The sequence below is a fragment of the Pseudomonas sp. SDO5215_S409 genome, assembly GCF_054071325.1.
The window spans coordinates 1-109,433 of record NZ_JBSVWN010000009.1; the positions used below are offsets into that span (position 1 = coordinate 1).

119 protein-coding genes and 2 pseudogenes (1 of these 121 running past the window's edge) are annotated in these 109,433 nt (G+C 61.6%); 77 read left to right on the top strand and 44 right to left on the bottom strand.

Annotated features, from left to right (window positions below; genetic code table 11):
- Positions 1-42: 42 nt before the first annotated feature.
- The 3 genes and pseudogenes from ACW9H9_RS07015 to ACW9H9_RS07025 all read left to right on the top strand — a co-directional run.
- Positions 43-330, top strand: a pseudogene (locus ACW9H9_RS07015) (arylesterase); the annotation flags it as partial.
- A gap of 58 nt (positions 331-388) precedes the next feature.
- Positions 389-682 carry a hypothetical protein gene (locus ACW9H9_RS07020; RefSeq protein WP_457342574.1) on the top strand — a complete coding sequence of 98 codons (294 nt, stop codon included), beginning with the start codon at positions 389-391 and terminating at the stop codon, positions 680-682.
- 73 nt (positions 683-755) lie between these two features.
- Positions 756-1,727, top strand: coding sequence for a L,D-transpeptidase family protein (locus tag ACW9H9_RS07025; protein WP_457342573.1), 972 nt, complete (start codon positions 756-758; stop codon positions 1,725-1,727).
- 131 nt (positions 1,728-1,858) lie between these two features.
- Here ACW9H9_RS07025 and oprI read toward each other — a convergent pair whose 3' ends face one another.
- The gene (oprI, locus tag ACW9H9_RS07030) at positions 1,859-2,110 is read right to left on the bottom strand and encodes an outer membrane lipoprotei OprI (RefSeq protein WP_003172710.1); all 252 of its coding nucleotides are present in this window, start codon (positions 2,108-2,110) and stop codon (positions 1,859-1,861) included.
- 618 nt (positions 2,111-2,728) lie between these two features.
- Here oprI and ACW9H9_RS07035 point away from each other — a divergent pair.
- Positions 2,729-3,010, top strand: coding sequence for a GNAT family N-acetyltransferase (locus ACW9H9_RS07035; RefSeq protein WP_457342572.1), 282 nt, complete (start codon positions 2,729-2,731; stop codon positions 3,008-3,010).
- 62 nt (positions 3,011-3,072) lie between these two features.
- Here ACW9H9_RS07035 and ACW9H9_RS07040 read toward each other — a convergent pair whose 3' ends face one another.
- A complete protein-coding gene (locus tag ACW9H9_RS07040) occupies positions 3,073-4,149 on the bottom strand; it encodes a 3-deoxy-7-phosphoheptulonate synthase (protein ID WP_457342571.1) in 1,077 nt (358 codons plus the stop codon).
- Between the two features lie 131 nt (positions 4,150-4,280).
- Positions 4,281-4,715, bottom strand: coding sequence for a PilZ domain-containing protein (locus tag ACW9H9_RS07045; protein WP_457342570.1), 435 nt, complete (start codon positions 4,713-4,715; stop codon positions 4,281-4,283).
- Here ACW9H9_RS07045 and ACW9H9_RS07050 point away from each other — a divergent pair.
- From ACW9H9_RS07050 to cysB, 5 genes are all read left to right on the top strand, one after another.
- Positions 4,714-5,100, top strand: coding sequence for a thioredoxin family protein (locus ACW9H9_RS07050; RefSeq protein ID WP_457342569.1), 387 nt, complete (start codon positions 4,714-4,716; stop codon positions 5,098-5,100). The two genes, ACW9H9_RS07045 and ACW9H9_RS07050, sit on opposite strands and share 2 nt — an antisense overlap.
- Complete coding sequence (locus tag ACW9H9_RS07055) at positions 5,097-6,059, top strand: putative 2-dehydropantoate 2-reductase (RefSeq protein WP_457342568.1); 963 nt, start codon at positions 5,097-5,099, stop codon at positions 6,057-6,059. Before ACW9H9_RS07050 ends, ACW9H9_RS07055 begins: the two co-directional genes overlap by 4 nt.
- A 15-nt stretch (positions 6,060-6,074) precedes the next feature.
- Positions 6,075-6,992, top strand: coding sequence for a 5'-nucleotidase (locus ACW9H9_RS07060; RefSeq protein ID WP_457342567.1), 918 nt, complete (start codon positions 6,075-6,077; stop codon positions 6,990-6,992).
- A gap of 69 nt (positions 6,993-7,061) precedes the next feature.
- Entirely contained in the window at positions 7,062-7,562 is a 501-nt protein-coding gene (locus tag ACW9H9_RS07065) for a universal stress protein (RefSeq protein ID WP_457342566.1), read from the top strand.
- 103 nt (positions 7,563-7,665) lie between these two features.
- Positions 7,666-8,640, top strand: a complete 975-nt coding sequence (cysB, locus tag ACW9H9_RS07070; protein ID WP_457342565.1) for an HTH-type transcriptional regulator CysB — start codon at positions 7,666-7,668, stop codon at positions 8,638-8,640.
- Positions 8,641-8,645: 5 nt separating this feature from the next.
- Here cysB and ACW9H9_RS07075 read toward each other — a convergent pair whose 3' ends face one another.
- Positions 8,646-9,128, bottom strand: a complete 483-nt coding sequence (locus ACW9H9_RS07075; protein WP_457342564.1) for a GreA/GreB family elongation factor — start codon at positions 9,126-9,128, stop codon at positions 8,646-8,648.
- 15 nt (positions 9,129-9,143) lie between these two features.
- Positions 9,144-9,512 (bottom strand): hypothetical protein, encoded by a 369-nt coding sequence (locus tag ACW9H9_RS07080; RefSeq protein ID WP_457342563.1) that lies wholly within the window; start codon positions 9,510-9,512, stop codon positions 9,144-9,146.
- A 132-nt stretch (positions 9,513-9,644) separates the two neighbouring features.
- Between ACW9H9_RS07080 and earP the strand changes: the two genes are divergently transcribed.
- Entirely contained in the window at positions 9,645-10,778 is a 1,134-nt protein-coding gene (earP, locus tag ACW9H9_RS07085) for an elongation factor P maturation arginine rhamnosyltransferase EarP (RefSeq protein ID WP_457342562.1), read from the top strand.
- A gap of 49 nt (positions 10,779-10,827) precedes the next feature.
- Positions 10,828-11,400 carry an elongation factor P gene (locus ACW9H9_RS07090; RefSeq protein WP_457342561.1) on the top strand — a complete coding sequence of 191 codons (573 nt, stop codon included), beginning with the start codon at positions 10,828-10,830 and terminating at the stop codon, positions 11,398-11,400.
- A 63-nt stretch (positions 11,401-11,463) separates the two neighbouring features.
- Here the strand turns inward: ACW9H9_RS07090 and ACW9H9_RS07095 are convergent, their stop codons facing one another.
- The 4 genes from ACW9H9_RS07095 to ACW9H9_RS07110 form a co-directional block, all read right to left on the bottom strand.
- Positions 11,464-12,480: an alpha/beta hydrolase gene (locus ACW9H9_RS07095; protein WP_457342560.1), complete on the bottom strand. Its 1,017-nt coding sequence runs from the start codon at positions 12,478-12,480 to the stop codon at positions 11,464-11,466.
- Positions 12,481-12,505: 25 nt separating this feature from the next.
- Positions 12,506-12,925 (bottom strand): organic hydroperoxide resistance protein, encoded by a 420-nt coding sequence (locus tag ACW9H9_RS07100; protein ID WP_457342559.1) that lies wholly within the window; start codon positions 12,923-12,925, stop codon positions 12,506-12,508.
- A 141-nt stretch (positions 12,926-13,066) separates the two neighbouring features.
- Entirely contained in the window at positions 13,067-13,519 is a 453-nt protein-coding gene (locus ACW9H9_RS07105; protein WP_457342558.1) for a MarR family winged helix-turn-helix transcriptional regulator, read from the bottom strand.
- 78 nt (positions 13,520-13,597) lie between these two features.
- Positions 13,598-14,548: a LysR family transcriptional regulator gene (locus tag ACW9H9_RS07110; RefSeq protein ID WP_457342557.1), complete on the bottom strand. Its 951-nt coding sequence runs from the start codon at positions 14,546-14,548 to the stop codon at positions 13,598-13,600.
- Between the two features lie 109 nt (positions 14,549-14,657).
- Here ACW9H9_RS07110 and ACW9H9_RS07115 point away from each other — a divergent pair, with 109 nt between their 5' ends.
- Entirely contained in the window at positions 14,658-15,407 is a 750-nt protein-coding gene (locus ACW9H9_RS07115) for a sulfite exporter TauE/SafE family protein (RefSeq protein ID WP_457342556.1), read from the top strand.
- Here ACW9H9_RS07115 and ACW9H9_RS07120 read toward each other — a convergent pair.
- Complete coding sequence (locus tag ACW9H9_RS07120; protein ID WP_457342555.1) at positions 15,397-16,278, bottom strand: LysR family transcriptional regulator; 882 nt, start codon at positions 16,276-16,278, stop codon at positions 15,397-15,399. The two genes, ACW9H9_RS07115 and ACW9H9_RS07120, sit on opposite strands and share 11 nt — an antisense overlap.
- Positions 16,279-16,348: 70 nt before the next feature.
- Here ACW9H9_RS07120 and ACW9H9_RS07125 point away from each other — a divergent pair, with 70 nt between their 5' ends.
- Together ACW9H9_RS07125 and ACW9H9_RS07130 are read left to right on the top strand one after the other, a co-directional pair.
- On the top strand, positions 16,349-16,555 hold the full coding sequence (locus ACW9H9_RS07125; protein WP_457342554.1) for a DUF1127 domain-containing protein: 207 nt from the start codon (positions 16,349-16,351) through the stop codon (positions 16,553-16,555).
- A gap of 41 nt (positions 16,556-16,596) precedes the next feature.
- Entirely contained in the window at positions 16,597-17,829 is a 1,233-nt protein-coding gene (locus ACW9H9_RS07130; protein ID WP_457342553.1) for a winged helix-turn-helix domain-containing protein, read from the top strand.
- Here the strand turns inward: ACW9H9_RS07130 and ACW9H9_RS07135 are convergent.
- Positions 17,819-19,165, bottom strand: a complete 1,347-nt coding sequence (locus tag ACW9H9_RS07135) for a class II 3-deoxy-7-phosphoheptulonate synthase (RefSeq protein WP_457342552.1) — start codon at positions 19,163-19,165, stop codon at positions 17,819-17,821. The two genes, ACW9H9_RS07130 and ACW9H9_RS07135, sit on opposite strands and share 11 nt — an antisense overlap.
- A 119-nt stretch (positions 19,166-19,284) precedes the next feature.
- Between ACW9H9_RS07135 and ACW9H9_RS07140 the strand changes: the two genes are divergently transcribed.
- Positions 19,285-20,040 (top strand): spermidine synthase, encoded by a 756-nt coding sequence (locus tag ACW9H9_RS07140; RefSeq protein ID WP_457342551.1) that lies wholly within the window; start codon positions 19,285-19,287, stop codon positions 20,038-20,040.
- A gap of 3 nt (positions 20,041-20,043) precedes the next feature.
- Here ACW9H9_RS07140 and ACW9H9_RS07145 read toward each other — a convergent pair whose 3' ends face one another.
- Entirely contained in the window at positions 20,044-20,832 is a 789-nt protein-coding gene (locus ACW9H9_RS07145) for a crotonase/enoyl-CoA hydratase family protein (RefSeq protein ID WP_457342550.1), read from the bottom strand.
- Here ACW9H9_RS07145 and ACW9H9_RS07150 point away from each other — a divergent pair.
- Together ACW9H9_RS07150 and ACW9H9_RS07155 are read left to right on the top strand one after the other, a co-directional pair.
- Positions 20,831-21,115 (top strand): hypothetical protein, encoded by a 285-nt coding sequence (locus ACW9H9_RS07150; RefSeq protein WP_457342549.1) that lies wholly within the window; start codon positions 20,831-20,833, stop codon positions 21,113-21,115. The genes ACW9H9_RS07145 and ACW9H9_RS07150 overlap by 2 nt on opposite strands.
- Before the next feature lie 130 nt (positions 21,116-21,245).
- The gene (locus tag ACW9H9_RS07155; RefSeq protein WP_457342548.1) at positions 21,246-22,919 is read left to right on the top strand and encodes a DEAD/DEAH box helicase; all 1,674 of its coding nucleotides are present in this window, start codon (positions 21,246-21,248) and stop codon (positions 22,917-22,919) included.
- A 69-nt stretch (positions 22,920-22,988) separates the two neighbouring features.
- Here ACW9H9_RS07155 and ACW9H9_RS07160 read toward each other — a convergent pair whose 3' ends face one another.
- Positions 22,989-23,756, bottom strand: a complete 768-nt coding sequence (locus ACW9H9_RS07160) for a DODA-type extradiol aromatic ring-opening family dioxygenase (protein WP_457342547.1) — start codon at positions 23,754-23,756, stop codon at positions 22,989-22,991.
- A 102-nt stretch (positions 23,757-23,858) separates the two neighbouring features.
- Between ACW9H9_RS07160 and ACW9H9_RS07165 the strand changes: the two genes are divergently transcribed.
- A complete protein-coding gene (locus ACW9H9_RS07165) occupies positions 23,859-24,515 on the top strand; it encodes a thiopurine S-methyltransferase (protein WP_457342546.1) in 657 nt (218 codons plus the stop codon).
- 46 nt (positions 24,516-24,561) lie between these two features.
- Here ACW9H9_RS07165 and htpX read toward each other — a convergent pair whose 3' ends face one another.
- Positions 24,562-25,449, bottom strand: coding sequence for a protease HtpX (htpX, locus tag ACW9H9_RS07170; RefSeq protein ID WP_457342545.1), 888 nt, complete (start codon positions 25,447-25,449; stop codon positions 24,562-24,564).
- 314 nt (positions 25,450-25,763) lie between these two features.
- The gene (locus ACW9H9_RS07175) at positions 25,764-26,975 is read right to left on the bottom strand and encodes a pyridoxal phosphate-dependent aminotransferase (protein WP_457342544.1); all 1,212 of its coding nucleotides are present in this window, start codon (positions 26,973-26,975) and stop codon (positions 25,764-25,766) included.
- Between the two features lie 201 nt (positions 26,976-27,176).
- On the opposite strand from ACW9H9_RS07175, the gene msrB reads away from it, so the two are divergent.
- The 3 genes from msrB to ACW9H9_RS07190 all read left to right on the top strand — a co-directional run bounded on the left by msrB (position 27,177) and on the right by ACW9H9_RS07190 (position 28,671).
- Entirely contained in the window at positions 27,177-27,569 is a 393-nt protein-coding gene (msrB, locus tag ACW9H9_RS07180) for a peptide-methionine (R)-S-oxide reductase MsrB (protein WP_457342543.1), read from the top strand.
- Positions 27,570-27,697: 128 nt separating this feature from the next.
- Positions 27,698-28,183, top strand: coding sequence for a glutathione peroxidase (locus tag ACW9H9_RS07185; RefSeq protein ID WP_457342542.1), 486 nt, complete (start codon positions 27,698-27,700; stop codon positions 28,181-28,183).
- Positions 28,180-28,671: a MarR family winged helix-turn-helix transcriptional regulator gene (locus ACW9H9_RS07190; RefSeq protein WP_457342541.1), complete on the top strand. Its 492-nt coding sequence runs from the start codon at positions 28,180-28,182 to the stop codon at positions 28,669-28,671. Before ACW9H9_RS07185 ends, ACW9H9_RS07190 begins: the two co-directional genes overlap by 4 nt.
- Here the strand turns inward: ACW9H9_RS07190 and ACW9H9_RS07195 are convergent.
- On the bottom strand, positions 28,625-30,934 hold the full coding sequence (locus tag ACW9H9_RS07195) for a response regulator (RefSeq protein ID WP_457342580.1): 2,310 nt from the start codon (positions 30,932-30,934) through the stop codon (positions 28,625-28,627). The two genes, ACW9H9_RS07190 and ACW9H9_RS07195, sit on opposite strands and share 47 nt — an antisense overlap.
- Before the next feature lie 167 nt (positions 30,935-31,101).
- Here ACW9H9_RS07195 and ACW9H9_RS07200 point away from each other — a divergent pair, with 167 nt between their 5' ends.
- On the top strand, positions 31,102-31,992 hold the full coding sequence (locus ACW9H9_RS07200) for an ATP-binding protein (protein ID WP_457342540.1): 891 nt from the start codon (positions 31,102-31,104) through the stop codon (positions 31,990-31,992).
- Complete coding sequence (locus tag ACW9H9_RS07205) at positions 31,989-32,471, top strand: GAF domain-containing protein (protein ID WP_457342539.1); 483 nt, start codon at positions 31,989-31,991, stop codon at positions 32,469-32,471. Before ACW9H9_RS07200 ends, ACW9H9_RS07205 begins: the two co-directional genes overlap by 4 nt.
- 42 nt (positions 32,472-32,513) lie before the next feature.
- On the opposite strand, the gene ACW9H9_RS07210 is transcribed toward ACW9H9_RS07205, so the two are convergent.
- The 8 genes from ACW9H9_RS07210 to ACW9H9_RS07245 all read right to left on the bottom strand — a co-directional run bounded on the left by ACW9H9_RS07210 (position 32,514) and on the right by ACW9H9_RS07245 (position 41,365).
- Positions 32,514-36,149 carry a transporter substrate-binding domain-containing protein gene (locus tag ACW9H9_RS07210; RefSeq protein ID WP_457342538.1) on the bottom strand — a complete coding sequence of 1,212 codons (3,636 nt, stop codon included), beginning with the start codon at positions 36,147-36,149 and terminating at the stop codon, positions 32,514-32,516.
- An 8-nt stretch (positions 36,150-36,157) separates the two neighbouring features.
- A complete protein-coding gene (locus tag ACW9H9_RS07215; RefSeq protein ID WP_457342537.1) occupies positions 36,158-36,784 on the bottom strand; it encodes a response regulator in 627 nt (208 codons plus the stop codon).
- Between the two features lie 293 nt (positions 36,785-37,077).
- Positions 37,078-37,476, bottom strand: coding sequence for a response regulator (locus tag ACW9H9_RS07220; protein ID WP_457342536.1), 399 nt, complete (start codon positions 37,474-37,476; stop codon positions 37,078-37,080).
- Positions 37,477-37,664: 188 nt separating this feature from the next.
- Positions 37,665-38,996 (bottom strand): deoxyguanosinetriphosphate triphosphohydrolase, encoded by a 1,332-nt coding sequence (locus ACW9H9_RS07225; RefSeq protein WP_457342535.1) that lies wholly within the window; start codon positions 38,994-38,996, stop codon positions 37,665-37,667.
- 72 nt (positions 38,997-39,068) lie between these two features.
- Positions 39,069-40,226, bottom strand: a complete 1,158-nt coding sequence (locus tag ACW9H9_RS07230; RefSeq protein WP_457342534.1) for an EAL domain-containing protein — start codon at positions 40,224-40,226, stop codon at positions 39,069-39,071.
- Positions 40,227-40,323: 97 nt separating this feature from the next.
- The gene (locus tag ACW9H9_RS07235) at positions 40,324-40,665 is read right to left on the bottom strand and encodes a hypothetical protein (protein ID WP_457342533.1); all 342 of its coding nucleotides are present in this window, start codon (positions 40,663-40,665) and stop codon (positions 40,324-40,326) included.
- Positions 40,662-41,048: a phage holin family protein gene (locus ACW9H9_RS07240; protein ID WP_457342532.1), complete on the bottom strand. Its 387-nt coding sequence runs from the start codon at positions 41,046-41,048 to the stop codon at positions 40,662-40,664. The genes ACW9H9_RS07235 and ACW9H9_RS07240 overlap by 4 nt, the downstream gene beginning before the upstream one ends.
- A gap of 2 nt (positions 41,049-41,050) precedes the next feature.
- Positions 41,051-41,365, bottom strand: coding sequence for a DUF883 family protein (locus tag ACW9H9_RS07245; RefSeq protein ID WP_457342531.1), 315 nt, complete (start codon positions 41,363-41,365; stop codon positions 41,051-41,053).
- 340 nt (positions 41,366-41,705) lie between these two features.
- On the opposite strand from ACW9H9_RS07245, the gene ACW9H9_RS07250 reads away from it, so the two are divergent.
- From ACW9H9_RS07250 to ACW9H9_RS07265, 4 genes are all read left to right on the top strand, one after another.
- Positions 41,706-42,914 (top strand): ammonium transporter, encoded by a 1,209-nt coding sequence (locus ACW9H9_RS07250; RefSeq protein ID WP_457342530.1) that lies wholly within the window; start codon positions 41,706-41,708, stop codon positions 42,912-42,914.
- 77 nt (positions 42,915-42,991) lie between these two features.
- A complete protein-coding gene (locus tag ACW9H9_RS07255) occupies positions 42,992-43,228 on the top strand; it encodes a glutaredoxin family protein (protein ID WP_457342529.1) in 237 nt (78 codons plus the stop codon).
- 73 nt (positions 43,229-43,301) lie between these two features.
- The gene (locus ACW9H9_RS07260) at positions 43,302-43,637 is read left to right on the top strand and encodes a transcriptional regulator (protein ID WP_457342528.1); all 336 of its coding nucleotides are present in this window, start codon (positions 43,302-43,304) and stop codon (positions 43,635-43,637) included.
- Between the two features lie 64 nt (positions 43,638-43,701).
- The gene (locus ACW9H9_RS07265; protein WP_457342527.1) at positions 43,702-44,592 is read left to right on the top strand and encodes a pseudouridine synthase; all 891 of its coding nucleotides are present in this window, start codon (positions 43,702-43,704) and stop codon (positions 44,590-44,592) included.
- Between the two features lie 57 nt (positions 44,593-44,649).
- On the opposite strand, the gene ACW9H9_RS07270 is transcribed toward ACW9H9_RS07265, so the two are convergent.
- Complete coding sequence (locus ACW9H9_RS07270; protein ID WP_457342526.1) at positions 44,650-44,871, bottom strand: YgdI/YgdR family lipoprotein; 222 nt, start codon at positions 44,869-44,871, stop codon at positions 44,650-44,652.
- 80 nt (positions 44,872-44,951) lie between these two features.
- Positions 44,952-45,554 (bottom strand): molybdenum cofactor guanylyltransferase MobA, encoded by a 603-nt coding sequence (gene mobA / locus ACW9H9_RS07275; protein ID WP_457342525.1) that lies wholly within the window; start codon positions 45,552-45,554, stop codon positions 44,952-44,954.
- 76 nt (positions 45,555-45,630) lie between these two features.
- Here mobA and moaB point away from each other — a divergent pair, with 76 nt between their 5' ends.
- Together moaB and ACW9H9_RS07285 are read left to right on the top strand one after the other, a co-directional pair.
- Positions 45,631-46,170, top strand: a complete 540-nt coding sequence (gene moaB / locus ACW9H9_RS07280; protein WP_457342524.1) for a molybdenum cofactor biosynthesis protein B — start codon at positions 45,631-45,633, stop codon at positions 46,168-46,170.
- Positions 46,154-47,380: a molybdopterin molybdotransferase MoeA gene (locus ACW9H9_RS07285; RefSeq protein ID WP_457342523.1), complete on the top strand. Its 1,227-nt coding sequence runs from the start codon at positions 46,154-46,156 to the stop codon at positions 47,378-47,380. The genes moaB and ACW9H9_RS07285 overlap by 17 nt, the downstream gene beginning before the upstream one ends.
- Positions 47,381-47,414: 34 nt before the next feature.
- Here ACW9H9_RS07285 and ACW9H9_RS07290 read toward each other — a convergent pair whose 3' ends face one another.
- Positions 47,415-47,744, bottom strand: coding sequence for an EscU/YscU/HrcU family type III secretion system export apparatus switch protein (locus ACW9H9_RS07290; protein WP_457342522.1), 330 nt, complete (start codon positions 47,742-47,744; stop codon positions 47,415-47,417).
- Complete coding sequence (gene fliK, locus ACW9H9_RS07295; RefSeq protein ID WP_457342521.1) at positions 47,741-49,318, bottom strand: flagellar hook-length control protein FliK; 1,578 nt, start codon at positions 49,316-49,318, stop codon at positions 47,741-47,743. Before fliK ends, ACW9H9_RS07290 begins: the two co-directional genes overlap by 4 nt.
- Positions 49,319-49,516: 198 nt before the next feature.
- On the opposite strand from fliK, the gene ccmA reads away from it, so the two are divergent.
- From ccmA to ACW9H9_RS07345, 10 genes are all read left to right on the top strand, one after another.
- Positions 49,517-50,152: a cytochrome c biogenesis heme-transporting ATPase CcmA gene (ccmA, locus tag ACW9H9_RS07300; RefSeq protein WP_457342520.1), complete on the top strand. Its 636-nt coding sequence runs from the start codon at positions 49,517-49,519 to the stop codon at positions 50,150-50,152.
- Positions 50,149-50,817, top strand: coding sequence for a heme exporter protein CcmB (gene ccmB / locus ACW9H9_RS07305; protein WP_457342519.1), 669 nt, complete (start codon positions 50,149-50,151; stop codon positions 50,815-50,817). Before ccmA ends, ccmB begins: the two co-directional genes overlap by 4 nt.
- 89 nt (positions 50,818-50,906) lie before the next feature.
- Positions 50,907-51,662, top strand: a complete 756-nt coding sequence (gene ccmC, locus ACW9H9_RS07310; RefSeq protein ID WP_457342518.1) for a heme ABC transporter permease CcmC — start codon at positions 50,907-50,909, stop codon at positions 51,660-51,662.
- The gene (gene ccmD / locus ACW9H9_RS07315; protein WP_457342517.1) at positions 51,659-51,835 is read left to right on the top strand and encodes a heme exporter protein CcmD; all 177 of its coding nucleotides are present in this window, start codon (positions 51,659-51,661) and stop codon (positions 51,833-51,835) included. The genes ccmC and ccmD overlap by 4 nt, the downstream gene beginning before the upstream one ends.
- Positions 51,832-52,287 (top strand): cytochrome c maturation protein CcmE, encoded by a 456-nt coding sequence (ccmE, locus tag ACW9H9_RS07320; RefSeq protein ID WP_457342516.1) that lies wholly within the window; start codon positions 51,832-51,834, stop codon positions 52,285-52,287. Before ccmD ends, ccmE begins: the two co-directional genes overlap by 4 nt.
- Before the next feature lie 3 nt (positions 52,288-52,290).
- Entirely contained in the window at positions 52,291-54,279 is a 1,989-nt protein-coding gene (locus tag ACW9H9_RS07325) for a heme lyase CcmF/NrfE family subunit (protein WP_457342515.1), read from the top strand.
- Positions 54,276-54,812, top strand: coding sequence for a DsbE family thiol:disulfide interchange protein (locus ACW9H9_RS07330; RefSeq protein ID WP_457342514.1), 537 nt, complete (start codon positions 54,276-54,278; stop codon positions 54,810-54,812). Before ACW9H9_RS07325 ends, ACW9H9_RS07330 begins: the two co-directional genes overlap by 4 nt.
- Entirely contained in the window at positions 54,809-55,282 is a 474-nt protein-coding gene (locus ACW9H9_RS07335; protein ID WP_457342513.1) for a cytochrome c-type biogenesis protein, read from the top strand. The genes ACW9H9_RS07330 and ACW9H9_RS07335 overlap by 4 nt, the downstream gene beginning before the upstream one ends.
- Positions 55,275-56,468, top strand: coding sequence for a c-type cytochrome biogenesis protein CcmI (gene ccmI / locus ACW9H9_RS07340; protein ID WP_457342512.1), 1,194 nt, complete (start codon positions 55,275-55,277; stop codon positions 56,466-56,468). Before ACW9H9_RS07335 ends, ccmI begins: the two co-directional genes overlap by 8 nt.
- Positions 56,469-56,483: 15 nt before the next feature.
- On the top strand, positions 56,484-56,873 hold the full coding sequence (locus tag ACW9H9_RS07345; protein ID WP_457342511.1) for a hypothetical protein: 390 nt from the start codon (positions 56,484-56,486) through the stop codon (positions 56,871-56,873).
- 27 nt (positions 56,874-56,900) lie between these two features.
- On the opposite strand, the gene ACW9H9_RS07350 is transcribed toward ACW9H9_RS07345, so the two are convergent.
- On the bottom strand, positions 56,901-58,103 hold the full coding sequence (locus tag ACW9H9_RS07350) for an MFS transporter (protein WP_457342510.1): 1,203 nt from the start codon (positions 58,101-58,103) through the stop codon (positions 56,901-56,903).
- Between the two features lie 111 nt (positions 58,104-58,214).
- Between ACW9H9_RS07350 and ACW9H9_RS07355 the strand changes: the two genes are divergently transcribed.
- The 18 genes from ACW9H9_RS07355 (at position 58,215) to phnP (ending at position 73,670) form a co-directional block, all read left to right on the top strand.
- Entirely contained in the window at positions 58,215-59,117 is a 903-nt protein-coding gene (locus ACW9H9_RS07355) for a LysR family transcriptional regulator (RefSeq protein ID WP_457342509.1), read from the top strand.
- A gap of 313 nt (positions 59,118-59,430) precedes the next feature.
- Positions 59,431-60,372 (top strand): cysteine synthase family protein, encoded by a 942-nt coding sequence (locus ACW9H9_RS07360; RefSeq protein ID WP_457342508.1) that lies wholly within the window; start codon positions 59,431-59,433, stop codon positions 60,370-60,372.
- 8 nt (positions 60,373-60,380) lie between these two features.
- Positions 60,381-60,941, top strand: a complete 561-nt coding sequence (locus ACW9H9_RS07365; RefSeq protein WP_457342507.1) for an adenine phosphoribosyltransferase — start codon at positions 60,381-60,383, stop codon at positions 60,939-60,941.
- A 28-nt stretch (positions 60,942-60,969) separates the two neighbouring features.
- On the top strand, positions 60,970-61,890 hold the full coding sequence (locus ACW9H9_RS07370; protein ID WP_457342506.1) for an EamA/RhaT family transporter: 921 nt from the start codon (positions 60,970-60,972) through the stop codon (positions 61,888-61,890).
- Positions 61,887-63,134 carry an ATP-grasp domain-containing protein gene (locus ACW9H9_RS07375; RefSeq protein ID WP_457342505.1) on the top strand — a complete coding sequence of 416 codons (1,248 nt, stop codon included), beginning with the start codon at positions 61,887-61,889 and terminating at the stop codon, positions 63,132-63,134. The genes ACW9H9_RS07370 and ACW9H9_RS07375 overlap by 4 nt, the downstream gene beginning before the upstream one ends.
- Positions 63,135-63,271: 137 nt before the next feature.
- On the top strand, positions 63,272-64,105 hold the full coding sequence (gene phnC / locus ACW9H9_RS07380; RefSeq protein WP_457342504.1) for a phosphonate ABC transporter ATP-binding protein: 834 nt from the start codon (positions 63,272-63,274) through the stop codon (positions 64,103-64,105).
- A gap of 32 nt (positions 64,106-64,137) precedes the next feature.
- Positions 64,138-65,139, top strand: a complete 1,002-nt coding sequence (gene phnD / locus ACW9H9_RS07385) for a phosphonate ABC transporter substrate-binding protein (RefSeq protein ID WP_457342503.1) — start codon at positions 64,138-64,140, stop codon at positions 65,137-65,139.
- Between the two features lie 91 nt (positions 65,140-65,230).
- Complete coding sequence (gene phnE / locus ACW9H9_RS07390; protein WP_457342502.1) at positions 65,231-66,013, top strand: phosphonate ABC transporter, permease protein PhnE; 783 nt, start codon at positions 65,231-65,233, stop codon at positions 66,011-66,013.
- A 36-nt stretch (positions 66,014-66,049) separates the two neighbouring features.
- On the top strand, positions 66,050-66,754 hold the full coding sequence (gene phnF, locus ACW9H9_RS07395; RefSeq protein WP_457342501.1) for a phosphonate metabolism transcriptional regulator PhnF: 705 nt from the start codon (positions 66,050-66,052) through the stop codon (positions 66,752-66,754).
- A gap of 11 nt (positions 66,755-66,765) precedes the next feature.
- A complete protein-coding gene (gene phnG / locus ACW9H9_RS07400) occupies positions 66,766-67,203 on the top strand; it encodes a phosphonate C-P lyase system protein PhnG (RefSeq protein ID WP_457342500.1) in 438 nt (145 codons plus the stop codon).
- Positions 67,203-67,793, top strand: a complete 591-nt coding sequence (gene phnH, locus ACW9H9_RS07405; RefSeq protein WP_457342499.1) for a phosphonate C-P lyase system protein PhnH — start codon at positions 67,203-67,205, stop codon at positions 67,791-67,793. The genes phnG and phnH overlap by 1 nt, the downstream gene beginning before the upstream one ends.
- On the top strand, positions 67,793-68,869 hold the full coding sequence (locus ACW9H9_RS07410; RefSeq protein ID WP_457342498.1) for a carbon-phosphorus lyase complex subunit PhnI: 1,077 nt from the start codon (positions 67,793-67,795) through the stop codon (positions 68,867-68,869). The genes phnH and ACW9H9_RS07410 overlap by 1 nt, the downstream gene beginning before the upstream one ends.
- A complete protein-coding gene (locus ACW9H9_RS07415; RefSeq protein ID WP_457342497.1) occupies positions 68,862-69,743 on the top strand; it encodes an alpha-D-ribose 1-methylphosphonate 5-phosphate C-P-lyase PhnJ in 882 nt (293 codons plus the stop codon). The genes ACW9H9_RS07410 and ACW9H9_RS07415 overlap by 8 nt, the downstream gene beginning before the upstream one ends.
- A complete protein-coding gene (phnK, locus tag ACW9H9_RS07420) occupies positions 69,704-70,513 on the top strand; it encodes a phosphonate C-P lyase system protein PhnK (RefSeq protein ID WP_457342579.1) in 810 nt (269 codons plus the stop codon). Before ACW9H9_RS07415 ends, phnK begins: the two co-directional genes overlap by 40 nt.
- On the top strand, positions 70,510-71,232 hold the full coding sequence (phnL, locus tag ACW9H9_RS07425) for a phosphonate C-P lyase system protein PhnL (RefSeq protein WP_457342496.1): 723 nt from the start codon (positions 70,510-70,512) through the stop codon (positions 71,230-71,232). The genes phnK and phnL overlap by 4 nt, the downstream gene beginning before the upstream one ends.
- A complete protein-coding gene (locus ACW9H9_RS07430; protein ID WP_457342495.1) occupies positions 71,222-72,367 on the top strand; it encodes an alpha-D-ribose 1-methylphosphonate 5-triphosphate diphosphatase in 1,146 nt (381 codons plus the stop codon). Before phnL ends, ACW9H9_RS07430 begins: the two co-directional genes overlap by 11 nt.
- Entirely contained in the window at positions 72,367-72,930 is a 564-nt protein-coding gene (gene phnN, locus ACW9H9_RS07435; protein ID WP_457342494.1) for a phosphonate metabolism protein/1,5-bisphosphokinase (PRPP-forming) PhnN, read from the top strand. The genes ACW9H9_RS07430 and phnN overlap by 1 nt, the downstream gene beginning before the upstream one ends.
- Complete coding sequence (gene phnP / locus ACW9H9_RS07440; protein ID WP_457342493.1) at positions 72,921-73,670, top strand: phosphonate metabolism protein PhnP; 750 nt, start codon at positions 72,921-72,923, stop codon at positions 73,668-73,670. The genes phnN and phnP overlap by 10 nt, the downstream gene beginning before the upstream one ends.
- 40 nt (positions 73,671-73,710) lie before the next feature.
- Here the strand turns inward: phnP and ACW9H9_RS07445 are convergent, their stop codons facing one another.
- Positions 73,711-74,421 (bottom strand): ArsR/SmtB family transcription factor, encoded by a 711-nt coding sequence (locus ACW9H9_RS07445; protein ID WP_457342492.1) that lies wholly within the window; start codon positions 74,419-74,421, stop codon positions 73,711-73,713.
- Positions 74,422-74,495: 74 nt separating this feature from the next.
- On the opposite strand from ACW9H9_RS07445, the pseudogene ACW9H9_RS07450 reads away from it, so the two are divergent.
- A pseudogene (locus tag ACW9H9_RS07450) lies at positions 74,496-75,643 on the top strand (cytochrome P450).
- A complete protein-coding gene (locus tag ACW9H9_RS07455; protein WP_457342491.1) occupies positions 75,640-75,984 on the top strand; it encodes an antibiotic biosynthesis monooxygenase family protein in 345 nt (114 codons plus the stop codon). The pseudogene ACW9H9_RS07450 and the gene ACW9H9_RS07455 overlap by 4 nt, the downstream one beginning before the upstream one ends.
- Before the next feature lie 5 nt (positions 75,985-75,989).
- Here the strand turns inward: ACW9H9_RS07455 and ACW9H9_RS07460 are convergent, their stop codons facing one another.
- Entirely contained in the window at positions 75,990-76,868 is an 879-nt protein-coding gene (locus ACW9H9_RS07460; protein ID WP_457342490.1) for a LysR family transcriptional regulator, read from the bottom strand.
- A 16-nt stretch (positions 76,869-76,884) separates the two neighbouring features.
- Positions 76,885-77,541 (bottom strand): peroxiredoxin-like family protein, encoded by a 657-nt coding sequence (locus ACW9H9_RS07465; protein WP_457342489.1) that lies wholly within the window; start codon positions 77,539-77,541, stop codon positions 76,885-76,887.
- 224 nt (positions 77,542-77,765) lie between these two features.
- Here ACW9H9_RS07465 and ACW9H9_RS07470 point away from each other — a divergent pair, with 224 nt between their 5' ends.
- Together ACW9H9_RS07470 and ACW9H9_RS07475 are read left to right on the top strand one after the other, a co-directional pair.
- The gene (locus ACW9H9_RS07470; protein WP_457342488.1) at positions 77,766-77,954 is read left to right on the top strand and encodes a type II toxin-antitoxin system HicA family toxin; all 189 of its coding nucleotides are present in this window, start codon (positions 77,766-77,768) and stop codon (positions 77,952-77,954) included.
- An 11-nt stretch (positions 77,955-77,965) separates the two neighbouring features.
- The gene (locus ACW9H9_RS07475) at positions 77,966-78,370 is read left to right on the top strand and encodes a type II toxin-antitoxin system HicB family antitoxin (RefSeq protein WP_457342487.1); all 405 of its coding nucleotides are present in this window, start codon (positions 77,966-77,968) and stop codon (positions 78,368-78,370) included.
- A gap of 36 nt (positions 78,371-78,406) precedes the next feature.
- Here ACW9H9_RS07475 and ACW9H9_RS07480 read toward each other — a convergent pair whose 3' ends face one another.
- Positions 78,407-79,561, bottom strand: coding sequence for an MFS transporter (locus ACW9H9_RS07480; RefSeq protein WP_457342578.1), 1,155 nt, complete (start codon positions 79,559-79,561; stop codon positions 78,407-78,409).
- Between the two features lie 253 nt (positions 79,562-79,814).
- On the opposite strand from ACW9H9_RS07480, the gene ACW9H9_RS07485 reads away from it, so the two are divergent.
- Positions 79,815-80,438 (top strand): DUF5666 domain-containing protein, encoded by a 624-nt coding sequence (locus ACW9H9_RS07485; RefSeq protein WP_457342486.1) that lies wholly within the window; start codon positions 79,815-79,817, stop codon positions 80,436-80,438.
- Positions 80,439-80,484: 46 nt separating this feature from the next.
- Here ACW9H9_RS07485 and ACW9H9_RS07490 read toward each other — a convergent pair whose 3' ends face one another.
- The 6 genes from ACW9H9_RS07490 to gcl all read right to left on the bottom strand — a co-directional run bounded on the left by ACW9H9_RS07490 (position 80,485) and on the right by gcl (position 86,824).
- A complete protein-coding gene (locus tag ACW9H9_RS07490) occupies positions 80,485-81,489 on the bottom strand; it encodes a sulfate ABC transporter substrate-binding protein (RefSeq protein WP_457342485.1) in 1,005 nt (334 codons plus the stop codon).
- Positions 81,490-81,586: 97 nt separating this feature from the next.
- On the bottom strand, positions 81,587-82,408 hold the full coding sequence (locus tag ACW9H9_RS07495; protein ID WP_457342484.1) for an ion transporter: 822 nt from the start codon (positions 82,406-82,408) through the stop codon (positions 81,587-81,589).
- A 31-nt stretch (positions 82,409-82,439) separates the two neighbouring features.
- On the bottom strand, positions 82,440-83,312 hold the full coding sequence (locus tag ACW9H9_RS07500; protein ID WP_457342483.1) for an urea transporter: 873 nt from the start codon (positions 83,310-83,312) through the stop codon (positions 82,440-82,442).
- 34 nt (positions 83,313-83,346) lie between these two features.
- Entirely contained in the window at positions 83,347-84,237 is an 891-nt protein-coding gene (locus ACW9H9_RS07505; RefSeq protein WP_457342482.1) for a 2-hydroxy-3-oxopropionate reductase, read from the bottom strand.
- Between the two features lie 18 nt (positions 84,238-84,255).
- Entirely contained in the window at positions 84,256-85,038 is a 783-nt protein-coding gene (hyi, locus tag ACW9H9_RS07510) for a hydroxypyruvate isomerase (RefSeq protein WP_457342481.1), read from the bottom strand.
- A 10-nt stretch (positions 85,039-85,048) separates the two neighbouring features.
- Positions 85,049-86,824, bottom strand: a complete 1,776-nt coding sequence (gcl, locus tag ACW9H9_RS07515; RefSeq protein WP_457342480.1) for a glyoxylate carboligase — start codon at positions 86,822-86,824, stop codon at positions 85,049-85,051.
- 235 nt (positions 86,825-87,059) lie between these two features.
- On the opposite strand from gcl, the gene ACW9H9_RS07520 reads away from it, so the two are divergent.
- Entirely contained in the window at positions 87,060-87,500 is a 441-nt protein-coding gene (locus ACW9H9_RS07520) for a GlcG/HbpS family heme-binding protein (protein ID WP_457342479.1), read from the top strand.
- 27 nt (positions 87,501-87,527) lie between these two features.
- On the opposite strand, the gene ACW9H9_RS07525 is transcribed toward ACW9H9_RS07520, so the two are convergent.
- A complete protein-coding gene (locus ACW9H9_RS07525) occupies positions 87,528-88,133 on the bottom strand; it encodes a TetR/AcrR family transcriptional regulator (protein WP_457342478.1) in 606 nt (201 codons plus the stop codon).
- Positions 88,134-88,320: 187 nt separating this feature from the next.
- Between ACW9H9_RS07525 and ACW9H9_RS07530 the strand changes: the two genes are divergently transcribed.
- Positions 88,321-89,292, top strand: coding sequence for a GlxA family transcriptional regulator (locus ACW9H9_RS07530; RefSeq protein ID WP_457342477.1), 972 nt, complete (start codon positions 88,321-88,323; stop codon positions 89,290-89,292).
- A 53-nt stretch (positions 89,293-89,345) separates the two neighbouring features.
- Here the strand turns inward: ACW9H9_RS07530 and ACW9H9_RS07535 are convergent, their stop codons facing one another.
- Positions 89,346-90,101 (bottom strand): MlaA family lipoprotein, encoded by a 756-nt coding sequence (locus ACW9H9_RS07535; protein WP_457342577.1) that lies wholly within the window; start codon positions 90,099-90,101, stop codon positions 89,346-89,348.
- Positions 90,102-90,126: 25 nt separating this feature from the next.
- A complete protein-coding gene (locus tag ACW9H9_RS07540) occupies positions 90,127-91,425 on the bottom strand; it encodes a serine/threonine protein kinase (protein ID WP_457342476.1) in 1,299 nt (432 codons plus the stop codon).
- A gap of 234 nt (positions 91,426-91,659) precedes the next feature.
- On the opposite strand from ACW9H9_RS07540, the gene ACW9H9_RS07545 reads away from it, so the two are divergent.
- Positions 91,660-92,028 (top strand): hypothetical protein, encoded by a 369-nt coding sequence (locus ACW9H9_RS07545; RefSeq protein ID WP_457342475.1) that lies wholly within the window; start codon positions 91,660-91,662, stop codon positions 92,026-92,028.
- Between the two features lie 41 nt (positions 92,029-92,069).
- On the opposite strand, the gene ACW9H9_RS07550 is transcribed toward ACW9H9_RS07545, so the two are convergent.
- Positions 92,070-93,623: a glycoside hydrolase family 17 protein gene (locus ACW9H9_RS07550; RefSeq protein WP_457342474.1), complete on the bottom strand. Its 1,554-nt coding sequence runs from the start codon at positions 93,621-93,623 to the stop codon at positions 92,070-92,072.
- Positions 93,624-93,956: 333 nt separating this feature from the next.
- On the opposite strand from ACW9H9_RS07550, the gene ACW9H9_RS07555 reads away from it, so the two are divergent.
- The 3 genes from ACW9H9_RS07555 to ACW9H9_RS07565 all read left to right on the top strand — a co-directional run bounded on the left by ACW9H9_RS07555 (position 93,957) and on the right by ACW9H9_RS07565 (position 96,991).
- A complete protein-coding gene (locus ACW9H9_RS07555; RefSeq protein WP_457342473.1) occupies positions 93,957-94,808 on the top strand; it encodes a glycine betaine ABC transporter substrate-binding protein in 852 nt (283 codons plus the stop codon).
- 216 nt (positions 94,809-95,024) lie between these two features.
- Positions 95,025-95,336 (top strand): DUF485 domain-containing protein, encoded by a 312-nt coding sequence (locus tag ACW9H9_RS07560; RefSeq protein WP_457342472.1) that lies wholly within the window; start codon positions 95,025-95,027, stop codon positions 95,334-95,336.
- The gene (locus ACW9H9_RS07565) at positions 95,333-96,991 is read left to right on the top strand and encodes a cation acetate symporter (RefSeq protein WP_457342471.1); all 1,659 of its coding nucleotides are present in this window, start codon (positions 95,333-95,335) and stop codon (positions 96,989-96,991) included. The genes ACW9H9_RS07560 and ACW9H9_RS07565 overlap by 4 nt, the downstream gene beginning before the upstream one ends.
- 144 nt (positions 96,992-97,135) lie before the next feature.
- On the opposite strand, the gene gltA is transcribed toward ACW9H9_RS07565, so the two are convergent.
- The gene (gltA, locus tag ACW9H9_RS07570) at positions 97,136-98,425 is read right to left on the bottom strand and encodes a citrate synthase (RefSeq protein ID WP_457342470.1); all 1,290 of its coding nucleotides are present in this window, start codon (positions 98,423-98,425) and stop codon (positions 97,136-97,138) included.
- Positions 98,426-98,788: 363 nt separating this feature from the next.
- Here gltA and sdhC point away from each other — a divergent pair, with 363 nt between their 5' ends.
- The 9 genes from sdhC to sucD all read left to right on the top strand — a co-directional run.
- Positions 98,789-99,163 (top strand): succinate dehydrogenase, cytochrome b556 subunit, encoded by a 375-nt coding sequence (sdhC, locus tag ACW9H9_RS07575; protein WP_457342469.1) that lies wholly within the window; start codon positions 98,789-98,791, stop codon positions 99,161-99,163.
- Entirely contained in the window at positions 99,157-99,525 is a 369-nt protein-coding gene (gene sdhD / locus ACW9H9_RS07580) for a succinate dehydrogenase, hydrophobic membrane anchor protein (RefSeq protein WP_150764456.1), read from the top strand. Before sdhC ends, sdhD begins: the two co-directional genes overlap by 7 nt.
- A 3-nt stretch (positions 99,526-99,528) precedes the next feature.
- Positions 99,529-101,301, top strand: a complete 1,773-nt coding sequence (gene sdhA, locus ACW9H9_RS07585) for a succinate dehydrogenase flavoprotein subunit (RefSeq protein ID WP_457342468.1) — start codon at positions 99,529-99,531, stop codon at positions 101,299-101,301.
- 11 nt (positions 101,302-101,312) lie between these two features.
- The gene (locus ACW9H9_RS07590; protein ID WP_457342467.1) at positions 101,313-102,017 is read left to right on the top strand and encodes a succinate dehydrogenase iron-sulfur subunit; all 705 of its coding nucleotides are present in this window, start codon (positions 101,313-101,315) and stop codon (positions 102,015-102,017) included.
- Between the two features lie 259 nt (positions 102,018-102,276).
- The gene (locus ACW9H9_RS07595; RefSeq protein WP_457342466.1) at positions 102,277-105,108 is read left to right on the top strand and encodes a 2-oxoglutarate dehydrogenase E1 component; all 2,832 of its coding nucleotides are present in this window, start codon (positions 102,277-102,279) and stop codon (positions 105,106-105,108) included.
- 43 nt (positions 105,109-105,151) lie between these two features.
- Entirely contained in the window at positions 105,152-106,372 is a 1,221-nt protein-coding gene (gene odhB / locus ACW9H9_RS07600) for a 2-oxoglutarate dehydrogenase complex dihydrolipoyllysine-residue succinyltransferase (protein ID WP_457342465.1), read from the top strand.
- A gap of 95 nt (positions 106,373-106,467) precedes the next feature.
- A complete protein-coding gene (gene lpdA, locus ACW9H9_RS07605) occupies positions 106,468-107,904 on the top strand; it encodes a dihydrolipoyl dehydrogenase (RefSeq protein WP_457342464.1) in 1,437 nt (478 codons plus the stop codon).
- A gap of 209 nt (positions 107,905-108,113) precedes the next feature.
- A complete protein-coding gene (gene sucC / locus ACW9H9_RS07610) occupies positions 108,114-109,280 on the top strand; it encodes an ADP-forming succinate--CoA ligase subunit beta (RefSeq protein ID WP_457342463.1) in 1,167 nt (388 codons plus the stop codon).
- Positions 109,280-109,433: the start of a succinate--CoA ligase subunit alpha gene (sucD, locus tag ACW9H9_RS07615; protein ID WP_071496227.1), read on the top strand. Its footprint extends 728 nt past the window's final position; 154 of the gene's 882 nt are visible here — the first part of the coding sequence; the start codon lies at positions 109,280-109,282; the stop codon falls past the right edge of the window. The genes sucC and sucD overlap by 1 nt, the downstream gene beginning before the upstream one ends.

A 109,433-nucleotide genomic window follows, 5' to 3' on the forward strand; every position in this document is an offset into this window, starting at 1 on the left:
CGGAACCCTTGAGTTTATTGGGTTCCTGTCCTCAGGTCGGGATTGCAACAAAATCTTGCTTCGATGATCGACCAGTCCCGGGCCAGCGGGGCGAAGGTGCTGCTGCTGGGCATGCAGTTGCCGCCCAACTACGGCCCTAAATACACCACCGCGTTTGCCGCGGTCTACGGTGCACTGGCCAAGGAAAAATCCGTCGCGCTGGTGCCGTTTTTCCTCGAGGGAATAGGTGGGCATCCAGAGCTGATGCAAGCCGATCAATTGCACCCGGCAGTCGCTGCGCAGGGCAAGTTGCTGGAAAATGTCTGGCCGACGCTAAAACCGCTGCTCTGACGCTTCTCTCGCTGCGGTCTTTGGGCTAATGTGGCGCCCCCCTGATTCGGAGCCCCAGATGTCGCGCCCTGCCTGGTCCCTGTTTAACTACCAACTGATCGAGCCCGACGAGCAGTTGGACCTGTTCGCCTGCCAGGAAGTCCGGGTGCATCTGGTTGCGCGTCAACTGGAGTTGGGCGGCTCGATCGACCGCACCCTGTGCGGCACATTGCTGCCAGCGCAGCCGCGCTGGTCGCGGGTAGACCGCTCGATCTTCCAAGACCTGCGCCTGTGCCCGTTGTGCCGGGCGATTCTCGAATCGCAGAAGCGTGGCACACCGCCGATCTGGCCGGAGCTGCGCTTCGAGCTTTGAAGGTGGTGGCCATCTGGCGCCCGTGTACAATCAAGCCCATTACTTACCCGTCGATCTGCGAAGGAATTCCCGGATGTTGTCGCGTCTCTGTGTCGTTACCCGTTGCCTGTCCCTCGCTGCACTGTGCGCCGCCGGTCCTGCATCGGCCTTGCAGTTCCCGTTACCCCCGCCAGGTGAAGACATCATCGGCGAAGTGCAGGTGATCAAGGCCAAGTACGAGGACACCTTCGCGGACCTTGGCACCACCTACGACCTGGGCTATTCGGAGATGGTCGCGGCCAACCCGGGCGTGGATGCCTGGTTGCCGGGGGCCGGCACGGATATCGTGCTGCCGACGCGCTTTATCCTGCCGCCGGGCCCGCGCGAGGGCATTGTGATCAACCTGGCAGAGTACCGCCTCTACTATTACCCCAAAGGCCAGAACGTCGTTTATACCTTCCCGCTGGGCATCGGTCGCGAAGGGTGGGGCTCGCCGATCGCGCACACCAGCATCATCGCCAAGACGCCGAACCCGACCTGGACGCCACCGGCCTCGATCAAGGCCGAGCACGCGGCCAATGGCGACCCGTTGCCCAACGTGGTGCCGGCCGGGCCGGACAACCCGCTGGGGCCGTTCAAGTTCACGCTGGGTACGCCCGGTTACCTGATTCACGGTTCCAACATGAAATTTGGTATCGGCACGCGTACAAGCCACGGCTGCTTCCGCATGTTTAACAACAACGTGCTCGAGATGGCGGACATGGTGCCGGTAGGCACCTCGGTGCGCATCATCAACGATGCCTACAAGTTCGGCACCAGCGGCGGCAAGGTCTTCCTTGAGGCACACACGCCGTTGAACGACGACGGCACGCCGTCGGTGGTGGACAAGCACACCGCCGTGATCAATGCCTTGCTCAAGCGTGAAGACCTGGCCAATAACCTGCGGGTCAATTGGGATGAGGTACGCGATGTGGTCGCGGCCGAAGATGGCTTGCCGACCGCGATCGGTGCACCGGGCGCTGCGGTGCCGGTGGCGTCGAGCACGCCGGTCGATCTGCAGCAATAACGCAGGTTGGGCCATAACCCGTCATCTTGTGGGGTGGCGGGTTTTTTATTGCCCGGTGCCTAGTGCTTTAACAGCAGGCACAAAAAAGCCGATCCAAACTGGATCGGCTTGATAACAACCCCGAAGGATTATTACTTGCGGCTTGCTTTTTCAAGCATGCGCAGAGCGCGCTCGTTAGCTTCGTCAGCAGTCTGTTGTGCTTTTTGAGCAGCAGCCAGCGCTTCATCAGCTTTACGGTAGGCTTCGTCTGCACGAGCCTGGGAGCGAGCTGCTGCGTCTTCAGTTGCAGTCAGGCGAGCTTCGGTTTCTTTGGAGACGCTGCTGCAACCGGTAGCCAGAACTGCGGCCAGAGCCAGAGCAGAGAATTTCAGAACGTTGTTCATCGTGTTCCCCTTCAAGGACTTTCTATTAAAGGACTACTCTCTCAGAGTGAGCTAATAGCCGGTGCACATACTACCCATTACTTGTAGTAAGTAAACTGACGTAGCGCAAGAAGCAAAAAAAATTCTTGTGCCGAATCTATTTTCGCGGGGCGGGGGCCGCGTTGTATAAAAAATGTTCAGTTTTTTGCACTCGGCCCAAGATTGGATCCGGCCTGAAAGACCCGGCCCGCGTGTGTTGAACCATCTAAACGGGGCTAAATTTATATATCGTCGCGGACACTATTGTTCAGATTCTCTTTGTGCCCACCGGTATCTTTTGTGCATGTAGAGGTGACTTTAAGAGCGCCTGTTCGTCTCACCCTTCAACTGCCGGCAATGTTCAGGCCATCGATCCCAGGATGTTCGATAGGCCCTTTCTACGCCCGCCAGCACGAACGGATGACGAGTGCGCCTTGAGCAATCGCACAAGGGGGGCCTACTATTCCTGTGTGCAGGTGGCGGCCCTCACCGCAGGGCTTTTCTCGTTGTCGACACCGGCACGGGGTGGCGTAGATGTTCCTTCGCCGGAAAAACATCGGTAAGGTAGGGGTCGCAAACTTAGACCCGCGAGGAGTAGTGATGAGCGAGGCGTTGTCCATCCACCATGACCAGGCTGGTCATCAGTTCGAGACCAATGTGGACGGTTATCGTGCCTATCTGACCTATATGGACCTGGGTAAACAGACGCTGGATATCTACCGCACGTTTGTCCCCAATGCCTTGCGCGGCCGGGGCATCGCTGCCGCGCTTACCGAACAGGCCTTGAAGTACGCTGAAGAGGCAGGCTATACGGTGATCCCGTCCTGCTCCTACGTGGAGCGCTACATGGAGCGTCACCAGCGCCACGCCGCCAAGCTGTAAGCGCACGCATTTCCATGAAAAACGCCGGGCAGATGCCCGGCGTTTTTGTGTGCGCGGTTTTATCAGCCGCGGGTGCGCTTGGGCAGCACGTCCTTGAGCTTGGCGTGCATGCTGCGCAGGGTGTTCTCGGTGGCAGACCAGTCGATGCAGGCATCGGTGATCGACACGCCGTATTGCAGGTCGGCCAGATCCTTTGGAATGGCCTGGCAACCCCAGTTCAGATGACTTTCGACCATCAGGCCGATAATCGACTGGTTGCCTTCCAGGATCTGGTTGGCGACGTTTTCCATCACCAACGGTTGCAGGGCCGGGTCCTTGTTGGAGTTGGCGTGGCTGCAATCGACCATGATATTGGGCTTGATCTTCGCCTTGTTCAGCGCCTGTTCGCACAGGGCCACACTGACCGAATCATAGTTGGGCTTGCCGTTGCCGCCGCGCAGTACCACGTGACCGTAGGCGTTGCCCTTGGTGGTCACGATGGACACGCCACCTTCCTGGTTGATGCCCAGGAAGCGGTGCGGGCTGGACACTGATTGCAGCGCGTTGATCGCTACGGTCAGGCCGCCGTCGGTGCCGTTCTTGAACCCGACGGCTGAGGACAGGCCGGAGGCCATTTCGCGGTGCGTCTGGGATTCGGTGGTGCGCGCACCAATCGCCGACCAGCTGATGAGGTCTTGCAGGTACTGCGGCGAAATCGGGTCCAGCGCTTCGGTGGCGGTCGGCAGGCCCATTTCGGCCAGGTCCAGTAACAGCTGACGGCCGATGTGCAAGCCGTCCTGGATCTTGAACGAGTCGTCCAAGTACGGGTCGTTGATCAAGCCTTTCCAGCCGACGGTGGTCCGTGGCTTCTCGAAATAGACGCGCATCACCAGGTACAGGGTGTCGGAGACTTCTGCGGCCAGCACCTTGAGGCGTTCGGCGTACTCGTGGGCTGCCTTGAGGTCGTGGATCGAGCAAGGCCCGATAACCACGAACAGGCGGTGGTCGGTGCCGTCGAGAATATTACGAATGACTTCGCGGCCCTTGGTGACGGTCTGCAGGGCAGCGTCGCTCAAAGGAATGTCGCGCTTGAGCTGATCGGGGGTGATCAGCGTCTCGTTGGATTCGACGTTAAGGTCGTTGATCGGTAAATCAGCCATCGTGTTACTCGTCAGGGTCACGGGTGCCGCCCGCCAACGATCCCCGTGCGGCGGAGCACAGCATGATTTGAATGCAGGGGGACCGAACCTTAGCGCGTTACAAGGCCCGTAGACAATGGGCAAAGGCCGGTTTAATCCAGCGCCGCCTGCCCAAACGCCTCATGGGAGAACTCGACGGCATGGCGCGTGACCCATTCGTGCGCCAGGGCCTCGATGTGCCGGGAGGTGGGGCCGGTGTCGGCGTGCAAGCGGCAATAGCGTTCGATCTGGCACACTTGCTCGCTCATCCTGGCGCCGAACAGGGCGTGTTCATCGGTAAAGGTAATGCCGACGCGGTAGCCGTTTTCCGCTTTGCGGCACCAGGCGACGTAACCCGGGTAGCGGGCGGTAGCGCCCAGCGAAGGCAGGTGCATCTCGATGGCCGTGCCCAGGCGCCAGGCCCGTGGGCAATTGCAGGCGACGCCGCCCAGGCCGATAGTGTGCAGCCGTTGGCGGGAAATGCCGGAAAGGGGACGTTGGGTTAATTCGACAGCGACATCATCAGGGTGAGGAAAAAAACGACCCATGCACACAGACTCCGAGCACCGTGCGATCGACGGCGGTGGCAGCAGTATAGTGAAAGAACTCGAGCTTACCGATTTGGATATCGACCAGCAATTGCTGAGGTTGCCCGGTGTCTCCCTGGTGGTGTTCACAAGCCCGGGGTGCGCGAGCTGCCGCTGGGCGCGCCAGCAGGTGCCGGGCTGGGCATTGCCGGTCGAACGCGTGTGCTGGGTGGACGCCGGAGACAACGGCGGTGCCGTCGAGCGTTACCAGATCTTTCATTTGCCCGCGTTGTTTGTGGTGTGCGAGGGTCAGTTCCACGGGCAACTACACGCCCGCTTGACCGCCAACGACCTGACGGCGGCGGTGAACCAGGCGCTCTTGCGCTCACCAGAGGATTTGCCATGACAGTTGTTGCAACGCGGGCGCCACGCATCGGCATCATCGGGACTGGTGCCATTGGTGGTTTTTACGGGGTGATGTTGGCGCGTGCCGGCTTTGACGTACATTTTTTGTTGCGCAGTGAGTACGCCGACGTCGCTGAGCGCGGGTTGCACATCAACAGCGCGGTGCATGGCGCGTTGAGCCTGCACCCGGTCCAGGCTTATGCCCGGGCAGCCGACATGCCGCCGTGCGACTGGCTGTTGGTGGGCACCAAGACCACGGGCAACGTGGAACTGGCGCCGACGATCGCCCAGGTCGCCGCGCCGCAGGCCAAGGTGGTGGTGCTGCAAAACGGCCTGGATGTCGAAGACAGCTTGCGCGAGCACCTGCCCGCGTCGCTGCACCTGCTGGGCGGCCTGTGTTACATCGCCGCTTATCGTTCCGGCCCGGGCGTGGTTGAACATCAGGCACTGGGGCGGGTCAATCTGGGTTATCACAGCGGCAGCGCGGCCAACGATGCCGCCCGCCAGCAAGCTATCGTGCAAGAGGGCGCCGCGCTGTTTCATCAGGCGGGCATCGACTCCCAGGCCATGGCCAGCGTCCACGAGGCGCGCTGGCACAAACTGGTGTGGAACGTGCCCTACAACGGTTTGTCGGTTTTACTTCAGGCCGGCACCACGAAACTGATGGCGGACGAGGCCAGTCGCGAACTGGTCCAGGCCTTGATGGCAGAAGTGGTGCAGGGCGCCCATGCCTGTGGCTATGAGATTGCCGCCAGTTACGCCGAACAGATGTTTACCATGACCGAGAATATGGTCGACTACTGGCCCAGCATGTACCACGACCATGCCCACAAGCGCCCGCTGGAGCTGGACGCCATTTATGCGCGCCCGCTGGCGGCCGCGGCGGCGGCGGGGTGTGAGTTGCCGCGCATGCGCATGCTCTATCAGGCCTTGAGTTTTATTGATCGACACAATCGCTGACACAGGGGAAGGCAGATGGCGAAGGGATTGGGCGACAAACTGGTGCTGGCGATTTCCTCGCGGGCGCTGTTCGACCTGAGCGAGAGCCACCGGGTGTACCTGGCGCAAGGTGTCGAGGCGTACCGCAAATACCAGATCGACCATGAAGAGGAAACGCTGGAGCCGGGCGACGCCTTTCCCTTGGTCAAAAAGCTGTTGAGCCTGAACGCCAGCCTGGGTCGCGCCCGGGTCGAAGTGGTGCTGGTGTCGCGCAACAGCGCCGACACCGGCCTTCGGGTTTTCAATTCCATCCAGCACTACGGCCTGGATATTTCCCGCGCTGCATTCGTTGGCGGGCGCAGTCCTTATCCGTATCTGGCCGCGTTTGGTTGCCACCTGTTTTTGTCCACCCACGCCGACGATGTGCGCAGCGCCCTGGATGCCGGCTTTGCGGCCGCGACCATTTTGTCGGGCGGCGCCCGGCGTGCGTCCAGTGAAGAGCTGCGCATTGCCTTTGACGGCGACGCGGTGTTGTTCTCGGATGAGTCCGAGCGCATCTATCAATCCGGGGGGCTGGCGGCCTTTCAGGCCAGCGAGCGGGAGTCGGCGCGCGAACCCTTGCGGGGCGGGCCGTTCAAGGGGTTCCTGGCGGCGCTCAACCTGTTGCAGCGCGAATTCGCCGACGAGGCCTGCCCGATCCGCACAGCGTTGGTCACCGCCCGTTCGGCGCCGTCCCACGAGCGGGTGATTCGTACATTGCGCGAGTGGGATATCCGGCTGGACGAGTCGCTGTTTTTGGGTGGCCTGGAAAAATCGGCGTTTCTCGAGGCGTTCGCCGCCGATGTGTTTTTCGACGACCAGGCCGGTCATTGCGAGAAGGCCAAGGACGTGGTGGCCACCGGGCATGTGCCGCATGGCATCAGCAACGAGTTGAAAATCGGCAGTGAGAGCTAAGTCCATCGCACGCCGGTGGCGCTGCTAAGCTGAAGCAATCCCCGCCATCCTGGCTGTCCAGGAGGTTTTATGATCCGTTCGATTTTGTACGCCACCGACCTGGGCCTGTATGCGCCTTATGTAATGCAACATGCACTGGCGCTGGCACGAACGTTCAATGCCGAGTTGCATGTGATCCACGTGGTGGAACCCATCGGGCTGTTCGCTGAATCGGTGCTGCACAGCTACCTTGATGAGCAGGCCTTGAGTGAGTGGCAGAGCCAGGGCCTGACCACGGTAATGGCCAATATCGAGCAGCGGGTGCTGGACAGTTTTCGCGAGGAACTGGGGGATGGCGAGCAAGACCTCAATTTGATCCGCTCGGTGCGGGTGATCCAGGGGGATCCCTGCGACGTGATTGTGCAGCAGTCGAAGAAACTCTCGGTGGATCTGTTGATCGTAGGCAGTCACAGCCAGCAAGTGGGGGTGGCGACGCCCTTGGGGCGGACCGCTGCGCGGGTCTTGCAACTGTCGGCCGTGCCGGTGTACCTGGTGCCGTTGTTGCAGCGCAGGCGCAGCGATGACATTTGATGGTAAAAAACGATAAAAAGTTCTAGATTTATCCGTCTTACCTTTAATATAGTTATATACCGTCGCTGATACCCGTGGCGTCTATCTGCTTTGAGGGATTGATATGAAGCTTCAACAACTGCGCTACATCTGGGAAGTGGCGCACCACGACCTCAACGTTTCCGCTACCGCTCAAAGCCTCTACACCTCGCAACCCGGTATCAGCAAGCAGATCCGCCTGCTCGAAGACGAGCTGGGTGTGGAAGTGTTCGCCCGCAGCGGCAAGCACCTGACCCGCGTGACCCCGGCCGGTGAGCGCATCATCACCACCGCTGGCGAGATCCTGCGCAAGGTCGAAAGCATCAAGCAGATCGCCCAGGAGTTCTCCAACGAGAAAAAGGGCACCCTGTCCATCGCCACCACCCACACCCAGGCCCGCTATGCGCTGCCGCCGGTGATCCGTGACTTTATCAAGCAATACCCCGACGTGGCCCTGCACATGCATCAGGGCTCGCCCATGCAAATCGCCGAAATGGCCGCCGACGGCACCGTTGATTTCGCCATCGCCACCGAGGCCTTGGAGTTGTTCGGCGACCTGGTGATGATGCCGTGCTATCGCTGGAACCGCTGCGTGGTGGTGCCCCAAGGCCACCCGTTGGCCAAGCTGCCCAAGCTCACTCTTGAAGCCCTGGCCGAATACCCGATCGTGACCTACGTGTTCGGTTTCACCGGCCGCTCCAAACTCGACGAAGCCTTCAGCCACCGCGGTCTTACACCCAAAGTGGTGTTCACCGCTGCCGACGCCGACGTGATCAAAACCTACGTACGCCTGGGCCTGGGCGTGGGCATCGTCGCCAAGATGGCGGTGGACACCAAGCTCGACAACGACCTGGTGGTGCTCGATGCCAGCGAATTGTTCGAGTCCAGCGTGACCAAAATCGGGTTCCGTCGTGGCACTTTCCTGCGGGGCTTTATGTGCGATTTCATCGAGAAGTTCGCGCCGCACCTCACGCGTGAAGTCATGGCCAAGGCCATCCAGTGCCACAACAAGCAAGAACTGGAAGAGTTGTTCGACGGCGTTGAACTACCGGTTCACTGACCCGCTCACTTGACCTCGGTAACGACAAACTGTTGCCGAGTGCCCGCCACCAGCACCTCCACCTCATCACCTTCGAACTTGCCCAACAGGCCTTTGCCCAAGGGCGAGCGCGGGGTGATGACGGTCACCGGTTGCCCCACCACATCCACTTTCAGGCCGGCCCCGTCAGGCGCCAGAAACAGCCATTGCTGGCGGCCGCGTTCATCTTCCAGCCCTAATAACGCACCCACCTCGATACCCCGTTGTTCATCATAGGGGCGCAGGTGCAGGTGTTGGCACAGGGTCAGCGCTTGCTTGATCTCCTCCACCCGCCGGGCTTGGCCGGTGGCCAGGTAAGAGGCCTCCAGCCCCAGGGTGTCGTATTTGTTTTCTGCGATGTTTTCTTCATGGGTCGCGGTTTCGTAAGCGACTTGCGCGGCCCGGCGGACGATATCGAGATCGACCGCAAGCTTTTCCAGGATCAACGTGTGGACGGCGTGTTTATTCATGGCTGGGTTTGATCATCAATCGCAAAATTGCAGGACACTGGACCGGCTCTTGTCGCTGGGGGCGTTCTGGTCCTGCTGCAGCCAGAACTGGCATTTGGGGTTGTTCAGGTTACGCGGGTTGTTGCGGGCCTGGTCCAGCGTCTGCTGTTGTTCCTGCTTGCGCAGGTTTTCCTGGTATTGCTCAAACATCCGGTTCGGCGGTTCCGGCGCCACAACGGCGGGTTTGCCCAATTGCTGCACGGCCTGCGCGACCGGAGCGAGGCTTTGTTCAAACAGATAATGGGCCGCCAACCCGGCCGTCAACACCACGGCCACAGCGCCTAGCCACACGCCAAACGCCACGGCGAGGCTGAGTTTGAACAGCGAAAACGGACGATCAGGCATGGCGGCCTCCTGGCGGGCGCGGGCGGTGTGGCGCCGATTGTCGCACAGCCTGATGGCAGAATAATCGCGATCGGCCCTTCTGCATCCAGGCATTTATGCGGACAATCAGGCCTTTTAGCAGGGGAGCCCGGAATGAAAGCCCGCTGGGATATTTTTTGCAGCGTCGTCGACAACTACGGTGATATCGGCGTGACCTGGCGCCTGGCCCGCCAATTGGTGGCCGAACACGGTTGCGCCGTGCGCCTGTGGGTCGATGACCTGCGCGCCTTTGAGCGCCTGTGCCCGCAAGTCGATACAGAGGCGCAGCAGCAGTGGCAGGAAGGCGTGGACGTTCGCCATTGGCCGCACACCGGGTGCCCTGGCGAGGCGGCGGACGTGATCATCGCCGCGTTTGCCTGCCAGTTGCCACCTGACTACATGGAAGCCATGGCCGCCCGTGAGCGCCTGCCGCTGTGGATGAACCTGGATTACCTGAGCGCCGAAGAGTGGGTGGTGGGCTGCCACGGGTTGCCGTCCGTCAAGTTCAAGGGCGTGCAAAAGTACTTCTTTTTCCCGGGCTTTCGCCCGCACACCGGCGGCCTGCTGCGGGAGGCGGGGTTGCTGGAGCAGCGTCAGGCGTTTCAGCAGGATGCCCAGGCCCAGCAACACTTCCTGCAAAACCTTGGCATTTTTCCTGCGGCCGGGGCGCGGCTGATGTCGTTGTTTGCCTACGAAAACGCCGGCCTGGCCAGTTGGTTCGACGCCCTGGCGCAAGACGGGCAGGCCACGCACCTGCTGGTTCCCGAAGGGCGGATCCTGGGGGATGTGCAGCGCTGGCTGGGGGGGGATTCGCTGGCGGCGGGTGCCGTGCATCAGCGGGGCGCGCTGACGGTGCAAGTGATTGCGTTCGTGCGCCAGGAACACTACGACCGCCTGCTCTGGTGCTGCGACTTCAATGCCGTGCGCGGCGAGGACTCGTTCGTGCGGGCGCAATGGGCCGCGCGCCCGCTGTTGTGGCACATCTACCGGCAGGACGAAGACATTCACCTGGACAAGCTCGATGCGTTTCTGGCGTTGTACACCGCCGGGTTATCGCCCGCGGCAAAGGCTGCGCTAGTGGACCTTTGGCAGGTCTGGAACACGGATGGCGATATGGCACAACCCTGGAAAAGGCTGCAAGCGCATTGGCCTGAGGTGTCGTTGCACGCACAAACATGGTGTCTGGAACAGGGCTTGCAGGCGGATCTTGCAACGGCGCTAGTACAGTTTTATGAAAGTTGGATATGATACGCGGCCTAGATTTTTGACAATCCCATCCAAATTTCGGATATCTGCAATGAAAACTGGTAAAGAACTGAAACCCGGTACCGTGATCCGTATCGACAACGACCCTTGGTTGGTTCAGAAAGCTGAGTTCACCAAGTCGGGTCGTAACAGCGCAATCATGAAGACCAAGCTGAAGAACCTGCTGACCGGTTACAAAACCGAAACCGTTTACAGCGCCGATGACAAACTGGATGACGTGATCCTCGACCGCAAAGAAGCGAGCCTGTCCTTCATCAGCGGCGACTCCTACACGTTCATGGACACCACCGACTACACCATGTACGAGCTGAACGCTGAAGACATCGAAGCCGTTCTGCCGTTCATAGAAGAAGGCATGACCGACGTCTGCGAAGCCGTGTTCTTCGAAGATCGCCTGGTTTCCGTAGAGCTGCCGACCACCATCGTGCGTAAAGTGGCCTACACCGAAGGTTCCGCTCGCGGCGACACGTCGGGCAAGGTCATGAAGCCGGCCAAACTGGCTAACGGTACTGAGCTGCAAGTAGCCGATTTCATCGAAATCGACGACCTGATCGAGATCGACACCCGTGAAGGTGGTTCGTACAAAGGCCGCGCCAAGAAGTAATTCTGGCCACGCCGAAACACAAAAAACCCGACCATGAGTCGGGTTTTTTTTGACGCGGTGTTTTTACTTCAGGTGTTGCTTGAGCTCGTCCGACGCTTGCAGCAGGGCCGAGCGCACGGCCGGCACCTGGCTGACCACGTTGAGCAGGCCGTAGTCGTGGATCATGCCGTTGTAGCGCACCGCGGTGACCGGCACGCCGGCCTCGTCCAGCTTGCGGGCGTAGGCTTCGCCTTCGTCGCGCAATACGTCGGCACCTGCTGTTTGCACCAGGGCCGGTGGCAGGCCCTTGAGCTGTGCGGGGGTGGCCCGCAGCGGTGACGCGTAGATTTCGGCGCGCTGGTTGGCGTCGGTGGTGTAGCTGTCCCAGAACCACTTCATCATGTTTTTGGTGAGGAAGTGCCCTTCGGCGTACTGGTTATAGGACGGGGTGTCGAAGTTGGCATCGGTCACTGGCCACAGCAGCAGCTGGAACTTGATCGCCGGTGTGCCTTTGTCCTTGGCCATCAGGCTGACCACGGCCGCCATGTTGCCCCCCACGCTGTTACCGGCGACTGCCAGGCGTTTGCCGTCGACATTGATTTGCTGCCCGTGCTCGGCCACCCATTTCGTGGCGGCGTACGCCTGGTTGATGGCGACCGGGTAATGCGCTTCCGGTGACGGCGTGTAATTGACGAACACGGCTGCCGCCCCCGAACCCACTACCAGGTCGCGTACCAACCGCTCATGGGTCGGGAAGTCCCCGAGTACCCAACCGCCCCCGTGGAAGAACATGAACACCGGCAATGTGCCCTTGACCCCGGCCGGCCGCACGATGGTCAGCGCCAGAGGCTGACCGTCGACCTGGATAGTCTTGTGGCTCACATCGGCCTTTGGCAGCGTGAGTTTCACCCCCGCCTGGGCGCCTGTCAGCACCGCACGGGCCTGCTGAGGCGTCAGTTGTTCCATCGGTTTTCCGGTGCCTGCGTTCAATGCATCCAGAAACGCCTGGGTGGTGTGCTCAACGTCACCGCCTGCGGCATTGGCCTGGGTGATGGACAGGGCAAGCAGGGTGCCGGTGACGACTTTGCCAAATGTGTTCATGTGCTTCTCCGGGGGCCGTGTGGGGTTAGACGGTCACATGCAGGCGAACATCGACGTTGCCACGGGTGGCGTTGGAGTACGGGCACACCTGGTGAGCGGCGTCGACCAGGCTTTGTGCGTCAGCCGCGTCCAGGCCTGGCAGGCTGATGTGCAGGTCGATGTCCAGGCCGAAACCGCCGGGGATCTGGCCGATGCCGACATGCGCTGTGATCGCGGCGTCGTCGGGAACCTTGCGTTTGGTCTGGCTGGCGACGAACTTCAGGGCACCGATAAAGCAGGCCGAATAACCGGCGGCGAACAGTTGCTCCGGGTTGGTGGCCTGACCGCCAGCACCGCCCAGTTCTTTGGGCGTGGCCAGTTTGACGTCGAGGATGTTGTCGCTGGAAACAGCACGACCGTCACGGCCGCCGGTGGAGGTAGCTACTGCGGTATAGAGTGCTTGCATGGTGTGTTCCTTGCTGATTGTTTGTGCTAAATGTTTGCGCGCTAAGTAAGTGGCGAGATTAATGTATCGCGCTAATATTTTGCGCGCAATATAAATTTATAAAAAAGTTTTCGATACGGCTTTCAGGCGTTTAAAAAGGGCTTACACGCTGGCTTGTAAATGGCTGCGCAGGGCGACCAGTTCTGACTGCAGTTTGAGCAGTTGCTCAAGGGCCATTCCGCTGGCGCCGAGGATGCAATGGGGGATCTCCATTGCCTTGTCCCGCAGGGCGCGGCCGGTGTCGGTCAGCTGTACCACCACCACACGCTCGTCTTCGCGGCTGCGGGTGCGACTGAGCACGCCTTCGGCCTCCAGGCGCTTGAGCAGCGGTGTGAGCGAGCCCGGGTCAGTCAGCAGGCGGCTGCTGATTTCTCCGACGGTCAAACCGTCTTCTTCCCACAAAACCATCATCGCAAGGTATTGCGGGTAGGTCAGGCCGAGGGCTTGCAACAGCGGCTTGTAAACCTTGGTCATCATCAGGGAGGTGGAGTGCAGGGCGAAACACAGCTGGTTGTCGAGCCGCAGGGATTCGCAGGTATCAGGGGTTTTGGTCATGGCAATCGCCTTAAAACGTGTATGGGCGGGAATCTAGCGGCCAACTGTTTAATGCGCCAGATAATTCTGGCCGTACGGTCAGCCCAAACCGCTTTGCAGGGCCAGATCCCACGGCGGAACCGGGCTGAAACGCGCCTTGAGGTATTCCAGCAACAAGCGGCTTCGGGCATTGGCGTGTTGTTGCAGGCGCAATGCGTAAATACCCGCGGTTTCGGGGCTGGGCAGGCCGTTTTCGCAGAACAGCGGCACCAGTTCGCCGCGCACCAGGTATTCGCTGACAAGCCAGGTAGGCAGGTGGGCGATGCCCAATCCGGCGAGGGCGCCCGACAGCAGGGCTTCGGCGTTGTTGGCGCTCATGCGGATGCGCTGCGGGCGATAAGTGGTCTTGCGCCCATCCAGCTCGAAGCGCCAGGCGAACATCGGCGCCAGGCCTTCCCAGTCCAGCCCGTCATGTTCGGCCAGCTCGCGCGGGTGGGTCGGTGTACCCCGGTTTTTCAGGTAGGCCGGGCTGGCGCAGGCCACTCGCACGATACTCGCCAGGGGCGTGGCAACCAGTCGGGTGTCGACGATATGCCCGGCGCGCAGCACCAGGTCGACTTTGCCCAGGTGCTCGCCTTGCATGTCAACGAAACTGTCGATCAGGTGCAGGTGCACATCGAGCCCCGGATAAACATTCAGAAAATCAGCGATCACCGGAGCCAGGTGCCGCCGGCCAAACGCCGCCGGAGCATCCACGCGGATCAGCCCTTCAGGCGCATGGCTCAGCGACACAGCCTCGGCCCGGGCCAGTTGCAATTCGCTGACGATCCGCCGTGCGCGTTCGGCAAACGCCAGGCCTGCCGGGGTGGGCAGCACCGCGTGGGTACTGCGCTGGAATAACTGGCTGCCCACCGAATGCTCCAGGCTGTCGATGCGCCGGGCCACGGCCGAGGGGGTCAAGGGATGGCGGCGTGCGGCGGCGGAAAAGCTGCCGGCCTCCAGCACATCGAGGAACAGGCTCAGTTGATCGGTCAGGGTATTGGGGTTCATCAGCAGGCTGCTTATGCGAGTTCGGCACAGCCATTGTGCGTTGCTGTGCGTTTCCGCGCTACAGCGACCTGAGTAGCATGCAGGCTTTGGCGTGTGCGGGAGCAGGGTTGTGGCAGATTTCGCGTTGTATTTGCTGTTGGGTGCAGCGCTGGGCACCGTCGGTGGGCTGTTCGGCATTGGTGGCGGGCTGATCGCCATTCCTGTCTTGGGCGTGTTGTTTGGCCTGGACCAGCAGGTCGCCCAGGGCACCGCATTGGTGATGGTGGTGCCGAATGTGGTGCTGGCCCTGCGCCGTTATCACCAACGTAACCGCATCGAATTGCGGCATGCGTTGCCCCTGGGTGTCATGGGGTTCTGCTTTGCGTGGCTGGGGTCGATCTGGGCTGTGGGCCTGGATGCCGGCCATATGCGCGTAGGCTTCATCGCGTTTCTGATAGCCCTGTCGGCTTACAACCTAGTGCGCATGTTCACCCACAACGCGCCCGCTTCGGCGCAGATGCGTTACCCCTGGCCCTGGCTGGGCGTGCTCGGTGCGGCGTCCGGTTCCATGGGGGGCTTGTTTGGCGTAGGCGGCGCAGTGGTGGCCACGCCTGTGCTGACCAGCGTGTTCGGCACCAGCCAGGTCGTCGCTCAAGGCTTGTCACTGGCGCTGGCCTTGCCCAGCACCAGCGTGACCTTAGTGACGTACGCCTGGCACCACGAGGTGGACTGGATGATCGGCCTGCCCTTGGCGGCAGGCGGCCTGCTGAGCATCAGTTGGGGCGTGAAAGTCGCACATTCGCTGCCCGAGCGTCTGTTGCGCGGGCTGTTTTGCGGCTTTCTCGTGGTGTGTGCGGTGATGCTGACCTTTAAAGTTTGAAGCCCTCGATGATATAGCCCGCCAGGCACTCGGTGATCGGCGAGGTGGTGCGCGGGTTGCGCAGCAGGCGCAGGTTGGCCGAGGGCAGCGGCGGAAACCCCTGCGCTTCGCCCAGTATGCGCATATCGGGCGTGACCAGGCTTTCCAGCGTGGCCGCAACCGCAAGGCCGGCGCCGACCACGGCCAGAATCGCCGCACCGTTGGAGCTGTGATAGGCCTGGCGATACTCGAGCCCGCCGGACTCCAGTGCGCTGCACGCCCAGCGGGTGCAATAGGTGTCGGGGCCGGAAATGGCAAGGGGGATGGCGGTGTGTTCGTCCCGGCAGAACGTCGGCCCCGCGACCCATACCGAACGCTCGGTGCGTAGCAATTCGCCAATGTCGTTACCGGGCTCGCGGGTAATCACCGTGAGGTCGAGGTCCTGGCGTTGCATCAAGACTTGCGAGCATTCGCAGTGCATCTCGATCTGGATCAGCGGATAGGCCTTGGCAAAGCGGCTGAGAATCCCCGGCAAGAAGCGCATGACGTAATCATCGGGCGTGCCAATCTTCACCAGCCCCACCATGTCGGGTTCGCGCAGCGTGTTAAACACCTCGCTGTGCAGTTTAAGAATGCGCCGCGCATAACCCAGCAGGATCTGCCCCTGCGGCGTGAGCCTGACCTGTCGGCCATCGCGCTCGAACAACTTGCGCTGCAGCACATCTTCTTCCAGGCGCTTCATCTGCATGCTTACCGCGGATTGGGTACGGTTTACCTGCTCGCCCGCCCGGGTAAACCCGCCTTGATCGGCGATGGCGACGAAGGTGCGCAGCACCTCGGTGTCGATGCTGGGGTAGTTGGACAAAGGATCAATCTCCGAGATGCATTGCATAAAAAACATTCGTTGGATTGATCATAACGCGGCCTTCAGACTTCAGTCATCCCTACAGGAGGGCGACAGGATGAAAGGTCAAAGAGGTTACGTGTTGATGGTGAAACGGCCGTTTTCAGGGCTGTTTCAGTTGATGGGCCGGTGGCAGGCGCTGCACCGCGAACGCCAGTTTCTGGCGGGCATGAGTGATGAGGCGCTCAAGGATATCGGCCTCAACCGCGGTGACGTCGAGCGCGAAAGTCATCGGCATTTCTGGGAAGACCCGCTGCGAAAATGAGCCAGGATGCAGTAGGGTGGGGGGCACACAAGGAGATGCACATGCCCGCCCAACTGTCCTTTTCCCTCAAGCAGGCCCGACGCATGGCGCTGGCCGCCCAAGGTTTTTCCGGGCGCCAGCCGCCCGCGTCGATCAAGGCCACGCACGTCAACCGCCTGATCGAACGCTTGGGCGTGCTGCAAATTGATTCGGTCAATGCGCTGGTGCGTTCGCACTACCTGCCGCTGTTTTCCCGGTTGGGCCATTATTCCCCGCTGATTCTTGAACAAGCGGCCTGGGGCGCAGGCCGCCAGCGGTCGCTGTTCGAGTATTGGGGGCATGAGGCCTCACTGCTGCCGATGGCGTTGTACCCGTTGATGCGCTGGCGCATGGAACGGGCGGCGCAGGGGCGCGGCATTTACCAGCAAATGGCGCGGTTTGGGCGCGAGCAACAAGCCGTCATCCAGCGGGTGCTGGAAACCGTGGAGCGCCAGGGTGCGCTGGGGGCGGGAAGCTTGTCTACCCGCCAGGAGCGCGCCGGGCCCTGGTGGGACTGGAGCCAGGAAAAACATGCGCTGGAGTGGCTGTTCGCAGCGGGCCTGGTGACTGTCGCCGGGCGCCGGGGTTTCGAGCGGCTGTATGACTTGCCGGAGCGCGTGATTGCCGCGCCGATCCTTCAGCAGGCGCCGCTAAGCGAGGCGCAGGCGCAGCGCGGGTTGTTGCTGCACAGCGCCACGGCACTGGGTATCGCCACCGAAAAGGACCTGCGCGATTACTTCAGGCTGGAGCCTGCCGATAGCCGTGCGCGGCTGGCCGAGTTGGTTGAAGACGGCCAGTTAGTGACCTGTGAAGTCCAAGGTTGGAAACAGTTGGCTTATTGCCTCCCCGACCCCACCGTGCCGCGCAAGGTGCCGTCCAGTGCCTTGTTGTCGCCGTTCGACTCGTTGATCTGGGAGCGCAGCCGTACCGAGCGGCTGTTCGATTTCCACTACCGCCTGGAGATCTACACGCCCCAGCACAAGCGGGTATATGGCTACTACGTGCTGCCTTTTTTGCATAACGAACGGATTGCCGCACGGGTGGACCTGCGCGCCGAACGGGCCCATGGCCGTCTGGCCGTGCATGCGGTGCACGAAGAAGCGCCGGGGCTGGACGAGGAGGGGATGCAGGCGCTAGCCCTGAACCTGCGCCAGATGGCCGACTGGCTCGGGCTTGAGCAGGTCCAGCTCAATTGCCAGCGACCGGCTGCCACCCGCTTGCGGGTGGCGATGGTGCAGAGGGCCCTTAGCGTTTGACCTGTTTCAAGGTTTCGGCAATCAAAAAGGCCAGTTCCAGCGACTGATCGGCATTCATCCGAGGGTCGCAGTGGGTGTGGTAGCGGTCCGACAAACCGTCTTCGGTAATCGGCCGCGCACCGCCAATGCACTCGGTCACGTTTTGCCCGGTCATCTCGATATGGATCCCACCCGCATAGGTGCCTTCGGCCTGATGCACCTGGAAGAACTCCTTCACCTCGCCCAGGATCTGCGCGAAGTCCCGGGTCTTGTACCCGCTGCTGGCCTTGATGGTGTTGCCGTGCATCGGGTCCGAGCTCCACAGCACCTGCTTGCCTTCGCGCTGTACGGCGCGGATCAGGCCAGGCAGGTGGCTGCCGACCTTGCCAGCGCCCATGCGCGCAATCAGGTTCAGGCGGCCGGGGTCGTTGTGCGGGTTGAGGATGTCGATCAGGCGGATCAGGTCATCCGGGTTCATGCTCGGGCCCACCTTGACCCCGATCGGGTTGTTCACCCCGCGCAGGAACTCCACGTGGGCACCGTCCAGTTGCCGTGTGCGATCGCCGATCCAGAGCATGTGGGCCGAGCAATCGTAGTAATCGTTGGTCAGGCTGTCGCGGCGCACGAACGCCTGCTCGTAGTTGAGCAGCAGGGCTTCGTGGGCGGTGAAAAAGCTGGTTTCACGCAGTTGCGGCGAGTTGTCCATGCCGCAGGCGCGCATGAAGGCCAGGGTTTCATCGATGCGGTCGGCCAGCAGGCTGTACTTTTCGGCCAGCGCGGAGTTGGCAATAAAGTCCAGGTTCCACTTATGCACCTGGTGCAGGTCGGCGAAGCCGCCTTGGGCAAAGGCGCGTAACAGGTTCAGGGTGGCGGTGGACTGGTGGTACGACTGGAGCAGGCGATCCGGGTCCGGCACGCGGCTTTTTTCGTCGAAACCGATGCCGTTGACGATATCGCCCCGGTAGGCGGGCAGGGTGATGCCGTCGATGGTTTCATCGTTGGCCGAGCGCGGTTTGGCGAACTGGCCCGCCATCCGCCCCACTTTCACCACCGGGCAACCCGCGGCAAAAGTCATGACCACGGCCATTTGAAGCAGCACTTTGAAGGTGTCGCGGATTTTCGCGGCCGAGAACTCGGCAAAGCTTTCTGCACAGTCGCCGCCTTGCAGCAGAAACGCGCGGCCCTGGGTGACCTCGGCAAACTGACGGCGCAACTCGCGGGCTTCGCCTGCAAACACCAGCGGGGGATAACTGGCCAGGTTTTGCTCCACTTGCCGCAAGTGCGCAGCATCCGGGTACTGGGGTTGTTGCTGGATCGGCAGGGCGCGCCAGCTGTCGGGGCTCCAGGGTTGGCTCATCATGAACTCGAGTGGTTGACGGTAGGACGCCAATGTTATCAGCAATTAGTGCGTGACCTGCTGGCGCCGCTTGGCCGACAATCGCGCCTTTGCCCGCCAAGCCGCCGTTAGGAGTAGTGATGACAGAGGAGCGCGTCGAGCGCCTGCTGGCCGAGGTCCACGATGACTTCGGCATGATCCGTGTGCTGGAAGTGGCCGATTACCGCTTTCTCGAATTTGGCGATGCCATCGAGCAAAGCTGCGTGTTCACCGCCGACCCTGCGTGGCTTGAGTACGACTACACCCGCGCCATGCTGATTGGCGCGCTGTGCCACGAGCAGCCTGAGAGTGCGCTGTTCCTGGGGCTGGGCGCTGGCACGCTGACCCAGGCGTGTCTCAAGTTCCTGCCGCTGGACGATGTCGAGGCCATCGAGTTGCGCCCTGATGTGCCGCGTCTGGCCGTCGAGTTCCTGGGGCTGGACGATGACCCACGGCTTTATATACGCGTGGGCGATGCGTTGGAGCTGCTGCCCAGCGCAGAATCGGCCGACCTGATTTTTGTCGACCTGTACACCGACCTCGGCCCGGGGGCGGGCCATCTGGCCTGGACGTTTCTGGAGAACTGCCAGAAGAAACTCAACCCGGGCGGCTGGCTGGTCATCAACCAGTGGGCCACCGATGACGGCAAGCCGCTGGGCGCTGCCTTGCTGCGCGGTTTATATCACCGCCACTATTGGGAGCTGCCGGTGAAGGAAGGCAATGTGATCCTCATTGTGCCGGCCGACCTGGATCAAGCCTTGGACCTGGCGGCCATGACTGCCCGCGCCGAAGCCTTGGCGCCGCAGTTGGGGTATTCGTTGCAATCGCTGATCCAGGCGATCCGCCCCGCGACCTGACGCTCACTGGCCCTTGAACACGCCCGGGCGTTTTTCGAGCATCGCCCGGACGCCTTCCTTGGCGTCCTCGCTGTTGAGCAGTTTTGCCACCAGAGGCGCCAACCCGGCCGCCGCCGCTTCGCCTTCAAGACGAGCCTGGCGGGCCGACATCAAGGTGGCCTGTACGCCCAGCGGTGCCTGGCGAGCGATGCGGCTGGCCAGTTCGATGGCGCGCGGCAGCAGGTCTTCGCTGGCCATCACCTCTTGCACCAGGCCCAGGCGCAGGGCTTCGCGGGCGTCGAACTCGTCGCCGGTGAGCAGCCAGCGCATGGCATTGCCCCAGCCGGCTATTTGATGAAAGCGAAGGGTCGCGCCACCAAAGGGAAAGATCCCACGCTGTACTTCCAACTGTGCAAAGCGGGTGTTGCTGGCGCACAGGTTAATGTCGGCGGCCAGCATCAGTTCGATGCCAAGGGTCAGGCAGTAACCCTGGGCCGCGACAATCACCGGCTTGCTCACCCGGGGCCCGGCGAAAACGCCCCAGGGGTCGCAGCCGCCCAGCGGTGGTTGCCAGCCTTGCGCCATGACGGGGCCGACGTTGACCAGGTCCAGCCCGGCGGTGAAGTGTTCGCCATGGGCAAAGACAATGGCCACCCGCAGGTCGTCATTTCGATCAAATTCGCCATAGGCCAGGCTCAGGTCGTTGAGCAGATCCAGGTCAAAGGCGTTGCGCTTGGCGGCACGGTCCAGGCCCAGTAACAGGATGTGGCCTTGCTGTTCATGGCTGACGCGACTGCTGCTGGTTTGCTTCATGGCAGTACTCTCGGGTGGGATCGGACAGGCGGGACAGCAACCACGGATGAACCGTTTAAGCGCCACGACCAACGTGGCCGGGCCTTTGAAAAGTAGACGCTGGGACCTGGATGCGCAAAGCCTGTTTAACCTTGGCGTCGCGCGGGATTTTCCGATAAAAAAAACTCCCTTTTTCAAGGATTTCCGGTATAGTGCGCGCCGGTCTTTAGCCGGGCCGCGTCAAGGCAGTGCAATTGCCGAGGTCAACCTCGGTCACTCGTCCGCTCAGCGGATGCGTTCCTGACGATTCTTTTTTCATTCATTCGTTTTCGCAAATCCCCGCCGACAAAGCTGCCAGGGCGACTCTTGAGTCTCAACACGGCATGTGCAGCTTTGGAGCATGGGTCTTTGCGGATGCACTTAGAGGCAGACCCATGACCCAGGAAATCGGCGGCTTCGCCGCTCTTGAACTTCATCCCAGCATTGTTGCAGCAGTAGTCGCTACCGGCTATGAAGAGCCTTCGGCTATTCAGCAGCAATCGATCCCGATCATTCTCGCCGGTCACGACATGATTGGCCAGGCGCAAACCGGTACCGGTAAAACCGCTGCCTTTGCCCTGCCTATCCTGCACCGCATTGATCCGTCCAAGCGCGAGCCGCAAGCTCTGATCCTGGCACCAACCCGCGAGTTGGCGCTGCAAGTTGCAACCGCTTTTGAAACCTACGCCAAGCAAATGCCGGGCGTGACCGTTGTGGCTGTCTACGGCGGCGCGCCGATGGGCCCACAACTCAAAGCAATCCGTAATGGCGCACAGATCGTTGTCGCCACGCCGGGCCGTCTGTGCGACCACCTGCGTCGCGACGAAAAAGTCCTGCAGACCGTGAACCACCTGGTTCTGGACGAAGCGGACGAAATGCTCAAGCTGGGCTTCATGGATGACCTGGAAGTGATCTTCAAGGCCATGCCGGAAACCCGCCAGACCGTATTGTTCTCGGCCACCTTGCCACAATCGATCCGTGCCATCGCCGAGCGCCACCTGCGCGATCCGAAGCACGTCAAGATCCAGAGCAAGACCCAGACCGTTACCGCGATCGAACAGGCGCACCTGTTGGTTCACGCCGACCAGAAAACCTCGGCCGTCCTGAGCCTGCTGGAAGTCGAAGACTTCGACGCCCTGATCATGTTCGTACGCACCAAGCAAGCCACCCTGGACCTGGCCAGCGCCCTGGAAGCCAAAGGCTACAAAGCCGCTGCGCTGAACGGTGACATTGCCCAGAACCAGCGTGAGCGCGTGATCGACTCCCTCAAGGATGGCCGCCTGGACATCGTTGTGGCGACCGACGTTGCCGCCCGTGGCCTGGACGTACCGCGTATCACCCACGTGTTCAACGTGGACATGCCGTACGATCCGGAATCCTACGTTCACCGTATCGGCCGTACTGGCCGTGCCGGTCGCGAAGGCCGTGCCCTGTTGCTGGTAACGCCGCGTGAGCGTCGCATGCTGCAAGTGATCGAGCGTGTGACCGGCCAGAAGGTGGCTGAAGTTCGCCTGCCAGACGCCCAAGCGGTGCTGGATGCGCGCATCAAGAAGCTGACCAACAGCCTGTCGCCGCTGGTGGCTGACGCCGAGTCGACCCACGGTGAACTGCTGGACCGCCTGACGGCCGATATCGGTTGCTCGCCGCGTGCCCTGGCGGCCGCTTTGCTGCGCAAGGCGACCAACGGCCAAGCGCTGAACCTGGCGGCCATCGAGAAAGAGCGTCCACTGGTTCCGAACAACGCGCCACGCGGTGATCGTCCAGAGCGTTCGGGCGACCGTCCAGACCGTGGCGACCGTGAGCGTCGTGCACCGATCCCGCTGGCCGAAGGCCGTGCTCGTTGCCGTACCGCGCTGGGCGCGCGTGATGGCATCGCGGCCAAGAACCTGCTGGGCGCTATCCTCAACGAGGGTGGCCTGGCACGTGAAGCGATCGGTCGCATCCAGGTGCGTGACAGCTTCTCCCTGGTGGAGCTGCCGGAAGACGGTCTGGAAAAACTGCTGGCCAAGCTCAAAGACACTCGCGTTGCCGGTAAGCAATTGAAGCTGCGCCGCTACCGCGAAGATTGATCCGCTTTCGGGCTGATTGATCGAACATAAAAAATCCCCGACTGGTTCGGGGATTTTTTTTGCCTGCCGTTAGCCGAAACGGTAAATGTCCATGCCCAGTGCGCCCAGGGTGAAGCCCTGATGAACCAGGCTGAAGGCGCCTCCTGCGCCGCGTGCGAAATACAGCGGCAGCAGGTGTTCGTCGCTGGGGTGGCTGCGCACGGCGTGAGGCGCCTGGCGGCGGTAGTCGTGCAGGGCGGCTTCGTCGTCGCTGGCCAGTTTAGCGACGACCCAGTCACGAAAGCCCTGTGCCCAGGGCTCGATCCGGTCCGCCGCGGCCTGCCAGCTCAGCTCGCCCAGGTTGTGGGTGATGCTGCCGGAGCCGATCAGCAACACGTCCTCTTCGCGAAGGCTCGCCAGGGCATGCCCGATGCGGGTTTGCAACGCCGTGCCCAGGTGGCTGGGCAGCGCGACTTGCACCACCGGAATATCTGCTTGCGGGTACATCAATGACAGCGGCACCCAGGTGCCGTGGTCGAAGGGGCGTTTGTTGTCCAGGCGCGCGTTCAGGCCGTCGGCCTGGAGCCGATCAACAATCTGCCCGGCCAGTTCGGGTGAGCCGGGTGCGGGATACTGCACGGCGTACAGTTCAAGGGGGAAACCGCCGAAGTCGTGCCAGGTTTCGGGCGCCGGGCTGGCGCTGACCAGCAGCTCCTGGCTTTCCCAGTGCGCCGACATCACCACAATCGCCTTGGGGCGCGGCAGTTCGGCGGCCAGGCGCTTGAGCGCGGGCCCGCTGGCGCCGGGTTGCAGGGCGAGCATGGGGGAGCCGTGGGAGATAAACAGGCTGGGGAGCATGAGTGAGTCCTGAGCGTTAAGATGGTGCCATCTTTAATCAGATCATTGATCTAAATCTAATATAAGTTTTAGCGCTATTTGATCGAATTTTCAGGGTGATTTATGGAGCATGTTTTTTGGCACGAGCGCTGGGCCCGTAACCAGACAGGCTTTCATCTGTCTGAGGTGAACCCTTATCTGTCGCGCCACTGGCCCGCTCTTGGGTTACCTCGTGGTGCGCAGGTCCTGGTGCCGTTATGCGGCAAAAGCCTGGACCTGTCGTGGTTGGCCGCGCAGGGGTATCGGGTGATGGGGGTGGAGTTGTCGCAAAAGGCCGCTGAAGCGTTTTTCAGCGAGCAGGGGCAGGTGCCGCAGGTTGATCAACGAGGCCCTTTCAAGGTGTTCCAGGCCGGCGCCATCGAGATCTGGTGCGGCGACTTTTTTGCCCTCGACGCGCAGTCCGTAGCCGGGTGCAGCGGGTTTTACGACCGTGCGGCCTTGATTGCCTTGCCGCCCTCGATGCGTGAGCGCTACGCCGCGCAGGTGAATGCGCTGGTGGTGCCAGGGAGTCGTGGTTTGTTGATCACGCTGGACTATGACCAGGCACAAAAGGTCGGCCCGCCGTTTGCGGTCACAGACCCGGAAGTACAACGGCTACTGGGGGCGCACTGGCAACTGGAGGTGCTGGAGCAACCAGATGTTTTGGGGGAGAGCTGGAAGTTCGTGCAGGAAGGCGTCACGCGCCTGGACGAGCGGGTTTACCAGGTGGTCAAAAGATAAACGGTCAAAAAAACGGGGCGATCCAGTCGCCCCGTTTTTATCGCGCTCAGCCGCGACGGCGCAGTGCCTCGATGCGTTCATCCAGTGGCGGATGGCTCATGAACAGACGGGAAAGGCCTTGCTTGATGCCCCCGTTGATACCAAACGCGGTCATGCTGTCGGGCATGTGCACCGGCAGGCCCTGTTCGGAGCGCAGGCGCTGCAGGGCGTTGATCATCGCGCCGGTGCCCGCCAACTGCGCGCCGGCTTCGTCTGCGCGGAATTCGCGTTTGCGCGAAAACCACATCACGATGGTCGTGGCGAGGACGCCCAGTACCAGTTCGGCGACGATGGTCGCGACGTAATAAGCCGTGCCCTGGCCTTGCTCGTTCTTGAAAACCACCTTGTCGACGAAATTGCCGATGATGCGTGCAAAGAACATCACGAAGGTGTTCACCACACCCTGCACCAGCGCCAGGGTGACCATGTCACCGTTGGCCACATGGCCGATCTCGTGGGCCAGCACGGCTTTGACTTCATCCAGCGAGAACCGCTCCAGCATGCCCTGGCTGACGGCGACCAGCGCGTCGTTCTTGTTCCAGCCGGTGGCGAAGGCGTTTGCCTCATACGCAGGGAAGATCCCGACCTCGGGCATCTTGATGCCCGCCTCGCGGGACAACTGCTCGACGGTTTGCAGCAGCCATTGTTCATGTCGCGTGCGAGGCTGAGTGATGATCTGGGTGCTGGTGCTCATCTTCGCCATCCATTTGGAAATGAACAGCGAGAGGATCGAGCCGGAAAAACCAAAGACCGCACAGAACACCAACAGCTGATTGAGGTTCAGATCAACCCCGTTGGCCGCCATGACCCCGTTGAAGCCGAGCAGGCTCAGGGTGATGCTGGCAATCAGCACGACCGCCAGGTTAGTGGCCAAGAACAGCAGGATGCGCATCATGGTTGTAGGGTTCTCCTCAGGCTTAATAGGTCGCGTACTGCGGGGTATATAAGGTGCGGTACCTGGCGATTCAACCGAGCGACTATTTCAAACTGTGTCCTACAGCGTTGAGGTAGAGCCTTGAAGGGAATTTCTTACCGCGAATGGGCTGGGCAGCTCATGTCCCATTGCCGACTCGGCCCGTGATTGCGGGGGATTGCGCCACATGACGAGACGCTTGCCGCGAAGGAGGAGGCGCGGGCGTACGACGGGCGCAGAAGTGTTGCCAGATAATCGCTGTACGACCCGGGGAGGGTCGTACAGCGCCTTATCCGTTACTGGCGATAGGACTTCAGGAAGTTACCGATGCGACCAATGGCCATCTCCAGGTCATCCACACGCGGCAACGTCACCACGCGAAAGTGATCCGGCCACGGCCAGTTGAACGCCGTGCCCTGGACCACCAGCAGCTTTTCCGACAGCAGCAGGTCGAGTGCGAACTTCTCGTCGTTGAGGATCGGGCACACTTTGGGATCGATCCGCGGGAAGGCATACAGCGCGCCCATGGGTTTTACGCAACTGACGCCCGGGATTGCGTTGAGCAGCTCCCAGGTACGGTTGCGTTGCTCCAGCAGGCGGCCCGGTGGCAATACCAGGTCGTTGATGCTCTGGTAGCCGCCCAGTGCCGTTTGGATGGCGTGCTGGCTTGGCACGTTGGCACACAGGCGCATGTTGGCCAGCATGTCGATGCCTTCAATGTAGCTCTGGGCATTGTGCTTGGGCCCGGAGATCGCGATCCAGCCGGAGCGGAAACCCGCCACCCGGTAAGACTTCGACAGGCCGTTGAAGGTCAGGCACAACAGGTCCGGCGCCAGCGAGGCGGTGCAGATGTGCACGGCGTCGTCGTACAGGATCTTGTCGTAGATCTCGTCGGAAAACACCACCAGGTTGTGCTGGCGGGCCAGTTCGAGCATGCCCATCAGCACTTCTCTGGAGTACACAGCGCCGGTGGGGTTGTTCGGGTTGATGATCACCAGCGCCTTGGTGTTGGGGGTGATCTTGGCCTTGATGTCGGCAAGGTCCGGGAACCAGTCGGCGCCTTCGTCACACAGGTAGTGCACCGGATGGCCGCCGGCCAGCGTCACGGCGGCGGTCCACAGCGGGTAGTCCGGTGCGGGCACCAGCACTTCGTCGCCGTTGTTGAGCAAGGCCTGCATGGACATCACAATCAGTTCGGACACGCCGTTGCCCAGGTAGATGTCTTCGATGCCGACGCCTTCCACCTGCTTTTGCTGGTAGTACTGCATCACCGCCTTGCGGGCGCTGAACAGGCCCTTGGAGTCGCTGTAGCCCTGGGCGGTGGGCAGGTTGCGGATCACGTCCTGGAGAATTTCATCCGGCGCTTCGAAACCAAAGGGCGCTGGGTTGCCAATGTTCAGCTTGAGGATGCGGTGGCCTTCCTCTTCCAGGCGCTTGGCGTGCTTGAGCACCGGGCCGCGAATGTCGTAGCAGACGTTGGCGAGCTTGTTCGATTTGCTGACCTGCATGGCGATGATCCTGAAAATGAACGATCCGGACGATGGGGGCACTACCGTACCGGGAACCCCGCGTAGGCCTGAAGCTTAAATACGTTTGAATGCCGGGAACGCGGGTGCCAGACTGGCGTTTTTGAAGAGGCGCAATCATACGTGCCGCCTGATCCATGGAAAAGACACAGATCAGGCTTTTTCAGTTGCCGAGGTGTATCGATGGACAAGTTGGAAAAAACCCTTGAAGAATGGCGGGAAATGCTCGACCCGGCGCAGTACCAGGTGTGCCGTCTCAAAGGCACCGAGCGGCCGTTTTCCGGCAAGTACAATGCCACCACGACGGACGGTGTCTACCACTGCATTTGCTGCAACGAACCGTTGTTCGACTCCCACACCAAGTTTGATGCCGGTTGCGGCTGGCCCAGCTTCTATGAGCCGATCGCCGACAGCGCGATGATCGAGATCCGTGACGTCAGCCACGGCATGATTCGCACCGAAGTCACCTGCGCCAAATGCGATGCCCACCTGGGTCATGTCTTCCCTGATGGCCCGCCGCCTACCGGCTTGCGCTATTGCATCAACTCGGTGTGCCTGGACCTGGTTCCCCGCTGACCTTTCGAGCCCGCAGGCCCTGCACCTGGCCTGCGGGTTATCGCGGGTCATCAGTGGCATTAATTAAATTGCACACAATTTAATTAATCGCTATTTTTCAGGCTTCTTCTCTTTTTCGAGGCACTGCCATGAGCACTCCCTTGCTGAGCATCCCTTGCACCACCATTAACGGTGAGCAAAAGACCTTGGCCGACTTCGCCGGCAAGGCGGTGCTGGTGGTCAATACCGCCAGCAAATGTGGTTTCACCCCGCAATACAAAGGCCTTGAGCAACTTTGGCAGCAATACAAGGACCAGGGCCTGGTGGTGCTGGGGTTTCCCTGCAACCAGTTCGGCAAGCAGGAACCGGGTGATGAAGGGGCTATCTCTGAGTTTTGCGAGCTGAATTTTGGCGTGAGTTTCCCGCTGTTCAAGAAGGTCGACGTCAATGGCGCCGACGCTCATCCCCTGTTCGTGCACTTGAAAAAACAGGCACCTGGCCTGCTGGGTTCCAAGGGCATCAAATGGAACTTCACCAAATTCCTCATCGGTCGGGACGGGCAGGTGGTCAAGCGTTTTGCGCCGACGACCAAGCCTGAGGACCTGACCCAAGAGATCGAAGCACTGCTCAAATGAGCCACCTGCCGCCCGTTTCCCTGGCCCTCGATAACCAGCTGTGTTTCAAGCTGTACGCTGCCTCGCGGGCGGTGACACGGGCGTACAAGCCGATGCTCGATCAGTTGGGCCTGACCTACCCGCAGTACCTGGTGATGCTGGTGCTGTGGGAGTGGCAGGAAGCCGACAAATCGCAGCCCACCGTCAAGGCCCTTGGCGAGCGGCTGATGCTCGACTCGGGCACCCTGACCCCGCTGCTCAAACGCCTGGAGCAACTGCTGCTGGTCAAGCGTCAGCGCAGTTCAATGGACGAGCGCGAAGTGCACCTGGGGCTGACCCGCGAAGGGTGGGCGCTGCGCGACCGCGCTCATGCGTTGAAGACCCGCTTGCTGTGCGACAGCGGCGTCGACCTGAACCAGGCCGACGACCTGCGCCACGGTCTGGACCAACTGCTGCAGCAGATCAAAGCGCTGTCGTCGTCGGCACCCACATATCCAACAGGGCCTTGAGTTCTTCGCGACGAAACGGCTTGGCCAGGTAGTCGTTCATGCCCGCCGCCCGGCAGCGCTCGCGTTCTTCGGACAGGGCGTTGGCGGTCAGTGCCACAATCGGCAGTTCCGGCCAGCGGCCACTGCGACGGATCTGTCGGCTGGCTTCATAGCCGTCCATGACCGGCATGTTGCAGTCCATCAGCACCAGGTCAAAGGTTTGCTCCTCCAGCAACGTGAGGGCTTCGCCACCATGGGCGGCGACGATGACCTGGCACCCCAGCTTGCCCAGCATGCCCTTGGCCACCAGTTGGTTGACCGGGTTGTCTTCCACCAACAGGATACGGGCCCGGTGCGCGAGCGGCGCGCTTTCCATCTGCACGGCGTCCAGCACCACTTCAGCGTCGGTGCGCAAGATGCGGTGCAGGATCTGGTACAGCGCGGTGCGGCTCAGCGGCCGGGCCTGTTGCTGCAAAGGCGCCAGGGCCGCGACTTCCTCGCCTGGCATGAAATTGCCGTAGGCCGTCACCAAAAGTACCGGCGCGGTGATGGCCGGACGCAGGCGGAACAGGCATTCGGGGCAATCGGTGATGAGCACGTCCGGTGTCTGCCCGGTCAAATCGTCATCGATGGAATGGCAGCGATGCGTCAGCCCCCAGCTCGGCAGCAGCGTGTTGAGCAATTCCGCCAGGCCGCTGCTGGCGCTGGTGATTGCCATGACTTCGCCCGAGAGCGGCGCCAGGCGTGCGGCGGGCATGTGGGCCGGTAGCGGCAGGTCGGCACAGAACTGGCTGCCAAAACCGGCCTCGGAGCTGATGCTCAAGCGCCCGCGCATGGCCTCGCACAGGTTGTGCGTCAGCGCCAGGCCAAGGCCGGTCCCGCCAAATTGCCGGGTAATCCCGGCGCCTGCCTGGGTGAATGGTTGGAAGATCTTCACCTGGGCATCCTGGGCGATGCCAATGCCGGTGTCGCACACCTCGATCCGCACCCCGCCCTCATGCGCGCTGAGCCGCACATCCACACGGCCATAACGGGTGAACTTCAGGGCGTTGGACAACAGGTTGCTGACGATCTGCCTGACCCGGGTCGGGTCGCCCACCACCTGGGCCGGGAACTGCGGGTCGATCAAACACGTCAGCTCGACGCTCGGCGCGGCGTTTTGCGAGAGCAGGTTGGCGGTGTCTTCCACCAGCGCACCCAGGTCGAACGCAATGTGCTCGAGCTCCAACTGGCCGGCATCGAATTTGGACAGGTCGAGAATGTCGTTGAGCAGTTCCACCAACACCTTGCCCGAGTCATGGGCAATGGACAGTTGCTGGCGCTGTTCGGCGTTCAACGGGCTGTCGAGTGACAGGGCGATCATGCCCAGTAAACCGTTGAGCGGGGTGCGGATCTCATGGCTCATGTTGGCCAGGAACGCCGCCCGGGCCTGGGCCATGGCCAGTGCGGTGACTTTGGCCGACTCCAGCTCTTGATTGGACTGGCTCAAGCGCTGGTTGCTGGCCTTGAGCTCGGTGGTGCGGGCCGACACGATGTCTTCCAACTGGCCCAGGTATTCGGTCAGGCGGTTCTCGGCATGGCGGCGCTGCTGGATTTCAGTCTCCATGTTTTCAAACTGCTGGTTGGCCACATCGACCAGTACGCCGATTTCGTCGTGTTCATGCCCGGGCGGGCAATCCAGGCGCGTCTGTTTGCGCGTGCTCAGCTCGCGGATGATGCGCACCAGCGGCTGGGTGAGCATCACGTAGTACAGGCCCAGCAGAATCCCCGTGAGCAACAGGCTGCGCACAAACCCGTTGAGCAGGGTGATCTCGGCCCTGCGCAGGAAACGGCTGCCAAAAGTGTAGGTATCGACTTCAAGGCGCAGCACGCCCAGGGCTTCATTGGGCATGTGGGCGAGGTACAGGCGGTCTTCAAATGGGCGGTGGGCGCCAAACAGGAAGTCGCTGATGGGCCGGTAGGTACTTTCCTTGCGTGGCCGATTGACGTCGGCCAGCACTGTGCCGTTGTTGTCGATCAGTTGTGCGCCGCTGATGGCGGGGGAGTGCAGCAGGCCCAGGGTCAGCTCCTGGGCCAGTTCGGCGTCGATGTTGTAGGCAATGCGCGAGGCGGGGTTGTGGCTGATTTCAATCAGGGAACGTATTTCACGGTTGATAGACGCGTCTTCGCTGGCATAATCAATGCCGATCTGAATGAGGCTGAGCAAGGTTCCCAAGACGAACCCGACCAGCACGGTCAGTCTGGCTTGTTTATACGACAAGCGGTGGGCGAACTTGATATCCATCGGGTGCTGAACCACTTTACGTTTCCCTTCGCTCGGCAAGCATAGCTGAACATCCACAAGCGACAGCCTTGCCCGGCATGAGTCGATTTATTCGGTGCAACCCTTCATGGGCTGTCTCAGGGTTGCCAATACGCCATCTTTTTCAAGAACTTGCCAGAGGAATAGTCGTGGATTCTCGATTGAATGCTTTTCTTGAGCGTGCCGAGACAGTACTCGCCCGCCTGGAACCCTTGTTACCTGCGCTTCGCCCGCCCATCGACTGGAATCAGTGCCTCGCCGCCCGCTGGCAGCGCGAAGGCCGCAGCGGCTTCCTGTTGCCGCTGGAGGTCAGCCTGGACATGCGCCTGTCCGACCTGATCGGCGTGGACAAACAGCGTGAGCAACTGGCGCGCAACACCCAGCAGTTTATCGATGGCCTGCCGGCCAACCACGCGTTGCTGTGGGGCTCGCGTGGTACGGGCAAATCGTCCATGGTGCGGGCGTTGCTGGCGCAGCACGCCAAGGCTGGGTTGCGCCTGATCGAGATCGAGCGTGATCACCTGGCCGACCTGCCGCGCGTGGTCGAGCAACTGGCCAAACTGCCGCAGCGCTTTGTACTGTTTTGTGATGACTTGTCGTTCGAGTCCGGCGAGAGCGACTACCGGGTGCTCAAAAGCGTGCTCGACGGCTCGCTGGAGCAGGCGCCCGACAACGTGTTGCTGTATGCCACGTCCAACCGCCGCCACCTGGTCCCGGAAAAAGAGAGCGACAACGAAAACTGGAAAAGGGTGGACGGTGAGTTGCATCCCAACGAGGCGGTGGAAGACAAGATCGCCTTGTCTGACCGTTTCGGCCTGTGGCTGTCGTTTTACCCGTTCAACCAGGACCACTACCTCGACGTGGTCGCGCACTGGATCGGCGAGCTGGCAGCCAAGGCCGGTTTGCAGTGGCAACGCGACGAAGCGCTGGACATCCTTGCCGTGCGTTGGGCCACCGGGCGTGGCAATCGTAACGGCCGTTGCGCCTACCAGTTCGCCCGCTATTGGGTCGGGCTCCAGTTGTTGGAGCGTCAAGCATGATTGATTTGCAACAGGCCGGCACCGGCCTGGACGGCTACGCGATGCTGCACGCCCAGTTGGCGTCGTTGCTGGCCGATGAGCGGGATTTCATTGCCAATGCCGCGCAGTTCTCCGCGTTCCTGTTCAACCAGCTGGATGACCTGAACTGGGCCGGTTTTTACCTCAACCGCAATGAAGAGTTGGTGCTCGGGCCGTTTCAAGGGCAGGTCGCCTGTGTGCGCATTCCGTTTGGTCGGGGCGTGTGCGGGGCCGCCGCAGCGTCGCGGCAAACCCAGCGGGTGGAGGATGTGCACACCTTCGCAGGGCATATCGCCTGTGACAGCGCCTCCAACAGTGAGCTGGTGGTGCCGTTGATCAAGGAGGGCCGTTTGATTGGTGTGCTCGACCTGGACAGCCCGTCGTTGGCGCGCTTTACCGCTGAGGATCAGGCCGGCATTGAACAGCTGGCCGCGATCTTCCTGCGTTTGACCGACTGCTGAACCGGCGCAGGGCTGGCCTCCAGCCCTGCGTGGCCCGCACCGCTATTGCCCGGCGATCAGCGCGTCCAGGCGCATTTGCAGCATCCGCTCCAGTTCCAGCATGCACTTCTCCACGGCCTTGCCCTGGGCCTCGATCGCCTGGGCGTGCGGGTCTTCTTTGCACAGCTGTTCCAGCGATTCGCACCGCGCAGCCAGGGCCGTGGCCTGGGCGATCCGCGCCGCGCCCTTGATCTTGTGTGCCTGCTCAATGAGCTCCCGGGCGGACTCGGGTTGAGACAGCAAGGTCATGAGTGCCTGCCGGTCCTGGCGACTGCTGCTCAATAATTCTTCAAGCAAGCGCCGACTCAACACCGGGTCGCCACCGGTCAACGCGTCCAGGTTGCCCAGGTCGAATTGTTTGTGCAGGGGCAAGCGCGCAATCTGCGCCAACTGCTTTTCCAGCGCCGTAAGGCTGATGGGCTTGAACAGGCAGTCGTTCATACCCGCCTGGGCGCAGCGTTGTTTTTCCTCCGGCTGGGCGTTGGCGGTAAACCCCAGGATGACGCAGGGCGCCAGGTGCTCGCGCTGTTCGTATTCGCGGATGGAGCGGCTGAGTTCATACCCATTCATCACAGGCATATTGCAGTCGGCGATGACCAGGTCGAAACGGGCCTGGCGCCAGGCCTGAAAGCCTGCGGCGCCATGCTGGGCCGCGGTGAACTGGTGCCCCAAAAAACCCAGTTGCTGGCACATCAATAGGCGGTTGGCGGGATGGTCGTCCACCACCAGTACGTTGAGCACCGGGGCCGGGGCCGGGGGCACCGGCTTGAGTTCGTCGGTGATCGCCTCGGGCGGCAGGCTGGTCATGTTCAGGCACACATGCACCTGCGTACCGACCATGGGCACACTGTTGAGGCTTAACAGCCCGCCCATCATCGAGCACAGGCTGCGGCAGATCACCAGGCCCAGGCCCGCGCCGCTCCTGGCCAGGTGGCCGGTGTTATCGGCCTGGGCGAAGGGTTCGAACAGGCGCAACTGGTCTTCGCGCTTGATGCCGATGCCGGTGTCTTCGACCACCAGTTTCATCTGGATTTGCTGGGGTTGCGCTGTGGCCTGTACGTCGACCTTGATCTTCACTTCGCCTTTTTCGGTGAACTTGATCGCGTTGCTCACCAGGTTGGACAGCACCTGCTTGAAGCGCAGCGGGTCGATCAACACGTCGATGTCGTTGGCGTCGGGGTTGAACTCCAAGAGCAGGCTGAGGGTTTTCTGACGGGCCAGGCCGTCGAACACACGTACCACCGACTCGACGACGTCCCGCAGGTTGACGCGTTCCGGCGCCAGGCTCAGGCGTCCGGATTCGATCCGGGCGATGTCGAGGATATCGCCGATCAGCTCCAGCAGGTCTTTGGCCGAGTTGTACGCCACCTCGATGGCCGGGCGGTCCAGGTGGCCATGGTCGGCGCGCTTGAGGGTCAGCTCCAGCATGCCGATGACCGCGTTCATGGGGGTGCGGATCTCGTGGCTCATGGTCGCCAGAAAGGTGCTCTTGGCCCGGTTGGCCTCGTCGGCGCGCTCCTTGGCCGACCGCAGTTCGTCGAACAGCTGGCGCCGTTCGCTGATGTCGATCCAGCCGCCGATGATGCCTTGCACCTCGCCGGTGGAATCACGATAGGGCAAGACCCAATGGTAGATCGTCAGCTGTTTGCCTTGCAGGTGCAGGACGCGGTCGAGGATCAGCGGATTGCCTTCGGTGACCACCCGCTGGTAATCGGCCTGGAACTGATCGGCTTCGGTTTCCAGCGCCATGCTCATCTGGGTGACGCTTTTGCCGATCACGTCTTCACGCTTGACGCCAAAGGTTTGCAGGTAACTGTCATTACAGGTTTGCAGCAGGCCGTTGCGGTCGCGTACGTAAATCGGGTGGGGCGTTTCATTGACCAGCGCGCGCATGAATTCAAACTGATCGTTGAGCGCCCGTTCGGCCATTTTGCGGTGTTTGATCTGGCGCCGCATGTAGGCATTCCAGGTCAGGGACAGCAATAGCAGCACCCCGGTGCCCATGATGATCTGGGCGATCAGCCGGTGGTAGTTGCGCCAGTAGCTGTCGGACGCCGCCGTGTAGCCGCGCCACCGGCTGTTGATCACCCCCAGTTCGTCCGGGGCAATGCTCAGCAGCGCCTTGTCGAGGATCGAACTGAGCTCGGTGGCCTGGCGTGAGGTGGCCAGCGAAAAGCTGGCCGGCAGGGTGCCGATGCTGGAGCTGATCTGCAATTTGTCCTGGAACACCTGTGACGACAGCAGGTAATTGGTGATGACCAGCGAGTTCACGGCGCCTTCCACATGCCCTTGTGCCAGAAGCTCGGCGGCCTTGAAGGTGTCGCTGGTTTCGACCACCTGGATATTGGGGTAATCCTGGTTCAGGAACCGTTTCAAGGGGTTGCCCTGGGTGATCGCCAGGCGCTTGCCGGCCATGTCCTCCAGATTCGTCGGCGAGCCCTGCTCCTTACGGGTCAGTAACACGTAGGAGTTTTCCAGGTAAGGCCGGCTGAAGTTGAGCTGGGCTTCACGCTCGGCGCTGGGCACGATGGCGGCAATGATGTCGACTTTGCCGGTGTCGACCTGCTCAATCATTGTGTGGACATCCCGGCTGCGCAAGATCTCGAAGCGCAGGCCGGTGCGCAGGCGGACCAGCTCCAGAAGGTCGGCGGTAATGCCCCGGAAGTTGCCGTCTGCATCAAAGAAGGTCAAGGGCGCGAAGGTTTCGTTGACGATGACCTTCACCACCGGATGGTCCTTGAGCCAGCGGTCCTCGCGTTGGGTCAGTTGCAGCTTTTGATCGGTAAGCAGGATGTCGCTGCCGGCGCTCCAGCGTTTGGCAATGGTGTCCCGTTCATGCATCGGCACATCGGCCAGCACCGCGTCGATGATGCTCAGGAGGACCTGCTGGTCCTGGCGCAAGGCAAAACTGAAACCATAGGCTTCATGCTTGCCGAAGTTGGCCATGTGGATGTTCTTCAGGTAACCCTTGTTGATCATGTAGTGGGTGGAAATGGTGTCGCCGAGAAACACGTCGGCCTGGTCGAACGCCACGGCATTCAACGCGTTCTGGTAAGAAGGGTAGGCGCGGATGATTGCCTTGGGGTACAGCGCCTCGACTTCCTCCAGTGGCAGGTAGTGGTAGACCAGGCTCAACCGAAGGCCCGCCAGGCCATTGCTCAGGCTGCGGTTCTCGCCTTCGCGGGTGACGAGTACCGGTTGGTCCACCGCGTAGGGGGCCGAGAGGATGATGTTGGGGTGCGCCGCTTCATAGCCGTTGGAAGACCCGAGCACGTCGATGTCTCCGGACTCCAGGGCATGAATGGCGGCATCGCGTGTATGAAAGCGCACGACCTTGACCGGCAATGCCAGTGCCCTGGCCAGCAACCCCGCGTAGTCGGCCGTCAGGCCTTCGTAGTCACGGCCGCTTGAGGTGAGGTCAAAAGGGGGATAGTCGGGTGCGGAAGTACCCAGCACCAGTTCGCGTTTGTTCTGCAGCCATTGGCGCTGCGCCTTGTTCAGTTGGGTTTCCAGTTGAACGGATCCGGCACGGCTGAGCAGGGTGAAGTGTTCCGGGTCCGTTTGAACAGCGGCGACGGCGGTGCTCAAGCACAAACCGGCACTTAATATAATCAGATAATCCTTTATACGGCTGGGCATCCGCTTTCTCACACTAGCGCGTTACGTTTTGCCATCTCGATAAGTTCTACCAAGGATTTGGCTTTGAGTTTTTGCATCAGGCGCTTTTTATAAGTACTGACGGTTTTGTTGCTGAGAAACATGCCTTTGGCAATTTCCTTGTTAGTTCGTCCTTGTGCAAAAAGTTGCAAGACCATTAGTTCACGGTCGTTGACGGTCTTGAATAGCTCCAGCTCCTGGCTGTCGGCCGATTCGGCGCCATTGGCATTCAATGCCTGGCTGGGGAAGTAGTTGTAGCCGGACAATACGGCGCGAATGGCGCTGAGCAGCTCACTCAAGTCACCCTCTTTACAAACGTAGCCATCGGCACCTGAACGCATGCAGCGTGTCGCAAAAAGTGTCGGGCATTGCGCCGTCAGGATCAGTGTCTTCATCGGCGTGTTCATGGCGTTGAACCGGCACAGCACTTCCAGGCCATCGAGTTTGGGAATGCTGATGTCGAGGATAATCAGGTCGGGCAGACATTCGCGGACCATTTGTATCGCATCGCAGCCGTTGTCCGTTTCGCCCACGACTTTATAGCCTTCGTGTTCCAGCAACATTCGAATGGCCAGCCGAATAACCGGGTGGTCATCGATAATAAAAACTGAGTTCATGATCGTATTCCGTGCAAGTGCAAATAAAGCGGGCACATTAGCTCAGAAGGTACGGTGTGAGCATGAAGCGAGGGTGGGGCAACTATAAAACAGGAATATTCCTACAATAAAATAGGTATGGGGCTACAAGTATTGTGGGCGTTATGGGTGGAGATGTAAGGAAATGAGAGGTGAACGGGCGCAAGGGGATTGCTAAGCGGTTGAGCGGTTCGCGAGTAGCGATTTTTCATCGGGGGGTGATGTTTAAAGTCCTACGTGTTTAATTCCGCATAAAGGTGTTTATTCCTTTGCATTCAGTTTTCCGCACCCAAGGGCGGCAGGAGCGCCGCCCATGCGTCCCTGCTCAAGGGTTTGCACAAATAACCCAGCAAGGGCAATTGACGCTGTAACGCCTGGAGCTCAAGGCATTGCAGTTCCGGCACGGGCAACCCGCTCAATAAAATCGCCTGTTTTGCAAAACCCCGGCGGCAGGCGATGTCTATCAACTCCAGGCCGGGCAGGTCCGGCAGGCATTGGTCACACAACAAAATGTCGAAGGGCGCCTCGCATTGCGTCATCAGCCTGATGGCCTGCTCGGCATTTTCAGCGGGCGTCAATTGCGAGAAACCAAAGCTTGTCAGCAGGCACTGTGTGGCCAGCAGTTGAAAGGGATGATCTTCCACCAGCAGGATGCGAAGTTGTTGTGGGGGCATGGCGGGGTCCAGGGGTGTGGCTCGCGCGTCGAGTCAAACCCGGTACTGACGGCGCGTAAGAGCGTGACGCCATAGGCAATAAGAGAGGGCGGGATTATTCATCGGGTGTTTGCACGGGTTCGATCAGGCCGCTCTGTTACCGTCGTAGGGAGTTTCTCTTGCGCGACAGGCGGCCGGATCGATATCGGTTATTGAGGGCTGGAGCGGCCGGTCATTTCCCTGGCCATTTCGGTGGCGTAGCTGTCGGTCATACCGGCGATGAAGTCGATCATGCGCAAAAACGAGGTGTGCAGCGGCCAGGCCGGATTGGGCGCGTTGCTGCCCAGCAGGTCGAGAATGCGCCGGTTCTTGAACGAAGGGGTGCGCCCGCCGTGTTGTTCCAGGGCCGCGCCGCAAAAGGCGTTCAAGAGGATTTCCAGGGTGGTGTAGGCGCCTATTTCGTGCAGCGTCTTGCGCTTGTCCTGGAAGATTTTCTTGCGGGCCATGTCTTTGGCCGCCAGCACGCAGCGCTTGGCGGGGCCGTGCATATGTTCCACCAGATCGCCCGGCAGGGTGCCAGCGAGCAACGCGTCCTGTTGCTCGACAAACGCACGCGCCGCCGCGTTGGTCAGGTGCTCGATGGCCTTGCCGCGCAAGATCGCCAGTTTGCGCCGGCGCGAATCCAGCGGCCCGAGCTGGCGGTAGGTTTGCGGCAGGTCGTCGCCCACCAGGTCGAGCAACAGTGACTCGACCTCGGTGTAATCGAGCAACTCCATTTCCAGGCCGTCTTCCAGGTCGATCAACGCGTAGCAAATATCGTCGGCGGCCTCCATCAGGTACACCAGCGGGTGACGGGCCCAGCGTTGTTCCTCCAACTGCGGCAGCCCCAGTTTCTGCGCGACTTGCTCAAGAATCGGCAACTCGCTCTGGTAACAGCCGAACTTGTGCTTCTTGTAGCCCAGCGAGTCGGCGTGGCGGGCGGTCCAGGGGTATTTGAGGTAGGTGCCCAGGGTGGCGTAGGTCAGCCGCGTACCGCCGTCGAACTGGTGATATTCCAGTTGGGTCAGCACACGAAAGCCCTGGGCATTGCCCTCGAAGTTGAGAAAGTCGTTGCGCTCGGCGCTGCTCATGTCGTCCAGCCAGCCGCGTCCGGCCGCCAGGTGGAACCAGTGGCGAATGGCATCTTCGCCGGAATGGCCGAACGGCGGGTTGCCGATGTCGTGCGCCAGGCAGGCCGATTGCACCACCATGCCCAGGTCACTCGGGTCGCACCAGTCGGGCAGGGCGCTGCGCAGGGTTTCGCCCACGCGCATGCCCAGCGAGCGGCCCACGCAGCTGACTTCCAGCGAGTGGGTCAGGCGGGTGTGGATGTGATCGTTGCTCGAAACCGGATGCACCTGGGTCTTGCGGCCCAGGCGGCGAAACGCACCAGAAAAGATGATGCGGTCATGGTCCTTGTGGAACGGGCTGCGGCCCAGTTCTTCGGAGCTGTGCAGGGTTTTTCCAAGGCGTTCGCGGGTCAGCAGGGTTGGCCAATCCAAGGCGGGTACTCTCCGTGCGGTGAATGACGGCTCCCAGCTTCCCGGTTCGGCCCCTTGGGGGCAAGCGAAAAACTACAGGCCCGCCGCGTCTATATCGATTAACAGCAAACGCTGACCGCTATTGAAGAATTGTCCGGCAGTCAGGCAGTACTGGTTGGTCGTGGCGTCACGGTAGGTCGAGGACAGCGTCAGGCGGCGCTCGTCCCAGCCCTCGGCGAGCAGGTGGTAAAAGTAGGGGCGCCAGGACCAGTTGTGGCCCAGGTAACGGCTGTCAACCCGCCATGCGTGCTGGTGCCATTCGTAATTGGGCGTCAGTTGCGTGCCGTGACGGTCACACAGGTAAAAGCGCAGTAATCGGGGAAACGCCGGTAACTGGGGCAGTTCACCCAAGGGCGCCTGCGCCCAGTGTTGCAGGATGAGCATCAGCTCGCCCAATTGCTGGCGCAGCCGCATGATCCGGCTGCGTTCGGCCAGTTTTTGTTGGACATACGCCGTGCGCAGTTGGGCGAAGCGCGGTACGAAGGCGTCGGCGGGGAACCAGTCCAGTTGCGCCTGCGCAAACAAATACCCTTGTACGTAACGCGACCCGCACTCCAGGGCAAAGCTCAGCTCGGCCTCGGTTTCCACGCCTTCGGCAATGATCCAGCAGCCGGTCTTTTCCGCCATTTGCGCCAGTGCCCGCACCACATCGCTGCTGGGCCCGCCACGTGCGGCGGCCTGGAACAGGCGCATGTCGAGCTTGAGGATGTCGGGCTGCAGCGCCAGTACCCGGTCGAGCTGCGAATAACCGGCGCCAAAATCGTCAATGGCAATGCGCGCGCCCGCCTCGCGATAGCGCGCCACCACGTCGGCCAGGCGCCGGGTGTCGCCGCCCAGTTCAGTGATCTCAAAGACGATGCGCCGGGGGTCGACGCCATGGGCGTCCAGCTGTTTGAGGCTCGGCAACGCCTGGCCCGGGCGCAGGCGGCTGATCCAGCGCGGCGAGATATTCAGGCTCAAGAACCAGTCGTCGGGCACCTCGTGCAGCCGGCTCAGGGCGTTGTCGCGGATCTGCCGGTCAAGGCGGCGCAGCGCTGCGCCAGGCGTTCGCGGGTCGGCAAACAGTGGCCCTACGGAGCGCAGTTGGCCATTGGTGTGGCGCAGGCGGCCCAGGGCTTCAACGCCGGCGATGCGGCCGGTGGCGGTGTCGATGAAGGGCTGGAAGCAGGCGAGCGGTTGCCCGTCGATCACAGGGCCTCCTTGATTGAAATCGAGTGGACAAGAAAAAGGCCCGACCCCGTGAAAGGGGACGAGCCTGATCTCTTAGCAAGAATGCAGCCAGCGGCGGTCAACTTTTGCGCGAAGCGCCCTGCATCGCCAGTTTAATCAAGGGAATCAGCCCGGCCCCCAAGCGCACCAGCCGCGTCATGGTGCCGATACCGCCACCCTTGGCGCCTTTACCTGTCAAAAAACCCAGGAGCGTCACCACGCCCACGCCCCACAGCGGGGCATGCTTGAGGCCAAAGCCGTCTTGCCAGTTCTGGCCCATATTGCGGACTTTGTTCAGGGGCAGCATCAGCTGTTGCGACTCGTGACGAATTTCCTGGCGATGCATTTCCATGCGCAAGCGGATCAACGCCTTGCGCATTTCACGGCGCGAGGTGGACGGAGGAACTTCGGTCAGGCTCATGGCAGCAGGCGCTCCCGGTCGTTGGCCAACTCTTCGAGCGTGGCGTGGAAAGGCGTGGACTCATCAAACACCGCCGCCTTCAAGCGCAGCCCGCAGAACGCGGCGGCCAGGGTGTAGAACACGCAAAGGCTGATGATGCCGGTGAGGCGGTAGGTGTCCCACACCAGAATCATCACCAGCGCTGACAGCCCCACCAGCAACAGCAAGGCAAACACCAACGCCAGGCCCGCGAACAGCAGCAGGCTGACGGTGCGGGCTTTCTGCTCTTGCAGTTCGATGCCGAACAGTTCGACGTGGCTGTGCAACAAGCCCAGCACCGCCGCGCCCAAGCGCCGAGATGAAGAGCCGGGGCCCGTGGACGAGCCGGATTCGCCGATAGCCATGATTAGCGCCTTGTAGCCAGCAGGCCGATCAAAAAGCCCACACCGGCTGCAATGCCGACGGACTGCCAAGGGTTGGCCTGCACGTAGTCTTCCGTGGCCGTCACGGCGGCTTTGCCGCGATCACGCAGGGACTCTTCGGTCAGTTGCAGGGTTTCGCGGGCCTTGAGCAAGCTCTCGTGGATTTTGCCACGCAGCTCGTCGGCCTGATCACCGGCCAGTATCGCGGTGTCATCCAGCAGCTTTTCGGTATCGGCGACCAGGGTTTGAAAATCTGCCATCAATATTTCCTGAGCAGTCTTTGCCGTTTTGCTGGCCATGGTTTATCTCCGTGAGTGGCTGTTTGTTTTCGAGTCACCGGCATCGGTGAAGGTTCAGTGCAAATGTGTGGTACAGCTTTTGCTTTGCCATGGTGCGACGGCCACAGAGCCTGCGCTGAATCTGGGCGGTAGGGCCTCGGGCCTTGAAAAACCTTACCCTAAATAACTAAAACTCGCGGAAAAAGCCTGCCGTCCCCTGCATCCTTCACCAAGCATTGCGCTAAATCGGTTCACGCTCGTCACAGGGATGCGGGGCGAACAGGGCCAAAGTAGTGCGCTCGGTAAGGGGTATGAACTGCTTTGGTGCTTTTTTCCGGACATTGCAGGCCTGCCAATTTCCATGGACAACCTACAAAGTGCGGTGGACACCCTGGTCCACAGCTCCAACACCCTGTTTATCCTGATCGGCGCGGTCATGGTCCTGGCCATGCACGCAGGCTTCGCGTTCCTGGAGGTCGGCACCGTACGCCAAAAGAACCAAGTCAATGCCCTGTCAAAAATCCTCAGCGACTTTGCCATCTCCACGCTGGCCTATTTCTTTATAGGCTATTGGATCTCCTATGGCGTGAGCTTCCTGCAACCGGCGGCGGTGATCAGTGCCGACCACGGTTATGGTCTGGTGAAGTTCTTTTTCCTGCTGACCTTCGCGGCGGCCATCCCGGCGATCATTTCCGGTGGTATCGCTGAGCGTGCACGTTTTGCGCCGCAACTGTGTGCCACCGCGTTGATCGTCGCGTTTGTCTACCCGTTTTTCGAAGGCATGGTGTGGAACGGCAACTACGGCGCGCAAGCCTGGTTGCAAGCCACCTTTGGCGCGCCGTTCCATGACTTTGCAGGTTCCGTGGTGGTGCACGCCATGGGCGGCTGGCTGGCGCTGGCGGCGGTGTTGCTGTTGGGGCCGCGCCAGGGGCGTTATCGCGACGGGCGGCTGGTGGCGTTCGCGCCGTCCAGCATTCCGTTCCTGGCGCTGGGGTCGTGGATCCTGATTGTCGGCTGGTTTGGCTTCAACGTGATGAGTGCACAGACCCTGTCCGGGGTCAGCGGCCTGGTGGCCGTCAACTCGCTGATGGCGATGGTCGGCGGCACGGTCGCCGCGCTGGTGATCGGCCGCAACGACCCGGGCTTTTTGCACAACGGCCCGCTGGCCGGGCTGGTGGCGGTGTGCGCCGGGTCCGACCTGATGCACCCGGTGGGCGCGCTGGCGACTGGGGTGGTGGCCGGTGGTTTGTTTGTGTGGTGCTTCATTGCCGCGCAGGACCGTTGGAAAATCGACGACGTGCTGGGCGTATGGCCGCTGCACGGCCTGTGCGGCGTGTGGGGAGGAATTGCCTGCGGTATCTTCGGGCAGACCGCCTTGGGCGGTTTGGGCGGCGTGAGCCTGGTCAGCCAGTTGATCGGCACCGCCAGCGGCGTGGCCGTGGCCTTTGCTGGCGGGTGGCTGGTGTATGGCGTGATCAAGCGGGTCAACGGCCTGCGCCTGAGCCAGGAGCAGGAGTATTACGGCGCCGATTTGTCGATCCACAAGATCGGCGCGGTCAGCCAGGATTGAGGGCGGCCGGCCGGTGGCTCGACGAGGTTTTGCGTCGGGCCTAAAATAGGCGCCTGTTTCTTGCCCGGTGTTTGATCATGCCTCCTGAATGCCAGCTCTTGGGCACCCTGGGTTGCCACTTATGCGAATTGGCCGAAGCCGAAATCATGCCGTTGGTCGATCACGGCCTGCTCGTGGAGCTGGTGGACGTGGCCGACAGCGACGCGCTGTTTGAGGCTTACGGCCTGCGAATCCCGGTGTTGCGCCGGGTGGACACGGGCGCCGAGCTGGATTGGCCGTTCGACACCGCGCAGGTGGTAGCCTTTGTGCGCTGAAGTCGGCGATGGCGGGTTCCGAATTATTGGGTTACTGTATGTTTGTACAGCGATTGGATAAGAGGGAACACCCGTGGTGAATGTCGAACAACTGAAAAACAGCGTTAACCGCATGTCCGTGGACGTTGTTCGCGACGCGGTCAACGAGCTGCGACTCGATGGGTTGGTCACGGAAGGCAAGACGCCGTTCAACAAAGTCCATTTCAATACCTGCTTTGCCGAGATCGAGGCGTTGTTCCAGCGTGCCGGTTACCACAAGCAGCTGGACGTGGTCGGCTATCAGGGCTTGCTGTACGCGCTTTACGACCCGGGCCGCTGGGAGGCGGTGGACGTGTTGCGCTGGCTCAAGGAGTTCACCGACGCGGCCGCTGCGTCGCCGCTGTTGCGGGCGCAATTGGCCAAGGCGTGAATCTGTTCTGGGACGCAGCGGCCCCTATGCCGGATAATGCCCGCCTGTTTTCCAGGCCTTGAGCATGCCCATGTCTGTTTTCCGCGCCAGCGAGCACCAAGCCAGCACCCTTTACCTGCCGCCCGGCACCTGGGCGACCGTGCTCGATTGCCTCTGCGACCACTTCAAGGCCATCAGCCGTGAGCAATGGCTGGACCGCATTGCCCGGGGCCGCGTGCTGGACATCAACGGCTCGCCCATCCCTCACGCCTTGGCCTACCGCGAAGGCCTGTGCATCTATTACTTTCGCGAAGTGCCCAACGAGAAGGTGATTGCGGCGCAGGAAACCATCCTGTACGCCGACGAGCACTTGGTGGTAGCGGACAAACCGCACTTTTTGCCCGTGACGCCGTCGGGCGAATACGTTGAGCAAACCTTGTTGCGGCGCCTGATCCGGCGCCTGGACAACCCCGCGCTGGTGCCACTGCACCGCATCGATCGGCATACGGCAGGGCTCGTGCTGTTCTCGGCCAACCCGCACACACGGGCGGCGTACCAGCAGCTTTTTCCCACGCGCAAGATCGACAAATTCTACGAAGCCATCGCGCCCGCCTTGCCCGGCCTAACCTTTCCGTTGGTGCATAAAAGCCGCCTGGTGGACGGCGAGCCGTTCTTTCGCATGCAAGAAGGCCCCGGCGCAAGCAACACCGAGACGGCAATGGAGGTGCGGGAGAAAAACGGCGACTTATGGCGCTACGGCCTGTTCCCGGTCACCGGCAAGAAACACCAGCTGCGGGTGCACATGACGGCGTTGGGGGCCAGTATCTGCAACGATCCGTTCTACCCCGAGGTGATCAAGGACGCCGAAGACGATTACGCCAACCCGCTCAAATTGCTGGCCCAGGGCGTGCGGTTTATCGACCCGGTCAGCGGGCTCGCCCGCCGTTTTGAGAGTGAGATCACCTTGAACTGGTGACCTGCATAAACAACAAAGCCCGCATCAAGCGGGCTTTGTGGCAACTGGGATCAAGACTTACAGGTCTTTAACCGTACGCACCTGGTCTTTGTTGATGCGGGTGCGCTTGCCATCCAGTTGTTCGAACTCGTAGAAACCGGTGGTTTTGTCGAAGGACGGGGTGTCGACGGCCTGGATTTCGCGACCGTCATTCAGGGTGATCACTGATGGCGACGAGCAGCCCGCCAGGGCGGCGAGGCCCAGTGCGAGCATGAAGGCGGCGAGGGTCCGTTGAGTCATGGGTTTGTCTCCAAGAGCAGGTGAAATAAAGTAGTGACCTTGTGACGTGTGCAACGCCGGCAAAGTTCCTTGAGCGACGGTCATTCTGCCACGCCCGGCCGCTGGTGCAACAGCTCTGGCGTATTCAGGTTGGCCAGGCGCGGATCATTTGTCGGGCAATCCAGGGCCTTGGCGCCCAAGGCTTGCATGATCTGGCGCGGGCTGCGCTGCCCCGCGAGCCAGGCCTGTTCAAAGCCTTCGCGCAGGGCGGTGGGGATCACGCACAGCAAGGGTTCCCAGAACTCGCCGTGTCGGACCATCAGCGGCACTTGGGGGTTTTGCTGCGCCTTCTGACGCAGGTCGATCAACAGTCGCTCATCCACCTGCGGTACATCGCACGGCAATACCAGCAGATGCCCATGGCGAGCCACCGCCAATCCGGCACGGATACCGGCCAGGGGGCCGGGAAAGTCCGTGCCGTCGTCGCCCACCAAACGGTCGGCGTACGGGCTGTACTGCGCCTGGTTGCGGTTACACGAAATGATCAGGTCGTCGGTGAATGGCCGTGCCAGGCGATGCAGGTGGGCGATCAAGGGCTGGCCACGCCAGTCGATCAGCCCTTTGTCCTGGCCGCCCACGCGCTGGCCCCGCCCGCCCGCCAGCAGCAGGATCGAACAGGGCAGGGGGGAAGAATGGGGTGACATGATGGCTCCACAGCGGCAGTCAAAGAGAGGCCTGTGATATAACACCGGCCTGTTTCCCCGACAACTGGACCCCGCCATGAAAGCCAAGGCTGATGCGCCTTTCGTACCCCTCAATATCGCCGTATTGACCGTCAGCGACACCCGCACCCTGGACACCGATACCTCAGGCCAAGTGTTCGTCGACCGCCTGACCGCGGCCGGTCATGCCCTGGCCGAGCGCGTGTTGCTCAAGGACGACCTGTACAAAATCCGCGCCCAGGTGGCCCACTGGATCGCCGAAGACGTGGTGCAAGTGGTGTTGATCACCGGCGGCACCGGTTTTACCGGCCGCGACAGCACTCCTGAAGCGGTGAGCTGCCTGCTGGACAAGCACGTCGACGGGTTTGGCGAGCTGTTCCGCCAGATCTCCGTGGCCGACATCGGCACCTCCACCGTGCAGTCACGCGCCCTGGCGGGGCTGGCCAATGGCACGTTGGTGTGCTGCCTGCCGGGCTCCACCAACGCTGTGCGCACCGGCTGGGACGGGATTCTGGCCGAGCAATTGGACAACCGGCACCGCCCGTGCAATTTCGTCCCGCACCTTAAACAGGCCGAGCCTTGTGAATCCCGTGGGTAAGCCTGGCAAGACCGGCGCGCTGATGCCGGTTGAAGAGGCATTGGCGCGCCTGCTGGCAATGGCCGAGGCGGCGCCGATCAACGATGAGCAAGTGATACCGCTCGCCGAGTGCGACGGCCGGGTATTGGCGCGGCCGCTGGTGTCCACCCTCGACCTGCCGCCCTGGCCGAACAGCGCCATGGACGGCTACGCCTTGTGCCTGTCGGGGTGGACCGGCGAGCCGTTGGTGCAAAGCCAGCGCATCCTGGCCGGCACCGCGCCCGAGCCGCTGGCGCCTGGCACCTGCGCGCGCATCTTTACCGGCGCCCCGGTGCCACCGGGTGCCGACTGCGTCGAGATGCAGGAAAACGCCCTCGTCCAGGCAGACGGGCGGGTGAGCTTCACCCAACCCCTGCAGGCGGGTCAGAACATTCGCCCCCAGGGCCAGGAAACCACCGTAGGCGAAGAAGTATTGCCCGCTGGCACACGGCTGGGGCCGATCGAACTGGGGCTGGCGGCGTCGCTGGGGCGTGATGCCCTGCCGGTGGTCCGCCGCCCACGGGTCGCGGTGCTGTCCACGGGCGATGAACTGATCGAACCGGGCCTGCCGCTCGGCCCCGGCCAGATCTACAACAGCAACCGCCGCGTGCTGTGCAACTGGCTGCAGCGTTTGGGCTGTGAGGTGGTGGACGCCGGTATCCTGCCCGATGACCTGGAGCACACCCGCGCACGCTTGGGTGCCTTGGGTGCGGTGGACTTGATTCTGTCCACCGGCGGCGTTTCGGTGGGCGAGGCCGACTTCTTGGGCATTGCCCTGCGTGAAGAAGGTGAGCTGGCGTTGTGGAAGCTGGCGATAAAACCGGGCAAACCGCTGACCTTCGGGCATTTTCGTGGCGTGCCGGTGATCGGTTTGCCGGGCAACCCCGCGTCCACGCTGGTCACGTTTGGCTTGTTGGCGCGGCCTTACCTGTTGCGTCGCCAAGGGGTGCAAGCGGTGCAGCCGCTGCACATTGAGGTGCCGGTGGGGTTCGTGTGGCCCCAGCCGGGCAACCGTCGCGAGTACTTGCGCGGGCGCCTGGAGCAGGGCCGGGCGATCATTTATCGCAACCAGAGCTCCGGCGTACTGCGCAGCGCCGCCTGGGCTGAAGGCCTGGTGGAAGTGGTGGAAGGCACGACGCTGGCGGTGGGTGACCGGGTCAACTTCATCCCGTTGAGCGAACTCTTCACCTGAGGTGCGCGCTGCCGGGCGCGGGGGCGATCAACGGCTAATAGTCGTCCCCGCGCTCGGTCACATCCCGCTCCTCCGGCGGCGCGTCGGGGTCATACCCCACCGGGAACTTGCCCTTCAATGTCCACGCAAACGCGATAATCTCGGCCACCGTGCGGTACAGCTCCTCGGGGATGCTGTCCCCCAACTCCAGGCGTGCGAGCAGTTTGACCAATTCGGCGTTTTCGTAGATCGGTACTTCATTTTCCCGGGCCAGTTTCAAAATGGCCTCGGCCAGGGCATCGTCGCCCTTGGCGGTCAGGGTGGGGGCCTGTTGGCCGTCGTATTTGAGGGCGATGGCCTGGCGTGGCGGGTGGGCGTTTTTCATGCGGTTTCATCCACCCAGCGTTGTTCAAGCCCGGTTTTCGGCCCGCGTGGCGGGGTGCCCAGGTGGCAGTCCAGGTCGCCGACATTGATACCGGAGGCCACCAGGCGTTCGCGCAGGCTGCCCAAATGGCTTTCGATCAGGCTGGCGGTGTAGGGGCGGCTGGCCCACAACTGGCTGGACAGCTTGCCCTGGGTCAACTGCGCCTGGACTTGCAAAGGGCCCAGCGGCTCTAGGTCAAACGCCAGTTCCACACGCCACAGCATCTGCTTGGGGTCTTTGTTGGCCTTGCGCTCGGGCGTGTCTTTATCTGGCGCCGGCTCCTCGCGTTGGAACTTGACCTGCAACGGCACGATGTCTTGCAGGGTGCGCAGGGGCATTTCCAGTTGCCAAGTGGTGAGTACCCGGCCATCGGCGGTGGTGCCGGTTTGTTCCAGGCTCGAAAGCTGATGGCTTTGCAAGCGGGAAATGGCCCCGGCCGCCAGGCGCAACAGGTTTTCCAGGCTGCTTTCACCCTCCAGGCGTTGCATCAACCGCTCCGGCAGCGGAAAGCCCGCGGGCGTCTGCCGGGCACCGATCTGGCCGAGGGTGCCCAGGGGGCTGCGTACAAAGCTGGGCAGCACTTGGGCCAGGGTGTTGGCGGCCAGGATTGCGTTCAAATTGGTGCCCGCAGGCAGCGCTGGCAGCAGGTCTGCCACTAGGCGCAGCAGTGCGCCTTTCATGTCCAGCGGCGGAATCTGCGGGTTTTGCCCCGCCAGCAATTTGGTTTCAAGCAATATGCCGCTGCTGAGCAGCGCTTGCGCCACGCCCTTGGGCGTCGTCAGTTGCGCCAGGTCCGGCAGGCCCGACAGCAGGCGCTCGGCCGCGGCGCGCAGGTCGGCAGAAGTGCTGTCGCCAGGTGGCAGGTTTTGCAGGGCGGTGAATACAACATCCAGCGAGCCCTGGCGACTTTGCTGGGTGGACAACTGCTGCGCGATGGCCAGTTGGTCTTGGCGACCGCTCAGCGGCACAAAATTCAAGGTCTGTGCATTTTGCACCACCGCGCTCAGCAAACTGCCGACGCGCAGCGGTTGCGGGCTTTCCACCGTCAGGGTCGCGCCGCTGAGGGCGCTGTTGAACACGCTGACCAGCGAGCGATAAATCGCCGGTTGGCTGGTGCCCTGGGGCAGTGTCTGGGTGGTCAGCACCTTGCCTTGCAACAGCGTGCCCACGGGCAGTTGGGTGGTGTCGATGCGGGTCAGCGCGGCGACGCTGGCACTCAGCGCCTGTTGCAACGTGATGGCCAGGTTGCCCGACGGCGTCTGGCTCACCGCCACATTGCTGCCCAGCGGCAGGGGCTGGTTACTGCTGGCCTGCACCAAAGTTTGCTGGCCGCTGTCCAGCGTCAACTTGAGCAACAGCTGAAACACATCGCCGCCCTGTTTAAGCGCCAGCACTTCGGCGTTCACGGTTTTGCCGGGGTCGATCAGCCCGGTCTGGGGCTCCAGCAGTTTCAGCAGCTCACCCACCGGCGGGGCAGGGCTGGGCCCGGCCGCCGGGGCGGGAGGTAGGGGCGGAAGAGTGATGTCACCGGTCATCGTGCGCGCCGTCTCAGGGGAAATTGCCCTCTTTAGCGTAGGGGATCGCATGTATAATGCCGCCCGTCTTCAACGAGAGCGGTAAAAATCTTACAACTAGTTGATCCAGCTCTCTAAAACAGGCCGTCAAAGCATCTATGCTGTCTCTCTTTAACGGCAGCTTTACCGCCGACTTGAACTGTAAAGGCCCGCGATCTCTTGACCAGCCCTCTTCTTGAAGCCGTAGCGCTCGCCTGTGAACGTGACCTGCGGATGCTGTTCCAACACCTCCAATTGCGTCTGGCCAGCGGCGACATGGTGCAAGTCAGCGGCCCCAACGGCAGCGGCAAGACCAGCCTGCTACGCCTGTTGGCCGGCTTGATGCAGCCCACGGCGGGGCAGGTGTTGCTCAACGGCAAGCCCTTGCAAGAGCAGCGCACGGAACTGGCCCGCACCCTGACCTGGATCGGCCACGCTGCGGGCATCAAAGACCTGCTGACCCCCGAAGAAAACCTCAGTTGGCTCGGCGCCCTGCATCACCCGGCCCGCCGTGACGCCATCTGGCAAGCCTTGGCCACGGTCGGCCTCAAGGGGTTTGAAGACGTCCCTTGTCACACCCTGTCTGCCGGCCAGCAGCGCCGCGTGGCCCTGGCCCGTTTGTACCTGGATGGCCCGCTGCTGTGGATTCTCGACGAACCCTTCACCGCCCTCGATAAACAAGGCGTGGCCCAATTGGAAGCGCACCTGGCCGAGCATTGCGAAGCGGGCGGCACGGTGGTGCTCACCACCCACCACACCCTGGCCCGCGTACCCGCCGGTTACCGCGAACTGGACCTGGGCCGGTGGTCGGCATGAGTGTGTTCGCCCTGCTGCTCGCCCGCGAAGCCCGCCTGCTGTGCCGCCGCCCGGCCGAGTTGGCCAACCCGCTGGTGTTTTTTGCAATGGTGATTGCGCTGTTCCCGCTGGCGGTGGGGCCTGAGACAAAACTGTTGCAAACCTTGTCTCCGGGACTGGTCTGGGTGGCGGCGCTATTGTCCGTGCTGCTCTCGCTGGACGGGCTGTTTCGCAGTGATTTTGAAGACGGCTCCCTCGAACAGTGGGTCCTTTCGCCGCACCCCCTGGCGCTTCTGGTGCTGGCCAAAGTGCTGGCACACTGGGTGTTTTCCGGCCTTGCGCTGGTGCTGCTGTCGCCGCTGCTGGCGATGATGCTGGGGTTGCCGGTGGCCTGCCTGCCGGTGTTGCTCCTGTCATTGTTGTTGGGCACGCCGGTCCTGAGCCTGCTGGGCGCGGTGGGCGCGGCCTTGACCGTCGGCCTCAAGCGTGGCGGGTTGCTGCTGGCCCTGTTGATTCTGCCTTTGTATATTCCGGTGTTGATCCTGGGCAGCGGCGCGTTGCACGCCGCGCTTGAAGGCCTGCCCGCCACCGGCTACCTGCTGTGGCTGGCGAGCCTGACCGCCCTGGCGGTCACCCTGACACCCTTTGCTATTGCCGCCGGCCTCAAGATCAGCGTTGGCGAATAATGAATAACGAGGTCTGATCAAGCGTTGTCTTGATCAGTAAAGACCCTAAGCTTTTCGCCCTGACGAAAAGCACCGTGATGGAAACAGCAATGAACTGGACCTGGTTTCACAAGCTCGGCTCGCCCAAATGGTTCTTTGGCATCAGTGGCAAACTGCTGCCCTGGTTGAGCGTCGCCGCTGCGCTGCTGATTGGCACCGGCCTGGTCTGGGGCCTGGCGTTTGCACCGCCGGACTACCAGCAAGGCAACAGCTTTCGCATCATCTACCTCCACGTGCCCGCCGCCCTGCTGGCCCAGTCCTGCTACGTGATGCTGGCCGTGTGCGGCATCGTGGGCCTGGTGTGGAAGATGAAACTGGCGGACGTGGCCCTGCAATGCGCCGCGCCAGTGGGCGCCTGGATGACCGCCGTGGCGCTGGCCACCGGGGCCATCTGGGGCAAGCCCACCTGGGGTTCATGGTGGGTGTGGGATGCGCGGCTCACCTCGATGCTGATCCTTTTGTTCCTGTACTTCGGCCTGATCGCCCTGGGCAATGCCATCAGCAACCGCGACAGCGCGGCCAAGGCCTGCGCGGTGCTGGCGATTGTGGGCGTCATCAACATTCCGATCATCAAGTACTCGGTGCAGTGGTGGAACACCCTGCACCAGGGCGCCACGTTCACCCTCACCGAAAAACCGGCAATGCCCGTGGAAATGTGGGCGCCGCTGTTGCTGATGGTGCTGGGGTTCTACTGCTTTTTCGGCGCGGTACTTTTAATGCGCATGCGCCTTGAAGTGCTCAAGCGCGAAGCCCGCGCCAGTTGGGCCAAGGCCCATGTGCAAAGCCTGTTGGAGGGCCGTGGATGAGCTTTTCCTCGTTCAGCGAGTTTCTCGCCATGGGCCATCACGGCCTCTATGTCTGGACCGCCTATGGCCTCTGCCTGGCGGTGCTGGCAATCAACGTCGCCGCGCCGATGCTGGCCCGCAAGCGTTACCTGCAACAAGAGGCGCGTCGTCTGCGCCGGGAGACTGAAAAGTGAATGCGCTGCGTAGAAAGCGTCTGTTGATCATCCTGGCCATCCTGGCCGGTGTCGGCATTGCCGTGGCCCTGGCCTTGAGCGCGCTGCAACAGAACATCAACCTGTTCTACACCCCGACCCAGATCGCCAACGGCGAAGCGCCGCATGACACCCGCATCCGCGCGGGTGGCATGGTCGAGAAGGGCTCGCTCAAGCGCTCCTCCGACTCGCTGGACGTGACGTTCGTGGTCACCGACTTCAACAAGTCCGTGACCATCACCTACCGCGGCATCCTCCCGGACCTGTTCCGCGAAGGGCAGGGCATCGTCGCCCTTGGCAAACTCAACGCCGACGGCGTGGTGGTGGCCGATGAAGTGCTGGCCAAGCACGATGAAAAATACATGCCGCCGGAAGTCACCAAGGCGCTCAAAGACAGTGGCCAGTCGGCCCCCGCACCGGCCAAGGAGGGCTAAGCCATGAATGCCTCACTGTTTATTCCGGAGTTGGGCCACTTGGCGATGATCCTCGCCCTGTGCTTTGCGGTGATCCAGGCGGTGGTCCCGTTGCTGGGCGCCTGGCGTGGCGACCGCTTGTGGATGAGCCTTGCGCAGCCGGCCGCCTGGGGCCAGTTTGCGTTTTTGGTGTTCGCCTTTGGCTGCCTGACTTACGCGTTCATGACCGACGACTTTTCCGTCGCCTATGTCGCCAATAACTCCAACACCGCGCTGCCCTGGTACTACAAGTTCAGTGCCGTATGGGGGGCGCACGAAGGTTCATTGCTGCTGTGGGCCTTGATCCTCGGCGGCTGGACCTTTGCCGTGTCGGTGTTTTCCCGGCAATTGCCGCAGGTCATGCTGGCCCGGGTGCTGGCGGTGATGGGCATGATCAGCATCGGCTTTTTGCTGTTTCTGATCATGACCTCCAACCCCTTCACCCGCATCCTGCCGCAGATCCCCGTCGACGGGCACGACCTCAACCCGCTGCTGCAAGACATCGGCCTGATCGTGCACCCGCCGATGCTCTACATGGGGTATGTCGGCTTTTCCGTGGCCTTTGCCTTCGCCATCGCCGCCTTGCTGGGCGGGCGACTGGATGCGGCGTGGGCACGCTGGTCGCGGCCATGGACCATCGTTGCGTGGGCGTTCCTCGGCATCGGGATCACCCTGGGTTCCTGGTGGGCCTACTACGAACTGGGCTGGGGCGGCTGGTGGTTCTGGGACCCGGTGGAAAACGCCTCCTTTATGCCCTGGCTGGTGGGCACGGCGCTGATCCACTCGCTGGCCGTGACCGAAAAACGCGGCGTGTTCAAAAGCTGGACCGTACTGCTGGCCATCGCCGCGTTTTCCCTCAGCCTGCTCGGTACGTTCCTGGTGCGCTCGGGCGTGCTGACCTCCGTGCACGCGTTTGCGTCCGACCCCGAGCGCGGCGTGTTCATCCTGATCTTCCTGCTGTTTGTGGTCGGCGGCTCCCTGACCCTGTTCGCCCTGCGTGCGCCAGTGGTCAAGAGCCACGTGGGCTTTAACCTGTGGTCGCGGGAAACCCTGTTGCTGGGCAACAACCTGGTGCTGGTGGTGGCCGCGTCGATGATCCTGCTCGGCACGCTGTACCCGCTGGTGCTGGATGCGCTGAGCGGCGCCAAGCTGTCGGTGGGGCCGCCGTATTTCAACGCCTTGTTCATTCCGCTGATGGGCTTGTTGATGGTGGTGATGGCGGTGGGCGTGCTGGTGCGCTGGAAAGACACCCCGGTGAAATGGCTGGTGAGCATGCTCACGCCGGTGTTGCTCGGCAGCGTGGCCCTGGCGGTGATCGCAGGGGTTGCCTACGGCGATTTCAACTGGGCCGTGCTCGCCACCTTCCTGCTCGCCGCCTGGGTGTTGCTGGCCGGTGTGCGGGATATTTTCGACAAGACCCGCCACAAAGGCCTGCTCAAGGGGTTGCCGAGCCTGACCCGCAGTTATTGGGGCATGCAACTGGCCCACCTGGGCATTGCCGTGTGTGCGCTGGGCGTGGTGTTGTCCAGCCAGAACAGCGCCGAGCGTGACTTGCGCCTGGCGCCGGGCGAGTCCATGGACCTGGCCGGTTATCACTTTGTCTTCGAGGGCGCCACGCATGTCGAAGGCCCCAACTTCACCTCCGACAAAGGCACCGTCCGTGTGGTGCGCAACGGCCAGGAAGTGGCCGTGCTGCACCCCGAAAAACGCCTGTACACCGTGCAGAGTTCGATGATGACCGAAGCCGGGATCGACGCAGGGTTCACCCGTGACCTCTACGTCGCCCTGGGCGAGCCGTTGGGTAATGGCGCCTGGGCCGTGCGGGTACACGTCAAACCGTTCGTGCGCTGGATCTGGTTTGGCGGCCTGCTCACCGGGGCGGGTGGTTTGCTGGCGGCGCTGGACCGGCGTTATCGCGTCAAAGTCAAAAGCCGTGTGCGCGAAACGCTCGGCCTGCAGGGAGCGGCAGTATGAAGCGTTGGTTGATGGTGGTGCCCTTGGCGTTGTTTCTGGTGGTGGCGGTGTTTTTGTACCGCGGCCTGTACCTGGACCCGGCCGAGCTGCCCTCGGCGCTGATCGGCAAACCCTTCCCGGCGTTTTCCCTGCCAAGCGTGCAGGGCGACAAAACCCTGACCCGGGCGGATCTGTTGGGCAAACCGGCGCTGGTCAACGTATGGGGCACCTGGTGCATTTCCTGTCGCGTGGAACACCCGGTGCTGAACAAATTGGCCGAGAAGGGCGTGGTCATCTACGGCATCAACTACAAGGACGACAACGCCGCCGCCTTGAAATGGCTGACGGAATTTCACAACCCCTACCAGCTCGATATTCGTGACGAAGACGGCAACCTCGGCCTGAACCTGGGCGTGTACGGCGCCCCCGAAACCTTCTTTATCGACGCCAAGGGGGTGATCCGCGACAAATACGTGGGGGTGATCGACGAAGTGGTCTGGCGTGAGCAACTGGCCGCCAAGTACCAGGCGCTGGTCGACGAGGCCAAGCCATGAAGCGCCTGTTGACCGCTGCGGTGCTGGCCCTGGGCCTGGCCAGCGTCGCCCATGCCGCCATCGACACTTATGAATTTGCCAACGACGCCGAGCGCCAGCGTTTTCGCGACCTCACCCAAGAGCTGCGCTGCCCCAAGTGCCAGAACCAGGACATCGCCGACTCCAACTCGCCGATCGCGGCGGACCTGCGCAAAGAGATTTTTCGCATGCTGGGGGAAGGCAAGGACGATCAGCAAATCGTCGACTTCATGGTCGACCGCTACGGTGACTTCGTGCGCTACAAGCCCGCGCTCACCGGCAAGACCGCCTTGCTCTGGTTCGGCCCCGGCGCCTTGCTGCTGGCAGGCATCGGTGTGATGGCGGTGATCGTGCGCCGTCGCCGCGTGGCCGCTGCCGACGGTTCGCCCGCGCTCTCCGTTGACGAGCGTCAACGCCTCGACCAATTGCTGGACAAAAAAACCGATGATTGATTTCTGGCTCGCAGCAGGCTTGCTGCTCCTGATCGCCCTGAGTTTCCTGTTGATCCCCGTGCTGCGTGGCCGCCGCGCCCAACGTGAAGAAGACCGCACCGCGTTGAACGTGGCGCTGTACCAGGAGCGCGTCGCCGAGCTGCAAAACCAGCAGGCCGAAGGCGTGCTGGACGCCGCGCAACTGGACAGCGGCCGCGCCGAAGCGGCCCGAGAACTGCTGGCCGACACCGAAGGCGCGGCCCCCCTGCGCGAGTCCCGCCTGGGCCGGCCATTGCCCTTGCTGGCGGCGGTGTTGGTGCCGGTGTTGGGCGTGGCGCTTTACCTGCATTTTGGCGCCAGCGACAAGGTGGAACTGACCCGCGAATTCGCCCAGCCACCGGTGTCGATGGAAGACATGACCCAGCGCCTGGAACGCGCCGCCGCCGCCCAGCCAGACTCCGCAGAAGGCCTGTACTTCCTGGCGCGCGCGTACATGGCGCAGGACCGCTCGGCCGACGCGGCGAAAATCTTCGAGCGCACCGTGGCCCTGGCCGGGCGTCAACCCGAGTTGCTCGGGCAGTGGGCCCAGGCGCAGTACTTTGCCGCCAACAAAAAGTGGTCGCCTGAGATCCAGGCGCTCACCGACGAAGCCCTGAAGCTGGACCCCAAGGAAGTCACCAGCCTGGGCCTGCTGGGCATCGCCGCCTTTGAGGGCGAGCGCTACGCGCAAGCCATCGACTACTGGAACCGCCTGCTGGCGCAATTGCCACCGGACGACAGCTCCCGCGCGGCGCTGCAAGGCGGCATCGACCGCGCGACAGAAAAGCTCAAGGAGCGCGGCGCCACCGTGGCTCAGGCCCCGGCCAACGCGCTGCTCAAAGTGCGGGTGGCATTGTCTGCCGAGGTCAAGGCCAAGGCCCAGCCGGGTGACAGCGTCTTCATCTTTGCCCGTGCGATAAAAGGCCCGCCCGCGCCCTTGGCGGTCAAGCGCGTGACCGTCGCCGACCTGCCGGTGACTGTCGAACTGGGGGATGCCGACGCGATGATGCCGCAGTTGAAACTGTCCGGTTTTCCCGAAGTCCAACTGGTTGCGCGCATCTCCCGCGCCGGTCAACCGACCGCTGGCGAGTGGATCGGCCGCAGCCAACCGCTGGCCAGCAGCACCACTGCGTTGCAGTCGCTGACCATCGACAGTCCGGATCAATAATTTCGAGGAAACGCCATGACCGCTCTCGCACGTATCACCCTGCTCAGCCTGGTCCTGGGGTTGAGTGCTTGTGCGGTCCACCGGCCTCCTGCACCCACTGGCCCCACCATCCCGCCGTCCGGCCCGGCGACCCAGCCCGGCGGCGCGCAACCCCCGGCCACCGCCCCGGCCAAGGCGGCGCCCAGCACGTCTGCCACCTTTGCTCCGCCTCCCGGCGCGGCCAGCCATTGGGACGGGCGGATGCAGGTGTATGTACTCGATGAACAACCCGATACGTTCTACCGCCAACGCACCTATTACCGCTGGAGCAACGGCTGGAGCCGTTCCATCAGCCCGAACGGGCCGTGGGAAGACACCAGCGTGCATGGCGTACCGCCGGGCTTGAGCAAGCAATACGCCCAATGACCGTTTGACGTGCAGGCGGCCTGAGATTCAAGCCGCCGCGCCCGCCGGGCGGGGAGCGCCGATGCGGTGGATGACCCCCGCGATGCCCCCCAGCACGACGCCGAACACGACAATCCCCGACCAGCCATAACGCGTCATCAGCCACCCGCTGATCACCGCGCCCACCGCCCCGCCAAAAAACGTCGCGGTCATGTACAGGCTGTTAATCCGCCCTTGAGCCTTGGGGTCTACCGCAAAGGCCCGTGTCTGGTTGGACACCAGCCCCGACTGCACACCGATATCCAGCACAATCACGCCCAGTATCAGCAAGATCAACGACGTCTGTGCCCCGGCCAGCAGCAGGTACGCAAGGGTCACAATCCCGATACTCGCCCCAACCACCGCCCGCGGCCCGCGCTTGTCGGATGCGCGCCCGCCCAGGGACGCGGCAAACGCACCGGCGGCGCCGATAATGCCGAACCCTCCAGCCCAGGCGCTACCCAGCTGCCAAGGCCCGTGTGCCAGCAACGCCGCCAGGTTGACCCAGAACGCGTTGAAACACGCCCACAACAACCCCTGCACCAGCATCGATTGGCGGATGGGACTGTTGTCGCGCATCAACGGCCATAACGACGCCAGCAGGCGAGGGTAGGACAACTGGCTGCTCGGCACGCCTTGGGGCAGCAACTTCGCCGCCGCCAGCCACACCGGCACCATAAAGGCCGCCTCCACGCCATACACCGCTCGCCAGCCGTAGGTTTCACCGATCACACCGGCGATGGTTCGGCCGAGCAAAATCCCGACCATGATCCCGCTGACCACGGTCCCCACATTGCGCCCGCGCTCGCTGGGCGGGGACATCACGGCGGCAAACGGCACCAGTTGCTGGGGCACGCAACTGACGATGCCCAGGCCAAATGACGCGCCGATCAGCGCCCAGATCGTCGGCGAACACGCGGCGGCCAGGGCAAACACCAATGCCAGGGCAATCTGCCCGAGCACCAGCTTGCGCCGGTCGAACCGGTCCCCCAGGGGCAACAGCAACGCAAGCCCGGTGGCAAACCCGAGCAAGGCCGAGCCGGCCACCAGGTCCACGGTGGTGAGGTCCACCGCCATGTCCGACGCGATCAGCGGCAGAATCGGCTGGGTGCAGTAAATATTGGTAATCACCGCGCCAGCGATCACCGCCATCATCATGATCTTGCTGCGCGAGGCGGTGGGGCTCTGGGAGGTTGCGGATAGGCTGCTCACGGCAGGCTCCTTGAGGGTTCCAGGTGAATGAGTGGCAACCTTACAAATTCGCGTTTATGCTGATAATCCCCTAGGATCGGGAATCATCCTCCCAAAAAATGGTAGAGCGCCTTGAACCGTCTCGACGCCATGTCCGTGTTTATCGCAGTGGTCGAGGCGGGCAGCCTCTCGGCGGCTGCCCGTCACCTAGGCATGCCACTGGCCACCGTCAGCCGCAAAGTGGCCGAACTCGAAACACACCTGAACACCCGCCTGCTGCACCGCACCACGCGGCAGCTGTCCCTGACCGACGCGGGCGGCGCCTACCTGGCCGCCTGCAAACGCATCCTTGAAGACATCGACGAGGCCGAACGCGCCGCCACCGGCGAATATGCCGCGCCCAAGGGCGAGTTGATCGTCACCGCCCCGGTGGTCTTCGGACGCTTGCACGTAGTGCCAGTGGTGGCCCGGTTCCTCGCGCATTACCCCGAGATCGACATCAACCTGATACTCACCGACCGCGTGGTGCACCTGATGGACGAAGCGTGCGACGTGGCCGTGCGCATCGGTGAACTGCCCGACAGCACCTTAAAAGCCGTGCCAGTGGGCACCGTACGACGGGTGGTGTGTGCCAGCCCCGGTTACCTGGCCGAGCGCGGCGTCCCCCAGGCCCCGCAACACCTGGCCGGACATGACTGCATCACCTTCGACGTACTCGCCTCGGCAGGTGCCTGGGCGTTTGGCGACGGTCGATCGGCGCAATCAGTGCCGGTGCATTCGCGGTTATCGGTCAACACCGCAGAAGCGGCCATCGCCGCGGCGATGCAGGGCGTGGGCGTGATTCGGGTGTTGTCCTACCAAGTGGCGCAAGCCCTGCGTGACGACGCGTTGACGGTCGTGCTTGACGCCTTCGAGTCGTCGGCACTGCCCATCCACCTGGTGCATAAGGGGCAGTTGCCATTGCCGTTGAAAGTGCGCGCGTTTCTGGACTTCGCTACACCACGGTTGCGGGAGCGGATGGCTGATACGCCGTAAGGCGAGATCAGCAGCCCACCTCAACTCCCCGAAGGCGGCGGGCTTGCCCGCTGTTCAGCAGGCCGTGGTGGCGAAGAGCGATGGCGGTCAGTAACGACGGAAAAATAAAACGACTTGAGTGCAATAAGTTTCTTGGCATGAAGTTGGCGTGCGTTACGGAGTTGGCTGTGAATTGCGGAAAGTTCTTACATGCAGATTCCTGGAAAAATTCTTACAGGGAGATGGGCGTACCTGTCCGTTTGGTTAGCTATTTGTTCTGGAACTAATCTGTTAGCGTTTGAACGTTCTGTAGGGGCGGTGAAAGGGGAGCGGAATGAAATTGACAGATATTGGTAATACACCTTTTTCAGAGATCGATGAGCTGTCCGTAAATGGGAATAGGTTTTTTTCAAAGTGTGAGTTTTTAAATCCGACAGGAAGTCATAAAGATAGAACGTATTTGCATATTATAAACACGCTCGAGAAGGCAGGTCTCATTGTGCCGGGTATGACATTAATAGACTGTTCTACGGGGAATGGAGGTGCTGCGCTGGCGTGGATAGGTCGGTTAAAAGGTTATGCGGTGAAGATATTTATGCCTGAAGGAATGACTCAGGAGAGGAAAGAGCAAATTTTTTCTTTTGGTGCCGAGATTATCGAGACACCCAAAGAAGAATTTTTGTCCGGTGCAATGCTCAGGGCGCAACGATACAGTGCGGAAAATCTGAAGGGGAAACACTATTTTTTGGACCAGTCAAATACGTTGCTGAATAAAGAGGCTTGGCATGCTTGTGGTGAAGAAATCGTCAAGGCGTTGAAACTTCAAAACGTGGTTCCGGATTATTTTGTGTGTTCGATAGGTACGGGTGGAACATTTTCGGGCATCGCGCAGGTGATGAAACGGGCCTACAGCCATATACGCACCGTGGGGATTGAAGTGGACAGTTCCGCCCCTCTTTATTCATTAAGAAATCAGCTGAGCTTTGAACATCGCCCGCATAATTTGATGGGGCTGGGGGCAGGTGTATTGTCAGTCAACACGGTTTCAGCGCTTATAGATGAGGTCCGGGTTGTCGACGGGCATGACGCTTGGGCGAGGATGAAGCGGTTTATTGCAGAAACGAATTTTCCGATTGGACCGACCTGTGGTGCAAATTTGATGGTATGTGACGCGATTAGTCTGGCCGTTAAAAATAAAAATATAGTCACTCTTTTTTTTGACAGTTCGTGGAAGTATCAGAGTCGTTGGAACGGTGTTTATCCAGATTACATGTGAGGTGAAAAATGTTACTTGAAGAGATTTACAGGCGCGCAAAAGTTGTTAACTCGGGGCGAGCGTTAACCACGGTAAATGAGTTCACTGACCAACTGCCTGCCTTGCGGCCAGAAGTACTGATTGAAGTGGCACAAAAAATAGTCAGGGTGATGGACCTGAGTGTCAATAAAATTGTGACTGAAGAAGATAAGGGAACAGCGCTTGCTACGACCGTTTCGTTGTTGACCGGCATTCCGATGGCGATAGCCAGGTGGTATCCGTACAGTCTGGACGGTGTCAATGAGTTATGGGTTGATCTTAAGTCTGAGTACTTCGATGGCAGACTTTATCTGAATGGTATTGACGCGGGTGATCGGGTAGCGATTATCGACGATACATTAAGTACAGGAGGTGCCGTGGTGGCGCTCGTTGAGGCCGTCAGAGCCGGAGGCGGCGAGGTGTTTGATGTTGTCTGTGCCGTGGAGAAAGTGGGAAATAACGGATCTTTAAATGTTAAAAGCAAAACCGGTATCGAGGTTAAAGTAATCATGAAGATAGCAGTGGATGAGGAAGGGGTTAAGGTGCTGTAAGTCAAGAATTTATGGAGTGAATAGGCTGATGGGACGAGTCGGTATAGCGCTGGGTTTGTTGTTTTGTTTGATCAGTGCAGCTTTTGATGTTTACGTCGCGTTTGTGACACAGACGCTCAGTACGCTACTGGTCGTTTTTTACTGTTTTATAGCGTCGGCGTTGTTTTTTTTAATCTGCGCGCTGTGTCGGGGCGCCGTTTCGCTGTATTCAAAACTGTATGGTGATTGGCGTTTGGTGGCCATCGTCAACCTCGCCGTCCTCCTCAACTGGGGAGGTCTGTTTTACGCCTTGCGCTACCTTGAGCCCGCCGTGGTCGGTATTGCCTCCGTCGCCTGCGGCCCGGCGCTCACGTTGTTTCTTTCGCTGTTTGATAAACGCAGCGCCAAGGCGGTGCGGGCGGACGTCGTGGTGTCCGCCCTGGTGCTGGTGTGCATGGGCATCATGTTGATCAATTCCTTTACCGGCGAAAGTGGTATTTCCACCACCACTTCAGGCCAACGATTGCTGGGCATTGCCAGTGTCATGGTGTGCGCGTTCGGCACGGTCATGTACACGGTGTTCTCGAAAAAGATGTTTGCGCGCGAGTGGGCTATTTACGAAATCCTCGCCGTCAGAAACGTGGCCATGATTGGGGTGTGCGTGGTGGGCCTGTCTGTAACGGGCGTGGGGTTTTCGCTTGAGCGGCAGTTGGTTTTACCGGTGTCGATGCTGGTGGTATTCGGGCATTTGTTACCGATTTATCTGATCCAGAAAACCATCTATTACCTGTCGCCTTTGCACGTATCGCTGGTCTTGCTCACGCTCCCGGTGTTTGTGCTTCTACTTCAATACTTGGACGCCCGCGTTGAGTTTTCAGTGGCCAGTGTCGTCGCGGTCAGCCTCATTGTCTTGTTACTCAGTGCGCGTGCGCTGGGCATCCTGTATGCCCAAAGGAGTGTGACCCCATGATCCGAGTCGTGATAGTTGACGGTTTTTCATCCGGAAAGTTTGTCGCCAAAAAGTTGTATGAGGAGGGCTGCATGCTCATGCATATCGCCTCGTCGAATACGCTGGACAGTTACTACTATGCCGGTTTCGACTACAGCCTTTACGAGCATCTTTTAGTCAATGGCGATGTGGAGGCGACGCTCAGTTGCGTCGCGCGTTTCAAACCGCATGTTGTCATGGCAGGCGCTGAAACCGGTGTGCTCCTGGCGGACCAGATAAACGAGCAACTCCAGTTGCCCTATTGCAATGTGTTTGATCAATCCAACGCCCGTCGAAACAAGTTCGACATGATCGAGTGCATCACCCAGGCCGGCTTACCGGCTGCGCGACAAGCCGTTGCGGACTCCTGGGACAGTGCGCGGGCATGGATCACCCGCCACGGTCAGTTCCCGGTGGTCATAAAGCCGCTCGCGAGTGCAGGCGCCGATGGTGTTTATATTTGTGACGACTTGCAGGCCTGTGAAGCCGCCGTCGGCCAATTGCTGGGGGCGCGCAACCGGCTGAACCTCTACAACCATCAGGTGCTGATTCAGGAGTATCTGGCGGGTGTTGAGTACGTGGTCAACATGGTTTCCCTGAACGGGGAGCAGCTTGTCACTGAGGTCGTGAGGTATCAAAAACAACGCCTGCCAGAGGGCGGTATTGTGTACGACCTCGACGAATTGGTCGGCCCGCACGCGCCGCAATACCCGGTCCTGGTGGAATACACACGCCAAGTGGTCCGCAGCCTTGGCATCCGGAACGGTCCCAGTCATGCAGAAGTCATGCTGACGCCAGACGGCCCGAAGCTGGTTGAAATCGCCGCACGCACCGACGGCATTCTGAGGCCACAAGTGTCCCGGCAAACCACGGGGCTGGGGCAGATTGATGCCGTGGTGTTATCCATCACCCATCCCGACAGGTTCAGGCAGTGCTTTCAAGCATTCGACTATCGGCTCTTGCAACACAGCTACAACGTTTGCTTGATCAACCGTTGCGACGGCTACTTCAATAAAACCCTGTTCCTGAGCGAGCTATTAAAGCTTGAGTCGTTTTTTGAAGCGGTGTTTTACGTCAAGGACGGTCAACCCATCGCCGCCACGCAAGATGTGTTCAGCCAACCCGGCACGGTGTATCTGGTGCATGCCGATCCCGAGGTGCTCGCCCTGGATTATCAGCAGATCCGCGAGCTTGAGGCGCAGCGCATTTACCTGCAATTGCGTTAACCCAACCTGTCACCAAACCTTAACCAAACAGTTGTTCTCCCGTCACATCCAAGTCATAGGGCTGACACGACCCGCGCCTACTGTCTGTTGAAATCAAATGCAGCCAAGGAGGGCGGCTCAACCAGACAGAGAAGCCCATGACTACCGCTATTCATGTCGATCACCTGAACAAGACCTTTGCGAAGAAGTCCGCACTGGTCAACCTCGAACTGTCCATTGGTTCGGGTGAGATGGTCGCGCTGATCGGCGCCTCCGGCTCCGGCAAATCCACCCTGTTGCGCCACCTCGCGGGCCTGGCCTGTTGCGACAAGAACAACGGCGGCAGCGTCAAGGTGTTGGGGCGGGAGGTGCAGGCCAGTGGGCGGTTGAACGGCCAGGTGCGGCGGTTGCGGGCAGACATCGGCTACATCTTCCAGCAGTTCAACCTGGTCAACCGCCTGAGTGTGCTCGACAACGTGCTGCTCGGTTGCCTGGGCCGCGTGCCGCGCTGGCGTGGCAACCTGGGGCTGTTCAACGCCGAAGAAAAGCAGTTCGCCCTCGACTCCCTCGCCCGTGTGGGCCTGGCTGACCTGGCCGGGCAGCGCGCCTCTACCTTGTCCGGCGGCCAGCAGCAACGCGTGGCGATTGCCCGGGCGTTGACCCAGCGCGCCGAAGTGATCCTGGCCGATGAGCCCATCGCCTCGCTGGACCCGGAGTCGGCGCGCAAGGTCATGGAGATCCTGGCCGACATCAACCGCCGCGACGGCAAGACCGTGGTGGTGACCCTGCATCAAGTCGATTACGCCATGCGTTATTGCCCGCGCGCCGTCGCGCTCAAGGCCGGGCGTATTCATTTTGACGGTCGGGGCAGTGACCTCAGCAGCCACTTCCTCAACGACCTGTACGGTGCCGACCTCGACACCAGCCTGATGTTTTCCGACCAGTCCCGCACCACTGTCGTTCCCGCGCAGTTGGCCCTGGTCCGTGCTTGAAACCCTACTAACGACCCTCAGGAATCCTTTCCATGTTGAACCGTATCGGTCACGTTTTTCTGTCTGCCGCTCTGTTGGCCTGCGTCGCGATGGGCAATGCCCAAGCGGCGGAAAAGACCATCAACTTCGGCTTCATGTCCACCGAGTCGTCGCAGAACCTGAAGGCTATCTGGCAGCCATTCCTGGATGACATGCACAAAAAGACGGGCCTGGACGTCAACGCCACCTTCGCCTCCGACTACGCCGGCCTGATCCAGGGCATGCGCTTTAACAAGGTCGATGTGGCGTGGCTGGGCAACAAGGGCGCGATGGAAGCGGTCGACCGTTCCAACGCCGAGATCTTCGCCCAGACCACCGCCGCCAATGGCGACGCCGGTTACTGGAGCCTGTTGATCGTGAACAAGAACAGCAAGATCAACACCGTCGACGACATGCTCAAAAATGCCAAGGCCATGACCTTTGGCAACGGTGACCCGAACTCCACGTCCGGCTTCCTGGTGCCCGGCTACTACGTGTTCGCCAAGAACCATGTCGATGCCACCACCGCGTTCAAGCGCACCCTCAACTCCAGCCATGAAGTCAACGCGCTGAGCGTGGCCAAGGGGCAGTTGGACGTGGCCACCTTCAACACCGAAAGCTGGGACCGCCTGCAAGTCACCCAGCCAGACAAAGTCGCCATGCTCAAGGTGATCTGGAAGTCGCCAATGATCCCGGCCGACCCACTGGTGTGGAGCAAATCGCTGAGCGACAGCGACAAAACCAAGATCCGCGACTTCATCCTCGGCTATGGCAGCACCGATGAAGAGAAGGCCGTGCTGGCCACCCTGCAAAAGGGCAAGTTCCTCGCGTCCAACGATGACCAATTGCTGCCGATCCGCCAGTTGGAGCTGTTCAAGGAACGCACCGTGCTCAGCGCCGACGAGCACCTGGACGCTGCCGACAAGGCCAAGAAAATCGCCGACATCGACGCCGACCTGGCCAAGTTGCAACAGCGCATCACTGAACTGGACAAGAAGACCGCCGCCAACGGCTGACCGCCCGCGAGCGGGTTTGTTGCGGTGAGCGGGCTTGCCCCGCGCCCGCCCACCGCAACAGGCCCCTTGCACCTTTGATCGAGAGTGATCCATGACTACCTTGCACGCTGAATCCGTGGGCAAACGCACCTGGCCGCAATACCTGGGCTGGGGCCTGTTTCTCGTCATGCTGGCCTGGGCCTGGCACGGCGCCGAAATGAACCCGCTGGCGCTGTACCGCGACTCCGGCAACATGGTGACCTTCGCCGCCGACTTTTTCCCGCCCGACTTCCACGACTGGCGCGAGTACCTCAAGGAGATGATCGTCACCGTGCACATCGCCGTGTGGGGCACGGTGCTGGCGATTGTCTGCTCGGTGCCGCTGGGCGTGCTGTGCGCCGACAACATCACGCCGTGGTGGGTGCACCAGCCGCTGCGCCGGGTCATGGACGCGTTTCGCTCCATCAACGAAATGGTGTTTGCGATGCTGTTTGTGGTGGCCGTGGGCCTGGGGCCTTTTGCCGGGGTGCTGGCCTTGTGGATCAGCACCACCGGGGTGCTGGCCAAGCTGTTCGCCGAAGCCGTCGAAGCCATCGACCCGGGCCCAGTGGAAGGCGTACGGGCCACCGGCGCCAGTGCCTTGCAGGAAGTGATCTACGGCGTGATCCCCCAGGTGATGCCGCTGTGGGTGTCCTACGCGCTCTACCGTTTTGAGGCCAACGTCCGCTCTGCCACCGTGGTGGGCATGGTCGGTGCGGGCGGGATCGGCGTGATCCTGTGGGAAAACATCCGCGCTTTCCAGTTCGTCCAGACCTGCGCGGTGCTGCTGGTGATCATCGTGGTGGTGAGCCTGATCGACGTGTTCTCCCAACGCCTGCGCAAGCAGTTCATCTGATCTTTGGAGGGGTGCCCGAGGGCGCTTTTTTTAACGATGCAGTTGTCTAGACAAGAAGAACCGGTGTACCGCGAACTGGCCGATATCCTGCGCCGCGAGCTCAGCAGTTATCAGGCGGGCGACTTCCTGCCGGGCGAGATCCAGTTGGCCGAGCGCTTTGGCGTGAACCGCCACACCCTGCGCCGCGCCATCGACGAGCTGGTGTTTGAAGGCAGCCTGTTGCGCCTGCAGGGCAAGGGCACGCAAGTGCTCGACCGCCCGTTGATTTACCCGATGGGCGCCGAGACGTCCTACAGCCAGTCGCTTTCGGCCCAAGGCATGGGCGTGCAGGCGTTGCTGCTCAAGCGCCGCTATTGCTACGCCAGCCGCGACGAAGCGCAGCAACTGGGCATCGCCGAAATGGCGCCGATGATCGAGCTGCAAACCCTGCGCAAGCTCGACCACCAGCCCGTCAGCCTGATCCGCCATCGCTACTGCGCCAGCCATGCGCCGTTGCTGGCCGACTACACCGGCGGGTCGCTGCGCCAGTACTTGCGTGAACGCGACATGCCGCTCACCCGCACCCAAAGCCTGATCGGCGCACGCCTGCCCAACCGCGACGAAGCCGCGCTGCTGATGATGCCCCGGCACTTGCCGGCGCTGACCGTATTCACCCTTTCCCGCGATCGTGATGGCCGCCCGGTGGAGCTTGCGCAGTCCACCAGCCGTTCGGATCGCTTCCAGTACCAGGTCGTGACTTGATGGAGACTTTAATGAGCCTGTCCCCGCGTCAACACTGGATCGGCGTGCTCGCCCGCGCCAAGCCCGGTGAGTTGATCCCCCACGAAGCCGCGTTGAAAGACACGCAGTACCAACTGATCCGTGCCCCCGAAATCGGCATGACCCTGGTGCGTGGCCGCATGGGCGGCAATGGCGCGCCGTTCAACGTGGGCGAAATGAGCGTGACTCGCTGCGTGGTGCGCCTGGCCGACGGCCGCACCGGCTACAGCTACCTGGCCGGGCGCGACAAGCAGCATGCCGAACTGGCCGCGCTGGCCGACGCGCACTTGCAGGGCGCACACCCGAGCGTCTGGCTCAGCGATGTGATCCGCGCCCTCGCTAATGCCCAAGCGCAACGCCGTGCGCAAAAAGAAGCCGACACCGCCGCCACCAAGGTGGAGTTCTTCACCCTGGTTCGAGGAGAAAACTGATGAACGCCCACCTGTTGCAACCGGCCTTTGTTGACCCGGTGCTCGACGCCCAGCGCGGCTTTCGCGCGGCGCTCAAGGCCCTGGCCGAACCCGGCCTGATCCAGCCGCTGCCGTCGGCCCCGCGCCTGGACGGCCTGGCACCGGCGATGTACGCCCTGTGCCTGGCAATGCTGGACATGGACACCCCGCTGTGGCTGGCCCCCAGCTTCGACACACCGCTGATCCGCGCCAACCTGGCCTTCCACTGTGGCTGCCCGTTGACCCCGCGCCGCGAAGACGCCGCCTTTGCGCTGCTGGGCGAGCCGGACTTGCTCGATCTTGGCGGCTTCGACCATGGCAACGACCGCTACCCCGACCAGTCCTGCACGTTGCTGGTGCAACTGACCGACCTGGAGGCCGGTCGCGGCCTGGACTGGCAAGGCCCCGGCATCCAGAGCCAGCGCCGCGTGCACCTGCCGGTGCCGCAAGCGTTCTGGCAGGAACGCCAGCGCCGTGAAGCCTTCCCCCGTGGGCTGGACGTGGTGTTTGCCGCCGGCCATTACCTGATCGGCCTGCCCCGCAGCACCCGTATCGCAGAGGAGCGCGCCTGATGTACGTAGCCGTCAAAGGTGGCGAACAGGCCATCGACAATGCCCACCGCCTGCTGGCCAAAAAACGCCGGGGCGACACTGCCATTGCAGAACTGAGCGTGGAGCAGATCCGCCAGCAGTTGCCCTTGGCCGTGGCCCGCGTGATGACCGAAGGCTCGCTGTACGACGAGCAACTGGCTGCGCTGGCGATCAAGCAAGCGGCGGGGGACCTGGTCGAAGCGATTTTCCTGCTGCGCGCCTATCGCACCACACTGCCGCGCTTTAGCCCCAGCCTGCCCATCGACACCGCGCAGATGCTGCTGAGCCGACGTTTGTCCGCCACGTTCAAAGACGTGCCCGGCGGCCAGTTACTTGGCCCGACGTTCGACTACACCCATCGCCTGCTGGATTTTGCACTGTTGGCCGAAGGCCAATACCCGGGCCCGCAGACCACGCCCGATGCCCACCTGCAAGCCTGCCCGCGTGTGCTCGGTTTGCTCGCCCAGGAAGGCTTGATCAAGAACGAGGCCGATGACAACCAGGCCATCGCCGACATCACCCGCGACCCGCTGGAATACCCCGCCAGCCGCGCCGAGCGCCTGCAAGCGCTGGCCCGTGGCGACGAAGGTTTCCTGTTGGCGCTGGGCTATTCGACCCAGCGCGGTTACGGGCGCAACCACCCGTTTGCCGGTGAAATCCGCATTGGCGATGTCGAGGTGTGGATCGAGCCTGAAGAGCTGGGGTTTGCGGTGTGCCTGGGCAGCATTGAGGTGACCGAGTGCGAGATGGTCAACCAGTTCGTCGGTTCGGCCACCGAGCCTGCGCAGTTCACCCGCGGCTACGGTTTGGCGTTCGGGCATGCCGAGCGCAAGGCCATGGGCATGGCACTGGTGGACCGCTCGTTGCGCGCCCAGGAATACAACGAAGAAGTGGTGTCACCGGCCCAGCGCGAGGAATTCGTGTTGGCCCACTGCGACAACGTCGAGGCCGCGGGCTTTGTCTCTCACCTCAAATTGCCTCACTACGTGGACTTCCAGGCCGAACTGGAACTGATCCGCAAACTGCGCCAGCCGGCCGAGGAAACCCGTGATGAATGACCTGAACCTCAACGGCCTGGCGCAGGCGCCCGCACGTGACCCGGCCTACAACTTCGCCTACCTGGACGAGCAGACCAAACGCATGATCCGCCGCGCCTTGCTCAAGGCCGTGGCGATCCCCGGTTACCAGGTGCCGTTCGGCGGCCGCGAGATGCCCCTGCCGTATGGCTGGGGCACCGGCGGCATGCAGTTGACCGCCGCGATCCTGGGCGCCGAAGACGTGCTGAAGGTGATCGACCAGGGCGCCGACGACACCACCAACGCCGTGTCGATTCGCCGCTTTTTTGCACGCACCGCAGGCGTTGCCACCACCGAAAGCACGCCGGACGCTACGGTGATCCAGACCCGCCACCGCGTCCCGGAAACCCCGTTGCAAGAAGGCCAGATCATGGTCTACCAGGTGCCGATTCCCGAGCCACTGCGGTTTATCGAACCATCGGAAACCGAGACGCGCACTATGCACGCGCTCAATGACTACGGCGTGATGCACGTCAAGCTCTACGAAGACATCGCCACCTTTGGCCACATCGCCACGGCCTATGCCTACCCGGTGACGGTGGACGAGCGTTATGTGATGGACCCTTCGCCGATCCCCAAATTCGACAACCCCAAACTCGACATGAGCCCCGCGCTGATGCTGTTTGGCGCCGGGCGCGAAAAACGCCTGTACGCCGTGCCGCCCTACACCCGCGTCACCAGCCTGGACTTTGAAGACCACCCCTTTGAAGTGCAGAAGTGGGTACACAACTGCGCCATCTGCGGCAGCCACGACTCGTTCCTCGACGAGCTGATTCTGGACGACGCCGGCACCCAGAGTTTTGTCTGTTCCGACACCTGGTATTGCGCCCAGCGGGTCAAGGAGAACAACCAGTGAACCAGCCTTTATTGCAAGTGCGTGACCTGACGTTGCTGTACGGCCCGGAGAAGGGCTGCCAGGGCGTGAGCTTTGATTTGTACCCCGGCGAAGTGCTGGGGATTGTGGGCGAGTCCGGCTCGGGCAAGTCCACCTTGCTCTCGCTGCTCAGCGGGCGCTTGCCGCCCCACAGCGGCAGCATCGGCTACCGCAGCAAAGACGGTGAATGGATCGACCTGTACAGCGCCAGCGAAGCCGAACGCCGCACCTTGCTGCGCACCGAGTGGGGCTTTGTCGAACAGAACCCGCGTGACGGTTTGCGCATGGGCGTGTCGGCCGGTGCCAACATCGGCGAACGCCTGATGGCCCAAGGCGTGCGCAATTATGCGGCGCTGCGCGGTGCGGGGCTCGACTGGCTGAGCCAGGTGGAAATCGACCCGCAGCGCATCGACGACCTGCCGCGCACCTTTTCCGGCGGCATGCAGCAGCGCCTGCAAATCGCCCGCAACCTGGTTTCCAGCCCGCGCCTGGTGTTTATGGACGAGCCCACCGGCGGCCTCGATGTGTCGGTGCAGGCGCGTTTGCTCGACCTGCTGCGCGGCCTGGTGCGCGAGCTGGACCTGGCGGTGGTGATCGTCACCCACGACCTGGCCGTGGCGCGCCTGCTCGCCGACCGCCTGATGGTGATGCGCCGGTCCCGCGTGGTGGAAAGCGGCCTGACCGACCAGATCCTCGACGATCCACAGCACCCTTACTCTCAACTGCTGGTGTCTTCGGTATTGCAGCCATGACAAATGCCTTGATCGAGGTCCGTGACCTCTCCAAAACCTTCACCCTGCACCAGCAGAACGGCGTGGTGCTGAACGTGCTGCGCAGTGTCGACTTCAGCGTGCAGTGCGGCGAATGCCTGGTGCTGCACGGCCAGTCGGGCGCCGGTAAAAGCACCTTGCTGCGCACCTTGTACGGCAATTACCTGCCCGCGGGCGGCAGCATCCGCGTGCGCCATGCGGGGCAATGGCTGGAACTGGTGGGCGCCGAGCCCCGCGACATTTTGCAGGTGCGCCAGCAGACCCTGGGCTACGTCAGCCAGTTTCTGCGGGTGATCCCGCGCGTGGCCTGCCTGGACGTGGTGATGGAGCCTGCGCTGGCGCGGGGCTGGTCGAAGGCTGACGCCCAGGCGCGCGCTGAACAATTGCTGGGCCGCCTGAACATTCCTCAACGCCTGTGGCAGCTGGCGCCCGGCACCTTTTCCGGTGGCGAGCAGCAGCGGGTCAACATCGCCCGCGGTTTTATGGTGGCGTGGCCGGTGATGCTGCTGGACGAACCCACCGCGTCGCTGGATGACAGCAACCGCCAGGTGGTGCTCGAGCTGATCAACGAAGCCAAGGCAGCGGGCGCCGCGCTGATCGGCATCTTCCACGACCGCGCCGCCCGTGAAGCGGTCGCCGACCGCCATTTAGACATGACCCCCGCACCCGTCGCCCAAGAGGAATACGCCCATGCCCGCTGAACAGATCCTGAGCAATGCCCATGTGGTCACGGCTGACCGTACCTTCCTCGGCACCGTGGTACTGCGCGACGGCGTGATCGTCGACCTGGCCGAGGGCCGCAGCCAGTTGCCCCAGGCCCAGGACTTGAACGGCGACCACCTGTTGCCCGGCCTGGTGGAGTTGCACACCGACAACCTGGAAAAACACATGACCCCGCGCCCCGGCGTGGACTGGCCATCGACGTCGGCGGTGCTCAGCCATGATGCGCAAATCATCGCGGCGGGCATCACCACCGTGTTTGACGCGGTGTCCATCGGCGATGTGAACCCCAAGGGCAACCGCATGAAAAAACTGCCGGCGATGCTCGAAGCCATCGCCTCGGCAGAGGGCGCCGGCCTGACCCGCGCCGAACACCGCCTACACCTGCGCTGCGAGCTGTGTCACCCCGACACCCTCAGCGTGTTTCGCGACCTGGTGGAAAACCCGCTGGTGCAACTGGTGTCGGTGATGGACCACTCTCCGGGCCAGCGCCAGTTCGTGCTGGAGTCCAAGTACCGTGAGTACTACATGGGCAAGTACCACCTGAACGATGAAACCATGGACGCGTTCGTCGTGCTGCAAATGGCCAACTCCCAGTTGTACAGCGACCGCTACCGCGCGGCGATTGTGCAGGACTGCCTGGCACGCGGCCTGTCGGTGGCCAGCCATGACGACGCGACCATCGCCCATGTCGAGGAGTCGGCGCGCTACGGCATGACCATCGCCGAATTCCCCACCACCGTGGAAGCGGCGCGCAGCTGCCAGGCACTGAACATGAAAGTGTTGATGGGCGCGCCGAACGTGGTGCGTGGCGGGTCCCACTCGGGTAATGTGGCCGCCGCCGGCCTGGCCGCCGAGGGATTGCTGGATATACTTTCCAGCGACTACTACCCGGCCAGCCTGTTGCAGGCAGCCTTTGTGCTGGCCGACCAGCAGGACAACGGTGATCTGTCCCGCGCCATCAACATGATCAGCCTGGCCCCGGCCCGTGCGGCCGGCTTGAGCGATCGCGGTGAAATTGCCGTGGGCCTGCGCGCCGACCTGGTCCACGCCCGGCGCCAGGGCGGCTTGCCGGTGGTTCAACAAGTGTGGCGACAAGCGAAGAGGGTGTTTTGATGGCAGGCAGGTTGATCTATCTCATCGGGCCGTCGGGTTCGGGCAAAGACAGCCTGCTGGATGCCGCCCGCCCGCGCCTGGCCGGGCGCGGCTGCCACATTGTGCGGCGGGTCATCACCCGCTCGGCCGAAGCGGTGGGCGAGGCGGCGCACGGGGTCACCCGCGAGCAGTTCGCCCTGCTAGAAGCGGGCGGTGCGTTTGCGCTGTGCTGGCATGCAAACGGGTTGTCCTACGGCATCCCCGCCGAAATCGACGACTGGCTGGCAGCGGGGGACGACGTGCTGGTCAACGGCTCCCGTGGCCACCTGGCGCAAACGCGATTGCGTTACCCGGCGGTGCGCGTGGTGCTGCTGACGGTGGACCAGGCGGTGTTGCGCCAGCGCTTGCTGGCGCGGGGGCGCGAGTCCCTGGCCGACATCAACGAGCGGCTGGCGCGCAACGCCCGCTTCAGCGACAGCGTGAGTGCCACGCCGGGTGTGTGTTTGCTGGACAACTCCGGGCCGCTCGAACACACGGTCGAGCGGTTGCTGGGCCTGATCGACGGGCAATCGGCATGCGCCTGACCTTGCTGGGCACCGGGGACGCCCGCCAGGTCCCGGTGTATGGCTGCGACTGTGCGGCGTGCACCCTGGCCCGGGCCGCCGACAGTCGGCGGCGCCGCCCGTGCAGCGCGTTGATCGAATGCGGCGACCAGCGCTGGCTGATCGACAGCGGGCTGGCGGACCTCACCGAACGTTTCCCGCCGCGCAGTTTGAGCGGCATCTTGCAGACCCACTACCACGCCGATCACGCCCAGGGCCTGCTGCACCTGCGCTGGGGCCAGGGGCTGATCATCCCGGTGCACGGCCCGGCCGACCCGCAGGGTTTGTCCGACCTCTACAAACACCCCGGCATCCTCGATTTCAGCCAACCCTTCGCCGAATTCGAAACCCGGCACTGGGGTGAACTGAGCGTCACGGCGCTGCCGCTGCTGCATTCAAAAATGACGTTTGGCTACCTGCTGGAAGGACAAGGACGGCGCATCGCCTACCTCACCGACACCGTGGGCCTGCCACCGGCCACCACCGCCTGGCTGCAACGCCAGCCGCTGGACGTGCTGGTGCTGGACTGCTCCATGCCCCCCCAACCCCAGGCCCCGCGCAACCACAATGACCTGACCCTGGCGTTGCAGTGCATTGAAGAGGTCGGCGCCGAACAGGGCGTGCTGACCCATGTGGGGCATACGCTGGACGCGTGGCTGCTGGAACATCACCGCCAATTGCCGCGCCATGTGACGGTGGCCTGGGATGGGCGGGTGCTTTGAGTGGCGGGCTGGGGCCAATGCCGGCTTGGCCTACCCACCCTTAGGGTGCGGGCTGAGCTGGTGTCGGCCCTTGAATACCAAACCGGGCGGCCAGCGCTTTGCGCCCCTTGGGCGTTAGCGTGAGAGCCCGGCTGTCCAGGTCTTGGGTTATCCATTGGCGGCGTATAAGACTTTGCAATAACGCAGCGCCCAAGGCTCCGGCAAGATGAGGGCTACGCATGCTCCAGTCCAGGCAAGGGCAGGCGAAGCGGCGGCGCTGAAGTTTTAGCGTGTCGACATCCAGGCCTAACTCGCTCATCGCTTTTTCACCGACGACCGTCAGCGCATAGGTGTCTTCGCCTACCAGCCAGCCGGCCTTGATGAAATAGTCATGCAGGCGCACCGCCAGGGTACCCGCCATATGGTCGTAACACGTCCGGGCAAATTGCAGCCGACTGGGCGTGCTCGACACGAACGGCTTGGTCGTGGGCCTGCTGATGACCATCAGCGCTTCCATCGCCTGGGCCACCTGTGTGCTTGCCAGACGGTAGTAACGGTGCCGCCCCTGAACGTGCAGCCTGACCAGGCCGTCGTCCTTGAGCCTTGCCAGGTGCGCACTGGCGGTGGAGGCACTGACGTCGGCAATCACTGCCATTTCCATGCTGGTACGGGCGTGGCCGTCCATCAGCGCGCAGAGCATTTTGGTGCGCGCAGGTTCTGCAATTGCACCCGCTACCTGGGAGAGGGCATCGTCAGCGTCGTGGGCATTCATACTTCGTTCCTGGGCGAATCGTCGCGGTGCGCGGTCGCCGATAGTAGCGGTTCTTTGAGAACAGGACGTCCCGAATGACACCGCTGCAAGCCGTTACCCAGCCCGATCCTTATGTTTACTACGCACAGTTGAGGCGTGAAAACGGCCTAGTGTTCGATCCCGCCCTCGGCATGTGGATTGCCAGCAGCGCCCAGGCAGTCGAAGCGGTGCTGGCCCATCCCGATTGCCACGTACGCCCGGCACAGGAACCCGTTCCGTCGGTGCTGATACAGCGCGCCACGGGGGCGGTGTTCGCCCGCCTTATGCGGATGAATGAGGGCTTGGCGCATCGGTGCCCGAGGGCGACGATTGAGCCCGCGTTGGCGTCGGTATTAGCGCAAGACGTGGCCGAGGCGGTGACACGTGTCGACGCCCCTGCCGAGGACCTGAATGCGTTCATGTTTACCTTGCCCGTGTCGGTTATCGCGCTTTTACTGGGGTTTTCCGAGGCGCGGCTACCCGTGATTGCCGGGTTGACGCGAGATTTTGTGGCGTGCCTGTCTCCGTTAAGCAGCGAGCTTCACTTGCAGCACGCCGACACCGGAGCGGCGGAGCTACTCAGTTGTTCAACGCGTTGTTGACGCAAACAGAACACGGCAGCCACCTGCTGTCGCGTATCTGTCACAACGCTGCTGTCGGCGGCTGGAACGATGCCCCTGCCTTGAGCGCCAACTTGATCGGATTGTTGTCGCAAACCTGCGAAGCGACGGCGGGCTTGATCGGCAATACGCTGCTCGCTCTGTATCGCCAACCCGCCTTGCTCGAGCAGGTTCGGCACACGCCCGCGCTCACAATGATGCTTGTGGAAGAGGTGGCTCGCTACGATTGCGCGGTGCAAAACACCCGCCGTTTCGTGGCCTCGCGGTGCAAGATTGGCGACCAAGTCCTGGACGCGGGGGACACCGTCCTGGTGCTATTGGCCGCCGCCAATCGAGATCCGCAGGCGAACCCGGACCCTGATCGTTTGCTGCTCGACCGTGTGCAACGACGCACCTTTGGTTTTGGTTCAGCAAGGCACCGTTGCCCTGGGGAGCGATTGGGGTTGATCATGGCTACCCACGCCCTCTTGCGGCTGTTGCGTGACCCATCGTTGCGCTGGAGCGATGTGCGTTCATTCACTTACTGGCCATCGCTCAATGCGCGCGTCCCCCGATTTCATCCGGTACAGGCGGTTGCAACATGATTGCGGTCATCTTCGAGGCGTGGCCGCACGAGGCACATCACAAGCGCTACCTGGACCTGGCCGCAGAACTCAAACCCTTGTTGCTGGAGATTGACGGCTTTATTTCCATCGAGCGTTTTCAAAGCCTGAGCGAGCCGCAAAAGTTGCTGTCGCTATCATTTTGGCGCGATGAGCAAGCGATCCAGCACTGGCGCAACCTTGAAGTGCACCGCGCTGCACAGGCCGCTGGGCGTGGGCGTGTGTTTGCCGACTACCGCCTGCGTATTGCCCACGTGATGCGTGACTACGGCCTTGAGGATCGGGAGCAGGCGCCGCTGGACAGTCAGGTGGCGCACCGCTGAAACGGCTAACGCACCAGCGCTTCCACGTACTCGATAAACGCCCGCGCCTTGGCACTCGTCATCCGCCCCGTGGGCATGACCGCCCACAGGTCACGGGGGGGCAATTGCCAGTGTGTGAGCACTGCCTTGACCTCGCCGCTGGCCAGTTCCGGGGCGAACATCCACTCGGTGGCCAGGGCCAGGCCTTGGTGGGAGAGGACGCCTGCGCGTATGCCTTCCGAGGAGGTGACGCGCAAGCGCCCGTGTGCCACCACGGGATGTCGCTGGCCATCGCGCTCGAAGGTCCAGCGGGTGCTGTCTATCGGGCTGTAGATCACGGTTTCATGCTGTAGCAGGTCGGCCGGGCTTTGGGGCTCGCCATGGCGCTGCAAGTAGGTGGGGGTGGCGAACACCCGGCTGGGGCTCTGGCCGATCCGGCGGGCGGTGAGGTTGGAATCGCTGAGGTTGCCGATGCGCAGTGCCACATCGATGCCTTTTTCCACGAGGTTCAGCACCTGGTCGTCGAGTATCACGTCGATGTTCAAGCCCGGGTGCCGGTCCAGAAAGGGCCCCAAGTGGGGAATGATGTGCAGGCGGGCAAAGGTCACGCCTGCGCTGATGCGCAGGCTGCCCGACAGACGGCCGCCGGCGCCTTGCGCGGCGGCGTCGGCCTCGTTGGCGTGGTCGATGGCGCGCCTGGCCTGCTCATAAAACGCCAGGCCCGCCTCGGTGGGCGTCAGGCCGCGGGTGGAGCGCATCACCAGCCGCACCGCCAAGCGCGCCTCCAGTAGCCCCACGCTTTTGGACACCGCCGGTTGACCGACACCCAGGCGTTTGGCCGCCGCCGAAAACGAGCCGGTTTCGACCACATGCACAAACGTCTCCATCGCGGTGAGTCGGTCCATCGGGTGTCCTTTTACATTAGGGTTTCAGGGCGTCGAGCAGCGCCTCGGGTTCTGGGCGTTGAGTGTAATCGGGGTTGACCTCGGCGTAACGAATGACGCCGTCCTGGCCGATCACATAACGGGCTGGCATGGGCAGGGTCCAGGCCGGGGCATCGTTGACGGTCGGCAGGTCGATCTGCAGCAGCTTGTACAGCTCGATCAGGTAGTCGGGCAGGGTGAAGCGCAGGCCGAAAGCATCGGCGACGTCGTTGTGAGGGTCGTTGAGAATCGGGAAGGCGAGGTCGGTAATACGCTCCGATTTACGGCTGTTGGCCGCGGTTTGCGGGGACACCGCCACCAGGTTTGCGCCGGTCGCTTTCAATGTGGGAAGGAAGGCTTGCAGGGCCTGCAACTCCATATTGCAGTACGGGCACCACACGCCACGGTAAAAGGTCACGACCAACGGCCCTTGGGCCAGCAACTGCGCCGAGGAAACCAGCTCGCCATTGGCGTCTTTGAGGCTGAACAGCGGGGCCTTGTCGCCAACTTTCAACGCACGGTCCGCGGCGCCGGAAGCGATCAGCTCGGCGGTGGCGCGCTCCATGATCGGGTGGATATGCGCCGGGGCGCTGTAGGGTGGTTTGCCCGCCTTGAAGTCAGCGCGAAAGGCGTCAAGTTTTGCCTGGAGTGTCATGGGGTATTCCCTCAAGTGATGGGCCGGTTGGCTGGGGACCATCATGGGCTTGACCGCAGAGGCGCAGAAGCGGGTTGGGAGGCATAGGATTTATGCCTTGGGGGAATGCCGAGCAGGAGTTTTCAATATCCGGACAAACAACCGTCAGTCAGCCCACAAGAACTTGTGCTTGAGTAAAGATAACTCCAGGGTTATTTTTGTTCAGCCAAAGCAAGGAGGCTGTGGTGCAAAGCAGGCTATTGATCAAGGAACTGCAAGAAGCGGGTTGGGTGCTGGATCGGGTCACGGGCAGCCATCATCTTTTTACCCACCGCTATAACCCCTACACCATTCCGGTGCCCCACCCCAAGAAGGACCTGCCGATGGGCACCGTCAGAAGCATCAGAACACGCGCCGGGCTGTTTCAGTTTTAAGGAGAGATTTCATGCAATACCCAATCTGTATCGAATGGGGCGATGACTTCACCGCCACCGGTATCCAGATCCCCGATATTCCAGGTGCCGTGACGGCCGGGGACAGTTTTGAAGAGGCCTACAACGCGGCCGTGGAAGTGGCGCACATCCTGCTGCAGGAGATGGCCGCCGAGGGCCGGGCGATTCCCATGCCCACCTCGGTTGCCACGCACCACCACAATGAGGCATACGCGGCCATGGGCTGGGGGATGTTGGAGCTGGACATCTCGCCGTATCTGGGCAAGACCGAGAAGGTCAACGTGACCTTGCCCGGTTATGTGATCCAGCGCATTGACCGCTATGTGCGCGAGCACAAGGTCAAGAGCCGGTCTTCGTTCCTGGCCGATGCCGCGCTGGAAAAGCTCGTACGGCTGTGAACCAGGCCCCCGCTGACCGGGGGCTGGCGCCGGTGGTCAGGCCGTGGCCACGGCCGCTTGGCGGGACGCAATCAAAAACCGCAACAGGGCGATCAGCGGGAAGGCGCTGCCCACCAGCATCACCCCCAGCCAGCCGCCGTGCTCGTACACGCTGCTGGCAATGGCCGAGCCAAACGCGCCGCCCAGGAACAGGCTGGTCACGTACAGCGCGTTGAGGCGGCTGCGGCTGTTGGCGTCCAGGGCATAAATGGCGCGCTGGCCGAGGACCATGTTCATCTGCACGCAGAAGTCCAGCATGATGCCGGTCACGGCCAGGCCGATCACGCTGTAGAGCGGGTGAACGAAGGCCGGCAGAAAGCTCAGCGCCGCAAACAGCATCGCCAGCAATGAGGCCTTGTGGGTATGGCCCGCATCCGCCAGGCGCCCGGCGATGGGGGCGGCGACGGCGCCGATGGCACCGACCAGGGCGAACAGCGCGATCTGCGATTGGTTCAGGCCGTGGTGATGCACCAGTTCCAGCGGGGAGGCGGTCCAGAACAGGCTGAAGGTGGCAAACATGCAGGCCTGGTAAAACGCGCGCTGGCGCAGTACCGGATGCTGGCGCATCAATGTGCCGAGCGAGCGCAGCAACTGGCCATAACTGGCGGAGTGTTCCGGTTGGCGCTTGGGGATGGTCAGGCGCAGCACGAGGTTGATGAACACCATCACCACGGCTGCGGCGATGAACATCGCACGCCAGCCAAAGTGGTCAGCCACCACGCTGGACACCGGCCGTGCCAGCAAGATACCGAGCAGCAGGCCGCTCATGATGCTGCCCACCACGCGCCCGCGGGATTCGGCGGGCGCCAGGTTGGCCGCGAGCGGAATCAGGATCTGCACCGACACCGAACTGAACCCGATCAGCAGCGACACCAGCAGGAACAGGTTCGGTTGCTGGGCGAAGGCCGCCGCCAATAGGCTGGCGATGGCCACCAGGTTGGTGATGATCATCAGGCGGCGGTTTTCCAGCAAGTCGCCCAGCGGCACCAGGAAGAACAGGCCCAGCGCATAGCCGATCTGGGTCAGCGACACGATCAGGCTGGCCAGGGTCGGGCTCAGGCCGATGTCCGGTGCAATCAGGTCGATGATCGGTTGGGTGTAATAAATGTTGGCGACCACCGCGCCGCAACAAAAAGCGAACAGCATCACCATTCCCCGGGTCATGGTGCCCGAGGGGGAAGTTTGGGTTGAAGCATTCATGGCGTTCTCTTGAAAACGTAGGAAGAAGGAGAAGGGCAGTAGAGACTTGGCCTGGGCCAGAGTAGGCCGCTTGCGGTGATAACACTCATGCCGGGGGTGGTTGGCCGAATGGTTAATTTTTCCAAGTGGTTTGGATGATACATTTGGTTACAGTCCCTCTGGCAAGTGCCATTCATGAAACTTTTCTGACAGGAAACCGTGCGTCATGAAGAAAACGATGTTGAACAAGACCCGCTGGACGTCGGCCCTGGGCCTGGCTGCTCTCATGGCCCTGGGCACGGCCCATGCACAGGACGCACCGCGTGTGGGGGTGCGAGGCGCTATCACGGCGGTGGACGGTGACGCGCTGCACGTCAAGGTCAACAGCGGCGAAGACGTCACTGTGCACTTGATGGCCGACACCCAAGTGCGGGCAGTCACCCTGGCCAAGATCGAAGACATCCAGCCCGGCAGCTACATCGGCTCGGCGGCCATGCCCAATGCCGACGGCAGCCTCACCGCCCTGGAAATTCACGTGTTTCCACCGGCAATGGCGGGCACCGGCGACGGTCATCGTGCGTTTGACCTCAAGGAAGGCAGCAGCATGACCAACGGCACCGTGGGCGACCTGGTGGTGAGTAACGGCCGTACGTTGACCGTGAAGTACAAGGGGGGCGAGCAGAAGATTGTGGTGCCGGACGATGTGCCCATCGTCAACCTGGAGCCGGGCGATCGCAGCCTGCTCAAGCCGGGCGTGAAGGTGGTGTTGTTTGCGGCCAAAGGCGCGGACGGGACCATCACGGCCCAAGCGATTTCGGCAGGCAAGGACGGCGTGACCCCACCGATGTAACCGCTCGCCTTCCCGTGCACTGCGCGGGAAGGCGAGGTGTCAGGCGTTATTGGCCGGAGTAGATCTGGTCAAACACGCCGCCGTCGTTGAAGTGGGTCTTTTGCACGGTGCGCCAGTCACCAAAGGTTTTTTCTACCGACAAAAAGTCCACTTTGGGGAAGCGGTCGGTGTACTTGGCCAGCACCTTGGGGTCACGCGGGCGCAGGTAGTTCTGCGCGGCAATGTCCTGGCCTTCGGGCGACCACAGGAACTTCAGGTACGCTTGGGCCACGGCGCGCGAGCCTTTTTTGTCGACCACTTTGTCGACCACCGACACCGGCGGCTCGGCCTCGGCCGACACGCTTGGGTAGACCACTTCAAACTGGTCGCGGCCAAATTCGCGGGCGATCATTTCTGCTTCGTTTTCAAAGGTCACCAGCACGTCGCCGATCTGGTTGGTCATGAACGTGGTGGTGGCGGCGCGTCCGCCCGTATCGAGCACCGGTGCGTGCTTGAACAGCTCGCCCACAAATTGCTTGGCCTTGTTTTCGTCGCCGCCGTTCTTGAGCACATAGCCCCAGGCCGACAGGTAGGTGTAGCGCCCGTTACCGGACGTCTTGGGGTTGGGCACGATCACTTGGACGCCGTCCTTGAGCAGGTCGGGCCAGTCTTTGAGGGCCTTGGGGTTGCCCTTGCGCACGATGAACACGGTGGCCGAGGTGAACGGCGCGCTGTTGTTCGGCAGGCGCGTGACCCAGTTGTCCGGCACCAGCTTGCCGTTGTCTGCCAGGGCGTTGATGTCGGTGGCCATGTTCATGGTGATCACGTCAGCTGGCAAACCGTCGATGACCGAGCGCGCTTGTTTGCTGGAGCCACCAAAGGACATCTGCAGGGTGAGCTTGTCGTCCGGATGCTCGGCGGCCCAGTGTTTCTGGAAGGCGGCGTTGTAGTCCTTGTAGAAGTCGCGCATCACGTCGTAGGAGACGTTGAGCAGGGTGGTGGGGGCAGCATGGGCGGCGCCGGCCAGCGCGAGGCCGGCCGCGAGAAGGGAGGCGCTCAGGAGTTTTTTCACTGCTCATTCCTTGGGTGGGGGTCAAATTGGGGGCAATAGGCCAGCAACTATAGCCGGGGTGGCATCGGCCTCTAAAGATCAAATAAAACTTTGTTTATTACACTTTTTGAAAAAGATTGCTCCCACAGCGCGAGCAGAATGCAGCGTTGGGTTCATGGCTGTCTTTCTTGCACACCGGGCAGTCATGGTGCAGCTGTTCGCCGCGCATGGCGTTGGCCAGTTCCGCGGTGAAGATCCCGGTGGGCACCGCGATGATCGAGTAACCCGTGATCATCACCAGCGACGAAATCACCTGCCCCAGCGGGGTTTTGGGCACGATGTCGCCAAACCCCACGGTGGTCAGCGTGACGATCGCCCAATAGATGCCCTTGGGGATGCTGGTAAAGCCGTGCTCGGGCCCTTCGATCACATACATCAGCGTGCCGAACACCGTCACCAGCGTGCACACGCTCACCAGGAACACCACGATCTTCTGCTTGCTGCCGCGCAGCGCCGACATCAGGTAGTTGGCCTGCTTGAGGTACGGCCCCAGCTTGAGCACCCGGAAAATGCGCAGCATGCGGATGATCCGGATGATCAGCAGGTACTGCGCGTCGCTGTAATACAGCGCCAGGATGCCCGGCACAATGGCCAGCAAATCCACCAACCCGTAAAAACTGAAGGCATAGCGCAACGGCTTGGGCGAGCAATACAGCCGCAGCCCGTACTCGATGGCAAAAATGATGGTAAAGCCCCATTCGATGTAGGCCAGCACATTGGCGTAGTTGCGGTGCACGTCCTCGATGCTGTCGAGTATCACGATCACCAGGCTCGCCAGGATAATCAGCAGCAGGGTGCTGTCGAAACGCCGCCCGGCGGGGGTATCGCTTTGAAAAACCATGACGTAGAGCCGCTGACGCCAATCGTTGTTGCTGTCCATGGAAGTCGCCTGAAACAAATGTGTGCGAAGCCTAGGGCGATTCGAAGGGCCTGTCCACGCTGGCCCTTTGCACAACCCGGGCACTGGCGCGCACCAGCCAGCAGGCGAGGATAAACGGCGCGGTCAGGGCTGGCAGGTTCAGGCTGGCAAAACCCGGGGTGAGCAAGATGGCCAGCACGATGCCCGCCAGCGGCAGCCAGGGGCGGCGGTGCCCGCTCAGCGCCACGGCGGCGAGCGCCGGGTTATAGCTGTGCAGGCCCGACAGCGCGCTGGCGGTTTCGCCCAGCAGGCAGGCCACCAGCAGGCCAAGGCTTGCGCCAGCCAATGCCCATAACGCGGCGCGGCGGTTGGCCACCCACAGGCCAACAAGGATCAACAGCCCGGCCAGCGGTGGCTCCAACAGCAGGATCTGGCCCAGGCCGGTCAGCGGCGCACTGAGCACCGCCAGTGCGTCAGGCTCGGCTAAGGCAAACCCGCCGGGCGGTGTGGGGCCCAGCAACAGCCAGCCCAGCACCACAAAGGGCGCGGTGTAGGCGGGCAGGTCGCCGGGGTGACGGGCGTGCTTGAGCCATTGGCGAGTGATGATGGCACTGAGCCCGCCGCCCGCCAGGACCAACGGCGGCAACCATGCCGACCCGGCAAAGTGCTGGCCGATCAACAGGCCCAGCAGCACCCCGTTGTAGCTGTAAAGCCCGGCCTGGCGCTCGGCTTTGGGGTAGCCCCGGCGCTGGGCCGTGAGCAAACCGGCGAGGCCGCCCAGCAACGCGCCGCCCAGCGACATCGGCGCGCCGCACAGGACGGCCAGCAGGCACGCCACACCGCACACCGGGTGACGCTGGAGGACGACTTGACTGAAGCCGTTGAGCAGCGCTTCGGCCCAGTCCGGGCAACGGTCGTTGTGCATGGGGTGTGGGCCTTGGGGCCGGGCTACTGCGCGGTCAGCGGTCGCGAATCGAGCAGTTCACCATGTGCTCAAGCCCCTTGATCAACGCCGAATGGTCCCAGTTTCCGCCGCCAATCGCCGTGCAGGTACTGAACACCTGCTGCGTACCGGCCGTGTTCGGCAGGTTGATCCCCAATTCCTTGGCACCGGCCAGTGCCAGGTTCAAATCCTTCTGGTGCAGGTTGATACGAAAGCCCGGGTCAAACGTGCCCTTGATCATCCGCTCGCCGTGCACTTCCAGAATCTTGGACGAGGCAAAACCGCCCATCAGCGCTTCACGCACCTTGGCCGGGTCGGCGCCGTTTTTCGAGGCGAACAGCAGCGCCTCGGCCACCGCCTGAATATTCAGCGCGACGATGATCTGGTTGGCCACCTTGGCGGTCTGGCCGTCGCCATTGCCGCCCACCAGGGTGATGTTCTTGCCCAGGCTCTGGAACAGCGGCAAGGCCCGCTCGAACACCTGCGGTTCGCCGCCGATCATGATGCTGAGGGTGCCGGCCTTGGCACCGACTTCACCGCCGGACACCGGGGCGTCCAGATACCGGGCGCCGGTTTGATTGATTTTGGCGGCGAACGCCTTGGTGGCGGTGGGGGAGATCGAACTCATGTCGATCACCACTTTGTTTGGCGACAAGCCTGCGGCCACGCCGTCGGCGCGAAACAGCACGTCCTCGACCTGGGGCGTGTCCGGCACCATCACAATGATGAACTCGGCTTCCTGGGCGACGTGTTGCGGGTTGGCCAGGGCCACTGCACCGGCGGCTATCAAGGCCTCAGGCGCTTTGCCGTGGTGTTCGGACAAAAACAACTGGTGACCTGCCTTTTGCAGGTTGGCGGCCATGGGTTGGCCCATGATGCCGGTGCCGATAAATCCGATCTTAGCCATGGAAAAATCCTCTTGTTATTAGATGGCGTTGTGGGTCTTGAGCCAGCCGAGCCCAGCCTCGGTGGTGGTCAGCGGTTTGTACTCACAGCCCACCCAGCCCTGATAACCAATGCGGTCCAGGTGTTCGAACAGGAAGCGATAGTTGATCTCCCCGGTCCCCGGCTCATGACGCCCCGGGTTGTCTGCCAGCTGAATGTGATTGATCTGCCCCAGGTGCGCCGCCAAGGTGCGCGCCAGGTCACCCTCCATGATTTGCATGTGGTAGATGTCGTACTGCAGGAACAGGTTGTCGCTGCCCACCTGTTCGCGAATCGACAGGGCCTGCGCCGTGTTGTTCAGGTAAAAGCCCGGGATGTCATGGGTATTGATCGCTTCCATCACCAGCTTGATACCGGCCGCTTGCAGCTTGTCGGCGGCGTATTTGAGGTTGGCGACCAAGGTTTTTTCCAGCGTGGCGTCGTCGACGCCTTGTGGTCGAATCCCGGCCAGGCAGTTGATCTGGGTATTGCCCAGCACCTGGGCATAGGCGATGGCCAGGTCCACGCCTGCGCGAAACTCTTCGACCCGGTCGGGGTGGCAGGCCAGGCCGCGTTCACCGTTGGCCCAGTCACCGGCCGGCAGGTTGAACAGCACTTGGGTCAGGCCATAGGCGTCGAGTTGCGCCTTGAGCTGGGCAGAGCTGAAGTCGTAGGGGAACAGGTACTCGACCCCGCTGAAGCCCGCGTCGGCGGCGGCCTTGAAACGGGCGAGAAAGTCCTGTTCGGTAAACAGCATGGACAGGTTGGCGGCAAAACGCGGCATGGGGTTCTCCTTAATCGAGCAGGGAAATGGCAGTCGGCGCATCGTTGCCGACCAGGGCCAGGTCTTCGAATTCGTTGACGGCGTTGATCTCGGTGCCCATGGAAATATTGGTCACGCGCTCCAGAATAATCTCAACGATCACCGGAACCTTGAATTCTTCGACCATGTGCTGGGCCTGGCGCAAGGCGGGCTGGATCTGCCCCGGTTCAAACACACGCAAGGCCTTGCAGCCCAGGCCTTCGGCGACGGCCACGTGGTCCACGCCATAACCGTTAAGTTGCGGGGCGTTGAGGTTGTCGAACGACAACTGCACGCAGTAGTCCATTTCAAAACCACGCTGGGCCTGGCGGATCAAGCCTAGGTAGGAATTGTTCACCACCACATGGATGTACGGCAGTTTGAACTGCGCGCCCACGGCCAGCTCTTCAATCATGAACTGGAAGTCATAGTCGCCTGACAGCGCGACCACTTTGCGGCTCGGGTCGGCCTTGACCACGCCCAGCGCCGCCGGGATGGTCCAGCCGAGTGGGCCGGCCTGGCCGCAGTTGATCCAGTGGCGGGGTTTATAGACGTGCAGGAACTGCGCGCCGGCAATCTGCGACAGGCCAATGGTGCTGACGTAGCAGGTGTCTTTGCCGAACACCTGGTTCATCTCTTCGTACACCCGCTGCGGCTTGACCGGCACGCTGTCGAAGTGGGTCTTGCGCTGCAGGGTGGCCTTGCGCTGTTGGCACTCTTTGAGCCAGGCACTGCGGTCCTTGAGTTTGCCGGCGGCTTTCCACTCGCGAGCCACTTCGATGAACAGCGTCAGCGCGGCAGCGGCGTCAGACACGATACCCAAGTGCGGGGTGAACACGCGGCCGATCTGCGTAGGCTCGATGTCCACATGAATAAAGGTGCGGCCCTCGGTGTACACCTCCACTGAACCGGTGTGGCGGTTGGCCCAGCGGTTGCCGATGCCCAGCACCACGTCGGCCTTGAGCATCGTCGCATTGCCGTAGCGGTGTGAGGTTTGCAGGCCGACCATGCCGACCATCAACGGGTGGTCGTCCGGGATAGTGCCCCAGCCCATCAGCGTAGGGATGACCGGGATGCCGGTGAGTTCGGCGAACTCCACCAGCAACTCGCTGGCGTCGGCGTTGATCACACCGCCGCCGCTGACCAGCAGCGGGCGCTCGGCCTGGTCCAGCAGGGCCAGGGCTTTTTCCACCTGGATGCGGGTGGCCAAGGGCTTGGCCAGGGGCAGCGGCTGGTAGGCCTCGATGTCGAATTCGATCTCGGCCATCTGCACGTCGAACGGCAAGTCGATGAGCACCGGGCCAGGGCGGCCGGAGCGCATTTCGTAAAAGGCTTTCTGGAACGCATAAGGCACCTGGCCCGGTTCCAGCACGGTGGTCGCCCATTTGGTCACCGGCTTGACGATGCTGGTGATGTCAACGGCCTGGAAGTCTTCCTTGTGCAGGCGGGCGCGGGGGGCTTGGCCGGTGATGCACAGGATGGGGATGGAGTCTGCCGAGGCGCTGTACAGGCCGGTGACCATGTCGGTGCCCGCCGGGCCCGAGGTGCCGATGCACACGCCGATGTTGCCGGCCTTGGTACGGGTGTAGCCCTCGGCCATGTGCGAGGCACCTTCAACGTGGCGCGCGAGGACATGATCGATGCCGCCCACGGTGTTCAGCGCCGAGTACAGCGGGTTGATGGCAGCGCCCGGAATCCCGAAGGCGGTGTCCACACCTTCACGGCGCATCACCAGAACGGCGGCTTCGATTGCTCTCATTTTGCTCATGGTTTTGTGCCTCTTGCGTTTTGTAATTGTATACAAGTGGTGGTGTGGTGGGAGTGTATTCACGGCAAGCTGGGCAGGTCAATGCATTTTATGGGAGGGCTGTTTCGCCGGTTGGAAGCGCTTTGGAAGAAAATAGTGGGATGGATGGCGCGTATGTTTTAAAAAATTGTATACAAAAAATAAATTTGTTGTGTTCTATTTGTGCCATTCCAATAACACGATAAGGACGGCACCCATGAGCGCTCTAACCTTGAACGTCGCAGTGACCCTGGCCTCTCAGGCCCTTGCCACCGGCCGCGCCCTCTGCGCCGCGCCGCTGACGGTGGCGGTACTCGACAGTGGCGGGCATCTGGTGGCGTTGCAGCGTGAAGACGGTGCCAGCCTGCTGCGCCCCCAGATCGCCATCGGCAAGGCCTGGGGCGCCATTGCCCTGGGCAAAGGCTCGCGTTTGCTGGCGTTGGACGCTCAGCAACGGCCGGCGTTTATTGCCGCCTTGAACAGCCTGGGGCAGGGCAGCGTGGTGCCTGCGCCGGGCGGGGTGCTGATTCGCGATGCGCAGGGGCGCGTGGCCGGGGCGATCGGGGTGAGCGGGGACACCTCAGACATTGATGAGCACTGCGCAATCAGCGCCGTCGAGGCGGTGGGGTGGCTGGCGGATGCGGGGGTGTCGGCGTGATGTTGGGGGGGACAGCGCGGCGGCCGATCAGCCCAGCTCACACCCTTTGAGCACCAACCGAATCACCGTCTGCGCCGCCGCTTCATAATCGGCCTCATCGAGCTTCGCCTTTCCCGTGACTGCCGAGATCTGCCAGTCAAAGTCGGCATATGTCTGCGTCGCGGCCCAGATGCTGAACATCAGGTGGTGAGGGTCGATGGGGGCGATCAACCCCCGGTCCACCCAGCTCTGGATGCACTCGATGTTATGCCGGGCCTGGGCGTTGAGTTGTTCCACTTGCTCGGGGCTCAGGTGCGGTGCGCCGTGCATGATTTCGCTGGCGAACACTTTGGAGGCCGAGGGCAGGTCGCGAGAGATGCGGATTTTCGAGCGGATGTAGTTGCTCAGTACCGTGCCAGGGTCGCCGTCCGGGTTGAACGGGGTGGAGGCAGCCAGGATCGGTTCTATGATGCTTTCGAGCACTTCGCGGTAGAGGTTGTCCTTGGACTTGAAGTAGTAATACACGTTGGGCTTGGGCAGCCCCGCCTTGTGGGCGATGTCGCTGGTTTTGGTCGCGGCGAAGCCCTTGTCGGCAAACTCCTCGCTGGCCGCCCGCAGGATCAGTTCTTTGTTGCGCTCGCGAATGGTGCTCATAAACCGGGTGGTTCCTTGCCAGGACAGGCGGTCGGGCATGGTAGCACCGGCGGTCCGCGAGCCTCAACAATGGGCCTGCGCGCCTTGGCGCGGGGTTTGTCGGGCGCAGGTATTGGCAGGGACGGCACCGGGGGGCACACTCTGGCGCAGTTTCAACTGACCGCCCAACAATAAAACGAGTGTTGCCGTGAGCGAACATCCCCCCTCAGAGGCCGCCAAGCCGAGCCCGACGGTCAACGTCGGTTTTTTGCTGCTGGAGCATTTTTCCCTGCCGGCCTTTACCCAGGCGCTGGACACCGTGGTGACGGCCAACCTGCTGCGCCCGGGGCTGTTTACTTCGCGCACCTTTGGCTTGAGCGACGGGGAAGTGATCAGCGACCTGGGCCTGGTGATCCGGCCGGACGCCTGCCTACAGGCCAGCGCATGCAAGGGGCTCGGCCTGCTGGTGATCTGCGGCGGGTTTCGCACCGAGCTCAAGGCCTGCGAAGGGTTCGTGCAGATGCTTAAAGGGGCCGCCGAGCAAGGCGTGCAACTGGCCGGGCTGTGGAACGGCGCCTGGTTTCTTGGGCGTGCGGGGTTGCTGGAGGGTTACCGTTGCGCCATTCACCCTGAGCATCGGTCGGCACTGGGAGAAATTTGCAGGACCACCCAGGTAAGCTGCGAACCCTATGTGATCGACCGTGACCGGCTCAGCGCCTCCAGCCCTTCCGGGGCGTTTCACCTGCTGCTCGACTGGATCAAGGGCCTGCACGACAAGGCGTTGGTGGAAGGTATCGAGGACATCCTGGCGTTTGAGGAGTCGCGCTACCGGCGCATCAAACCCACGGAGCACCAGAGTGTCAGCGCACCGCTGCGCGAGGTGCTCAAACTGATGGACGCCAACCTGGAGGAGCCGTTGGAGCTGGAGCAACTGGCGGTGTATGCCGGCCGTTCCCGCCGCCAGTTGGAGCGTTTGTTCAAAGAGCAAATGGGCACAACGCCGCAGCGCCACTACCTGGAACTACGCATCACCGAAGCGCGTCGGTTGTTGCGCCATACCGAGCTGTCCCAGGTGGAAGTGCTGGTGGCGTGCGGTTTTGTGTCGCCCAGTCACTTCAGCAAGTGTTACAGCGCGTACTTCGGCTACCGGCCCTCCAAGGAAAAGCGCCTCGTCAGGTAGCCGATGCCCCTGCGTTTCCGATTGCCCGCTTATCCACGACCGACGGCGGGCGATTACTCGGCGATCTGCAATTTGCGCGACTCGGTGTACACGTACCGGACCTTTTCATACTCGAATGGCGAGTTCATCTGACCGTAGCGAAAGCTGGTCTGGTAGCGTTTGTCCACGACACGCAAGGCCCAGATTTCCGGGTGGTGCTCGCTGACCTTGGACACGTTCAGGTAATTGACCTGGGCTTCGGCGGTGTAGTCCACGGCCAGGCCTGCGGTGTCGCGCAGGTTTGACGGGCCCAGGATCGGCAGCACCAGGTACGCGCCGCCGGGGACGCCATAAAAGCCCAGGGTCTGGCCGAAGTCTTCGCTCTGGCGCGGCAGGCCCATGGCGGTGGCCGGGTCCCACAGGCCGGCGATGCCCAGGGTGGTGTTGAGCAGCAGGCGCCCGGTGGTTTCCAGCGAACGGTGGCCTTTGAGCTGCAGCAGGCTGTTCAACAGGTTCGGCACGTCCCCCAGGTTGTTGAAGAAGTTGCTCACGCCGGTGCGCACAAAGCTTGGGGTGACGTAGCGGTAACCGTCGACCACCGGCAGGAACACCCATTGGTCGAAACGGTAGTTGAAGTGGTACACGCGGCGGTTCCACGACTCCAGCGGGTCGTAGACGTTGAGCGCGTTGAGGGTGGAGCGCTCGAACTCGCGCTGGTCCAGGCCAGGGTTGAACTTGAGCTTTTGCAGCGGCTCCTTGAACCCGTCGGCGTCTACCACGGTGGGGGCATTGGCTTTGCTGTTGTCGGCATTGGCTACGCCTGCGCACATCAACGCGGCGAGCAGCAGGAGGTATTTAGCCACGGAAGAACTCCAGCATGGCGTCGGCGTTGACGCGATAGTTGAGGTTGCCGCAGTGGCCGCCCAGGGGGTAGACGGTCAAGCGGTCGCCGAAGGTTTTACGCAAGAAGCCCAGGTCGCCCGGGCCCAGGATCACGTCGTCGGCGTTGTGCATCACGGCGATTTTCGGGCTGTCGTGCAGGTAGTCCTTGAGTGCGTAGAGGCTGACCTGGTCGATCAGTTGCAGCAGGCTGCCGCCGTCGGAGCGGGCGCGCCACATCGGGATGACTTGTTCGGTGAGGTAGCAGTCGAAGTCGCATTGCAACGCCCGCTTGAGAAACGGGGTGAGGCTGGTGCCTTCGGTGATCGGGTATTTGGGCGGGGTGATCAGGCCGCGGCGGTTTATCAGGTCCGATGTAAAGGCAATGTCGGCCGCCGAGAAGCGGAACGTGGTGCCGATCAGCATGGCCATCTGTTCGTTGGTCAGATGTTGCTTGGAGTTCTGGAAGTCGTAGAGCAGGGCGTCGTTGAGGTCGATGTAGCCTTTTTCCTGGAAGTAGCGCGTCAGCTTGTTCAGCACCAGCTCAAAGAACGTGTTGGTGTTGTTGATGCCCTTGACCTCGGTCTGTACCAGCTTGTCGAGGTTGGTCACCGAGGTGTAGAGGTTGACCGGGGGGTTGAGCAGCAACACTTTCTTGAAGTTGAAGCTGTGCCGGGTTTCGTCCAGCTTGCTGACAAAGGCGGCGTCCAGCGCGCCGAGGCTGTAGCCGGTGAGGTAAAAGTCGGTGACCGGCAGCGTGTTGTTTTGCGCGCGCACCGCTTGCATCACGCGGTACATATCTTTGGCGTCTTCTTCGGTCACCCCGGGTGTGGCGAAGCGCGACGCGGCGCTGATGAAGTCGAAGCTGGTGGGCGACGACAACTGGACCACGTGATAACCGGCCTTGTAGTACAGCTTTTTCAGGTATTCGTTGATGGTGCTGTCAAAGCGCGCACCGGTGCCTGCGATAAGGAAGATCAGCGGCGCGGCGCGGTCTTGTTTGGCGATGCGGTAGGTGAGTTTTTTCACGGCCCAGAAGTTGTCGGGCAGGCTGAACTCGCGTTCGGGGCGCATCGTCAGGGTGTAGTCGGACTGGTTGATCTCATCGTCGCTCGGCAGCTCGGGCCGAAGGTTGGGCGGCGTGGTGGCGATGGTCGCTTCGAACGGGTTGGTCAAGGGGTAGCCATAGCTGGCCTGATCAATGTCGACCGCCAGTGCCGAGGCACTCAGAAATAGGCTGCCCAGCAGGGCGGCACAGCGCAAGGAACGGAGCATGACGAAATCCCTAAGAGGAACGTACTTGATGAAGTTCGCAGGCTATGACCACCGCGTTGCCACCGAAGTGCCACCGTTGGGCACGAAAGTCGGAAAAAAACGTCATAAGCGGGGGCAATAGTTGCCAGACGATACACTTTGCCACGCTTTGTTGAACACTTATCTACTGACAAGCCTTGCCAACGGCGGCGGGGGTATTAAGCTGGCCGCCGTTTTCGCCTATTGGAGCGTTCCATGTCCCGCCGTTTGCCGCTGATCCTGCTGCTCGTTGCCCTGCCGTTATGGCTGGCCGCCAGTTATGGCGCCCGTTACGGGTTTATGGAGGATGGCCGGTGGGTGGGCATCTGTGCCGACGAAGCCGGTCGTTGGGAGTGCCAGGTGCGGTCCAACCTGGGCTTGATGATTCATTTCACGGTGCTGGGCTGGGCGGCGTTGGTAACGTCGGTGCTGGCGTTTGTGGTGCCGGGGCGCTTCGGCTGGGGGCTGGCGGTGCTGGGGATGGTGTTCGGGTTGCCAGCGCTGGTGTTGTACAACACCACGTTTGCGGTGTTTGCCGTAGTGATTGCAGGGTTGCGGCTGGTCCGCGCGCCCAGGGCTGCCTGATACCGCTCCCACGCGCCAGGCGTGTGGGAGCGGGCGAGCCTCTATACCTTGCGTACCCGCAGGCAGCGCCACAAGGCGGCAACCATCAGCAGGCTGACAAGTGCCCACCCCCAGGCTTGCCCGTTGAGCAGCCCTTCGCGGTACAGCTGCGGCGCAACGCCCGCACCGATGATGAAGGTGAGCAGGGCAACTTCGCGACGGGGCACGGCCACGGGGCGAATCACATAGACCAGGGCCGGCAATACCAGCGCCGCACTTGGAAAGCTGCGGTAGCGCGGGTCAAACACCAGCGCCAACATCATTACCGCGCCCGCGAACCCGGCGAGTGCCACCAGCCAGCCGGCGCGTCGCTCAAGCCCCTTGAAGGCCCGGGCGCGCCAACCTTCCCGGGCGCTGAGCGCCAGGGCGGCGTGAGCCAGTACCAGTACGTTCAACACCACCAACCATGCAGCCCATACCCACTCGTCGGTAAAGCGCGCCGTGACCCGAGTCAATTCCGCCCAGGTCCCAATTGAGCAGGCCGCCACGGTGCCCAGCAACGGCAGCATCCAGGCGCTGCGGGTGGTGCGCACGCGGCCGCCGAGCACCAGCGTACCCAGCAGGATCATCCCGCCCACCCCCAGCCACAGCGGCCAGTACGGCACGTTGGTCACGGGCCCCACGAGGATGCCCTTGTCCTGGCGATCGGCATCGAACAGCCCCCAATAACCGCCCACGGCGCCTTCACTGGCGCGTTTCCAGGGTTGGTCGAAGGCTTCGATGAGGTTGTAGTGCCAGCCGTTGGCTTCGGCCATGGCCACGAAACCGCGCATGAACGTGGCTTCATTGACGCGGCTCGGCACGGCCGTTTCACGCTGGCGGCCTTCGCTCGGCCAGCCGGTTTCGCCGATCAGCACGTCTTTGGGGGCAAAGCGGTTGCCGAAGGTCTGGCGAATGTCCGCCACGTGCTTGAGGGCCTGGTCGATGCCCGCCGGGTCATCTTCCCAATAGGGCAGCAGGTGAATCGTGAGGAAGTCCACCGCCGGTGCAATTTGCGGGTGTTGCAGCCAGAACTCCCACACATCGGCGTAGGTCACCGGCTGTTTGACGTGGCTTTTGACTTTGTGGATCAACGCCACCAGCCGCGTGGCGGTGACTTCTTTGCGCAGCAGGGTTTCGTTGCCGACGATAACCGCGGTGACCACATCGGCGTTGGCGTTGGCCGAGGCGATCAGGGCGTCGACTTCTTTGTCGGTGTCGACCGGGTTGCTGTTGACCCACGCGCCGATCATCAGTTTGAGGCCGTGTTTGCGCGCCAGGTCCGGTAAGGCTTCCAGGCCCGTCATGGAGTAGGTGCGGATGCATTCAAAGCGGGTGGCCAGCAGGGCGAGGTCGGCGTCCATGCGCTCGGGGCGCAACGTGAAGGGTTGGTCGAACGGCGACTGGTCCTTGTCGAACGGGGTGTAGGACGCACATTGCAACTTGTGGCTGGCGCTGGCGACGTCCGGCAACACCACCGGCTTGCCCAGGCCGTACCAGTAGCCGCCGAGGGCGAACAGGCCGAGGAGCAGGGCGAATAAATAGGGCAGGGCAGGGAAGCGGGCGGTGGCGGGCATGGTCGGCTTGTCTGGGGAGCAAAGGCGCGCATCTTACCCGGATTTGGGCCGCCCTAGTGGGGCCGCATAATTTTGACATGCAAAGATCGGGCGGGATTTTGATCGGTCGTTCAGTCAAACGCCTTGCTGGCGATGTGATGTCGTTTCTTGCTTAACCGAGGTCGTAGTCAGAGCAGGTCGCGCCGGGCCGCAGGTTGATGATCGAAGGGTCAGCACTCCACTGATGGTGCCAAGGCGGTGAGGGGCGTGCGTGATGGGGGCGCGGTGCACCACATAACAACAGGTTGACGTCGCTCGGCACCCGCCGGGCGCAGTACTTTCGGGGAAGCATGTATGAAGATGCGACGACTCTTGGGCGCAGCTGCCACGCTGGTAGTTGCGATGGGCTCCACACTGGCCAGCGCCGACAGCAAGACCCTGAGCATCGGCTATGTGGACGGCTGGTCGGACAGCGTTGCCACCACGAACGTGGCGGCCGAGGTGATCCGGCAAAAGCTGGGGCATGACGTGAAGTTGCAGGCGGTCGCTACCGGGATCATGTGGCAGGGTGTGGCCACCGGCAAACTCGACGCCATGCTTTCCGCCTGGCTGCCGGTGACCCACGGTGAATACTGGGCCAAGAACAAGGACAAGGTGGTCGACTACGGCCCCAACTTCAAGGACGCCAAGATCGGTCTGATCGTGCCGGAGTACGTCAAGGCCAAGTCCATCGAGGACCTCAAGACCGATACCACCTTCAAAAACAAGATCGTCGGCATCGACGCCGGTTCAGGCGTGATGCTCAAGACCGACGAGGCCATCAAGCAATACGGCCTGGACTACAAGCTGCAAGCCAGTTCGGGCGCGGCGATGATCGCCGAGCTGACCCGTGCCGAAGACAAGCAGGAATCCATCGCCGTCACCGGCTGGGTGCCCCACTGGATGTTCGCCAAGTGGAAGCTGCGTTTCCTGGACGACCCCAAAGGGATTTACGGCGCTGCTGAAACCGTCAACAGCATCGGCAGCAAGGACCTGGAAAAGAAAGCGCCGGACGTGGCGGCGTTCCTGAAGAAGTTCCAGTGGGCGTCCAAGGATGAAATTGGTGAAGTGATGCTGGCGATTCAGGAAGGCGCCAAGCCGGAGGCCGCTGCCAAGGATTGGGTGGCCAAGCACCCTGAGCGCGTGGCCGAGTGGACCGCTAAATAAGGCACGAAGCGTCTAGATAGCACCTTGCAAGCCCGCCTGGCGTTGTCGTCAGGCGGGCTTTGTGGTTTTGGGGGCAAAGGCTGTCACTTTGGACAGTGGAAAGTTGGCGTGATGGCGGCGGTTCTTCTACTACTAAGGTCGTCTGGAACCTGTCCCGCAGCCGCATACAGTGGGTACGTTCCAATAATAAAAAGCTGTGCTGCGAGGATAAAAACAATGAACGACAGCATTTACCTCTCGATTCAAAACAGCCCGCGTTTCAAGGAGCTGGTGCGTAAAAGGGAACGATTCGCCTGGATTCTCTCGGCGATCATGCTTGGGCTGTACTCCGCTTTCATTCTGCTGATTGCCTACGGGCCGCAAATCCTGGGGGCCAAGTTGAGCCCCGGCTCGTCCATTACCTGGGGTATTCCCCTGGGGGTCGGGCTGATTGTCTCGGCGTTCATCCTGACCGGCATTTATGTGCGCCGGGCCAATGGCGAGTTTGATGACCTGAACGCGGCGATTCTCAAGGAGGCGGCGCAATGATCCAGCGTCTATTGGCAGTTTTTGGCGCTTCACTGTTTGCCCCGGCTGTTTGGGCGGCGGATGCCTTGACCGGCGAAGTGCACAAGCAACCATTGAACATCTCGGCCATCGTGATGTTTATCGCGTTTGTCGGCGCCACCCTGTGCATCACGTACTGGGCGTCCAAACGCAACAAGTCGGCGGCCGACTATTATGCGGCGGGCGGCAAGATCACCGGTTTCCAGAACGGCCTGGCGATTGCCGGTGACTACATGTCGGCGGCCTCCTTTCTGGGGATTTCCGCGCTGGTGTACACCTCTGGCTACGACGGGCTGATCTACTCGATCGGCTTTTTGGTGGGCTGGCCGATCATTCTGTTCCTGATCGCCGAGCGCCTGCGCAACCTGGGCAAGTACACCTTTGCCGACGTGGCCTCATACCGCCTGGGCCAGACCCAGATCCGCAGCCTGTCGGCCTGTGGTTCGCTGGTGGTGGTGGCGTTCTACCTGATCGCGCAAATGGTTGGGGCGGGCAAGCTGATTCAGCTGTTGTTCGGCCTGGACTACCATGTGGCGGTGATCCTGGTGGGTATCCTGATGGTGCTGTATGTGCTGTTCGGCGGCATGCTGGCGACCACCTGGGTGCAGATCATCAAGGCGGTGTTGCTGCTGTCCGGTGCCTCGTTCATGGCGCTGATGGTGATGAAGCACGTCAACTTCGACTTCAACATGCTGTTCTCCGAGGCGATCAAGGTTCACCCCAAAGGTGAAGCGATCATGAGCCCGGGCGGCCTGGTGAAAGACCCGATTTCGGCGTTCTCCCTGGGCCTGGCCCTGATGTTCGGTACGGCGGGCCTGCCGCACATCCTGATGCGCTTCTTCACCGTGAGTGACGCTAAAGAAGCGCGTAAGAGCGTGTTCTACGCGACCGGTTTCATCGGCTACTTCTACATCCTGACCTTCATCATTGGTTTTGGCGCGATCCTGCTGGTGAGCACCAACCCTGCGTTCAAGGATGCTGCCGGTGCCTTGCTGGGCGGTAACAACATGGCGGCGGTGCACCTGGCCAACGCGGTGGGGGGCAGCATCTTCCTGGGCTTCATTTCGGCGGTGGCGTTCGCCACTATCCTGGCCGTGGTTGCGGGCCTGACCCTGGCGGGTGCGTCGGCGGTGTCCCATGACCTGTATGCCAGCGTCATCAAGAAGGGCAAGGTCAACGACAAGGATGAAATCCGCGTCTCGAAAATCACCACCGTCGCGCTGGGTGTGTTGGCCATCGGCCTGGGCATCCTGTTCGAAAGCCAGAACATTGCGTTCATGGTCGGCCTGGCGTTCTCGATTGCGGCCAGCTGTAACTTCCCGGTGCTGCTGCTTTCCATGTACTGGAAAAACCTCACCACCCGTGGCGCGATGATCGGCGGCTGGTTGGGCCTGATCAGCGCGGTAGGCCTGATGATCCTGGGCCCGACCATCTGGGTGTCGATCCTGCACCATGAAAAGGCGATCTTCCCTTACGAATACCCGGCGCTGTTCTCGATGATCATTGCGTTCATCGGCATCTGGTTCTTCTCCATCACCGACAAATCGGCGGCGGCAGAGAAAGAGCGCGCGCTGTACTTCCCGCAGTTTGTGCGTTCGCAAACCGGGTTGGGGGCGAGCGGAGCGGTGGATCATTGAGGCAGTTGCACGTTTGACGCTACACGTGATGTAAAAAAGACCCCCGCACTCAGCGGGGGTATTTTTTTGCTTGAGGTTCGCTGCTCGCTAAGCTGCAGCCAAAAAAAACGGCCTCATCAAGAGGCCGTTTTTCCGGGCTGTAACTTAGTGCCTGTCTTCAAGCTTGGTAAGGTCACGCGACTCGTAGCCGGTGTACAGCTGGCGCGGACGGCCAATCTTGTACGGGCTGGAGAGCATTTCTTTCCAGTGCGAGATCCAGCCTACGGTACGTGCCAGGGCGAAGATCACGGTGAACATGCTGGTTGGAATGCCGATGGCCTTGAGGATGATCCCCGAGTAGAAGTCGACGTTCGGGTACAGCGAGCGTTCGATGAAGTACGGGTCGGTCAGGGCGATCTCTTCCAGGCGCATGGCCAGTTCGAGTTGCGGATCGTTCTTGATGCCCAGTTCCTTCAACACTTCGTCGCAGGTCTTTTTCATCACGGTGGCGCGTGGGTCGCGGTTCTTGTAGACCCGGTGACCGAAGCCCATCAGTTTGAACGGATCGTTCTTGTCCTTGGCCTTGGCGATGAACTTGTCGATGTTGGACACATCGCCGATTTCATCGAGCATGGTCAACACGGCTTCGTTCGCGCCGCCGTGGGCAGGGCCCCACAGTGCAGCGATACCGGCGGCGATACAGGCGAACGGGTTGGCACCCGAGGAGCCGGCCAGACGCACGGTGGAGGTGGAGGCGTTTTGCTCGTGGTCGGCGTGGAGGATGAAGATCCGGTCCATTGCCTTGGCCAGTACCGGGCTGATCGGTTTGATCTCGCACGGGGTATTGAACATCATGTGCAGGAAGTTTTCCGCGTACGACAGGTCGTTGCGCGGGTACATCATGGGTTGACCCATGGAGTACTTGTAAACCATTGCGGCCAGGGTCGGCATCTTGGCAACCAGGCGGATCGCGGAGATTTCGCGATGCTGCGGGTTATTGATGTCCAGGGAGTCGTGATAGAAGGCGGAGAGGGCGCCGACTACGCCGCACATGACGGCCATCGGGTGGGCGTCGCGACGGAAACCGTTGAAGAAGGTCTTCAGCTGTTCGTGAACCATGGTGTGGTTCTTGACGTTGCTGACGAACTTGGCTTTCTGCTCGGCTGTTGGCAGTTCGCCATTAAGCAGCAGGTAGCAGGTTTCCAGGTAGTCCGATTTCTCGGCCAGCTGTTCGATCGGGTAGCCGCGGTGCAGCAGGATACCGTTGTCACCATCGATGTAGGTGATCTTCGACTCGCAAGAGGCGGTCGACATGAAGCCTGGGTCGAAAGTAAAACGGCCCGTGGCCGTCAAGCCCCTTACGTCGATAACATCGGGACCAACGGTGCCGGTTAAAATGGGCAGCTCGACGGGGGCTGCGCCCTCGATGATCAACTGCGCTTTTTTGTCAGCCATGTGGCCTCCTATTTATGCTTCAAATCATCAGACAGACCCCCCACGCAGGGCCCGCACCACTATAGTGAGATAAATTCAGATGTCAATTTGCCTAAAGTCTTGCCGCAGAAGGCTTTAACCGTACTTTTTCCTCGAAATTGACTGCCATTTACGCCTTTTGTCCCCCGAGCGCAATCCGCTATTAGGGTGAGGAGTGCGCGTTGTCATTAGTTGCCTAACTGTCTATACTCGGCCACCGACCGCCAAGGGCTTTTGGGCTTGCTTTATTGGGGGTCGCATCCCTGGGTGGTGGTTACCTGACCAGTGCACTCCCCAACAACTTTGCCCTGATTGTTAGGGGCTCTTCAGTGTGAAAAAAAAGCCGTGAAAAGCCAACGACCTGTAAACCTAGACCTAAGGACCATCAAACTCCCCATCACCGGCGTAACGTCATTCCTGCACCGCGTTTCCGGCATCATCCTGTTCCTCGGCCTGGGCATCATGCTTTATGCATTGAGCAAATCCCTGGGTTCCGAAGAAGGCTATGCCGAGGTGAAGGCGTGCCTGACCAGTCCGCTGGCCAAGTTCGTTGCATGGGGCCTCCTGTCCGCTCTGCTGTATCACTTGGTGGCCGGTGTGCGCCACTTGATCATGGACATGGGTATCGGTGAGACGCTGGAAGGCGGCAAGCTGGGCTCGAAAATCGTTATCGCCGTTTCCGTGGTGGTAATCGTTCTGGCGGGAGTTTGGATATGGTAACCAGCGTTACGAACCTGTCGCGTTCAGGCCTTTATGACTGGATGGCACAGCGTGTGTCTGCGGTCGTTCTGGCGGCTTATTTCATTTTCCTGATCGGATACCTCGTGGCGAACCCGGGCATTGGTTTTGACCAGTGGCACGGCCTGTTCGCACACAACGGAATGCGTATTTTCAGTCTGTTGGCCCTGGTGGCCCTGGGCGCTCACGCCTGGGTCGGCATGTGGACCATCGCGACCGACTACCTGACGCCCATGGCGCTGGGCAAGTCCGCGACTGCAGTGCGTTTCCTTTTCCAGGCAGTATGCGGCGTCGCGATGTTCGCTTACTTCGTCTGGGGTGTACAGATTCTCTGGGGTATCTGATTCATGGCTAACATTCCAACGATTTCCTTCGACGCCATCATTATTGGTGGCGGCGGTGCTGGCATGCGCGCAGCGCTGCAGCTGGCCCAGGGCGGTCACAAGACTGCCGTGATCACCAAGGTGTTCCCGACCCGTTCCCACACCGTGTCCGCCCAGGGTGGCATCACCTGCGCCATCGCCTCGGCCGACCCGAACGATGACTGGCGCTGGCACATGTACGATACCGTCAAGGGTTCCGACTACATCGGTGACCAGGACGCTATCGAATACATGTGTCAGGAAGGCCCGGCTGCGGTGTTCGAGCTGGACCACATGGGCCTGCCGTTCTCCCGCACCGAAACCGGTCGTATCTACCAGCGTCCGTTCGGTGGCCAGTCCAAGGACTACGGCAAAGGCGGCCAGGCTGCACGTACGTGCGCTGCGTCCGACCGTACCGGTCACGCCCTGCTGCACACCCTTTATCAGGGCAACCTGAAAGCGGGCACCACGTTCCTGAACGAGTACTACGCAGTTGACCTGGTGAAGAACCAGGACGGCGCGTTCGTCGGTGTGATCGCTATTTGCATCGAAACCGGCGAAACCACCTACATCCGCGCCAAGGCCACCGTGCTGGCAACGGGCGGTGCAGGCCGTATCTACGCGTCGACCACCAACGCCCTGATCAACACCGGTGACGGCGTGGGCATGGCCTTGCGTGCTGGCGTGCCGGTACAAGACATCGAAATGTGGCAGTTCCACCCGACCGGCATCGCCGGCGCCGGTGTATTGGTGACCGAAGGCTGCCGTGGTGAAGGGGGTTACCTCATCAACAAGCACGGCGAGCGTTTCATGGAGCGTTATGCGCCAAACGCTAAAGACCTGGCCGGTCGCGACGTGGTTGCTCGCTCGATGGTTAAGGAAATCATCGCTGGCAACGGTTGCGGCCCGAACGGCGACCACGTGATGTTGAAGCTCGATCACCTGGGTGAAGAAGTCCTGCACAGCCGCCTGCCTGGCATTTGCGAGCTGTCCAAGACCTTTGCTCACGTTGACCCGGTGGTTGCTCCGGTTCCGGTTGTTCCAACTTGCCACTATATGATGGGCGGCGTTGCCACCAACATTCATGGCCAGGCGATCACCCAGGACAGCGAAGGCAAAGACGCCATCATCCCAGGTCTGTTCGCCGTGGGTGAAGTGGCGTGCGTATCGGTTCACGGTGCCAACCGTCTGGGCGGCAACTCGCTGCTCGACCTGGTGGTATTCGGCCGTGCGGCGGGCCTGCACCTGGAAAAAGCGCTGACTGACGGCATCGAATACGATGACGCCACCGACGCCGACATCAACGCCGCCCTGGCGCGCCTGTCCGCGCTGAACGAGCGTACCGATGGCGAAGACGTAGCCACCCTGCGTCGCGAGCTGCAAAGCTGCATGCAGAACTACTTCGGTGTATTCCGTACTGGCGAATACATGCAGAAGGGTATTGCCCAGCTGGCCGACCTGCGCAAGCGCATCGCCAACGTGAAGATCAACGATAAGAGCCAGGCGTTCAACACCGCTCGTATCGAAGCCCTTGAGCTGCAAAACCTGCTGGAAGTGGCTGAAGCGACGGCGATCGCCGCCGAGGTTCGTAAAGAATCCCGTGGTGCTCACGCTCGTGAAGACTTTGAAGATCGCGACGACGAAAACTGGTTGTGCCACACCCTGTACTTCCCGGGTGACAAGCGCGTAACCAAGCGTGCCGTGAACTTCTCGCCGAAGACGGTTCCGACGTTTGAACCGAAGATTCGGACTTACTAAGGGTGGCTGCCATGTTGAAAGTCAGTGTTTATCGCTACAACCCTGATCAGGACGCTGCGCCGTTCATGCAGGAATTCACCGTTGATACCGGCGGCAAAGACCTGATGGTGCTGGACGTACTGGCCCTGATCAAGGAACAGGACGAAGGGTTCTCCTATCGTCGCTCTTGCCGCGAAGGGGTCTGTGGCTCCGACGGCATGAACATCAACGGCAAGAACGGCCTGGCGTGCATCACGCCGCTGTCCGCCGTGGTGAAGAAAGACAAGCTCGTTGTACGTCCGCTGCCAGGTTTGCCGGTTATCCGTGACCTGGTCGTCGATATGAGCATCTTCTACAAGCAATACGAGAAAGTTAAGCCGTTCCTGCAGAACGACACGCCGGCTCCGGCCATCGAGCGTCTGCAGTCCCCGGAAGAGCGCGAGAAGCTCGATGGTCTGTACGAGTGCATCCTGTGCGCTTGCTGCTCGACTTCCTGCCCGTCCTTCTGGTGGAACCCGGACAAGTTCCTGGGCCCGGCTGCCCTGCTGCAAGCGTACCGCTTCCTGGCAGACAGCCGCGACACCAAGACATCCGAGCGCCTGGCTGCACTGGATGACCCGTTCAGCGTATTCCGCTGCCGCGGGATCATGAACTGCGTCAACGTATGTCCCAAAGGCCTGAACCCGACTAAGGCCATTGGTCACGTGCGTAGCATGCTGCTGCAGAGCGGCGTGTAACAGACGTTGTAACAGCAGGACCGTTGTGCCCGTAGATGCTGCGGCGCAGGCTTCAACCGGCGCCGTAGTTTTAACTTGAGCAGTGACTTACAAGGTCACGGCTCTTATTTTGAAGAAATGAGACAAGCAGGGGCATCCGGGTTGGTACCCGGACTATCAGCGTGATCCTAAGTGGCTTGTTTTGGTCGCTGCACTCGGACTTCTGCAAGCAAACTCGGTGTCTTCGCCGGTGGTGTCCCCTAACCGAGGGTGACCAAGCATGCAAGAAAGCGTGATGCAGCGCATGTGGAACAGCGGCTATCTTTCAGGTGGTAACGCTGCCTATGTGGAAGAGCTTTATGAGCTCTACCTGCACGACCCTAACGCTGTGCCAGAAGAATGGCGCACCAAATTTCAGACGTTGTCTTCAGACGGCAACGCTGCCACCGATGTATCGCATGCAACAATTCGCGATCAGTTCGTGCTGCTGGCAAAGAACCAGCGCCGCGCCCAACCGGTTTCTGCCGGGAGCGTGAGCAGTGAGCATGAGAAGAAGCAAGTTGAAGTACTGCGACTGATCCAGGCCTACCGGATGCGTGGCCACCAGGCGTCCCAGCTTGACCCGCTGGGGCTCTGGCAGCGTCCTGCACCGGCTGACCTGTCGATCAATCATTACGGCTTGACCAATGCCGATCTTGATACGACCTTCCGTGCCGGCGACCTGTTCATCGGCAAAGAGGAAGCGAGCCTACGCGAAATTCACGAAGCGTTGCAGCAGACATATTGCCGCACCATCGGCGCTGAATTCACGCACATCACCGATTCCGAGCAGCGCCACTGGTTCCAGCATCGCCTGGAAGGCGTGCGTGGCCGTCCGGTGCTGTCCGCCGACGTTCGCAGCCACCTGCTTGAGCGTGTGACGGCGGCCGAAGGCCTGGAAAAATACCTGGGTACCAAATACCCGGGCACCAAGCGTTTTGGCCTGGAAGGCGGCGAGAGCCTGATTCCGATGCTCGACGAAATGATCCAGCGTTCCGGCTCCTACGGCACCAAGGAAATCGTGATCGGCATGGCCCACCGTGGCCGTCTGAACGTGCTGGTCAACACCTTCGGCAAGAACCCGCGCGAGCTGTTCGACGAGTTCGAAGGCAAGAAAAAGGTCGAGCTGGGTTCCGGTGACGTTAAATACCACCAGGGCTTCTCGTCCAACGTGATGACCACAGGTGGCGAAGTTCACCTGGCGATGGCATTCAACCCGTCCCACCTGGAGATCGTTTCCCCGGTGGTCGAGGGTTCGGTGCGCGCCCGTCAGGATCGTCGTAACGACCCGACCGGCGAAAAAGTCCTGCCGATTTCCATCCACGGTGACGCGGCATTCGCCGGTCAAGGCGTGGTCCTGGAAACGTTCCAGATGTCGCAGACCCGCGGCTTCAAGACCGGCGGTACTGTCCACATCGTCATCAACAACCAGGTGGGCTTCACCATCAGCAACCCGTTGGACGCGCGTTCCACCGAGTACGCCACCGACGTTGCCAAGATGATCCAGGCGCCGATCCTCCATGTGAATGGTGATGATCCGGAAGCCGTGCTGTTCGTGACGCAACTGGCCGTTGACTACCGCATGCAGTTCAAGCGTGACGTGGTGATCGACCTGGTTTGCTACCGCCGTCGCGGTCACAACGAAGCTGACGAGCCGAGCGGCACCCAGCCATTGATGTACCAGCAGATCACCAAGCAGCGCACCACCCGTGAGCTGTACGCCGAAAGCCTGACCAAGGCCGGTGTGGTTGACGACGCGCGTGTTCAGGCCAAGGTCGATGAATACCGCAGCGCGCTGGACAATGGTCTGCACGTGGTGAAAAGCCTGGTCAAGGAGCCGAACAAAGAGCTGTTCGTTGACTGGCGCCCGTACTTGGGCCACACCTGGACCGCCCGTCACGACACGTCCTTTGATCTGAAAACCTTGCAGGAACTTTCCGCCAAGCTGCTGGAAATTCCGGAAGGCTTCGTGGTTCAGCGCCAGGTTGCAAAGATCTACGAAGACCGTCAGAAGATGCAAGCCGGCGGCCTGCCGATCAACTGGGGTTATGCCGAAACCATGGCATACGCGACCCTGGCTTTCGAAGGTCACCCGATCCGCATGACCGGCCAGGACATCGGCCGTGGTACGTTCTCGCACCGTCACGCGGTATTGCACAACCAGAAAGACGCGGGCACCTACATCCCGCTGCAAAACCTGTACGAAGGCCAGCCACGTTTCGACCTGTACGACTCGTTCCTGTCCGAGGAAGCCGTACTGGCGTTCGAATACGGTTACTCGACCACCACGCCAAACGCGCTGGTGATCTGGGAAGCCCAGTTCGGCGACTTCGCCAACGGCGCCCAGGTGGTGATCGACCAATTCATCACCAGCGGCGAGCACAAGTGGGGCCGCCTGTGCGGTCTGACCATGCTGCTGCCGCACGGTTATGAAGGTCAGGGCCCGGAGCACTCCTCGGCCCGTCTGGAGCGTTACCTGCAGCTGTGCGCCGAGCACAACATTCAGGTCTGCGTGCCGACTACCCCGGCCCAGATCTACCACTTGCTGCGTCGCCAGGTGATTCGTCCCCTGCGCAAGCCGTTGGTAGTGCTGACTCCGAAATCGCTGTTGCGTCACAAATTGGCCATCTCGACCCTGGAAGATCTGGCCGAAGGTTCGTTCCAGACCGTTATTCCGGAAATCGACACGCTTGACCCGAAAAAGGTCACCCGTCTCGTTCTGTGCAGCGGCAAGGTCTACTACGACCTGCTGGAAAAACGCCGTGCCGAAGGCCGCGAAGACATCGCTATCGTGCGTATCGAGCAGCTTTACCCGTTCCCGGAAGATGACCTCATGGAGATCATCGCGCCTTACACCAACCTCACCAATGTGGTGTGGTGTCAGGAAGAACCGATGAACCAGGGCGCCTGGTATAGCAGCCAGCATCACCTGCGTCGCAGCATCGGCAACCACAACAAGGCCCTGGGCCTTGAGTACGCCGGTCGTGATGCTTCTGCTGCACCGGCTTGCGGGTATGCATCGATGCACGCCGAGCAGCAGGAAAAACTGCTGCAAGATGCTTTCACTGTTTAACGCCTTCGCGCTGACTGAAACCGAATTTTAAGGACCACAGATAATGGCTATCGAAATCAAAGCCCCGTCATTCCCGGAGTCGGTTGCCGACGGCACCGTTGCCACCTGGCACAAAAAACCAGGCGACGCTGTAAAGCGTGACGACCTGATCGTCGACATCGAAACCGACAAGGTCGTACTGGAAGTGTTGGCCGAAGCCGACGGCGTCCTGGGCGCTATCGTGGCTGAAGAGGGCGCTACCGTCCTGTCCAACCAGGTACTGGGCTCGATCGAAGCGGGCGGCGCTGCTGCTGCTCCGGCCGCCGCTGCTGCACCCGCTGCCGCTCCGGCCGCTGCTGCCGCCGACGCTGGCGAAGACGATCCGGTTGCCGCACCTGCTGCGCGCAAGCTGGCTGAAGAAAACGGCATCAACATCGCGTCCGTTGCCGGTACTGGCAAAGGCGGTCGCGTGACCAAGGAAGACGTGGTTGCAGCCGTTGCTGCCAAGAAAGCCGCTCCGGCTGCCGCGCCTGCCAAGGCTGCTGCCCCGGCTGCCGCTGCACCGGTGTTCGCTGCTGGCGACCGCACCGAGAAGCGCGTTCCGATGACCCGCGTACGTGCCACCGTGGCCAAGCGTCTGGTTGAAGCGCAATCGAACATGGCGATGCTGACCACGTTCAACGAAGTCGACATGACCGAAGTCATGGCCCTGCGCTCGAAGTACAAGGACCTGTTCGAGAAGTCCCACAACGGCGTGCGCCTGGGCTTCATGTCCTTCTTCGTGAAGGCGGCGACCGAAGCACTCAAGCGCTTCCCGGCGGTCAACGCCTCGATCGACGGCAGCGACATCGTTTACCACGGCTACGCGGACGTCGGCGTTGCCGTTTCCAGCGACCGTGGCCTGGTGGTGCCGGTTCTGCGTAACGCCGAGCTGATGAGCCTGGCTGAAATCGAAGGCGGCATCGCCACCTTCGGCAAGAAAGCCCGTGACGGCAAGCTGTCCATCGACGAGATGACCGGCGGCACCTTCACCATCACTAACGGTGGTACTTTCGGTTCGATGATGTCGACCCCGATCGTCAACCCGCCACAAGCCGCGATCCTGGGTATGCACAACATCATCCAGCGTCCTATGGCGATCAACGGTCAAGTCGTGATCCGCCCGATGATGTACCTGGCCCTGTCTTACGATCACCGCCTGATCGACGGTAAAGAAGCCGTGACGTTCCTGGTCACCATCAAGAACCTGCTGGAAGACCCGGCTCGCCTGCTGCTGGATATCTAAAAAGCAGCTGCACGTCGCACGTTGCAAGCCCCACGCTCGACGGGCTTCAACGTGCGGCTTGCAGCTTCTAGCTTGCTCCTAAAAGGGAACCTTTTATGACACAGAAATTTGACGTTGTAGTGATTGGCGCCGGCCCTGGCGGCTACGTTGCCGCCATCAAGGCTGCGCAACTGGGCCTCTCGACTGCGTGCATCGAAAAATACACCGACAAGGAAGGCAAACTGGCCCTGGGCGGTACGTGCCTGAACGTGGGTTGCATTCCTTCCAAGGCGCTGCTGGACAGCTCCTGGAAATTCCACGAAGCCCAAGACGGTTTTGCCATCCACGGTATCAGCCACGCTGGCGTGACCATGGACGTGCCAGCGATGGTCGGCCGCAAGGCCAACATCGTTAAAGGCCTGACCTCCGGCGTTGCCACCTTGTTCAAGGCCAACGGCGTTACTTCGATCCAGGGCCACGGCAAACTGCTGGCGGGCAAGAAGGTTGAAGTCACCAAGCCTGACGGTTCGGTTGAAGTCATCGAAGCCGAAAACGTGATCCTGGCGCCAGGTTCGCGTCCAATCGACATCCCGCCTGCTCCAGTGGACAAGAACGTGATCGTTGACTCCACCGGCGCCCTGGAATTCCAGGCTGTGCCTAAGCGTCTGGGCGTGATCGGTGCTGGCGTGATCGGCCTGGAACTGGGTTCGGTATGGTCCCGCCTGGGCGCCGAAGTGACCGTTCTGGAAGCCTTGGACACGTTCCTGCTGGCTGCCGACACCGCGGTGTCCAAAGAAGCGCTGAAAACCCTGACCAAACAAGGTCTGGACATCAAGCTGGGCGCACGCGTGACCGGTTCCAAGGTCAACGGCGAAGAAGTAGTGGTGACCTACACCGACAAGGATGGCGAACAGACCATCACTTTCGACAAGCTGATCGTAGCCGTGGGTCGCCGTCCAGTGACCACCGACCTGTTGGCTGCCGACAGCGGCGTGAACATGGACGAGCGTGGTTTCATCCACGTTGACGACCACTGCGCTACCACCGTTCCAGGCGTCTACGCCATTGGTGACGTGGTGCGCGGCATGATGCTGGCGCACAAAGCGTCCGAAGAAGGCATCATGGTTGTCGAGCGCATCAAGGGTCACAAGACCCAGATGAACTACGACCTGATCCCGTCGGTTATCTACACCCACCCGGAAATTGCATGGGTCGGTAAAAACGAACAACAGTTGAAAGCTGAAGGCGTTGAAGTTAACGTCGGCACCTTCCCGTTTGCCGCCTCTGGCCGTGCCATGGCAGCGAACGACACCGGTGGTTTCGTCAAAGTCATCGCTGATGCCAAGACTGACCGCGTATTGGGCGTCCACGTGATTGGCCCAAGCGCTGCAGAACTGGTTCAGCAGGGCGCTATCGGTATGGAATTCGGCACCAGTGCCGAGGACCTGGGCATGATGGTCTTCTCCCATCCGACCCTGTCCGAAGCGTTGCACGAAGCGGCGTTGGCGGTGAATGGCGGCGCCATCCACATCGCCAACCGCAAGAAGCGCTAAGCGAGATAATAAGAAACCACGGCGGTTGCCCGTCGTGAGCCTTGCGCGCAAGACTCACCGCGGAATGTCCGCCGGACGCAGTCTTGCGCAGTGATCCCACCCAGGGCCGAGGCTTTTGGTGGTTTGACTGCGCGAGCAGCAGTCACAGGTGGTGCGGCACCCCTAGTGCAGCACCGAATGCGCAGTACCTAACGAAGACGGTAATAAGCATGAATCTTCACGAGTATCAGGGTAAGCAGCTGTTCGCTGAATACGGCCTGCCAGTATCCAAGGGTTACGCAGTAGACACCCCGGAAGCAGCAGCAGAAGCTTGCGACAAAATCGGCGGCACTGAGTGGGTTGTTAAAGCCCAGGTTCACGCCGGTGGTCGCGGTAAAGCGGGCGGCGTTAAGCTGGTTCGCAGCAAAGAAGACGCCAAGGCCTTCGCACAGCAGTGGCTGGGCAAGCGTCTGGTGACTTACCAGACTGACGCCAATGGCCAACCAGTCACCAAGATCCTGGTTGAATCGTGCACTGATATCGCTAAAGAGCTGTACCTGGGCGCTGTCGTTGACCGTTCGAGCCGTCGCATCGTGTTCATGGCTTCCACCGAAGGTGGCGTGGACATCGAGAAAATCGCTCACGAAACCCCAGAAAAAATTCTGAAGGCCGCCATCGATCCACTGGTTGGCGCTCAGCCATTCCAGGGTCGCGAGCTGGCTTTCCAGCTGGGCCTGGAAGGCAAGCAAGTTGCCCAGTTCGCCAAGATCTTCGTAGGTCTGGCCAAACTGTTCCAGGATCACGATCTGGCCCTGCTGGAAGTGAACCCGCTGGTGATCAAGGCTGATGGCGATCTGCACTGCCTGGATGCCAAGATCAACATCGACGCCAACGCCATGTACCGTCAGCCTAAACTGAAGACTTTCCACGATCCGTCGCAAGACGATCCGCGCGAAGCGCACGCTGCCAAGTTCGAACTGAACTACGTAGCACTGGAAGGCAACATCGGCTGCATGGTAAACGGCGCTGGCCTGGCCATGGGCACCATGGACATCGTCAACCTGCACGGCGGCAAGCCAGCCAACTTCCTGGACGTGGGCGGCGGTGCGACCAAAGAGCGCGTGACCGAAGCGTTCAAGATCATCCTGTCCGACTCCAACGTCGCAGCAGTACTGGTCAACATCTTCGGCGGCATCGTTCGTTGCGACATGATTGCCGAAGGCATCATCGGTGCAGTGAAAGAAGTCGGCGTTAAAATCCCGGTGGTTGTTCGCCTTGAAGGTAACAACGCTGAGCTGGGCGCTAAAGTACTGGCAGAAAGCGGTTTGAACATCATCGCGGCTACCAGCCTGACCGACGCTGCTCAACAAGTTGTCAAAGCTGCGGAGGGCAAATAATGAGCGTCCTGATCAATAAAGACACCAAAGTTATCTGCCAGGGTATTACCGGTTCGCAAGGTAGTTTCCACACCCAGCAAGCCATCGAATACGGCACCAAGATGGTTGGCGGCGTAACGCCAGGCAAAGGCGGCACCGAGCACCTGGGCCTGC

Coding starts and splice junctions, on each gene's coding strand:
- ACW9H9_RS07020 (WP_457342574.1), top strand. CDS start 389: ATGTCGCGCCCTGCCTGGTCCCTGTTTAACTACCAACTGATCGAGCCC.
- ACW9H9_RS07025 (WP_457342573.1), top strand. CDS start 756: ATGTTGTCGCGTCTCTGTGTCGTTACCCGTTGCCTGTCCCTCGCTGCA.
- oprI (WP_003172710.1), bottom strand. CDS start 2,110: ATGAACAACGTTCTGAAATTCTCTGCTCTGGCTCTGGCCGCAGTTCTG.
- ACW9H9_RS07035 (WP_457342572.1), top strand. CDS start 2,729: ATGAGCGAGGCGTTGTCCATCCACCATGACCAGGCTGGTCATCAGTTC.
- ACW9H9_RS07040 (WP_457342571.1), bottom strand. CDS start 4,149: ATGGCTGATTTACCGATCAACGACCTTAACGTCGAATCCAACGAGACG.
- ACW9H9_RS07050 (WP_457342569.1), top strand. CDS start 4,714: ATGCACACAGACTCCGAGCACCGTGCGATCGACGGCGGTGGCAGCAGT.
- ACW9H9_RS07045 (WP_457342570.1), bottom strand. CDS start 4,715: ATGGGTCGTTTTTTTCCTCACCCTGATGATGTCGCTGTCGAATTAACC.
- ACW9H9_RS07055 (WP_457342568.1), top strand. CDS start 5,097: ATGACAGTTGTTGCAACGCGGGCGCCACGCATCGGCATCATCGGGACT.
- ACW9H9_RS07060 (WP_457342567.1), top strand. CDS start 6,075: ATGGCGAAGGGATTGGGCGACAAACTGGTGCTGGCGATTTCCTCGCGG.
- ACW9H9_RS07065 (WP_457342566.1), top strand. CDS start 7,062: ATGATCCGTTCGATTTTGTACGCCACCGACCTGGGCCTGTATGCGCCT.
- cysB (WP_457342565.1), top strand. CDS start 7,666: ATGAAGCTTCAACAACTGCGCTACATCTGGGAAGTGGCGCACCACGAC.
- ACW9H9_RS07075 (WP_457342564.1), bottom strand. CDS start 9,128: ATGAATAAACACGCCGTCCACACGTTGATCCTGGAAAAGCTTGCGGTC.
- ACW9H9_RS07080 (WP_457342563.1), bottom strand. CDS start 9,512: ATGCCTGATCGTCCGTTTTCGCTGTTCAAACTCAGCCTCGCCGTGGCG.
- earP (WP_457342562.1), top strand. CDS start 9,645: ATGAAAGCCCGCTGGGATATTTTTTGCAGCGTCGTCGACAACTACGGT.
- ACW9H9_RS07090 (WP_457342561.1), top strand. CDS start 10,828: ATGAAAACTGGTAAAGAACTGAAACCCGGTACCGTGATCCGTATCGAC.
- ACW9H9_RS07095 (WP_457342560.1), bottom strand. CDS start 12,480: ATGAACACATTTGGCAAAGTCGTCACCGGCACCCTGCTTGCCCTGTCC.
- ACW9H9_RS07100 (WP_457342559.1), bottom strand. CDS start 12,925: ATGCAAGCACTCTATACCGCAGTAGCTACCTCCACCGGCGGCCGTGAC.
- ACW9H9_RS07105 (WP_457342558.1), bottom strand. CDS start 13,519: ATGACCAAAACCCCTGATACCTGCGAATCCCTGCGGCTCGACAACCAG.
- ACW9H9_RS07110 (WP_457342557.1), bottom strand. CDS start 14,548: ATGAACCCCAATACCCTGACCGATCAACTGAGCCTGTTCCTCGATGTG.
- ACW9H9_RS07120 (WP_457342555.1), bottom strand. CDS start 16,278: ATGCAATGCATCTCGGAGATTGATCCTTTGTCCAACTACCCCAGCATC.
- ACW9H9_RS07125 (WP_457342554.1), top strand. CDS start 16,349: ATGAAAGGTCAAAGAGGTTACGTGTTGATGGTGAAACGGCCGTTTTCA.
- ACW9H9_RS07130 (WP_457342553.1), top strand. CDS start 16,597: ATGCCCGCCCAACTGTCCTTTTCCCTCAAGCAGGCCCGACGCATGGCG.
- ACW9H9_RS07135 (WP_457342552.1), bottom strand. CDS start 19,165: ATGAGCCAACCCTGGAGCCCCGACAGCTGGCGCGCCCTGCCGATCCAG.
- ACW9H9_RS07140 (WP_457342551.1), top strand. CDS start 19,285: ATGACAGAGGAGCGCGTCGAGCGCCTGCTGGCCGAGGTCCACGATGAC.
- ACW9H9_RS07150 (WP_457342549.1), top strand. CDS start 20,831: ATGGCAGTACTCTCGGGTGGGATCGGACAGGCGGGACAGCAACCACGG.
- ACW9H9_RS07145 (WP_457342550.1), bottom strand. CDS start 20,832: ATGAAGCAAACCAGCAGCAGTCGCGTCAGCCATGAACAGCAAGGCCAC.
- ACW9H9_RS07155 (WP_457342548.1), top strand. CDS start 21,246: ATGACCCAGGAAATCGGCGGCTTCGCCGCTCTTGAACTTCATCCCAGC.
- ACW9H9_RS07160 (WP_457342547.1), bottom strand. CDS start 23,756: ATGCTCCCCAGCCTGTTTATCTCCCACGGCTCCCCCATGCTCGCCCTG.
- ACW9H9_RS07165 (WP_457342546.1), top strand. CDS start 23,859: ATGGAGCATGTTTTTTGGCACGAGCGCTGGGCCCGTAACCAGACAGGC.
- htpX (WP_457342545.1), bottom strand. CDS start 25,449: ATGATGCGCATCCTGCTGTTCTTGGCCACTAACCTGGCGGTCGTGCTG.
- ACW9H9_RS07175 (WP_457342544.1), bottom strand. CDS start 26,975: ATGCAGGTCAGCAAATCGAACAAGCTCGCCAACGTCTGCTACGACATT.
- msrB (WP_457342543.1), top strand. CDS start 27,177: ATGGACAAGTTGGAAAAAACCCTTGAAGAATGGCGGGAAATGCTCGAC.
- ACW9H9_RS07185 (WP_457342542.1), top strand. CDS start 27,698: ATGAGCACTCCCTTGCTGAGCATCCCTTGCACCACCATTAACGGTGAG.
- ACW9H9_RS07190 (WP_457342541.1), top strand. CDS start 28,180: ATGAGCCACCTGCCGCCCGTTTCCCTGGCCCTCGATAACCAGCTGTGT.
- ACW9H9_RS07195 (WP_457342580.1), bottom strand. CDS start 30,934: ATGGATATCAAGTTCGCCCACCGCTTGTCGTATAAACAAGCCAGACTG.
- ACW9H9_RS07205 (WP_457342539.1), top strand. CDS start 31,989: ATGATTGATTTGCAACAGGCCGGCACCGGCCTGGACGGCTACGCGATG.
- ACW9H9_RS07210 (WP_457342538.1), bottom strand. CDS start 36,149: ATGCCCAGCCGTATAAAGGATTATCTGATTATATTAAGTGCCGGTTTG.
- ACW9H9_RS07215 (WP_457342537.1), bottom strand. CDS start 36,784: ATGAACTCAGTTTTTATTATCGATGACCACCCGGTTATTCGGCTGGCC.
- ACW9H9_RS07220 (WP_457342536.1), bottom strand. CDS start 37,476: ATGCCCCCACAACAACTTCGCATCCTGCTGGTGGAAGATCATCCCTTT.
- ACW9H9_RS07235 (WP_457342533.1), bottom strand. CDS start 40,665: ATGAGCCTGACCGAAGTTCCTCCGTCCACCTCGCGCCGTGAAATGCGC.
- ACW9H9_RS07240 (WP_457342532.1), bottom strand. CDS start 41,048: ATGGCTATCGGCGAATCCGGCTCGTCCACGGGCCCCGGCTCTTCATCT.
- ACW9H9_RS07245 (WP_457342531.1), bottom strand. CDS start 41,365: ATGGCCAGCAAAACGGCAAAGACTGCTCAGGAAATATTGATGGCAGAT.
- ACW9H9_RS07250 (WP_457342530.1), top strand. CDS start 41,706: ATGGACAACCTACAAAGTGCGGTGGACACCCTGGTCCACAGCTCCAAC.
- ACW9H9_RS07255 (WP_457342529.1), top strand. CDS start 42,992: ATGCCTCCTGAATGCCAGCTCTTGGGCACCCTGGGTTGCCACTTATGC.
- ACW9H9_RS07265 (WP_457342527.1), top strand. CDS start 43,702: ATGCCCATGTCTGTTTTCCGCGCCAGCGAGCACCAAGCCAGCACCCTT.
- ACW9H9_RS07270 (WP_457342526.1), bottom strand. CDS start 44,871: ATGACTCAACGGACCCTCGCCGCCTTCATGCTCGCACTGGGCCTCGCC.
- mobA (WP_457342525.1), bottom strand. CDS start 45,554: ATGTCACCCCATTCTTCCCCCCTGCCCTGTTCGATCCTGCTGCTGGCG.
- moaB (WP_457342524.1), top strand. CDS start 45,631: ATGAAAGCCAAGGCTGATGCGCCTTTCGTACCCCTCAATATCGCCGTA.
- ACW9H9_RS07290 (WP_457342522.1), bottom strand. CDS start 47,744: ATGAAAAACGCCCACCCGCCACGCCAGGCCATCGCCCTCAAATACGAC.
- fliK (WP_457342521.1), bottom strand. CDS start 49,318: ATGACCGGTGACATCACTCTTCCGCCCCTACCTCCCGCCCCGGCGGCC.
- ccmB (WP_457342519.1), top strand. CDS start 50,149: ATGAGTGTGTTCGCCCTGCTGCTCGCCCGCGAAGCCCGCCTGCTGTGC.
- ccmC (WP_457342518.1), top strand. CDS start 50,907: ATGAACTGGACCTGGTTTCACAAGCTCGGCTCGCCCAAATGGTTCTTT.
- ccmD (WP_457342517.1), top strand. CDS start 51,659: ATGAGCTTTTCCTCGTTCAGCGAGTTTCTCGCCATGGGCCATCACGGC.
- ACW9H9_RS07325 (WP_457342515.1), top strand. CDS start 52,291: ATGAATGCCTCACTGTTTATTCCGGAGTTGGGCCACTTGGCGATGATC.
- ACW9H9_RS07330 (WP_457342514.1), top strand. CDS start 54,276: ATGAAGCGTTGGTTGATGGTGGTGCCCTTGGCGTTGTTTCTGGTGGTG.
- ACW9H9_RS07335 (WP_457342513.1), top strand. CDS start 54,809: ATGAAGCGCCTGTTGACCGCTGCGGTGCTGGCCCTGGGCCTGGCCAGC.
- ccmI (WP_457342512.1), top strand. CDS start 55,275: ATGATTGATTTCTGGCTCGCAGCAGGCTTGCTGCTCCTGATCGCCCTG.
- ACW9H9_RS07345 (WP_457342511.1), top strand. CDS start 56,484: ATGACCGCTCTCGCACGTATCACCCTGCTCAGCCTGGTCCTGGGGTTG.
- ACW9H9_RS07360 (WP_457342508.1), top strand. CDS start 59,431: ATGAAATTGACAGATATTGGTAATACACCTTTTTCAGAGATCGATGAG.
- ACW9H9_RS07365 (WP_457342507.1), top strand. CDS start 60,381: ATGTTACTTGAAGAGATTTACAGGCGCGCAAAAGTTGTTAACTCGGGG.
- ACW9H9_RS07370 (WP_457342506.1), top strand. CDS start 60,970: ATGGGACGAGTCGGTATAGCGCTGGGTTTGTTGTTTTGTTTGATCAGT.
- ACW9H9_RS07375 (WP_457342505.1), top strand. CDS start 61,887: ATGATCCGAGTCGTGATAGTTGACGGTTTTTCATCCGGAAAGTTTGTC.
- phnC (WP_457342504.1), top strand. CDS start 63,272: ATGACTACCGCTATTCATGTCGATCACCTGAACAAGACCTTTGCGAAG.
- phnD (WP_457342503.1), top strand. CDS start 64,138: ATGTTGAACCGTATCGGTCACGTTTTTCTGTCTGCCGCTCTGTTGGCC.
- phnE (WP_457342502.1), top strand. CDS start 65,231: ATGACTACCTTGCACGCTGAATCCGTGGGCAAACGCACCTGGCCGCAA.
- phnF (WP_457342501.1), top strand. CDS start 66,050: ATGCAGTTGTCTAGACAAGAAGAACCGGTGTACCGCGAACTGGCCGAT.
- phnG (WP_457342500.1), top strand. CDS start 66,766: ATGAGCCTGTCCCCGCGTCAACACTGGATCGGCGTGCTCGCCCGCGCC.
- phnH (WP_457342499.1), top strand. CDS start 67,203: ATGAACGCCCACCTGTTGCAACCGGCCTTTGTTGACCCGGTGCTCGAC.
- ACW9H9_RS07410 (WP_457342498.1), top strand. CDS start 67,793: ATGTACGTAGCCGTCAAAGGTGGCGAACAGGCCATCGACAATGCCCAC.
- ACW9H9_RS07415 (WP_457342497.1), top strand. CDS start 68,862: ATGAATGACCTGAACCTCAACGGCCTGGCGCAGGCGCCCGCACGTGAC.
- phnL (WP_457342496.1), top strand. CDS start 70,510: ATGACAAATGCCTTGATCGAGGTCCGTGACCTCTCCAAAACCTTCACC.
- ACW9H9_RS07430 (WP_457342495.1), top strand. CDS start 71,222: ATGCCCGCTGAACAGATCCTGAGCAATGCCCATGTGGTCACGGCTGAC.
- phnN (WP_457342494.1), top strand. CDS start 72,367: ATGGCAGGCAGGTTGATCTATCTCATCGGGCCGTCGGGTTCGGGCAAA.
- phnP (WP_457342493.1), top strand. CDS start 72,921: ATGCGCCTGACCTTGCTGGGCACCGGGGACGCCCGCCAGGTCCCGGTG.
- ACW9H9_RS07445 (WP_457342492.1), bottom strand. CDS start 74,421: ATGAATGCCCACGACGCTGACGATGCCCTCTCCCAGGTAGCGGGTGCA.
- ACW9H9_RS07455 (WP_457342491.1), top strand. CDS start 75,640: ATGATTGCGGTCATCTTCGAGGCGTGGCCGCACGAGGCACATCACAAG.
- ACW9H9_RS07460 (WP_457342490.1), bottom strand. CDS start 76,868: ATGGACCGACTCACCGCGATGGAGACGTTTGTGCATGTGGTCGAAACC.
- ACW9H9_RS07465 (WP_457342489.1), bottom strand. CDS start 77,541: ATGACACTCCAGGCAAAACTTGACGCCTTTCGCGCTGACTTCAAGGCG.
- ACW9H9_RS07475 (WP_457342487.1), top strand. CDS start 77,966: ATGCAATACCCAATCTGTATCGAATGGGGCGATGACTTCACCGCCACC.
- ACW9H9_RS07480 (WP_457342578.1), bottom strand. CDS start 79,561: ATGGTGATGCTGTTCGCTTTTTGTTGCGGCGCGGTGGTCGCCAACATT.
- ACW9H9_RS07485 (WP_457342486.1), top strand. CDS start 79,815: ATGAAGAAAACGATGTTGAACAAGACCCGCTGGACGTCGGCCCTGGGC.
- ACW9H9_RS07495 (WP_457342484.1), bottom strand. CDS start 82,408: ATGGACAGCAACAACGATTGGCGTCAGCGGCTCTACGTCATGGTTTTT.
- ACW9H9_RS07500 (WP_457342483.1), bottom strand. CDS start 83,312: ATGCACAACGACCGTTGCCCGGACTGGGCCGAAGCGCTGCTCAACGGC.
- ACW9H9_RS07505 (WP_457342482.1), bottom strand. CDS start 84,237: ATGGCTAAGATCGGATTTATCGGCACCGGCATCATGGGCCAACCCATG.
- hyi (WP_457342481.1), bottom strand. CDS start 85,038: ATGCCGCGTTTTGCCGCCAACCTGTCCATGCTGTTTACCGAACAGGAC.
- gcl (WP_457342480.1), bottom strand. CDS start 86,824: ATGAGCAAAATGAGAGCAATCGAAGCCGCCGTTCTGGTGATGCGCCGT.
- ACW9H9_RS07520 (WP_457342479.1), top strand. CDS start 87,060: ATGAGCGCTCTAACCTTGAACGTCGCAGTGACCCTGGCCTCTCAGGCC.
- ACW9H9_RS07525 (WP_457342478.1), bottom strand. CDS start 88,133: ATGAGCACCATTCGCGAGCGCAACAAAGAACTGATCCTGCGGGCGGCC.
- ACW9H9_RS07535 (WP_457342577.1), bottom strand. CDS start 90,101: ATGTGCGCAGGCGTAGCCAATGCCGACAACAGCAAAGCCAATGCCCCC.
- ACW9H9_RS07540 (WP_457342476.1), bottom strand. CDS start 91,425: ATGCTCCGTTCCTTGCGCTGTGCCGCCCTGCTGGGCAGCCTATTTCTG.
- ACW9H9_RS07545 (WP_457342475.1), top strand. CDS start 91,660: ATGTCCCGCCGTTTGCCGCTGATCCTGCTGCTCGTTGCCCTGCCGTTA.
- ACW9H9_RS07550 (WP_457342474.1), bottom strand. CDS start 93,623: ATGCCCGCCACCGCCCGCTTCCCTGCCCTGCCCTATTTATTCGCCCTG.
- ACW9H9_RS07555 (WP_457342473.1), top strand. CDS start 93,957: ATGAAGATGCGACGACTCTTGGGCGCAGCTGCCACGCTGGTAGTTGCG.
- ACW9H9_RS07560 (WP_457342472.1), top strand. CDS start 95,025: ATGAACGACAGCATTTACCTCTCGATTCAAAACAGCCCGCGTTTCAAG.
- ACW9H9_RS07565 (WP_457342471.1), top strand. CDS start 95,333: ATGATCCAGCGTCTATTGGCAGTTTTTGGCGCTTCACTGTTTGCCCCG.
- gltA (WP_457342470.1), bottom strand. CDS start 98,425: ATGGCTGACAAAAAAGCGCAGTTGATCATCGAGGGCGCAGCCCCCGTC.
- sdhD (WP_150764456.1), top strand. CDS start 99,157: ATGGTAACCAGCGTTACGAACCTGTCGCGTTCAGGCCTTTATGACTGG.
- sdhA (WP_457342468.1), top strand. CDS start 99,529: ATGGCTAACATTCCAACGATTTCCTTCGACGCCATCATTATTGGTGGC.
- ACW9H9_RS07590 (WP_457342467.1), top strand. CDS start 101,313: ATGTTGAAAGTCAGTGTTTATCGCTACAACCCTGATCAGGACGCTGCG.
- ACW9H9_RS07595 (WP_457342466.1), top strand. CDS start 102,277: ATGCAAGAAAGCGTGATGCAGCGCATGTGGAACAGCGGCTATCTTTCA.
- odhB (WP_457342465.1), top strand. CDS start 105,152: ATGGCTATCGAAATCAAAGCCCCGTCATTCCCGGAGTCGGTTGCCGAC.
- lpdA (WP_457342464.1), top strand. CDS start 106,468: ATGACACAGAAATTTGACGTTGTAGTGATTGGCGCCGGCCCTGGCGGC.
- sucC (WP_457342463.1), top strand. CDS start 108,114: ATGAATCTTCACGAGTATCAGGGTAAGCAGCTGTTCGCTGAATACGGC.